At 72.1% G+C, this 112,389-nt stretch carries 93 protein-coding genes, 3 pseudogenes and 1 riboswitch (1 of these 97 running past the window's edge); of the genes and pseudogenes, 34 read left to right on the top strand and 62 right to left on the bottom strand.

Annotation, left to right across the window (positions count from 1 at the left end; translation table 11 throughout):
• Positions 1-441: 441 nt before the first annotated feature.
• Positions 442-891: a PTS glucose transporter subunit IIA gene (locus G3I77_RS29335; protein ID WP_248508314.1), complete on the top strand. Its 450-nt coding sequence runs from the start codon at positions 442-444 to the stop codon at positions 889-891.
• 78 nt (positions 892-969) lie between these two features.
• Positions 970-2,640, top strand: coding sequence for a phosphoenolpyruvate--protein phosphotransferase (ptsP, locus tag G3I77_RS29330; RefSeq protein WP_248508313.1), 1,671 nt, complete (start codon positions 970-972; stop codon positions 2,638-2,640).
• Between the two features lie 68 nt (positions 2,641-2,708).
• Here the strand turns inward: ptsP and G3I77_RS29325 are convergent, their stop codons facing one another.
• The gene (locus G3I77_RS29325; RefSeq protein ID WP_248508312.1) at positions 2,709-3,599 is read right to left on the bottom strand and encodes a hypothetical protein; all 891 of its coding nucleotides are present in this window, start codon (positions 3,597-3,599) and stop codon (positions 2,709-2,711) included.
• 172 nt (positions 3,600-3,771) lie between these two features.
• A complete protein-coding gene (locus tag G3I77_RS29320; RefSeq protein ID WP_248508311.1) occupies positions 3,772-5,739 on the bottom strand; it encodes an acetoacetate--CoA ligase in 1,968 nt (655 codons plus the stop codon).
• Positions 5,740-5,950: 211 nt separating this feature from the next.
• Between G3I77_RS29320 and G3I77_RS29315 the strand changes: the two genes are divergently transcribed.
• The gene (locus tag G3I77_RS29315; RefSeq protein ID WP_248508310.1) at positions 5,951-8,317 is read left to right on the top strand and encodes a TIM-barrel domain-containing protein; all 2,367 of its coding nucleotides are present in this window, start codon (positions 5,951-5,953) and stop codon (positions 8,315-8,317) included.
• A 2-nt stretch (positions 8,318-8,319) separates the two neighbouring features.
• Here G3I77_RS29315 and G3I77_RS29310 read toward each other — a convergent pair whose 3' ends face one another.
• Both G3I77_RS29310 and G3I77_RS29305 read right to left on the bottom strand, forming a co-directional pair.
• Positions 8,320-8,856 carry an NUDIX domain-containing protein gene (locus tag G3I77_RS29310; RefSeq protein WP_248508309.1) on the bottom strand — a complete coding sequence of 179 codons (537 nt, stop codon included), beginning with the start codon at positions 8,854-8,856 and terminating at the stop codon, positions 8,320-8,322.
• Positions 8,857-8,903: 47 nt separating this feature from the next.
• Positions 8,904-9,713, bottom strand: coding sequence for a M15 family metallopeptidase (locus tag G3I77_RS29305; protein ID WP_248508308.1), 810 nt, complete (start codon positions 9,711-9,713; stop codon positions 8,904-8,906).
• A 175-nt stretch (positions 9,714-9,888) separates the two neighbouring features.
• Between G3I77_RS29305 and G3I77_RS29300 the strand changes: the two genes are divergently transcribed.
• The 5 genes from G3I77_RS29300 (at position 9,889) to glpK (ending at position 16,373) form a co-directional block, all read left to right on the top strand.
• Positions 9,889-10,314, top strand: a complete 426-nt coding sequence (locus tag G3I77_RS29300; protein ID WP_248508321.1) for a Zn-ribbon domain-containing OB-fold protein — start codon at positions 9,889-9,891, stop codon at positions 10,312-10,314.
• On the top strand, positions 10,311-11,501 hold the full coding sequence (locus G3I77_RS29295; RefSeq protein ID WP_248508307.1) for a lipid-transfer protein: 1,191 nt from the start codon (positions 10,311-10,313) through the stop codon (positions 11,499-11,501). Before G3I77_RS29300 ends, G3I77_RS29295 begins: the two co-directional genes overlap by 4 nt.
• A gap of 148 nt (positions 11,502-11,649) precedes the next feature.
• Positions 11,650-13,353 (top strand): GGDEF domain-containing protein, encoded by a 1,704-nt coding sequence (locus G3I77_RS29290; protein WP_248508306.1) that lies wholly within the window; start codon positions 11,650-11,652, stop codon positions 13,351-13,353.
• Positions 13,354-14,033: 680 nt separating this feature from the next.
• Positions 14,034-14,831, top strand: a complete 798-nt coding sequence (locus G3I77_RS29285; RefSeq protein ID WP_248508305.1) for an MIP/aquaporin family protein — start codon at positions 14,034-14,036, stop codon at positions 14,829-14,831.
• A 21-nt stretch (positions 14,832-14,852) separates the two neighbouring features.
• Positions 14,853-16,373, top strand: coding sequence for a glycerol kinase GlpK (gene glpK, locus G3I77_RS29280; protein ID WP_248508304.1), 1,521 nt, complete (start codon positions 14,853-14,855; stop codon positions 16,371-16,373).
• Positions 16,374-16,458: 85 nt separating this feature from the next.
• Here glpK and G3I77_RS29275 read toward each other — a convergent pair whose 3' ends face one another.
• From G3I77_RS29275 to G3I77_RS29255, 5 genes are read right to left on the bottom strand one after another with little or no spacing between them, the layout of a single operon-like run.
• The gene (locus tag G3I77_RS29275) at positions 16,459-17,064 is read right to left on the bottom strand and encodes an ATP/GTP-binding protein (protein ID WP_248508303.1); all 606 of its coding nucleotides are present in this window, start codon (positions 17,062-17,064) and stop codon (positions 16,459-16,461) included.
• Positions 17,045-20,731: a hydantoinase B/oxoprolinase family protein gene (locus G3I77_RS29270; protein ID WP_248508302.1), complete on the bottom strand. Its 3,687-nt coding sequence runs from the start codon at positions 20,729-20,731 to the stop codon at positions 17,045-17,047. The genes G3I77_RS29275 and G3I77_RS29270 overlap by 20 nt, the downstream gene beginning before the upstream one ends.
• Before the next feature lie 24 nt (positions 20,732-20,755).
• Entirely contained in the window at positions 20,756-21,151 is a 396-nt protein-coding gene (locus G3I77_RS29265; protein WP_031138790.1) for a DUF742 domain-containing protein, read from the bottom strand.
• Between the two features lie 9 nt (positions 21,152-21,160).
• Complete coding sequence (locus G3I77_RS29260; protein ID WP_031109090.1) at positions 21,161-21,595, bottom strand: roadblock/LC7 domain-containing protein; 435 nt, start codon at positions 21,593-21,595, stop codon at positions 21,161-21,163.
• On the bottom strand, positions 21,592-24,672 hold the full coding sequence (locus tag G3I77_RS29255) for a nitrate- and nitrite sensing domain-containing protein (protein WP_248508301.1): 3,081 nt from the start codon (positions 24,670-24,672) through the stop codon (positions 21,592-21,594). The genes G3I77_RS29260 and G3I77_RS29255 overlap by 4 nt, the downstream gene beginning before the upstream one ends.
• Positions 24,673-25,091: 419 nt before the next feature.
• Here G3I77_RS29255 and G3I77_RS29250 point away from each other — a divergent pair, with 419 nt between their 5' ends.
• Together G3I77_RS29250 and G3I77_RS29240 are read left to right on the top strand one after the other, a co-directional pair.
• Positions 25,092-25,655 (top strand): hypothetical protein, encoded by a 564-nt coding sequence (locus G3I77_RS29250; RefSeq protein WP_282574118.1) that lies wholly within the window; start codon positions 25,092-25,094, stop codon positions 25,653-25,655.
• 374 nt (positions 25,656-26,029) lie between these two features.
• Positions 26,030-26,194: pseudogene (locus tag G3I77_RS29240) on the top strand (GMC oxidoreductase); the annotation flags it as partial.
• Here G3I77_RS29240 and G3I77_RS29235 read toward each other — a convergent pair.
• From G3I77_RS29235 to G3I77_RS29220, 4 genes are all read right to left on the bottom strand, one after another.
• Positions 26,189-30,820: a hypothetical protein gene (locus G3I77_RS29235; RefSeq protein WP_248508299.1), complete on the bottom strand. Its 4,632-nt coding sequence runs from the start codon at positions 30,818-30,820 to the stop codon at positions 26,189-26,191. The pseudogene G3I77_RS29240 and the gene G3I77_RS29235 overlap by 6 nt on opposite strands.
• Positions 30,821-30,855: 35 nt before the next feature.
• Positions 30,856-31,737, bottom strand: coding sequence for a hypothetical protein (locus G3I77_RS29230; protein WP_248508298.1), 882 nt, complete (start codon positions 31,735-31,737; stop codon positions 30,856-30,858).
• A gap of 31 nt (positions 31,738-31,768) precedes the next feature.
• Complete coding sequence (locus tag G3I77_RS29225; RefSeq protein ID WP_248508297.1) at positions 31,769-33,295, bottom strand: hypothetical protein; 1,527 nt, start codon at positions 33,293-33,295, stop codon at positions 31,769-31,771.
• 69 nt (positions 33,296-33,364) lie between these two features.
• The gene (locus G3I77_RS29220) at positions 33,365-34,060 is read right to left on the bottom strand and encodes a GntR family transcriptional regulator (protein ID WP_248508296.1); all 696 of its coding nucleotides are present in this window, start codon (positions 34,058-34,060) and stop codon (positions 33,365-33,367) included.
• Positions 34,061-34,232: 172 nt separating this feature from the next.
• Between G3I77_RS29220 and G3I77_RS29215 the strand changes: the two genes are divergently transcribed.
• The 5 genes from G3I77_RS29215 to G3I77_RS29195 are packed head-to-tail and all read left to right on the top strand — an operon-like array spanning position 34,233 to position 38,612.
• On the top strand, positions 34,233-35,534 hold the full coding sequence (locus tag G3I77_RS29215) for an MFS transporter (protein ID WP_248508295.1): 1,302 nt from the start codon (positions 34,233-34,235) through the stop codon (positions 35,532-35,534).
• On the top strand, positions 35,531-36,358 hold the full coding sequence (locus G3I77_RS29210) for a putative hydro-lyase (RefSeq protein ID WP_248508294.1): 828 nt from the start codon (positions 35,531-35,533) through the stop codon (positions 36,356-36,358). The genes G3I77_RS29215 and G3I77_RS29210 overlap by 4 nt, the downstream gene beginning before the upstream one ends.
• 15 nt (positions 36,359-36,373) lie before the next feature.
• A complete protein-coding gene (locus G3I77_RS29205; RefSeq protein WP_248508293.1) occupies positions 36,374-37,132 on the top strand; it encodes a LamB/YcsF family protein in 759 nt (252 codons plus the stop codon).
• Complete coding sequence (locus G3I77_RS29200; RefSeq protein WP_248508292.1) at positions 37,129-37,746, top strand: allophanate hydrolase subunit 1; 618 nt, start codon at positions 37,129-37,131, stop codon at positions 37,744-37,746. The genes G3I77_RS29205 and G3I77_RS29200 overlap by 4 nt, the downstream gene beginning before the upstream one ends.
• Positions 37,743-38,612 (top strand): biotin-dependent carboxyltransferase family protein, encoded by an 870-nt coding sequence (locus G3I77_RS29195; RefSeq protein WP_248508291.1) that lies wholly within the window; start codon positions 37,743-37,745, stop codon positions 38,610-38,612. The genes G3I77_RS29200 and G3I77_RS29195 overlap by 4 nt, the downstream gene beginning before the upstream one ends.
• 21 nt (positions 38,613-38,633) lie before the next feature.
• On the opposite strand, the pseudogene G3I77_RS29190 reads toward G3I77_RS29195, so the two are convergent.
• The 5 genes and pseudogenes from G3I77_RS29190 to G3I77_RS29170 all read right to left on the bottom strand — a co-directional run bounded on the left by G3I77_RS29190 (position 38,634) and on the right by G3I77_RS29170 (position 44,109).
• A pseudogene (locus G3I77_RS29190) lies at positions 38,634-39,502 on the bottom strand (SGNH/GDSL hydrolase family protein).
• Entirely contained in the window at positions 39,499-40,686 is a 1,188-nt protein-coding gene (locus tag G3I77_RS29185; RefSeq protein ID WP_248508290.1) for a glycosyltransferase, read from the bottom strand. The pseudogene G3I77_RS29190 and the gene G3I77_RS29185 overlap by 4 nt, the downstream one beginning before the upstream one ends.
• A complete protein-coding gene (locus G3I77_RS29180) occupies positions 40,683-41,810 on the bottom strand; it encodes a glycosyltransferase family 1 protein (protein ID WP_248508289.1) in 1,128 nt (375 codons plus the stop codon). The genes G3I77_RS29185 and G3I77_RS29180 overlap by 4 nt, the downstream gene beginning before the upstream one ends.
• A 187-nt stretch (positions 41,811-41,997) precedes the next feature.
• On the bottom strand, positions 41,998-43,416 hold the full coding sequence (locus G3I77_RS29175) for a HEAT repeat domain-containing protein (RefSeq protein ID WP_248508288.1): 1,419 nt from the start codon (positions 43,414-43,416) through the stop codon (positions 41,998-42,000).
• Positions 43,417-43,716: 300 nt separating this feature from the next.
• A complete protein-coding gene (locus G3I77_RS29170) occupies positions 43,717-44,109 on the bottom strand; it encodes an ankyrin repeat domain-containing protein (protein WP_248508287.1) in 393 nt (130 codons plus the stop codon).
• Between the two features lie 299 nt (positions 44,110-44,408).
• On the opposite strand from G3I77_RS29170, the gene G3I77_RS29165 reads away from it, so the two are divergent.
• Both G3I77_RS29165 and G3I77_RS29160 read left to right on the top strand, forming a co-directional pair.
• A complete protein-coding gene (locus G3I77_RS29165; RefSeq protein ID WP_248508286.1) occupies positions 44,409-44,603 on the top strand; it encodes a hypothetical protein in 195 nt (64 codons plus the stop codon).
• Between the two features lie 52 nt (positions 44,604-44,655).
• Positions 44,656-46,362 (top strand): type IV secretory system conjugative DNA transfer family protein, encoded by a 1,707-nt coding sequence (locus tag G3I77_RS29160; RefSeq protein WP_248508285.1) that lies wholly within the window; start codon positions 44,656-44,658, stop codon positions 46,360-46,362.
• A gap of 57 nt (positions 46,363-46,419) precedes the next feature.
• Here the strand turns inward: G3I77_RS29160 and G3I77_RS29155 are convergent, their stop codons facing one another.
• Positions 46,420-47,919, bottom strand: a complete 1,500-nt coding sequence (locus tag G3I77_RS29155; RefSeq protein WP_248508284.1) for a PLP-dependent aminotransferase family protein — start codon at positions 47,917-47,919, stop codon at positions 46,420-46,422.
• A 100-nt stretch (positions 47,920-48,019) separates the two neighbouring features.
• Between G3I77_RS29155 and G3I77_RS29150 the strand changes: the two genes are divergently transcribed.
• The 4 genes from G3I77_RS29150 to G3I77_RS29135 all read left to right on the top strand — a co-directional run bounded on the left by G3I77_RS29150 (position 48,020) and on the right by G3I77_RS29135 (position 51,474).
• The gene (locus tag G3I77_RS29150; RefSeq protein ID WP_248508283.1) at positions 48,020-48,673 is read left to right on the top strand and encodes a YitT family protein; all 654 of its coding nucleotides are present in this window, start codon (positions 48,020-48,022) and stop codon (positions 48,671-48,673) included.
• Entirely contained in the window at positions 48,670-49,437 is a 768-nt protein-coding gene (locus G3I77_RS29145; RefSeq protein ID WP_248508282.1) for a glycerophosphodiester phosphodiesterase, read from the top strand. The genes G3I77_RS29150 and G3I77_RS29145 overlap by 4 nt, the downstream gene beginning before the upstream one ends.
• Before the next feature lie 49 nt (positions 49,438-49,486).
• A complete protein-coding gene (locus G3I77_RS29140; protein WP_248508281.1) occupies positions 49,487-50,833 on the top strand; it encodes an MFS transporter in 1,347 nt (448 codons plus the stop codon).
• Positions 50,834-51,099: 266 nt separating this feature from the next.
• On the top strand, positions 51,100-51,474 hold the full coding sequence (locus G3I77_RS29135; protein ID WP_030247095.1) for an RNA polymerase-binding protein RbpA: 375 nt from the start codon (positions 51,100-51,102) through the stop codon (positions 51,472-51,474).
• Positions 51,475-51,592: 118 nt separating this feature from the next.
• Here the strand turns inward: G3I77_RS29135 and fxsA are convergent, their stop codons facing one another.
• From fxsA to G3I77_RS29115, 4 genes are all read right to left on the bottom strand, one after another.
• Positions 51,593-52,168, bottom strand: a complete 576-nt coding sequence (gene fxsA, locus G3I77_RS29130) for an FxsA family membrane protein (RefSeq protein ID WP_248508280.1) — start codon at positions 52,166-52,168, stop codon at positions 51,593-51,595.
• An 88-nt stretch (positions 52,169-52,256) separates the two neighbouring features.
• Positions 52,257-53,060: a polyprenol monophosphomannose synthase gene (locus G3I77_RS29125; protein WP_248508279.1), complete on the bottom strand. Its 804-nt coding sequence runs from the start codon at positions 53,058-53,060 to the stop codon at positions 52,257-52,259.
• 534 nt (positions 53,061-53,594) lie between these two features.
• Positions 53,595-55,196 carry an amidohydrolase gene (locus G3I77_RS29120; RefSeq protein ID WP_248508278.1) on the bottom strand — a complete coding sequence of 534 codons (1,602 nt, stop codon included), beginning with the start codon at positions 55,194-55,196 and terminating at the stop codon, positions 53,595-53,597.
• Between the two features lie 97 nt (positions 55,197-55,293).
• Positions 55,294-55,734 (bottom strand): Lrp/AsnC family transcriptional regulator, encoded by a 441-nt coding sequence (locus G3I77_RS29115; protein ID WP_004002750.1) that lies wholly within the window; start codon positions 55,732-55,734, stop codon positions 55,294-55,296.
• Positions 55,735-56,003: 269 nt separating this feature from the next.
• Between G3I77_RS29115 and G3I77_RS29110 the strand changes: the two genes are divergently transcribed.
• A complete protein-coding gene (locus tag G3I77_RS29110) occupies positions 56,004-56,438 on the top strand; it encodes a hypothetical protein (RefSeq protein WP_248508277.1) in 435 nt (144 codons plus the stop codon).
• Between the two features lie 171 nt (positions 56,439-56,609).
• A complete protein-coding gene (locus tag G3I77_RS41295) occupies positions 56,610-56,858 on the top strand; it encodes a hypothetical protein (protein ID WP_107057822.1) in 249 nt (82 codons plus the stop codon).
• On the opposite strand, the gene G3I77_RS29105 is transcribed toward G3I77_RS41295, so the two are convergent.
• Entirely contained in the window at positions 56,821-57,993 is a 1,173-nt protein-coding gene (locus G3I77_RS29105; protein WP_248508276.1) for an acyl-CoA dehydrogenase family protein, read from the bottom strand. The two genes, G3I77_RS41295 and G3I77_RS29105, sit on opposite strands and share 38 nt — an antisense overlap.
• Before the next feature lie 327 nt (positions 57,994-58,320).
• Between G3I77_RS29105 and G3I77_RS29100 the strand changes: the two are divergent.
• A pseudogene (locus tag G3I77_RS29100) lies at positions 58,321-59,156 on the top strand (glycoside hydrolase family 18 protein).
• A gap of 55 nt (positions 59,157-59,211) precedes the next feature.
• Here the strand turns inward: G3I77_RS29100 and G3I77_RS29095 are convergent.
• From G3I77_RS29095 to G3I77_RS29085, 3 genes are all read right to left on the bottom strand, one after another.
• Positions 59,212-59,868, bottom strand: coding sequence for a TetR/AcrR family transcriptional regulator (locus G3I77_RS29095; protein ID WP_248508275.1), 657 nt, complete (start codon positions 59,866-59,868; stop codon positions 59,212-59,214).
• Between the two features lie 75 nt (positions 59,869-59,943).
• Positions 59,944-60,084: an SCO1431 family membrane protein gene (locus G3I77_RS29090; protein WP_248508274.1), complete on the bottom strand. Its 141-nt coding sequence runs from the start codon at positions 60,082-60,084 to the stop codon at positions 59,944-59,946.
• 91 nt (positions 60,085-60,175) lie between these two features.
• Complete coding sequence (locus G3I77_RS29085; protein ID WP_248508273.1) at positions 60,176-61,555, bottom strand: peptidase C39 family protein; 1,380 nt, start codon at positions 61,553-61,555, stop codon at positions 60,176-60,178.
• Positions 61,556-61,749: 194 nt separating this feature from the next.
• On the opposite strand from G3I77_RS29085, the gene G3I77_RS29080 reads away from it, so the two are divergent.
• Both G3I77_RS29080 and G3I77_RS29075 read left to right on the top strand, forming a co-directional pair.
• On the top strand, positions 61,750-62,406 hold the full coding sequence (locus tag G3I77_RS29080; RefSeq protein ID WP_248508272.1) for a uridine kinase: 657 nt from the start codon (positions 61,750-61,752) through the stop codon (positions 62,404-62,406).
• 429 nt (positions 62,407-62,835) lie between these two features.
• Positions 62,836-64,695: an AAA family ATPase gene (locus tag G3I77_RS29075; RefSeq protein WP_248508271.1), complete on the top strand. Its 1,860-nt coding sequence runs from the start codon at positions 62,836-62,838 to the stop codon at positions 64,693-64,695.
• Positions 64,696-64,841: 146 nt separating this feature from the next.
• Here the strand turns inward: G3I77_RS29075 and G3I77_RS29070 are convergent, their stop codons facing one another.
• From G3I77_RS29070 to G3I77_RS29030, 9 genes are all read right to left on the bottom strand, one after another.
• Entirely contained in the window at positions 64,842-65,918 is a 1,077-nt protein-coding gene (locus G3I77_RS29070; RefSeq protein WP_248508270.1) for a hemolysin family protein, read from the bottom strand.
• Entirely contained in the window at positions 65,915-67,249 is a 1,335-nt protein-coding gene (locus tag G3I77_RS29065) for a hemolysin family protein (protein WP_248508269.1), read from the bottom strand. The genes G3I77_RS29070 and G3I77_RS29065 overlap by 4 nt, the downstream gene beginning before the upstream one ends.
• A gap of 244 nt (positions 67,250-67,493) precedes the next feature.
• A complete protein-coding gene (locus G3I77_RS29060) occupies positions 67,494-67,949 on the bottom strand; it encodes a PH domain-containing protein (protein WP_248508268.1) in 456 nt (151 codons plus the stop codon).
• A gap of 13 nt (positions 67,950-67,962) precedes the next feature.
• Positions 67,963-68,811: an ATP phosphoribosyltransferase gene (hisG, locus tag G3I77_RS29055; protein ID WP_248508267.1), complete on the bottom strand. Its 849-nt coding sequence runs from the start codon at positions 68,809-68,811 to the stop codon at positions 67,963-67,965.
• Between the two features lie 45 nt (positions 68,812-68,856).
• The gene (locus tag G3I77_RS29050; protein ID WP_003988914.1) at positions 68,857-69,129 is read right to left on the bottom strand and encodes a phosphoribosyl-ATP diphosphatase; all 273 of its coding nucleotides are present in this window, start codon (positions 69,127-69,129) and stop codon (positions 68,857-68,859) included.
• 34 nt (positions 69,130-69,163) lie between these two features.
• The gene (gene ribH / locus G3I77_RS29045) at positions 69,164-69,649 is read right to left on the bottom strand and encodes a 6,7-dimethyl-8-ribityllumazine synthase (RefSeq protein WP_185009030.1); all 486 of its coding nucleotides are present in this window, start codon (positions 69,647-69,649) and stop codon (positions 69,164-69,166) included.
• Positions 69,650-69,669: 20 nt separating this feature from the next.
• The gene (locus G3I77_RS29040; protein WP_248508266.1) at positions 69,670-70,959 is read right to left on the bottom strand and encodes a bifunctional 3,4-dihydroxy-2-butanone-4-phosphate synthase/GTP cyclohydrolase II; all 1,290 of its coding nucleotides are present in this window, start codon (positions 70,957-70,959) and stop codon (positions 69,670-69,672) included.
• Complete coding sequence (locus G3I77_RS29035; RefSeq protein WP_248508265.1) at positions 70,956-71,597, bottom strand: nicotinamide mononucleotide transporter family protein; 642 nt, start codon at positions 71,595-71,597, stop codon at positions 70,956-70,958. Before G3I77_RS29035 ends, G3I77_RS29040 begins: the two co-directional genes overlap by 4 nt.
• The gene (locus tag G3I77_RS29030; RefSeq protein ID WP_248508264.1) at positions 71,594-72,202 is read right to left on the bottom strand and encodes a riboflavin synthase; all 609 of its coding nucleotides are present in this window, start codon (positions 72,200-72,202) and stop codon (positions 71,594-71,596) included. Before G3I77_RS29030 ends, G3I77_RS29035 begins: the two co-directional genes overlap by 4 nt.
• A gap of 145 nt (positions 72,203-72,347) precedes the next feature.
• Positions 72,348-72,478: riboswitch (FMN riboswitch) on the bottom strand.
• A 304-nt stretch (positions 72,479-72,782) separates the two neighbouring features.
• Between G3I77_RS29030 and G3I77_RS29025 the strand changes: the two genes are divergently transcribed.
• Both G3I77_RS29025 and G3I77_RS29020 read left to right on the top strand, forming a co-directional pair.
• Positions 72,783-73,670, top strand: a complete 888-nt coding sequence (locus tag G3I77_RS29025) for an RNA polymerase sigma-70 factor (protein WP_248508263.1) — start codon at positions 72,783-72,785, stop codon at positions 73,668-73,670.
• Between the two features lie 102 nt (positions 73,671-73,772).
• A complete protein-coding gene (locus G3I77_RS29020; protein WP_248508262.1) occupies positions 73,773-74,564 on the top strand; it encodes an SDR family oxidoreductase in 792 nt (263 codons plus the stop codon).
• Between the two features lie 174 nt (positions 74,565-74,738).
• On the opposite strand, the gene G3I77_RS29015 is transcribed toward G3I77_RS29020, so the two are convergent.
• On the bottom strand, positions 74,739-76,055 hold the full coding sequence (locus tag G3I77_RS29015) for an ROK family transcriptional regulator (protein WP_248508261.1): 1,317 nt from the start codon (positions 76,053-76,055) through the stop codon (positions 74,739-74,741).
• 135 nt (positions 76,056-76,190) lie between these two features.
• Between G3I77_RS29015 and G3I77_RS29010 the strand changes: the two genes are divergently transcribed.
• Both G3I77_RS29010 and G3I77_RS29005 read left to right on the top strand, forming a co-directional pair.
• Positions 76,191-77,396, top strand: coding sequence for an MFS transporter (locus G3I77_RS29010; RefSeq protein WP_248508260.1), 1,206 nt, complete (start codon positions 76,191-76,193; stop codon positions 77,394-77,396).
• A 109-nt stretch (positions 77,397-77,505) separates the two neighbouring features.
• Positions 77,506-78,885, top strand: a complete 1,380-nt coding sequence (locus tag G3I77_RS29005) for a uracil-xanthine permease family protein (RefSeq protein WP_248508259.1) — start codon at positions 77,506-77,508, stop codon at positions 78,883-78,885.
• Here G3I77_RS29005 and G3I77_RS29000 read toward each other — a convergent pair.
• On the bottom strand, positions 78,864-80,000 hold the full coding sequence (locus G3I77_RS29000; protein WP_248508320.1) for a glycoside hydrolase family 6 protein: 1,137 nt from the start codon (positions 79,998-80,000) through the stop codon (positions 78,864-78,866). The genes G3I77_RS29005 and G3I77_RS29000 overlap by 22 nt on opposite strands.
• A 175-nt stretch (positions 80,001-80,175) precedes the next feature.
• Between G3I77_RS29000 and G3I77_RS28995 the strand changes: the two genes are divergently transcribed.
• Positions 80,176-80,901: a DUF5995 family protein gene (locus G3I77_RS28995; RefSeq protein WP_248508258.1), complete on the top strand. Its 726-nt coding sequence runs from the start codon at positions 80,176-80,178 to the stop codon at positions 80,899-80,901.
• Here G3I77_RS28995 and G3I77_RS28990 read toward each other — a convergent pair.
• Together G3I77_RS28990 and G3I77_RS28985 are read right to left on the bottom strand one after the other, a co-directional pair.
• Positions 80,898-82,595 carry an NAD(P)/FAD-dependent oxidoreductase gene (locus G3I77_RS28990; protein ID WP_248508257.1) on the bottom strand — a complete coding sequence of 566 codons (1,698 nt, stop codon included), beginning with the start codon at positions 82,593-82,595 and terminating at the stop codon, positions 80,898-80,900. The genes G3I77_RS28995 and G3I77_RS28990 overlap by 4 nt on opposite strands.
• Before the next feature lie 47 nt (positions 82,596-82,642).
• Positions 82,643-83,431, bottom strand: a complete 789-nt coding sequence (locus G3I77_RS28985; RefSeq protein ID WP_248508256.1) for a carbon-nitrogen hydrolase family protein — start codon at positions 83,429-83,431, stop codon at positions 82,643-82,645.
• A 299-nt stretch (positions 83,432-83,730) separates the two neighbouring features.
• On the opposite strand from G3I77_RS28985, the gene G3I77_RS28980 reads away from it, so the two are divergent.
• A complete protein-coding gene (locus tag G3I77_RS28980) occupies positions 83,731-84,267 on the top strand; it encodes a Repetin (protein WP_248508255.1) in 537 nt (178 codons plus the stop codon).
• On the opposite strand, the gene G3I77_RS28975 is transcribed toward G3I77_RS28980, so the two are convergent.
• From G3I77_RS28975 to rpe, 8 genes are all read right to left on the bottom strand, one after another.
• A complete protein-coding gene (locus G3I77_RS28975) occupies positions 84,236-85,432 on the bottom strand; it encodes an MFS transporter (protein WP_248508254.1) in 1,197 nt (398 codons plus the stop codon). The two genes, G3I77_RS28980 and G3I77_RS28975, sit on opposite strands and share 32 nt — an antisense overlap.
• A gap of 136 nt (positions 85,433-85,568) precedes the next feature.
• Positions 85,569-86,021, bottom strand: coding sequence for an Lrp/AsnC family transcriptional regulator (locus G3I77_RS28970; protein ID WP_003988931.1), 453 nt, complete (start codon positions 86,019-86,021; stop codon positions 85,569-85,571).
• A gap of 10 nt (positions 86,022-86,031) precedes the next feature.
• Positions 86,032-87,501: an amino acid permease gene (locus G3I77_RS28965; protein WP_248508253.1), complete on the bottom strand. Its 1,470-nt coding sequence runs from the start codon at positions 87,499-87,501 to the stop codon at positions 86,032-86,034.
• 229 nt (positions 87,502-87,730) lie between these two features.
• The gene (locus G3I77_RS28960) at positions 87,731-88,225 is read right to left on the bottom strand and encodes a GNAT family N-acetyltransferase (RefSeq protein ID WP_248508252.1); all 495 of its coding nucleotides are present in this window, start codon (positions 88,223-88,225) and stop codon (positions 87,731-87,733) included.
• Between the two features lie 91 nt (positions 88,226-88,316).
• On the bottom strand, positions 88,317-89,759 hold the full coding sequence (locus G3I77_RS28955; RefSeq protein ID WP_248508251.1) for a GuaB1 family IMP dehydrogenase-related protein: 1,443 nt from the start codon (positions 89,757-89,759) through the stop codon (positions 88,317-88,319).
• A gap of 108 nt (positions 89,760-89,867) precedes the next feature.
• Positions 89,868-90,221 (bottom strand): barstar family protein, encoded by a 354-nt coding sequence (locus tag G3I77_RS28950; RefSeq protein ID WP_248508319.1) that lies wholly within the window; start codon positions 90,219-90,221, stop codon positions 89,868-89,870.
• A gap of 24 nt (positions 90,222-90,245) precedes the next feature.
• Positions 90,246-91,289 carry a sugar-binding domain-containing protein gene (locus tag G3I77_RS28945; RefSeq protein WP_248508250.1) on the bottom strand — a complete coding sequence of 348 codons (1,044 nt, stop codon included), beginning with the start codon at positions 91,287-91,289 and terminating at the stop codon, positions 90,246-90,248.
• A gap of 78 nt (positions 91,290-91,367) precedes the next feature.
• Positions 91,368-92,054, bottom strand: a complete 687-nt coding sequence (rpe, locus tag G3I77_RS28940; protein ID WP_031138926.1) for a ribulose-phosphate 3-epimerase — start codon at positions 92,052-92,054, stop codon at positions 91,368-91,370.
• A 155-nt stretch (positions 92,055-92,209) separates the two neighbouring features.
• Between rpe and G3I77_RS28935 the strand changes: the two genes are divergently transcribed.
• Entirely contained in the window at positions 92,210-94,348 is a 2,139-nt protein-coding gene (locus G3I77_RS28935; protein WP_248508249.1) for an MMPL family transporter, read from the top strand.
• On the opposite strand, the gene G3I77_RS28930 is transcribed toward G3I77_RS28935, so the two are convergent.
• Both G3I77_RS28930 and fmt read right to left on the bottom strand, forming a co-directional pair.
• A complete protein-coding gene (locus G3I77_RS28930; RefSeq protein WP_248508248.1) occupies positions 94,329-95,756 on the bottom strand; it encodes a transcription antitermination factor NusB in 1,428 nt (475 codons plus the stop codon). The two genes, G3I77_RS28935 and G3I77_RS28930, sit on opposite strands and share 20 nt — an antisense overlap.
• 111 nt (positions 95,757-95,867) lie before the next feature.
• Entirely contained in the window at positions 95,868-96,800 is a 933-nt protein-coding gene (fmt, locus tag G3I77_RS28925; RefSeq protein ID WP_248508247.1) for a methionyl-tRNA formyltransferase, read from the bottom strand.
• A 326-nt stretch (positions 96,801-97,126) separates the two neighbouring features.
• On the opposite strand from fmt, the gene G3I77_RS28920 reads away from it, so the two are divergent.
• Positions 97,127-97,672 carry a hypothetical protein gene (locus G3I77_RS28920; RefSeq protein ID WP_248508246.1) on the top strand — a complete coding sequence of 182 codons (546 nt, stop codon included), beginning with the start codon at positions 97,127-97,129 and terminating at the stop codon, positions 97,670-97,672.
• A gap of 102 nt (positions 97,673-97,774) precedes the next feature.
• On the opposite strand, the gene G3I77_RS28915 is transcribed toward G3I77_RS28920, so the two are convergent.
• The 12 genes from G3I77_RS28915 to G3I77_RS28860 form a co-directional block, all read right to left on the bottom strand.
• Positions 97,775-99,928, bottom strand: coding sequence for a primosomal protein N' (locus tag G3I77_RS28915; RefSeq protein WP_248508245.1), 2,154 nt, complete (start codon positions 99,926-99,928; stop codon positions 97,775-97,777).
• A gap of 120 nt (positions 99,929-100,048) precedes the next feature.
• Entirely contained in the window at positions 100,049-101,257 is a 1,209-nt protein-coding gene (gene metK, locus G3I77_RS28910) for a methionine adenosyltransferase (protein WP_248508244.1), read from the bottom strand.
• 238 nt (positions 101,258-101,495) lie between these two features.
• Positions 101,496-102,698 carry a bifunctional phosphopantothenoylcysteine decarboxylase/phosphopantothenate--cysteine ligase CoaBC gene (coaBC, locus tag G3I77_RS28905; RefSeq protein WP_248508243.1) on the bottom strand — a complete coding sequence of 401 codons (1,203 nt, stop codon included), beginning with the start codon at positions 102,696-102,698 and terminating at the stop codon, positions 101,496-101,498.
• A gap of 114 nt (positions 102,699-102,812) precedes the next feature.
• Positions 102,813-103,085, bottom strand: a complete 273-nt coding sequence (gene rpoZ, locus G3I77_RS28900; protein ID WP_030247008.1) for a DNA-directed RNA polymerase subunit omega — start codon at positions 103,083-103,085, stop codon at positions 102,813-102,815.
• Between the two features lie 68 nt (positions 103,086-103,153).
• Positions 103,154-103,747 carry a guanylate kinase gene (gene gmk / locus G3I77_RS28895; protein ID WP_248508242.1) on the bottom strand — a complete coding sequence of 198 codons (594 nt, stop codon included), beginning with the start codon at positions 103,745-103,747 and terminating at the stop codon, positions 103,154-103,156.
• 58 nt (positions 103,748-103,805) lie between these two features.
• Positions 103,806-104,129, bottom strand: a complete 324-nt coding sequence (locus tag G3I77_RS28890) for an integration host factor (protein WP_003977346.1) — start codon at positions 104,127-104,129, stop codon at positions 103,806-103,808.
• A 277-nt stretch (positions 104,130-104,406) separates the two neighbouring features.
• Positions 104,407-105,252, bottom strand: coding sequence for an orotidine-5'-phosphate decarboxylase (gene pyrF / locus G3I77_RS28885; RefSeq protein WP_248508241.1), 846 nt, complete (start codon positions 105,250-105,252; stop codon positions 104,407-104,409).
• On the bottom strand, positions 105,249-106,355 hold the full coding sequence (locus G3I77_RS28880) for a quinone-dependent dihydroorotate dehydrogenase (protein WP_248508240.1): 1,107 nt from the start codon (positions 106,353-106,355) through the stop codon (positions 105,249-105,251). The genes pyrF and G3I77_RS28880 overlap by 4 nt, the downstream gene beginning before the upstream one ends.
• Positions 106,356-106,425: 70 nt before the next feature.
• The gene (gene carB / locus G3I77_RS28875; protein WP_248508239.1) at positions 106,426-109,734 is read right to left on the bottom strand and encodes a carbamoyl-phosphate synthase large subunit; all 3,309 of its coding nucleotides are present in this window, start codon (positions 109,732-109,734) and stop codon (positions 106,426-106,428) included.
• Positions 109,727-110,884 (bottom strand): glutamine-hydrolyzing carbamoyl-phosphate synthase small subunit, encoded by a 1,158-nt coding sequence (gene carA / locus G3I77_RS28870; RefSeq protein ID WP_248508238.1) that lies wholly within the window; start codon positions 110,882-110,884, stop codon positions 109,727-109,729. The genes carB and carA overlap by 8 nt, the downstream gene beginning before the upstream one ends.
• Complete coding sequence (locus G3I77_RS28865; protein WP_248508237.1) at positions 110,881-111,450, bottom strand: hypothetical protein; 570 nt, start codon at positions 111,448-111,450, stop codon at positions 110,881-110,883. The genes carA and G3I77_RS28865 overlap by 4 nt, the downstream gene beginning before the upstream one ends.
• Positions 111,447-112,389, bottom strand: the 3' portion of a protein-coding gene (locus G3I77_RS28860) for a dihydroorotase (RefSeq protein WP_248508236.1). 371 nt of this gene lie beyond the right edge of the window; the window shows 943 of its 1,314 coding nt (coding positions 372-1,314); the start codon falls outside the window, past its right edge — the gene reads right to left on this strand; it ends in the stop codon at positions 111,447-111,449. The genes G3I77_RS28865 and G3I77_RS28860 overlap by 4 nt, the downstream gene beginning before the upstream one ends.

Raw genomic sequence — 112,389 nt, 5'->3', positions numbered from 1 at the left:
CAGCAAATGCTGGAGACGGGGTATCAACATATCTGGCGTTGACTTTTGGCACGCTGTTGAGTTCTCAAGGAACGGTCGCTTCCTTTGTACTCACCCTCTCGGGCTTTCCTCCGGGCGCTTCCCTTCGCTGTTCCAAACTCTATCAGTGATTTTCCGGCCCCCTGACCACCGTCCTGCAGGCATGCAGAAGGCGACCCGGAGATAGGATCTGACAAGTTGGTTGCTGCCCGGTCGAGACGCAAGCTCGCGTCGCTCAACCCCAAGCAGGAGTACGACTGTACACGCGGCCGCGGAGCGGGTGCAAATCGATTTGGGGTATGGTCTAGACCACTTCGGAGTGCTCAGCGGAACCGGCACTTCAGGTGACATACGCTGCTGAACAGTTGCCGCCCGGTACCTACAGGGACGGCCATATCGATCTCCACCCCTGGGAGGCTTCCCATGACCACCGTGACGTCCCCGCTCGCAGGACGCGCCATCGGACTGGCAGCCGTGCCGGATCCCGTCTTCTCCGGGGCCATGGTCGGCCCGGGCACAGCGATCGACCCCGTACGTGAGCCTTCCGAGGCCGTCTCGCCCGTGGACGGCGTCATCGTCTCCCTGCACCCGCACGCGTTCGTCGTGGTCGACGAGAGCGGCCACGGCGTGCTCACCCACCTCGGCATCGACACCGTGCAGCTCAACGGCGAGGGTTTCGAGCTGCTCGTGAACAAGGGCGACACCGTCACGCGCGGCCAGGGTGTCGTGCGCTGGAACCCGGCCGCCGTCGAGGCCGCCGGCAAGTCCGCGGTCTGCCCGGTCGTGGCTCTGGAGGCCACGGCCGAAGCTCTCTCCGATCTTCGCATCGACGGCGAAGTGAAGGCCGGCGACAGTCTCTTCCTCTGGAAGTGACGTCAGCGCCGTCGTATGACGGCGAGTACGACAACCAACGCGGCGGTGGGACCCGCCGCTCTATCGGAGACGGGTGAGATGGAGACAACGCTGCGAGGCGTCGGCGTGAGCCACGGTGTGGCCATCGGCGAGGTTCGACACATGGGAACGGCGGTGCTCGAGCCGCCCGCGAAACAGATCCCGGCGGAAGAGGCGGGGCGTGAACAGGGGCGAGCCCGCAAGGCCGTGGAGGCGGTGGCGGCGGACCTGATGGCGCGCGGCAACCTGGCCGGCGGCGAAGCCCAGGCGGTGCTCGAGGCGCAGGCCATGATGGCCCAGGATCCCGAGCTGATGGCCGATGTGGAGCGGCGGATCGCCGTCGGCAGCACGGCGGAGCGCGGGGTGTACGACGCGTTCGCCTCATACCGCGAGCTGCTGGCGGGGGCCGGTGAGTACCTCGCCGGTCGCGTGGCCGACCTCGACGACGTGCGGAATCGTATTGTCGCCCGTCTGCTGGGGGTGCCCATGCCGGGCGTCCCCGACAGTGACGAGCCCTATGTCCTGGTCGCCCGGGACCTCGCGCCGGCCGACACCGCGCTGCTGGACCCGACTCTGGTGCTCGGCTTCGTCACCGAGGAGGGCGGTCCGACCAGCCACAGCGCGATTCTGGCCCGGGCGCTCGGTGTGCCGGCCGTGGTGGCGCTGCCGGGTGCCGGTGAGCTCGCCGAGGGCGCGATGATCGCCGTCGACGGCAGCACGGGAGAGATCTTCGTGGATCCGAGCGACGAGAAGAAGGCTCAGCTCGAGGCCGCGGCCGCCGAGCGGAAGGCTGCGTTGGCGGCTTCGACCGGGCCCGGTGCCACCGCGGACGGTCACAAGGTGCCGCTGCTGGCGAACATCGGTGGCCCCGCTGATGTGGCGGCCGCTGTCGAAGCCGGGGCCGAGGGGGTCGGTCTCTTCCGTACCGAGTTCCTCTTCCTGGACGACAGCAAGCAGGCGCCGTCCGAGGAGAAGCAGGTCGCCGCGTACCGGCAGGTTCTCGAGGCGTTCCCGGAGGGGCGTGTCGTGGTGCGGGTGCTGGACGCGGGTGCGGACAAGCCGCTCGACTTCCTCACGCCGTCCGACGAGCCGAACCCGGCGCTCGGCGTGCGGGGTCTGCGGACGCTGCTCGACCACCCGGAGGTCCTGCGCACCCAGCTGACGGCGCTCGCGAAGGCCGCGGAGGGGCTGCCGGTCTACCTCGAGGTCATGGCCCCGATGGTTGCGGACCGTACCGATGCCCGGGCCTTCGCGGACGCCTGCCGTGAGGCTGGGCTGCGGGCGAAGTTCGGCGCGATGGTCGAGATCCCGTCGGCCGCTCTGCGGGCTCGCTCGATCCTGCAGGAGGTCGAGTTCCTGTCTCTGGGGACGAACGACCTCGCCCAGTACACCTTCGCCGCCGACCGTCAGGTGGGTGCGGTGTCCCGTCTGCAGGACCCGTGGCAGCCCGCCCTGCTCGACCTGGTGGAGCTGTCCGCCGAGGCGGCGAAGGCCGAGGGCAAGAGCTGTGGTGTCTGTGGTGAGGCCGCGTCCGACCCGCTGCTCGCGTGCGTGCTGACCGGTCTGGGCGTCACCTCTCTTTCGATGGGTGCCGCGTCGATTCCCTATGTCCGGGCGACGCTGGCGAAGTACACGCTGGCCCAGTGCGAGCGGGCCGCTGCGGCGGCGCGGGCGACGGACAGTGCCGAGGACGCGCGCAGCGCGGCGCAGGCGGTGTTGTCGGGCGAGTAGGCCGGGCCTGGCCGCCGACGGTTTCCCGCGAGGGGCGCCCCACTGAGGTGGGGCGCCCCTCCGGCATTTCAGTGCTGGTGCCCCTGGGCGGGTTTCTCCTCCCTCAGGTCGGGCGGCGCGCAGTAGTCGACGTTGGACTCCGGGGAGATCAGGTCTCCGGATTCGACATCGGTGCAGTAGGCGTCGAAGACCTCTCCGGCGGTGAGGGGTTCGAGTCCGTATGCGCGCATGCGCCAGCCGTAGACGCGGTCGGGTGTGTCTGGGGCGCTGGCGCGGATGACGAGTCCTCCAGGGCTCTCGGTGGCCAGGCCGAGGGCCAGGACCGTGGTGAACTCGAGGGCTTCGGTCTCGTCCAGTTCCAGGGCGGCCCCGTCGTCGGTGATGTGGAGGGCGGCGATGAGGGTTTCGGGCGGTCCGGTGACGCTGCAGACGAGGTGGCGGTTGCCGGGCGGGGCCGTGTCGAGGATGCGGACGAGGAGGTCCGTGGCTCGGGCGAAAGCGGCGCGTCCGATGTCCTCGCCGCAGGAGGTGCAGGCGCCCAGGCGGGCGAGGAGGGTGGTCGCGTACTCCCAGGTGGCCTGCCGAACGGCCTCGTCGACGAGGGCGGGGAGCAGGTCGGCCAGCGGTCGGCCGTCATAGGGAAGGGTCGGACCCGTCACCGCGATCTGCGCGGTGAAGCGGGTGCGGCTCGACGGCTTGTCGGGGTCCAGGCCCTTCTGTGTGCAGAACTCGGCGTATTCCTCGGGGTCGAAGAGGGCCACTGTGGTGTGGCTGCCCTGCAGGGCCCGGGTCCTGAGGAGTGTCTCCACCTGTTTCAGGTAGGTGGCGTGGTCGTCGAAGGTGAAGCTGCGGTAGCGCCGCATGGCCCGGAAGTCGTGCTCGTCGGTCAGCAGGCCGATGGTGCCGGCGATCTCGCGGTGCAGGACGCGTCGCATGGTCCGGTTGTCGGTGTGCGCCATTGTTTCCCCCTGTACGCGGTCGATCAATGCTCACTCACAGTAACCGGCGACACTGACAATGGGCTTGGCTCGGTGATCGCGCGCTCGGCCGATGGCGGAAGGCGCAGGTCACGGCGGGTATCCGGTGCGACCTGCGCCTGAGCCATGGTGACGGGGAGTTGTGTGGTGGGGGTCAGGCGCGTTTGCGGGCCAGGTCCTCGTAGAAGTTCAGCAGGTCGAGGTTGTCGATGGAGCCCGGGTTGACCGCCTTCTCCAGCGGGGTGCCTTGGAGGAGGCGCTTGACGGGGACCTCGATGCGCTTGCCGGTGAGGGTGTGCGGGACGCCGGGTACTTCGATGATCTCGTCGGGGACGTGGCGCGGTGACAGTTGCTCGCGGATCGTCTGCTTGATCCGGTTCAGCAGGGCCTCGTCGAGGACGGCTCCGGGGGCCAGGTGTACGAAGAGGGGCATCCAGTAGCCGCCGTCGGGCTGCTCGATGCCGATGACGAGGGACTCCCTGATTTCGGGGAGCCGCTCGACGGCTTCGTAGATGTCGGCGGATCCCATGCGGACGCCCTGGCGGTTGAGCGTGGAGTCGGAACGGCCGTGGATGACGACGGATCCGCGGGAGGTGAGGGTGATCCAGTCGCCGTGCCGCCATACGCCGGGGTAGGTGTCGAAGTAGCTGTCGTGGTAGCGGCTGCCGTCGGGGTCGTTCCAGAAGTGGATGGGCATCGACGGCATGGGGTTGGTGACGACGAGTTCGCCGACCTCGTCGACGAGGGGGCTGCCGCTGGGATCCCAGGACTGCAGGTCGGTGCCGAGGCACGGGGCCTGGAGCTCGCCGACGTGGACCGGGAGGGTCGGTACGGCTCCGGCGAAGCAGGAGCACACGTCGGTGCCGCCGCTGACGGAGGCGATCCACAGGTCGTCGCGGACCTCGTCGTGGAGCCAGCGGAAGCCGTCGGGCGGCAAGGGTGAGCCGGTGGTCGCGACGCACTGGACGGACGAGAGGTCGAAGTCGCGGGACGGGTGCACGCCGGCCTTGCGGCAGGCCATGACGTAGGCGGCGGAGGTGCCGTAGAGGGTGGCCTTCGTGCGTTCGGCGATCCGCCACTGGGCGCCTGTGTCGGGGTAGCCCGGGCTGCCGTCGTAGAGGACGATCGTGGTGCCGGTGAGCAGGCCGGAGATGAGAAAGTTCCACATCATCCAGCCGGTCGAGGTGTACCAGAAGAAGCGGTCCTCGGGACCCAGGTCGCAGTGCAGGCCGAGTTGCTTGAGGTGCTCGACGAGGATGCCGCCCTGCGACTGGACGATGGCCTTGGGCAGGCCGGTCGTGCCGGAGGAGTAGAGCACCCACAGGGGGTGGTCGAAGGGCACCTGTTCGAAGACGGGGTCCGTGTCGGCCGAGGTGAGGGCCGACCAGTCAAGGGCGCCCTCGGGTGCCTCGGTGCCGAGGAGCGGGATGTGGATCACGGCGCGCAGGGTGGGCAGTTCGCGGCGCAGTTCGGTGACGACCTCGCGTCGGTCGTGCTCCTTGCCGCCGTAGCGGTAGCCGTCGACCGTGAAGAGCACCACGGGTTCGACCTGCTGGAAACGGTCGAGGACGCTGCGGGCGCCGAAGTCGGGCGCGCAGGATGTCCAGACCGCGCCGACGGCGGCTGTGGCCAGGAGGGCGACGACCGCCTGCGGGACGTTCGGGAGGTAGCCGCTGACGCGGTCGCCGGGGCGTACGTCGAGGGCGCGCAGTTCGGCGGCCAGGGAGCCGACCTGGCGGCGCAGCTCGGCCCAGGTGACGGGGAGCGGTTCGTGTGTCTCGTCGACGTACAGGAGGGCCGGTTCGTCGGCACGGGTGCCGGCCGCGCGCAGGGCGTGTTCGGCGTAGTTGACGGTTGCTCCGGGGAACCACTGGGCGCCGGGCATCGAGCGGTCGCCGAGCACGCGCGCGTAGGGGTGCGAGAAGCGGACGTCGAACCACTCCGTGACGGCTTTCCAGAAGGTGTCCAGGTCGTCGACGGACCAACGTTGCAGGGCCGCGTAGCCCCCGTCGGCGGGAGCGCCGTGATGTTCGGCGGCCCAGGCCTGGAACCTGGTGATCCTTGCCCGGGCAATGCGCTCGGGATCGGGCTGCCAGAGCGGCTGAGAACTGTCGGTCGACATGGTCGGCTCCCGGACTGTGCGCGTCGTGTGCGTCCTCCGCGCACGGGCTGGGGTGTGCGCGTGAGCGGCTGGCACGGACAATGCCATGTGATCGACTTCGGCACCAGGGTGCGCCCCACATAGTCCGTGTCGTGAAGATGTGGTCCTGGCACGGGTGAACGGCAGTTGAACGACACCCGTGCGCGGAGCGGTCAGTGGCAGGGTGAGCAGCATGAACGGTCGTGACCTGGTGCGTTCGGTGAAAGCGGTGGCTTCGGTGGGGGCAGCGCAGGGTGTGCGTACCGTACGAGCAGCGTGGCGCAGGCGCCGGGCCGACGCCACCGGGCTGCCGGCCCGGGGGGCGGAGCGTGCGCGGGTGCCCGGGCCCGTGGCAGGCGCGGAGCCGGGGCCGGGGGGCGGTGTCGTCCGGTTCAGCCGGTCGGAGCTGCGGATTCTGGTCGCCGTGAACGGGGCCGTGTTCTGGGGCTGGGACGGTGCGGAGCCCGAGCCGTCGTACGCCCTGGTCGGCCGTTGCCCGGAGCCGGATCCCAGGGCGGTCCTGGAGCCGGACAAGGACGGTGGCTGGCGTGTCGTGGCCGAGCGGGTGACGGTGGGGGTCTCGCGGCACGGCGCGGTGGAGGTGCGTACTCCGGGCGGTGTGACTCTGCGACGTGATCTGCCGCCGCGCTGGTGGGAGCCGGTGGGCGGCGGCCCCGCGCGGTGGATGCAGCGGTCGGAGGTGGGCGCCGACGCCCGGTTCTTCGGGCTCGGGGGGCGTGCCTCGGGTCCTCGGCTGCCGGACGGGAGGTACCGGCTGTGGAACACCGATCCCGGCCGCGCCTTCGCGCCCGGGGACGACCCGCTGTACGTCACCATGCCGGTGCAGTTGGTGGTGTCCGACGGCGGTACGCATCTGGCGTTCCACGACAGCTCGTGGGACGGCACGGTGACGCTGCGGGAGGGCGAGGAGGGTGCGGGTTCCGGGCACGACCGCGCGGGGACGAGCGAGCTGCGGATGAACGGCGGTCCGCTGCGCTGCTGGGTGATGGTGGGGACCCCCGCGCGCGTGCTGCTCGCCTGGGCGTCGCTCACCGGGGCGCCCGCGCTGCCACCCGCGTGGGCGCTCGGGCACCATCACGCGCGATGGGGGTTCGGCAGCGAGCAGGAGGTGCGGCGGATCGTCGCGGGCTACCTGGACCGGGGTCTGCCGCTGGACGCCGTACACCTGGACATCGACCACCTCGACGCACATCAGGTGTTCACCGTCGACCAGGAGCGCTTCCCCAAGCTGCCTGTTCTGGCCGAGGAGCTCCGCCGGGACGGCATCAGGCTGGTGTCGATCGTCGACCCGGCCGTGAAGGCCCTGCCCGGCCGGGCGGTGTACGACGGCGGGGCGGCCGAGGACGCGTTCGTGCGGAACGCGTCGGGGGAGGTGGTGGAGGGTGTCGTGTGGCCCGGGGAGGCGGTGTTTCCCGATTTCACTCACGCGCGCGTGCGTGAGTGGTGGGGCGGTCTCTACGAGGAGCGGCTCGCCCAGGGATTCTCGGGTTTCTGGCACGACATGAACGAGCCCACGTCGTTCACCGCCTTCGGGGAATCGACGCTGCCGCTTTCGGCCCGGCACTCCCTGGAGGGGCGGGGCGGTGACCATCGTGAGGCGCACAACGTCTACGCCCTGTGCATGGCCCGGGCAGGCTTCGAAGGGCTGCGGAAACTCGCGCCCGGGGAACGGCCGTTCCTGTTCTCCCGCTCCGGGTGGGCCGGCATGCAGCGCTACGGGGGGACGTGGTCGGGGGACGTGGCCACCGGCTGGCCGGGGCTGCGGGCCTCTTTGGCGTTGGTGATGGGGCTCGGGCTGTGCGGCGTCCCGTACTCGGGGCCGGACATCGGGGGCTTCGACGGGGATCCGTCTCCCGAGCTGTATCTGCGGTGGTTCCAGCTGGGCGCTTATCTGCCGCTGTTCCGTACGCACGCGAGTCTGCGGGCGGGGCGCAGGGAGCCGTGGGAGTTCGGCGGCGAGGTGCTGGAGCACGCGCGCGTGGCGCTCGTCGAACGCCGGCGGCTGCTGCCGTACTTCACGACGCTGGCGCATCTGGCCCGGCGTACCGGAGCGCCCTATGTGCGGCCTCTGTGGTGGGCGGCGCCGGAGGAGCGGGCGCTGCGTGACTGCGAGGACGCCTTTTTGCTGGGTGACAGCCTGTTGGTGGCTCCGGTGCTGGACCCGGGCGTCGACCGGCGTGCCGTGCAGTTGCCGCGGGGACGCTGGTACGAGACCGCGACCGGGCAGGTGTACGAGGGGCCGGGGCAGGTGCTGGTCGACGCGCCCCTGTCGCGGATACCGGTGCTGGCACGCGCGGGTGCCGTGCTTCCGGTACGTGGGGAGGACGGCGGGCTGGAGCTGGAGGTGTGGGCGCCCGTCCGGGGACGGACCGGGGGTGGGCTGGTCGTGCCGGACGGGGGCGAGGGGTGGGACGAACCGGAGATCGAGCGCTACACCGCTCGGTGGATGGGCTCGCGGGTGGTCGTCGAACGGGAGGGTGAGGACGGCGGGGGCACGCCGCCCCACCCGGTGCGCGTCCGCGGTGCCGGAGAGGGCTGAACTCAGATGTACCGGCCCTCGAACCAGGCCCGGACGGCGAGGGTGTGCAGAGGAAAGGCGAGTTCCTCGGGCCTGCGCAGGAGGTGCCAGCCCTCCGTCTCGTCCGTGGCGGCGGAGGACGGCAGGCCCTCGGCGGGGCGCTCCGGGAGCAGACCGAACAGCAGCAGGTGTCCGTCGGGTGAGCTCATCGCGTCGACGAGCCGTACGTCACGGCCGGCGGCGTCGATGCCGGTTTCCTCCCGGAGTTCGCGTATGACGGCCTGCCGCCAGTCCTCCCGGTCGTCGATGTAGCCGCCGGGCAGGGCGATGCCCCCGCGCGCGGGGGCGATGGTTCGGGTGATGACGACCAGGGCGGTGCCCTTGGTGTCGTACACGGGCTGGAGGGCCACCGCGACCGGGAGTGGATTGCGGTAGGCCACGGCCCCGCACACCGGGCAGGTGCGGGGCCAGCCGGTGACGCCCTCTCCGTAGGGCGCGCCGCAGCTCGAACAGTGGGAGTTCGGCACGGAGTTGGAAGCGGAGTGCGTAGTTTCGGACACGCGGCGGACTGTAGCCGATCGCGGAGAGGGCGCCTCGGGCAGGCTGCTCAGTGAGCGCTGGTGAGCGACTTCCTGGACACGGGGAAGTCGAAGTACGTGTCCGGATGGGTTTCGGGCTTGAAGGTGTAGTGCCACCACTCTTCTGGCAGGTTCACGAAGCCGAGGCCTTCCAGGGTGCTCTTGAGCAGCAGCCGGTTGGCACGCTGTCGGCCTTGGATGCGGGGGTCGAGCGTGTGCGAGAGGGTGTCGAAGCAGTCGAAGCCGGTCCCCATGTCGATCGAGTTGTCGGGGAACCGTTCGCCCTTGGGTGCGAAGCAGGGCACCAAGGGCTCCCCGGGGTGGTAGGGCCGGGTCGGCTTCGCCGGGAGCCTGACGAGCGTGACGTCCAGGGTCGAGCCCCGGCTGTGGCCGGATTTCGCCGCGATGTACCCGTCGGCGAACAGCCGGGTCTTGTCGACGTTCGGGTAGAACTCGCCCTTCATCGCCTCGTCGTCGAGGTCCTCGGCCCAGCGGACGAAGTGGTCCACCGCGCGCTGCGGCCGATAGCAGTCGTACACCTTGAGCGTGTAGCCCTGGCGCAGGAGCTTCCGCTGGGCCTTGTGGAGGGCTTCGGCGGCGGGGCGGGTGAGGATGCAGAGGGGCTGCTTGTAGCCGTCGATGCGTTCACTCACGAAGTTGTGCGCGGTGACGTAGCGCATCTCCTGGATGATCGTCGGGTCCACGCTTCTCAGCGCCACGAAGTCCTTCGGCGCCGTGGGATCGGCGCTCGCCTGGGCGGTCGCGGTGGGGGCGGTCGAGGCCAGCAGCGCGGCGAACGTGGTGATCAGGGCACGTGCCACGGTGGTGAGTCGTGTCATGCCCCTGCGTCTATCAGGAGTGGCGGCGCCATGGAAAGGGGCCGCATCCGGAGCGGCAACTGCCGGTCGGTTCCGGGCTCGTGGGCTGCCGATCCCAGAGCGGCCGTGTCACACTTCTGACGTTCCGTCAGGTTCGGTCTGCGGGGAGGGTGCTGTGGCGCGTGCACGAACACCTGTGGTGACGGGGTGGTTCGCCGGGGCCGGGGACGATTTCCGCCTGCTCGGCACACGCTGTTCGGCGTGCGCCTCGGTCTTCTTCCCCCGCGAGGACCATCACTGCCGCAACCCCGCGTGCGGGGGCGGCGAGTTGGCGGAGATCTCGCTGTCGCGGCGGGGGCGCATCTGGTCGTTCACGGACAGTCGGTATCGACCTCCATCACCCTACGTGACCGATCCGGAACTTTCGTGGGAGCCGTGCGCGTTCATCGCTGTGGAGCTGGAGGCCGAGCGGATCGTGGTGCTGGGACAGGCGGCTCCCGGGATCACCGTCGCCGCCCTGGCGGTGGGCCTGGAGGTGGAGGTCGTACCCGGCGTGCTCCATGAGGACGCGGAGACGACCTGGACGACATGGCACTGGCGGCCGACGGGGGTGACGGCATGACGGAAGAGGTGGCGGTGCTCGGCGCGGGCATGCACCCGTGGGGCAAGTGGGGGCGCAACTTCGCGGCGTACGGCGTCGCGGCGGCCCGCGCGGCCCTCACCGATGCCGGGCTGGAGTGGCGGGACATCGGCGCGATCATCGGCGCGGACACGGTGCGGGGCGGATATCCCGGGTATGTGGCCGGCGCGACGTTCGCCAAAGCACTGGGTTGGCAGGGGGCCCGGGTCACCAGCGTGTACGCGGCGTGCGCGTCCGGGGCGCAGGCCATCGACGCCGCGCGGGCCCAGATCCTCGCCGGGCTCGCCGATGTAGTGCTCGTCGTGGGGGCCGATGCCGCTCCCAAGGGATTCTTCCGCCCCGCGGGCGGGGACCGGCCGGACGATCCCGACTGGCTGCGGTTCCGGATTCTCGGGGCGACCAACCCCGTGTACTTCGGGCTGTACGCCCGCAGACGCATGGCTCTGCACGGCGACACAGCGGACGACTTCGCCCTGGTGAAGGTGAAGAACTCGGCGATGGGAGCGCTGAACCCCCACGCGCGCTACCGCAGCCGGGTCACCGCCGAGGAGGTCGCCGCCTCCGCCGTCGTCGCCGACCCGCTGCGGCTGCTCGACATCTGCGCGACGTCCGACGGGGGCGCGGCGGTGGTGCTTTCGAGCATGGAGTTCGCCCGCAGACATGGGCATGCAGAACCGGTGCGGATCCGGGCCGTGTCGACCGTGACACCGCGTTACCCGAACACCGTGCTGGACCTGCCGGACATCGCCACGGACTCCGCGATGGCAGTGGATCCGCTGGAGGAGACGTTCCGGAGATCGATCGCCCGCACGGCCTACGAGGAGGCGGCCATCGGGCCGGAGGACCTGTCGCTGGCCGAGGTCTACGACCTGTCCACCGCCCTCGAGTTGCAGTGGTACGAGGACTTGACGCTGTGTGCTGAGGGCGAGGGCGCGAAGCTGCTGAGAGACGGGGCGACGGCCCTGGGGGGCCGTATACCGGTGAACGTCAGCGGTGGCCTGGCCTCCTTCGGCGAGGCTGTCCCGGCGCAGGCGATCGCCCAGGTGTGCGAGCTGACCTGGCAGTTGAGGGGCGAGGCGGGTGACCGGCAGGTCACGGGAGCGTGTGTCGGCATCACAGCGAACCAGGGGCTGTTCGGGCACGGGTCGGCGGTGATCGCGGTGCGGTGAGCCACAGTGCCCCTGACCGGCGCCACTGCGGCTGGCCGTACCGCCGCATCGGGCCCCGGGTCATACGCTGTGTGACCGCGCCGGAATCCTGCGTGAACGTCTCATGAACTGGGCTTGGGCGTGCGCAGGTGGCGTCAATCATGCTCCCGTGCACTCCTGGACGGACACTCTCCGCTTCGCCTTCCAACCGGTGGTCAATCTGACGACCGGCGCGGTCGCGGGGCTGGAGATACTCGCCCGCCCGGAGACCGGCGACATCCTGGCCGAGGCCCGCCGGAACCCCGAGCTCGACTGCCGGCTGGCGGTGTCGGCGGTCCGCGCGGCCGTGCGCAGGGAGACCTTGCTCCCGCTGTTCGTCAACGTGTTCGCCGGGACCCTCGCGGACCTCGGCGGGCTCCCGTCACTGCACGACGCCGTGCGCGAGGCGGGGCGGCTTCCCTGGGAGGTGACGGTCGACCTCTGCCCGCCGTACACGCACGTGCCGCAGCAGGCTCTGCTGGAGGCGGTGGCCGCGCTGCGCGGGCAGGGCTTCCGGATCTGCGCGGACGGTGTCGGGGACGGGGATGTGCCCTTGCGGCTGCTCTCGGACCTCTCGCCCGGCCTGGTGAAGCTGGACGCGTCGCTGCTGGCGCGACCGGCCGTGGTGCGGTCGATGCGGACGCTGTGCGACGAGCTGGGGGCTCTGCTGGCCGTGGAGGGCGTGGAGACGGAAGGTCAGTGCGCGGCGGCTCTCGCGGCCGGGGCACAGCTGGCGCAGGGCGAGCTGTTCGCCCCGCCGGCGCGCCTGCCCGCCGCGGACGTCTATGTCCCGCCCCGCTCCCCCGTCGAGGTGGCGGCACCGAGGTCCGGGCCGTCGGTGCGGGAGTTCGTCCGGCCCGCCGCTCTGCTGCCCGCCACTGCGTCCGCAGGGCAGGTGCGAGCCCTGTTGACCGGTTCGCCGGACGTGTCCGGGGTGCTGCTGGTGGACACCACGGGCGTGCCGGTCCGGTCGGTGCACCGCTCCCGTTTCCTGCTGTCGATGTCGGGGCGCTACGGGCATGCCCTGTACGCCGACCGGCCCGCGGCCAAGCTCGGTGACCCGCCGCGGACGGTGGGCGTGGACGCCACCGCCTGGGAGGTGCTGGACGTGGTGGCGATCGGCGGGCGGGACCGTACCTCGGACGACGTGGCCGTGGTGGACGAGTACGGGCGGTGCGTCGGGGTCGTGCGGCTCGCGGACCTCGTGCGGGCACTGGCCGAGACGCGAGTGGAGGAGGCGGCGGGTCTCAATCCGCTGACGCGTCTGCCCGGCTCGGACGCGATCACCGGCGAGGTGGACCGGCGGATCGCGGCCGGGCGGACGTTCGCATTGAGCTGGCTGGATGTCGACCACTTCAAGCAGGTCAACGACGGGGCCGGATTCGCGGCGGGAGACGAGCTGATCCGGGCGGTCGGGCGGGCCCTGCAGCAGGCCGCGACGGACAGCGCGCGCGTGGGACACATCGGTGGGGACGACTTCCTCGTGCTCACCGATCCGGAGAGTCTCGATCCGCTGGCCGCCTCTGTGCTGGACGCCCCCTGGTCGGCGGGTGGGCGGCCGGTCACGCTGTCGCTCGCCACGGTGCTGTGCGCGCCGCGCAGTGTGGCCGACCACCGGCAGGCCGCGGCCTGCTTGGCGCCGTTGAAGAAGGCGGCGAAGGCGCTGCACGGGGCGAGTTGGGTGCTGGGCCGGGCGGGCATGACAGGCCATGAGACCCGTCGGGGCTCGCAACCGACGCCGATGCCTTCGTCCGCGGCCCCGTCCGCGCCGTCGTCGGCCTCGGCATCGGCGGGGTGCGGCGTGGCGGTCGAGAGGGGGGCGCAGGGCGTCTGAGGCGCGTGGGAGACGAGTGAACCGCGGCGACCCGACCGGGTTCGCGGGCGGGGCGCCAGGTCCGTGATCGGCGGTTTCCGGCCAGCGGATCCGGTCGGCGGCGACCGGCCGCCAGGGCCCCACCGCGGCGGCCATAGCCCCGCGGAACTCCTGCGGTTGAGAAACCGCCAGGTCAGGTGGATCCTGGACAATGACAAGCGAGGAGTCAGGTGCGGCTGGGCTTCGCCCCTGTAGGGAGCCCGGCGGAGGCCGGACATCATCAGCCAAGCCTCGCGCGGTGCACCGAGGTCCGCGCGGGTCCATACAGATCTGAACAACGACCCGACCGGGCGCCGCCATGGCCGAGCAACCGGCCCGTCGGCCCGGCGCGAACCCGGTGGCCGTCGGATGGCCGTCAACCGTTGCGGTCGGCGACCTTGACGCCCTTCGGGTGCCGGTGAACACTTCCGGTGTCAGTCGACATCGCCGTACATACTCGGCGTATTCCGGCACTGCGGCGCGTGGATGCGCCGGCGCCAAGGCCCATTCCTCCACGGGCGATTCGGCTGCGACGGCACGCTCGTCACGGATGCCGGGCGGGGCGCGGGATCTCCCTGCCTTCGGCTGAAGTAGCCACGGGAAACGCGCCCTGCAGGTGAGGACCGGGGCGGATCGCCCCGGGCCAGGGCTGAGGAGCCGCCATGACTAACGGAGACATTTTCGTCGGCGAGATGATCGGCACGGCGATTCTGATCCTGTTCGGTGCCGGCGTGTGCGCCGCCGTCACGCTGAGATTCTCGAAGGCCCGGGCTTCGGGCTGGATCGTCATCGCGTTCGGCTGGGGTTTCGGCGTCCTGGCCGGCGCCTACACTGCCGCCCCGCTGTCGGGTGGCCACATCAACCCCGCGGTCACACTGGGCCTGGCCGTCGACACGGGCGTATGGGACAAAGTCTGGATCTACCTGCTGGGACAGATCGTGGGCGCGATGATCGGCGCAGTCCTCGCCTACCTGCTCTACTTCGCCCAGTTCCAGGCCAACGTACGGAAGACAGGTACCACAGAAGGCACCGTGGACGAGCCCGTTCCGACACTGGGCATCTTCTCCACCATCCCGGAGATCCGGAACCCGGTCGCCAACCTGATGACGGAGATCCTCGCGACCATCGCTCTGGTGCTGCCGATCCTCGCCCTGGTGGGTGACGACCGGGTCGTCCAAGGGGTCGGCATCGGGCCGGTCCCGGGAGAAGCGGCCGGAATCTACGGCTCCGGCATTTCGATCCTGCTGGTGTCCCTTCTGGTTGTCGGCATCGGACTCTCGCTCGGTGGGCCCACCGGTTACGCGATCAACCCGGCACGCGATCTCGGTCCGCGCATCGTGCACCAGTTCCTGCCGATCCCGAACAAGGGCACGTCGGACTGGGGGTACGCGTGGGTCCCGGTGATAGGACCCGCTGTCGGCGGAATTCTCGGGGCGCTCATCTACAACGCAGCCTTCTGACCAAGCGATCAAGGGGTAGCCATGACGAAATCCGCCGAGAAGTACGTCGCCGCAATCGACCAGGGCACCACATCGAGCCGCTGCATCGTCTTCAACCAGGACGGCGCGATCGTCGCCGTGGACCAGCGCGAGCACCGCCAGATCTTCCCGAAGCCCGGGTGGGTGGAGCACGACGCCACCGAGATCTGGTCCAAGGTGCAGGCGGTGGTGGCGGGAGCGATCGCCAAGGCCGGTCTGAGAGCCGACCAGCTGAGCGCGATGGGAATCACCAACCAGCGCGAGACGACCCTCCTGTGGGACCGCGCCACGGGCAAGCCGGTGCACAACGCCATCGTCTGGCAGGACACGCGGACGGCGTCGCTGTGCAACCAGCTGGGCGGCTCGGACGGGCAGGACCGCTTCCGTGAGCAGACGGGTCTGCCGCTTGCGACCTACTTCTCCGGGCCCAAGGCGGCCTGGCTGCTCGACAACGTGCCCGACCTCCGGGCGCGTGCCGAACGCGGCGAGATCGCCTTCGGCACGATGGACTCCTGGCTGATCTGGAACCTCACCGGCGGTACGGACGGCGGGCAGCACGTCACCGACGTGACCAACGCCGGACGCACCATGCTGATGAACCTGGAGACCCTCCAGTGGGACCCCTCGATCCTCTCGGCGATGAACGTCCCCGAGGCCATGCTGCCCGAGATCCGCTCCTCCGCCGAGGTGTACGGCACCGCCGTCGGCCAGCTCGCCGGCGTGCCCGTGGCCTCCGCGCTGGGCGACCAGCAGGCGGCCGTGTTCGGGCAGGCCTGCTACGACGTGGGCACGGCCAAGAACACCTACGGCACGGGAAGCTTCCTGCTGCTCAACACAGGCAACCGCCCGGTGTCGTCGAAGAGCGGCCTGCTGACGACGATGGGGTACAAGATCGGCAGTGAGGCGCCGGTCTACTGCCTGGAGGGGGCGATAGCCATAACGGGCGCGCTGGTCCAGTGGTTCCGCGACCAGCTCGGCATCATTCGTACCGCCGACGAGATCGAGCCCCTGGCGGCGAGCGTGGAGGACAACGGCGGCTCGTACATCGTGCCGGCGTTCTCGGGCCTGTTCGCACCGTACTGGCGCTCCGACGCACGCGGTGTCATCACCGGCCTGACCCGGTACGTCACGAAGGCGCACCTCGCGCGCGCCGTGCTGGAGGCGACGAGCTGGCAGACGCGCGAGGTCGTGGACGCCATGTACCAGGACTCCGGGGTGCACATCACCACCCTCAAGGTCGACGGCGGCATGACGAAGAACAACCTGCTCATGCAGCACCAGTCGGACGTCCTCGACGTACCGGTGGTGCGGCCCAAGGTCTCCGAGACGACCTGTCTGGGCGCCGCGTACGCGGCCGGTCTGGCCACCGGTGTGTGGAACGACCTGGACGAGCTCAAGGCGCACTGGCAGAAGGACGTCGAGTGGACGCCGAACATGGAGGCGTCGGTACGAGACCGCGAGTACCACAACTGGCGCAAGGCCGTGACGAAGAGCTTCGGCTGGGAGGAGGACGGCGACAGCTGACCACGCGCGCGTGGAGCGTCGTTCCCGACTGCGGCCCGTACCCCGGTCGGCGGGGGTACGGGCCGCGTTCGCAGGCGGGGCGGCGTCAGCCGGTCACAGCCTCGCGGCGGTCGGCCGCGTACGCCATGGCGTGCTGGACCACGCCGATGAGTGCTTCCTTCACCGACTCGCGGTCGCGGGCGTCGCACATCAGGAGCGGCACGTCCTCGTCGAGGTCGAGGGCCTGGCGGACGTCCTCGATCGGGTAACGGGGAGCGCCTTCGAAGCAGTTGACGCCGACGAGGAACGGGATCGAGCGCCGTTCGAAGTAGTCGATGGCGGCGAAGCAGTCCTCCAGCCGGCGGGTGTCGGCGAGCACGACGGCACCGAGCGCGCCCTCGGAGAGCTCGTCCCACATGAACCAGAACCGCTCCTGGCCTGGCGTACCGAAGAGGTACAGCACGAGGTCCTCGCGGAGGGTGATGCGGCCGAAGTCCATGGCCACGGTCGTGGTGTTCTTGCCTTCCACGCCGCTGGTGTCGTCGACCGGGCGCCCGGCCTCGGTGAGCAGCTCCTCGGTGCGCAACGGCCTGATCTCGCTGACCGCGCCGACGAGCGTGGTCTTGCCCACGCCGAAGCCGCCGGCCACCAGGATCTTGAGCGTGACGGGCTCGACCGGAGGCTTGCCGCGCTCAGAACGCCCGAAGATCATCGATCTCTTCTCCTGCTTGATGGGGGTCGGGCGGCGGCGGGCCGTAGCCTCCGCCGCCGGGGGTTTCGATGACGAGTACGTCGCCGGTGACGAGGTCCGCGGAGTCGCTGCCGCCGAGTGCGGTCACCGTGCCGTCGGCGTGCTCCACCCGGTTTGCGCCGAGAGCGCCCGGCTCGCCGCCCGCCATGCCGTACGGGGGGACTCGGCGGTGCTGGGACAGGGTGGAGACGGTCATGGGCTCGAGGAAGCGGATGCGGCGTACGGCGCCGTCCCCGCCGTGCCACCTGCCGGCACCGCCACTGCCGCGCCGGACCGCGAACTCCTCGAGGCGCACGGGCAGTCGCCACTCCAGGACCTCGGGGTCGGTGAGGCGGGAGTTGGTCATGTGGGTCTGGACGACGGGTGCGCCGGGGAAGCCGTCGCCCGCCCCGGAGCCGGAGGCGACGGTCTCGTAGTACTGGTGGTGTTCGTTGCCGAAGGTGACGTTGTTCATGGTCCCGGAGCCCTCGGCCTGGACACCGAGCGCCGCGTAGAGGGCGCCGGTGACGGCCTGGGAGGTCTCCACGTTGCCGGCGACCACGGCAGCGGGCGGTTCGGGGGCGAGCAGGGAGCCGGGCGGGACGACGATGCTCAAGGGGCGCAGACAGCCGTCGTTGAGGGGGATGTCGTCGGCGACGAGGGTGCGGAAGACGTACAGGACGGCCGCGTTGACGACCGAGAAGGGGGCGTTGAAATTGGTGGGGAGCTGCGCGGACGTGCCGGTGAAGTCGATGGTCGCGGCCCGGTTCTCGCGGTCCACGCGCACGGCCACGCGGATGACGGCTCCGGCGTCGGTCTCGTAGGCGTAGTCGCCGTCGTCCAAGGCGTCGATGACGCGGCGTACGGCCTCTTCGGCGTTGTCCTGGACGTGCCTCATGTAGGCCTGGACGACATCGAGGCCGTAGTCCTCGATCATGCGGCCGACCTCGTCGACGCCCTTCCGGTTGGCGGCGATCTGGGCGCGCAGGTCGGCGAGGTTGGTCTTCGGGTTGCGGGAGGGGTAGGGCGCTTCGGTGAGGAGGCGGAGGGTCTCGGCCTCGCGGAATCGGCCGTTCTCGGCGAGCAGCCAGTTGTCGAAGAGAACGCCCTCCTCCTCGATGGTGCGGCTGCCCGCGGGCATGGAGCCGGGGGCGATGCCGCCGATCTCGGCGTGGTGGCCGCGTGAAGCGACGTAGAAGAGGATCGCCTGGTCGCTCTCCGTGTCCCTCACCGTGTCACTCTCCGTGTCGGTCGACGGTGTGGTGTCGAAGACCGGGGTGATCACGGTGACGTCGGGCAGGTGGGTGCCGCCGTGGTACGGGTCGTTGACGGCGTAGGTGTCGCCCGGGCGCATGCGGGTGCCCCGCCGCCGGATGACCTCCTTGACACTCGTGCCCATCGAGCCCAGGTGGACGGGGATGTGCGGGGCGTTGGCCACCAGGTTTCCGTCCGGGTCGAAGAGCGCGCAGGAGAAGTCCAGACGCTCTTTGATGTTGACGGACTGGGCGGTGGATTCGAGGCGGGCGCCCATTTGCTCGGCGATCGACATGAAGAGGTTGTTGAAGACCTCAAGCAGAACCGGGTCGACTTTCGTGTCGAGATCGGAACTCTGCGTAATCGCGGCGCGTTCCATGACCAGATGCCCGTCGTCGTTCGCCGCGGCCTGCCAGCCGTCGTCGACGACGGTCGTGGAACCGGCTTCGGCGATGATCGCCGGGCCGGTGACGGTGTCGCCGGGGGGAAGGTCCTCGCGGCGGTGGAGGGGTACGTCGCGCCAGGCGCCGCCCGTGTGGAGGCGGACGGTCCGGGGCGCTGCGGGGCCGAGGCCGGGGCTGCCGTCGGGGGTGGCTTCGTAGGGAGCGAGAGCGGACAGATCGGGGGGTTCGGTGATGCCGGTGGCTTCGACGGAGAGGGCTTCGACGACGATCGGGCGGTCGAGCGTGAAGGAGTACGTGGCGCGATGACGTTCTTCGAAGGCGTGCCGCATCGTTCCGGGCTCGGTCAGCTCGACGGTGAGGGTGGTGTCGGTGCCGTCGTAGCGGAGTTCGGCGCGGTGGGTGACCTCGATGTGCTCCTCGGGGACGTCCTCGGCGAGGAGTTCGTCACGGGCCGCCGCTTCCAGGTCTTCGGCGGTCTTGCGGACGCCGGGCATCGAGGCGGCTTCCAGGGGGGCCTCGACGGACTGCTCGCGCATGGCGGTGGTGTCGGCGAGGCCGATGCCGAGTGCGGACAGGACTCCGGCCATGGGCGGCACGAGGACGGTGCGGATGCCGAGGGACTCGGCGACCATGCAGGCGTGCTGACCACCGGCGCCGCCGAACGTGGTGAGGGCGTATCGGGTGACGTCGTGACCCTTCTGGACGGAGATCCGCTTCACGGCGGACGCGATGTTGGCGACAGCGATCTGCAGGTAGCCCTCGGCGACCTGCTCCGGCGTCCGGTCGTCGCCGGTCTGCTCGCCGATCTCGCGGGCGAGGGCGGTGAAGCGGTCCCGGACGAGCGCCTCGTCGAGGGGCTCGTCGCCGGTCGGGCCGAAGACCTTCGGGAAGTGGGCGGGCTGGATCCGGCCGAGCATGACGTTGGCGTCGGTGACGGCGAGCGGTCCCCCGCCTCGGTAGCAGGCGGGCCCCGGGTCCGCGCCCGCCGAGTCCGGCCCTACGCGGTAGCGGGAGCCGTCGAAGTGCAGGACCGACCCGCCACCGGCGGCGACCGTGTGGATGTCGAGCATGGGCGCGCGCAGCCGGACGCCGGCGATCCGGCTGGTGAAGACGCGCTCGTACGCGCCCGCGAAGTGGGAGACGTCGGTGGAGGTGCCACCCATGTCGAAGCCGATGACCCGGTCGAAGCCGGCGAGCTGCGACATGCGGGCCATGCCGACGATGCCGCCTGCCGGCCCGGACAGAATGGCGTCCTTCCCGCGGAACTGCCCGGCCTCGGTGAGGCCGCCGTTGGACTGCATGAACATCAGCCGTACGCCCTCGAGCTCGTCGGCGACGTGCCGGACGTAGCGGCGCAGCACAGGCGAGAGGTAGGCGTCGACGACGGCGGTGTCCCCGCGGGGGACGAGCTTCATCAGGGGGCTGGCCTCGCTGGAGAGCGAGATCTGAGGAAAGCCGATGCGGGTGACGAGCTCCCCGACGGCCTGTTCGTGGGCCGGGTGGAGATGACTGTGCATGCAGACCACCGCGACGGCGCGGATCCCGTCGTCGTACGCCTCCTGGAGCGGCCCGGCGAGGGCGTCCAGGTCGGGGGCGCGCAGGACGGTGCCGTCGGCGGCGATGCGCTCGTCGACCTCGACGACCCGTTCGTACAGCAGCTCGGGCAGGTCGATGCGGCGGGCGAAGATGCTCGGGCGGTTCTGGTAGGCGATGCGCAGGGCGTCACGGAAGCCACGGGTGATGAGCAGCAGGGTGCGCTCGCCCTTGCGCTCCAGGAGGGCGTTGGTGGCGACGGTGGTCCCCATGCGCACGCTGTCGACGGGGTCGCCGGAACCGGCCAGCAGGGTGCGGACGCCCTCGACCGCGGCGTCGGCGTAGCGGGCCGGGCTGTCCGAGAGCAGCTTGTGCGTGAGCAGCCGGCCGTCCGGGCGTCGGGCGACGACGTCGGTGAAGGTGCCGCCTCGGTCCACCCAGAACTGCCAGCCAGTCACGTCAGTACCCCGCTTCCGCGCTGCTCACAGCGCCCGGAGGCCGTTGATCACATCGCGCAGAATACTCTCGTCCGGCAGCTCGGCCGGGGGTACGGGCCGGTTCACATGGACGAATTCCGCATCCACGAGATCTCCGACAAGGACCCGTACCACTCCGATCGGCAGGTCGAGTTCCGCTGCGAGTTCGGCGACCGACTGCGGGATGTCGCGGCACAGTTCGACGATGTCCACATGCTCCGGGGAGAGCATGTGGTCCGCTTCCGGATCGTCCGCGTGCGGCTCCGCGACCACGACCGCGATCAGGTCCAGACGGTGCTGGCCCTGGCTGCTGGTGCGGCCGCGGGTCATGGCGTACGGACGGACGACCGGTCCGGCCTCGTCGTCGAACCAGTGGCTTCTTCCCTGACCGTCAGCGCTCATGTCATCCCACTACCCGCCTGCGGGCAGATCGGTGCGCGGAGCGGCGGCCAGATGCACGCCCACCCGCTTCACGAGGAGCGTCATCTCGTAGGCGACCTGGCCGACGTCCGAGTCGGCGTCCGAGAGGACGGCGAGGCAGCTGCCGTCGCCTGCGGCCGTCACGAACAGGAAGGCGTCGTCGAGCTCGACGACCGTCTGGCGGACGTTGCCGGCCTCGAAGTGGCGCCCCACGCCCTTGGCGAGGCTGTGGAAGCCGGAGGCGACGGCGGCCAGGTGCTCGCTGTCCTCCCTGGTCAGGTCCTTGGACACGCCCGTCGGCAAACCGTCGCCGGAGAGCACGAGGGCCTTGCGGATGCTCGCGACGCGGTCCACCAGGTCGTCGAGGAGCCAGTTCAGCTCCCCCTTGATGGTCGCGGTGTGGCCGGTCGCCTTCGGTGCGGTCATCGACCGTCCCCCTCTGTCGTTCCTTGTGGTGCTGTGCCGCTGTGGGCGGCATCGCCCGCGGCGTTCTCCTCACGGCCGCGCTGCCAGCCACGCTGGAGCGATGCCATGCGGCTGCGTACTTCCTCGGCGTCGCGTTCGGCGGGCTCGGCCCTGTCCTCGGTACGCGGCTCCGAGCTCCGCTTCAGTTGCGGGGCCAGGTTGGCCTGCCGGACGCGCCGGGGCAGCGGCGCGGTGGCGGAACCGGGCTGTGGTGCGGAGCCGGTCTCCTGGGGCATGGCGCCTGAGCCTGTCTCCTGGCGCGAGGGCCTTCCGGTGGTCTGCGACGTGGAGCCGGAGCCGTGGTCGGGTGCGTCCGGGCCGCTCGCGGCGATCTCCGCGCGGCGGGTCCGCCTGGGAAGAGCGGACGGCTCCGACCGGTCGCCGGCGGCGCTGCCGGGCGAGGCCGGGGACTCGGTGTGGTCGTCGGTGCGGCCGGCCGCGCCGATGCCACGGCGTGTGGAGTCCGTCCCGCGACGGCGGGCGGGCAGCGGCGGCGGTGCGTCCGGCAGGGCGTCGCCCCGACGGCTGCCGGTCGGGGAGTTCTCGGTGCGCCGCCGGGCCGGAAGGGCGGACGCGGGTTCGGGTCCCGACCGGCCGATGGCCCGGCCGCCCGCGGGTTCCTCGCCCCGGCGGCGTGACGGGAGCGCGGAGGTGGGGCTCGACTCCGTTCGGCCGGTGGCCGTCGTGGTCTCCTCGTCCGCCTTCCCCCGCCGGGGGCGCTGCTCGGTGACCGGGCGCCCGTGCGAGCTGACCAGCTTGGGGGTGTGGCGGCGGGGCAGCGGGACCGGAGCACTCACCTCGTCGTCGCTGTCGGTCCGGTCCCCCGCGCTGCGGGCGTCGGCGGCCTGCTGGCGCGGATCGGTGCGGCGGCCCGCGGTCTCGTCCGGGGCGCGGGTGAGGGAGTGGCGGGTGCGGAACAGGCCGCCGTGTTCGCTGTCCTCGTCCTCGAGGGCGCCGGGGAAGTCTCCGATGGCGTCCAGGCCGACGGGGGCCTCCAGCTCGACCGGACCGTCCAGCAGGGAGGCGGGCAGCCCGGGGCGCTGCGCGGACGCCTGGGACAGCGCGGTGCGGCGGCTGTCCTGCGGTTCGCTCTCCGGAGCCAGCTGGGGGCGGTCGAGCCGGAACCCGATGCCGTTGGTGTCCGGGACGTCGTCGGTGAGCAGCGCGTCGGGGATGAAGACCACCGCGGTCGTGCCGCCGTACGGGGAGGGCTGCAGGGAGACCCGGACGTTCTGGCGCTGGGCGAGTCGGCTGACCACGAACAGGCCGAGCCGGTCGGTGTCGGAGAGTTCGAACTCCGGCGTCTCGGCGAGCCGGAGGTTGGCGTCCAGCAGTGCCTCGGCGGCCATGCCGAGGCCACGGTCGTGGATCTCCAGGGTGAAGCCGTTGGCGACGCGCTCGCCCAGGACCTGGACGGCGGTGTGCGGCGGCGAGAAGACCGTGGCGTTCTCAAGGAGTTCGGCCACGAGATGCGTGAGGTCGGCGACGGCCGGGCCGCTGATGGCGATCCGTGGCAGGCGGCGGACCTCGATGCGTTCGTAGTCCTCGACCTCGGCGACGGCGGCGCGTACGACGTCCATGAGCTGGACGGGCTTGCGCCACTGACGGGAGGGCGCGGCGCCGGAGAGGATCACGAGGCCCTCGGCGTGCCGGCGCATGCGGGTGGTCAGGTGGTCGAGGCGGAACAGGTCGGCGAGTTCCTCGGTGTCCTCGGTCCGGCGCTCCATGGCGTCGAGCAGGGTGAGCTGCTTGTGGAGCAGGACCTGGCTGCGGCGGGCGAGGTTGACGAAAACCTCGGAGACGCCGGAGCGCAGCTCGGCCTGCTTGACGGCGGCTTCGACGGCGGCGCGCTGCAGGGTGTTGAGGGCCTGGCCGACCTCGCCCATCTCGTTCTTGTCGTATTCGAGGCGCGGGACCTCGGTCTCGACGTCGACCTGCTCGCCCGCGGAGAGCCGGCGCATGACGCTGGGCAGCCGCACTCCGGACGCCTCGTGGGCCTCCAGACGCAGCTGCCGCAGATCGCGGATGAGGGTGCGGCCGACGCGTACGGACAGGAAGAGGGAGAGCAGGAGCGCGATCAGGCCGAGTGCGCCGGCGATGACCGCCTTGGCGATGACGCCGACGGCCACGGGGTGGACGCGGTCCTGGTAGCGGTCGTTGGCCTGGTCGTTGAGGGTGCCGAGCTCGTCGAGCACATTACCGGCGGCGCTGTCCCAGCTCTTCGCGGAGACGCCGCGGGGGGTTCCGGCCCCGGAGGAGACGGCGGCTTCCTCGGCCACGCGCAACGGAGCGGAGGAGGCGTTCTTCCAGAAGCTCTGGTAGCGGTCGCGCTCGGCCACGGGCAGCAGCGGCAGGTTGACGTCGTACATCAGGGTGCGCTGGGCCACGAGGTCGGAGATGTCCCGCTCTTCGGAGTGGGAGATCCTGCCGACGATCAGGGCGGAGCCGAGGAGGGCGTCCTCGCGGGAGAGCAGTTCGCGGGCGCGGGCGAGGTTGACCAGCGCGCGGTACTGCTTGTCCAGTTCGATGTTGTCGACCACGTGCAGGTTGGCGAGAAGGACGTAGCAGGGGTCGACGAGCCGGTTGTAGAGGTCGAGGGCCTGGGTGCGGTTGACGGTGCCGTCCTCGACGCTGCGGCGCAGCGACTCGATGCCGTCGAAGGCGTCCAGGACGGCGGTCAGACGCTCGTCGGTGTCCGCGCCCATCGCGTCGCGCACGTCCGGGTTCCGGGCGTTCTCGCGGATGCCGCCGACGGCCTCGTCGGTCGCGGTCCGGCTGCGCCGGAGCGCGGCGAGCCCGTCGGAGGCGCGGGGGTCGGCGAGGTAGACGAGGGTCTGGCGGCGTTCCTCCTGGAGGACGCGGACAGTGTCCTCGATGGGGTAACCGATCTTCTCCACCACGGACGACACGTTGAACAGGTCGCCCGCCTCACGTCCCGTGAGCACCGTGGCGAAGGCCCAGATCGCGGTCAGGGACACCAGCGGCACGAGAAGCAGCGCCACGATCTTCCGGCGGATGGACTTCCCGCGAAAGCGCATGGCCTCCCCCAGCTCGGGCCCCCGGCTACCGGGGGTACACATGTGCGTCAACAAACGGCGCGAGCCTACTACCGACCCACAGGGAACTCGAAGACCGGTCCGGAACCTGAACTTCCGCGCCAGCCACAAGGCATGGCGAGTTGTCCGGGCATTGCGGGAATTGTCTCCCCGAAACCGGTGGTCGCGGCGCGGGCCAATCCCCGAACTCCGCCAATGCGGTTGGCTGAAACTTTTCGATTCTTGGGAATCTTCGTGAGGAGTTGCTCGTCCTTCTCTACGGGAAACGGGGGCGGAATCGGCCACAGGAGCCGCGTCCCGCACCTGGGCGGCGTAAAACAGCGCAAGCCGGGCAGCCACTGGGGAGCACGGGTCTTCGGATGCGAGCGAGCGGTCTGCTGGCGGTGGGGAGTGACACGGTGATGGGCACGGCGGAACGGCGCGGTGCGCCCAGGGTGGGTGGGGCGCGGCTGACGGGACATCGGGATCCCGAAGCGACCGATCGCGACATTCCCGAAAGCGTGGCGGAGCCCTCGGGACAGGAGACGGGTGTTCTGACTCAAGAGGTGCGTCGCGGCGCTCGGGAGCAGCGGCACTACCGGCCCCTGTGGGTCGAGGAGCCCGCGCGGCGGCGCCGCTTGCCGGATCCGGTGCGGACAGCGGCGGTGCGGGCGGTCCTCCTCATAGCCGTGACGCTGATCCAGGCGATGGTGGCCTTCCTGTGCACGATGGCCGGGTCCTGGCTGGCGTTCCCCATGGTGATCAGCAGTGTGGTCAGCACCATCGCGGCCACCTGGGGAGCGCTCGACGTGTGGGTGACGCGCCAGGTCTGGAACCAGCGCAACGGCGTGGTGTCCGTCCCGAGCAGCACGGCGCGGGCCCTGCGGCGCGAGCGGCGCCGGTCCAGGCGGCAGGAGCGTGCCGCCGAGCGGGCACAGGAGCGGATACGCCGGCGGGGTGGAGCGGGGCAGTTGTCCCACTCGTGAGGCATGGCGCCGGCGGTGGCGAAGTGACCGGCTTCGGGAGCGGCCGCCGGGCCGAGGCCCGAGCCGGAGGCTCCTCACCGTAGGGACCGGCTGCGCCTGCTCCTCCCACGCGCGTCTCGCCCGCATGAAGGGACGTGGGCGGTCCACGGCGAGTAGGGCCGTTGTACGGCCGTCCCGCTCGTACCGGGCGAGGAAGGCTCCCTCGACCGGTGCGCCGTCGCGGAGTTCGCCCTCGGTGACGCGGACGGTGTCGCCGTCCCCCGCCCGGCGGCGAACTGGATGCGGGCGCCGTACTGGCCGGACCAGAAGCAGGGCACCGCGACGGCGGTCTCGGCGGTACGTCCGGCGAGCAGGCTGGTCACGGCGACCCTCGGCTCGGCCCCCTGGACGCGTGGCTACGGGTCAAGAGGGCGGCGGGGTTGCGGGCCACCGACGGGTCGGTCATGCCCGGCCTCGTCACCGTCAACCCCTGCATCACGGCCATGATGATCGGCGGGAAGTGCGCCGATCTCCTGCGGGAGGACGCCCCCTCCTCATGACACAGGACGCTTGTACATCCTGGTCGCCGTGATCTCGCTGTGGACGGCTTCCCCTGCGGGAGCCTCGCGCGGCAGGCCCGGGCGCAGGTGCTCCTCGACGCTGATGTACTTCAGGCCCGCCCTCAGGTCGGCGTCGTTGCGCATGCGGATGACCAGGGGGAACTCGGCCAGCGCGGTGGTGTCGAACAGGCCTGTGGTGTACAGGAGCTGTACGCCCAGGGCGTCCGACACCGCCCGCTGGAGTTCCAGCAGGTATGTGGCGTTGGCGCGGCCGATGGGGTTGTCGAGGAACAGCGTCCCGGCGTGCCGGTGCTTGTCCCGGCCCCGGTCGTTCGAGCGCAGCGCGGCCATCGTGCAGTAGAGGGCGATGGCGGCGGTGAGGAGCTGGCCGCCGGAGAAGACGTCGCCCATCTGCCCGACGGGGACGCGCTCGGCGCGCAGCACGGCGTCGGGCTTGAGGATCTCGACGGCGACGCCCTTGGGCTGCAGGGCCGCGGCGACGCCCCGCAGCAGCAGGGACATGCCGTCGCGGCGCAGGTCGGAGTTCTTCTTGACGGCGGCGCGGGTCGCCTCGTCGATGACCTCGCCGAGCCGCTCGGTGAGGGTGGCCTGGTCGGGCTCCTCGAAGCGGATGCGGAGGAACTCCTGCCCGGACCACTCGCCGAGACCCTCGGGAAGCCGGGAGAGCCGCTGGGCGGAGCGCAGGGTGGCCAGGGCCGACTCGACCAGGCCGCGCAGTCGGTCCACGATCGAGTCGCGGTTGCGCTCCAGTTGCTCCAGTTCGTCGGTCAGGACGCGCAGCCGGGGCGCGAAGGCGTCGGCCCACTTCTGGGCGTGCTCGGGCAGCGCGGAGGCGGGCAGCTCGCGGATCTGCTGACGGGCCGGGGTGCGGACCTGCTCGTAGCGCGTGGAGTTGGCATGCCGGACGAGGATGTCGCTCGCCTCGCGGACGGCGGCCTCGGCGGCGGACAGGTCGGCGGCACAGCCGCGCAGCGAGCGGCGGGCCTCGGCGGCCGCCTGCCGGGCCTCCTCCGGGCTGCCGGGGTAGGGCTCGGGCTCTTCGTGCTCCTCGTCCGTGGCGTGCTCGCGGAGCAGGTCGCGGAGCATGGCGGCGATCTCGTCGAAGCCGCTCGCCGCGTCCTCGGCGGCGCGGTGGGCGTCGAGGAGTTCGGCGTGCGCGTCGCGTGCCTGGTTCAGCGCCTCGGTGTGGGAGGCCAGTTCGGCCGTGGCGGTGCGCAGCAGGGTCTGCGCGTGCTCGGCGTCGCGCGGCCGGCGGTCCTCGGGCAGGTCGGTGTGCGTCTCGCCGTCGTCGGCGGGGGCGAGGCGTTCGGCCTCGCCGCGCAGCCGGCCGAGCTGCTCGCTCGCGGTCGACATGCGGGTCTCCAGGAGCTGCACCAGCTCCTCGGCCCGGGCGGCGGCGGCCTGGCGGCTGGGGCCGTCGGAGCCGTCGGGGGATTCGAGGAGCTGCTCCGCGCGCGTGCGGACCCTGTTGCTCAGCCGGTCCAGCTCCGCGCGGGCCGCGCTCTCGTCGCTCTCGGCACGGGCCTGCTCGGCGCGCAGGTCGGCGCCCACGCCGACCTTCTCGTACAGCTGGGACGCGGCCCGGTAGGCCTCGCGCAGGGCGGGCAGGGAGGCCTTCGGGGTCTGGGCGTCGTCCTCGGGTACGTCGTCGGGGGCGCCCGCGATCTCGGCGCGCTCGGCGCGCAGCGCGCGGGCGGTGCGGCGGGTGTCGTCGGCGGCGCGCTGGGCGGCACGCCGGTCCTCGTCGGCGGCCCGGGCCCGTTCCAGGCAGGCCTGGGCGCTCGCCTCGGACTCGGCCGCTTCGTCGGCCAGTTCGCGCAGCTTGACCTGCCAGCCGGCCCGCTCGCGCAGCCGGAAGGCGAGCCCGGCGAGGGCGTCGGCGGAGCGGCGGGCCTTCTGGGCGGCCTCCTGCCGTTCGTCCCGGACGCGCGCGGCCTCGGCGGCGACCTCGTCGGCCTCGGCTCGCACGGTGCGCGCCTCGGCCAGTTCGGCCTCCGACTCCTCGGCGAACTCGCGGGTGTCGTGCGCCGCTTGCGCCAGTTCGGCGAGCCGGCCGGCGGGGCAGCCGGTGCGCCAGGAGGCGAGCCGGGCGGCCAGCTCGCGGTCCTTGCCGAGCCGGGCGGCGAGCGTGCGGATCTCCTCGTCCCGCTCGGTGGCCCGGGCGCGCAGCGCCTGCCGCTCCTCGTCGGCGGCGTGCTCGTCGTGCATGGCCGGGTTCGGCGGCACGAGGAAGACGTCGCCGCTGTCGGTGTCCGGGGCCGGGGTCGGGGCGAGCAGGGCGGCGGCGGTGCCGACGGCCACGGCGGAACGGGGCAGCAGCGCCGCGTCGCCGAGGGCCTCGCGGGCGCGTGCGTGGGAGTCGGGGTCGGTGATGATCACGCCGTCGACGAGTTCGGGCCGGGTGGCCAGCACGCGCGCGTGGTCGGCCGGGTCGACGGCCTGGGCGAGATAGCGCCAGCCGGGCAGCGCGGGGATGCCGTGCTCGCCGAGGAACTCGACCGTGGCCAGCACGTCCGGGCCGGGCGGCAGCAGCCCGCCGTCACCGAGCGCGCCGAGGATCCGGGAGTCGTCGGCGGCGGCCGTACGCAGCTCGAACAGCTGCCGCTCGGCTGAGGAGACGGCGTCGTCGAGCAGGTCGCGCAGGTCGTCGGCGAAGCGGTCGAGTTCCTCGGGGGTGAGTCCCTGCTCGCCGGACACCGGCGGCGCGATGGGGTCGCCGTCCGTGCCGTGGCGGGGCTGCGGGATGCCCGGGCGGGTCCGCGGGGTCAGGCTGAGCAGTTCCGCCAGCCGCTCCTCGCCCGCCAGCGCCTCGGCGGTGCGGCGCTCGGCCTCGTACGAGCGCTCGGCCGCCGTGGCCGCGTCGGCGGCGCGGGCCGCTGTCAGTTCCGCGCGGGTCTCGGTGGAAGCGGCTTCGCGCGCGTGTTCCGTGGCCCGGTGGGATGCCTCGCGGGCCGCGTCCCAGGCCGCCACGGCGGTCTTCTCGGCGTCGCTGGCGGCCAGGGCCGCACGGGCCGGGTCGGCGTCGGGCGCGGAGTCGTCGAGCCAGCCCGCCCGCACCGCCTCGGCGGTCTCCTGCTCGACCTCGGCGAGGCGCTGCTTGAGGTGACCGACCTCGCTGCGGGCGCGCTGCGCCTGCGTGGCGGCGGCGGTGGAGTCCCGGTAGGCCACGTCGCTGACCTCCTGCAGGGCGGCGGAGCGCTCCTCCTCCTCGTTGGCGTGGCTCTCGGCCTTCTCGGCGGCCGCGTGCAGGGCCCGTACGAGATCGACGGCGGCCTTGGAACGGGCGGCCAGCGCGGGCGCCGCGTCCCGCTCGGCTTCCTGGATCGCGGCGGACACACGGGTGACGCGGTCGGAGGCGGCACGGTGGCGCAGCACGGCCTCGGCGGCCTGCCACGCCGAGTACAGGGTGCGGGCGTCGGCGAGCTCGCGCTTCTGCGCGGCGGCGGACTTCTCGGCCCCGGCGAGCGCCAGCGAGGCGTGCCGGTAGGCGAGTTCGGCGGAGATCAGCGCGCTGCGCTCGCGGGCCGCCTCGGCGTGCGTGACGGCGTACGCGGCGGCGGTGACCCGCTGGGCCAGATCGGCGGCCCGGACCCGCTCCCGCACTCCGCGCGCGGACAGCCTGCGGGCCAGGGTCCGGGTACGGCGCTCGGCTCCGGCGTGGACGTCACGCGCGCGGGAGCGGGCCTCGGCGGCCTCGACGATCCGTCCGAGGAGGTCGACGGACCCGGCGGTGAAGTCGCGCTCGGCGATCAGTTCGGCGCGCCGGCCCAGCTTGTTGCCGAAGCCGCTGACCAGGTCGGCGAGCCCGTCGGTGTCGCGGGTGTCGGTGACGGCACGCAGCAGCAGGTCGGTGAAGTCGGCGTCCTTCTTGACGGCGAAGAGACCGGCGGCCTCGCCTTCGTCGGCGTTCATCTCCCGCTGGTAGCGGAAGAGTTCGGGGTCGAGGCCGAGGTCGCCGAGGTGCTCGATCCAGCGGTCGTGGGTCTCCTCCCAGTGCACCTCCAGGTGCGGGTAGGTCTTGCCCGCCTCCGTGAGGGCGTCCCGGAAGCCCTTCATGGTGCGGCGCCGCCCGCGCGCACTGGACTGGCCCTCGACCGGGGCCCGTACGGCGGTGGCCTCCGCCACGGGGAGGTTGTCGAGGCTCAGCCCGGGCCCGGGGCGGAAGGAGTACCACGCCTCGGCGAACTTCCGCGGGTCGTTGGAGACCTGGCGCCCGCGCCACTCGCTGACCTTGCCGACGACGACGCACTCGCCGGTGAGCACGTGCTGCCACTCCAGCGCGACGTGGCCGCAGTCGTCGGCGAGCAGGAACTTGCGCAGTACGCCGGAGCTGGCGCCGCCGAGGGTGTTGCGGTGGCCCGGCAGCATCACGGAGAAGATCAGCTTGAGCAGCACCGACTTGCCGCCGCCGTTCTCCAGGAAGAGCACGCCCGCGGGCGCGGGCCGGCGCGGCGGGCCGGCCGGCTCCTCCTCGAAGAACTCCGCCTGTGTGGGCGCGGGGTCGGGCACGATCTCACCCACCCCCCGCAGGTCAAGCACGGTGTCGGCGTAGCGCGCACCGGCGGGCCCGATCGAGTAGAGGCGGACCCGGGACAGCTCGTACATGGCGGACTCTCGTAAATCTTCGTGAGATGGGGAGTTCAGGAGGAGTGGAACGGCAGCCCGGCGTCGGCGACCAGTTCCAGGTCGTCGCTCTCCTCGGCGGGCAGCAGCGTCGGTGTGCCGTCGGTGACCGGGACGACGCCCAGTTCCAGCAGCTCGGCCATGGCGGCGCCGCCGGCCATGTCGCGGACCTGGAGCTGGTAGCGGGCGGTCGTGCGGTACGTGCCGCCGTGGTCGTCGCCGGTGCGCTGCAGGAATCCGGATTCGGTGAGGAACGCGACGGCCTTGGCGACGATGCCGGTGGTCGAACCGGCCAGGCGGCGCGCGTCCTTGGTGGCACCGGTCGCGCTGCGCCGCACCCAGATCCGCCAGGCGGCCTCCAGGCCGGGCGCGTCGGTCGCCGGGTCGGTGTTCTCGCCCTGTTCCTCGGCGCGCTCCTCCAGGCGGCGGCAGGCCTGACGCACGAAGGCGTCGACGCCGTTGACCGAGACCCGGCCGATGTAGCCGTCGTCGGCGAGGTCCTCGGGGCGCGGGAACGCCATGGCGGCGACAGCGAGATGGGCGAGCCCGTGCAGGAACCGGTCGCCGCCGTCGGCGGACGTACGACGCGCGTAGTCGCCCATGCGGACGGCGAACACCGAGTCCTCGGCGGCGGTCACGGCCATGCCCGCGCGCGGGGACACCTCCAGCACGATCAGCCCCAGACCGGTCGCCACGGCGTCCGCGAGCCGTGCGAACGGCGGGTCCTCGCGGTACCGCCGCAGCAGGTCCGCGTACTCCTGGTCGCGGGCGGGCTGCAACTTCGGCTGCAGGCCGAACGACACGAGCCGAGCCGCGTCGGCGGCGTCAGCGGGAGTGACGGCGGCGCCGGCCGCAGGGGCCGGTCCGTCCGGCTCGCTCCACTCGACATGCTCGCTCACGGTCGGGACTCCTTGTGCCACTCGTACTGACTCATGCTGCTTCCGTCCGGTCGGCCGCCATCCCGGCCGCGTCCAGCAGCGCGGTACCGACGATCAGATCCGCGCCGCCGAACTCCGGATCGTCGAGCTCGGTCCCGTCGTCCACGGCGAACAGCAGCTTCTGCTCGCCCTGGCGGTAGGCAGTGCCGACCGGCGGGCTGGCGGCGTGCACCGCCAGCAAGGCCACCAGGTACGGCAGCTCGGGGTCCTGCCGCCGTGCCTCCGCCAGCAGCCCCGACAACCGGCGCGGCGCGTCCGCCGGCAGGTCGAGCAGCTCCTGCGCCGCCGCGATCTGCTCCTCGCTGAACCGGCTGTCGTCCGGCGTGGCGATGAGGTCGGGCTCCGGCATCTCCGCACCCAGGTGCTCCCGCTCCACCGGCGGCGTCAGCAGTATGTCGACCAGGTCCCCGACCCGGACGGACACCGGTGTGCGCAGCCCGGTGCCGCGGCCGAAGAAGGCGTCGGTGACGCGGACGGCCCGCTCCAGCGGCAGCGGTAGCACGGGCGAGACGAGATGCCCGTACAGGTCGATGCCCGATGTGGTCATCGGTGTGGCGAAGGCCTGCCGGTCCTGCTCGGCGCGGAACAGCGGTCCGGCCTCCAGCAGCCGGGACTGCAACTGCGTGTGCCGGCGGATGCAGTCCTTGACGATGTCGACGAGCTCGGCGGCGCGGCGCTTGTGCTCGGGCTCCTCGGTCTCGTCACGCGCCTTGCGGATGTTGGTGAGGATCGCGTTCTCGTGCCGGTAGCGGTCGGCGACGTGCTCCAGCGCCTCGGCGATCATGTCGGGGACGGTGCTGAGCCAGTCCACCGCGCGCACGTTGCGCCGGGTCGCGTCCAGGGCGCGGCGCAGGGTCTCCGAGTACTGCACGGTGCGGTAGCGGGCCTGCTCGGCCGCGAGCTGGGCGTCGGCGAGCCGGCCGCGGCTGATCAGCACCTCCAGCTTGACCTCGGCGGCGATCTGCGCACTGGTGACGTCCGTGTCGAGGGCGCCGACGAGGACGTTGACCGCCTCGTCCGTCGTGCGGAGGTAGACCGTGCCGCCGGGGCCGGGGACCTCCTCGATCAGCTTGAAGTCGTAGTCGCGGCGCACATATGTGCCGTCCGCCCCGAATGTCCCGTACACGGCACGGAAGCCGCGGTCGACGCTGCCGACGTTGATCAGATTCTCCAGGACCCAGCGGGCCACCCGCTCGTGCTCGGCGGCGGGCCGCTGCGCGGCCTGGGCGGCGATGCGCGGGATGAGCCGGGCGACGATCTGGTCGTGGTCCGCGCCGGTGTCGAAGTCCATGTTCAGGGTGACCAGGTCGATGGCCGCGAGGGCGACCTCCGCCATGCCGTACACCGAGTACTCGCCGGCCAGGTTGACCTTGCGCGCGTCCAGGTCGTGCAGCGGCGCGGTGCAGGCGAGCGCGCGCAGGCGCCGCGCCAGGCCCTCGTCGGCGGCCGGCCCCGGTGCGGGGCGCGGCCCCACGCTGAGCTGGGGCGGAACGCTGTCCGTCGATGCAGGCGAAGTCACGGTGCACAGACTAGGTCCTGGGTCTGACAACGACCCAAACGACGCGGTACGCCCCCTGAGCCGGCGCCCTCAGCCGTCCTCGCCGACCCGCCGCCGGTACACCTCGACCACCCGCTCCAGCGAGTCGTCGAGGTATCCGGCGAGCAGACCCTCGGCCGTCCCGCGATCCCCCGCCTGAAGAGCCTCCAGAATCGAGACATTTCGTGCGATGTACGGTTCGTGCAGCCGCTGCGGCTCGTCCACCACGTGGAACGCCAGCCGCAGTTCGGCGAAGACGCTCCGCATCAGCTCCTCCGTGCGCTCGCTCGCGGCGAGTGCGACCAGTTCCCGGTGGAAGTGGATGTTGGCCGTACCCACACCCTTCCAGTCACCCTCCCGGGCCGCCGCCCGCCCTTCCGCGACCGCCCCGGCGAGCCCGTCCAGGCCGTACGGCGGCTCACCGAGACCGCGGACCACGGCGCACTCGACGAGCCGCCGGGTGCGGTAGATGTCCTCGACGTCCTCCACGGTCAGGACCCGGACGAAGACGCCCCGGTTCAGCTCGTGGACGAGCAGACGCTCGTGCGTGAGCAGCCGGAACGCCTCGCGCAGCGTGTTGCGGGAGACCCCGAGCGCGCCGCCGATGCTGTCCTCCGACAGGCGGGTGCCGGGCGGGAAGTAGCCCTCGGCGATCCGGCTCCTGAGGATGTCCGAGACCCGTTCCGCGGTGCTGGTGCGCCCCAGGAGGGCCCGGTCGTCGGCGAGGTCCTTCAGCTGCTCTGCCATGCCGGAATTCAATCGCAGATCACAAGAACGAACCAACATGGGTATTGAGGGATCGTTGAACAATCCCCTACGGTACTCCGCACGGCGTCGCTTCCCTCACCGCGGCGCCGACCGCTTCCGTACGGCACGGCTCACCCCGAAGCACCCTCCGTCCTCCCACTGCGAGGTGCCCATGAGCACGACCCCTCCACCCCAGGCCCTGACCGACGACACGCGCCCCATGACCGCCGAACACACCTCCGGCGACGGGGCGTTCGGCTGGCTGCGGGCCCTGGGACCGCGCGGCCGCCGCGCCTTCACCGGCGCCTTCGGCGGCTATGCCCTGGACTCGTACGACTACTTCACGCTGCCGCTCAGCATGGTCGCGCTGTCGGCCTACTTCGGCCTGAACAGCGGCCAGACCGGCCTCTTCACGACGGTCACCCTGGTGGTCTCCGCGATCGGCGGCGCACTCGCGGGCGTGCTCGCCGACCGCGTCGGCCGGGTGAAGGCGCTGATGGTCACGGTGATCACCTACGCGGTGTTCACCGTCGCCTGCGGTTTCGCGCCCAACTACGAGACGCTGCTGGTCTTCCGCGCCCTCCAGGGCCTCGGTTTCGGCGGCGAGTGGGCGGTCGGCGCGATCCTGGTCGCCGAGTACGCGAGCGCCAAGCACCGGGGCCGCACGCTCGGCGCGATCCAGAGCTCCTGGGCCGTGGGCTGGGGCATGGCCGTGATCGCCTACACCGTCATCTTCTCGGTGGCCGGGGACGACCTGGCCTGGCGCATCATGTTCTGGACCGGGGCGCTGCCCGCGCTGCTCGTCATCTGGCTGCGGCGCAGTGTGCAGGACGCGCCCGAGGCGGCGGCCGCTCGTGAACAGAGCGCGGAGAAGGGCTCGTTCACGGCGATCTTCAAGCCCGGCCTGCTGCGGACGACGATCTTCGCGGTGCTGCTCTCGACCGGTGTCCAGGGCGGCTACTACACGCTGGCCACCTGGGTGCCGACGTATCTGAAGTCCGAGCGCGACCTGTCGGTCGTCGGCACCGGCGGCTATCTGACGTTCCTGATCTCGGGCGCCTTCATCGGCTACCTGACCGGCGGATACCTCACCGACAAGCTGGGCCGGAGGCGCAACATCTGGCTCTTCGCGCTGCTGTCGGCGATCTGCATCCTGGCGTACGCGAACATCCCGAGCGGCGCCAACACCCTGCTGCTGGTGCTCGGTTTCCCGCTCGGGTTCTGCATGTCGGCGATCTTCAGCGGCTTCGGGTCGTACCTGAGCGAGCTGTACCCGACGGCGGTGCGCGGGACCGGGCAGGGCTTCACGTACAACACCGGCCGCGCGGTGGGTGCCGTGTTCCCGACGACGGTCGGGTTCCTGGCCGACAGCTGGGGCGTGGGCGGCGCGCTCGTCTTCGGCGCGATCGGCTACGGCATCGCGGCGCTGGCGCTGCTCGGGCTGCCGGAGACGCGCGGGAAGGAGCTCGCGTGAACCGCACGAGCACCGAGGACCGCCCCCTGCTCCTTCTCGACGAGCACGCGCACGCGTGGAGCCCCGAAACGGCCCGGGCCCGCTTCCGGGAGGGCCTGACGGGCCCCACGGCCGGGGTCGCGGCGGGCCACACCCAGGTCAACCTGATCTCGGTGCCCGCCGACTGGGCCTACGACATGCTGCTGTTCTGCCAGCGCAACCCCAAGCCCTGCCCGGTCCTCGACGTCACGGACGCCGGTTCCTGGACGACCGTGCTGGCCGACGGCGCGGACCTGCGCACCGACCTGCCGCGCTACCGGGTGTGGCGGGACGGCGAGCTGGTGGACGAGCCGACGGACGTGCGCGCGTACTGGCGGGACGACCTGGTGTCGTTCCTGATCGGGTGCAGCTTCACCTTCGAGTGGGCGCTGGGCGAGGCGGGCGTGCCGATCCGCCACGTCGAGCAGGGCCGCAACGTCCCGATGTACGTGACGAGCCGCCAGTGCCGTCCGGCGGGGCGGCTGCACGGGCCGCTGGTGGTCTCGATGCGGCCGGTGCCGCCCCGGCACCTGGCGGCGGCGATCCGGGAGAGCAGCCTGCTGCCGGCGGTGCACGGCAGCCCCGTGCACTGCGGCGATCCCTCGGGCCTCGGCATCGGCGACCTCGGCCGCCCCGACTTCGGGGACCCGGTGGACGCCGAACCGGACGACATCCCGGTCTTCTGGGCCTGCGGGGTGACCCCGCAGGCGGCCGTGATGGCCTCGCGTCCGCCGTTCGCCCTCACACACGCCCCGGGGCAGATGTTCCTCACCGACGCCCGCGACGAGCAGTACCGCGTGGCCTGACAGGAGACACCGCACATGACCTCGATCGACCTGAACGCCGACCTCGGCGAGGGCTTCGGCCGCTGGCGGCTCACCGACGACGAACGGCTGCTGTCCGTCGTCACCAGCGCCAATGTGGCGTGCGGCTTCCACGCCGGGGACGCGGTCACCATGCGCCGGGTGTGCGAGCTGGCGGCCGAGCGCGGGGTCCGGATCGGCGCCCAGGTGTCCTACCGGGACCTGGCCGGGTTCGGGCGGCGCGCGATGGACGTGCCGCCCGCCGAGCTGGCGGCCGAAGTCGCCTACCAGATCGGCGCCCTCGAGGTCTTCGCGCGGGCGTCCGGCGCCCGCGTGGCCTACGTCAAGCCGCACGGCGCGCTCTACAACCGGGTCGTGCACGACGAGGAGCAGGCCGCCGCGGTCGTCGACGGCGTGCTCCTCGCGGACGCCACGCTGCCGGTGCTCGGGCTGCCCGGCTCGCGCCTGCTGGAGCTGGCCGGGAAGGCCGGGCTGCCGGTCGTCGCCGAGGCATTCGCGGACCGGGCGTACACCGATGCGGGCACGCTGGTGCCGCGCACCCTGGAGGGCGCCGTGGTCACCGACCCGGACGCCGTCGTGGAACGCTCCCTGGGGTTGGCCCGTTCCGGCGAGGTCGTCTCCGGCTCGGGGAAGCGCATCGAGGTGCGCGCGCGTTCCCTGTGCCTGCACGGCGACACCCCGGGCGCGGTGGAGCTGGCGCGCCGGGTGCGCGAGCGCCTGGAGGTCTCGGGCGTCCGGGTGGAGGCCTTCGCATGAAGGTGCTACCCGTCGGCGAGGACGCCCTGCTCGTCGAGGTCTCCTCGGGCGACGAGGCCCAGGCCCTGCATGCCGAGCTGCTGCGGCGCCGCACGGAGGGCTCGCTCTCGGCCCGCGAGATCGTGCCCGCGGCCCGCACCGTCCTCCTCGACGGCCTCGACTCCCCCGCCCGGCTGGCCGCCGAACTGACCGCCGCCGACCTGCCGTCCGCTCCCCCACGCGCGCGCGAGGTCGTGGAGATCCCGGTGCGCTACGACGGCCCGGACCTGGCCGACGTCGCCGCCCGGTGGGGTGTGCCGGAGGAGGAGGTGGCCCGCATCCACGCCGGCACCGAGTTCCGGGTCGCCTTCTGCGGCTTCGCACCCGGCTTCGGCTACCTCACCGGGCTGCCGCCGCGCTACGACGTCCCGCGCCGGGCCACTCCGCGCACGGCCGTCCCGGCAGGGTCGGTCGCCCTGGCGGGCCCGTACACCGGCGTGTACCCGCGCTCGTCGCCGGGCGGCTGGCAGCTGATCGGCACGACGGACGCCGTGCTGTGGGACCACGCGCGCGTGCCGGCCGCGCTGCTGTCGCCGGGCACACGGGTGCGGTTCGTCCCCGAGGCGGAGTCATGACGGACCGTGCGCTCGCCGTCGTCCGGGCCGGGGCCCTCACCACCGTGCAGGACTCCGGCCGCCCCGGCCACGCCCATCTCGGCGTCCCCCGCGCCGGGGCGCTGGACGGGCCCGCCGCGGACCTCGTCAACCGGCTCGTCGGGAATCCGCCCGGGACGGCCGTGCTGGAGACCACCCTCAACGGCTGTGCCGTACGCCCCCGTTCGACCGTCACCGTGGCGGTGGCGGGTGCGCCCTGCCGGGTCACGGTGGACGGACGGCCCGTCGCCTGGGGCGCGCCGGTGCGCGTGCCCGCGGGGGCGCTGCTGGACGTCGGACCCGCGGTGTCGGGCCTACGCGCCTACGTGGGGTTCGCCGGGGGCATCGCGGTCGAGCCGGTGCTCGGCAGCCGGTCGACGGACCTGCTGTCGGGGCTCGGCCCGCCCCCGCTCGCGGACGGGACGGTACTGCCCCTGGGCCGGCCGGCCGGCGTGCACCCGGGCGTGGACGTCGCCCCGCAGCCGGCGCCACCGGCCGAGCTGGTGCTGCGGGTGACCCTCGGCCCGCGCGACGGCTGGTTCACGCCGGAGGCCGTGCGCACCTTCGCCTCCCGCGCCTACCGGGTGTCCTCCGCGAGCAACCGCATCGGACTGCGCACACAGGGACCGGCCCTGGAGCGGGCCCGGCCGGGCGAACTCCCCAGCGAGGGCATGGCGCTGGGCGCCGTACAGGTCCCGCCGGACGGCAGGCCGGTGGTGTTCCTGGCCGACCATCCGACCACCGGGGGCTACCCGGTGATTGCCGTGGTCCGCGCCGCCGACCTCCCGGCCGCCGCCCAGGCGGTCCCCGGCACGCCGGTCCGCTTCGTGGCCGTACGCCGCCGTTAGGGCATATCCGCGACAGGCCCGTCAGGCGGCGTCCGCCTGCTCCGCCACCGACAGGGCGGCGAGGGCGGCGGACACCGCGGCCGAGGCCCTCAGGTCGAGCCGGGCGCTCGTGCCCCGGGCGCGGTGCCGGAGCTCGTCGGCGGCCAGGGTCAGAAGCTGGGGCAGCAGGTCGGTGCACCGGCGCGCCACCCACCCGGTCCCGGCCGTGACCAGCCACCGCAGGCTCGCCGACCTCGTCGGGGCGGGGAACCCGGGCTCGGGCGAGGGCGCGGGCCCCGTCGCGAGGCCGTGCTCCGCGAGCAGCGCGTGGAAGCGCAGGGCGAGCTGCCGGTGCCCGCGTTCTCCGGGGTGCAGCCGGTCCGCGCTCCACAGGGCACGGTCGGTGACCCAGTCGCCCTCGCAGGCGTGCAGGTGCAGCGCCTCGTACCGCTCGGACAAGGCGTGCACCACCGTGTTCACGGCCCGTTGCCGCCGGGCCAGCGGGCCGGCCAGGGCCCCCGGCAGGCCGAGCATCGTGCCCGGGTCGGGCAGGCACGCGGTGAGCAGGACCGCTCCCTGCTCGCTGCAGGCCGTGTACACCTGGTCGAGCCGGGCGGCCACGGCCCGGATGTCGAAGGTGCAGCGCAGGGTGTCGTTGACGCCGACGACGACGGACACGAGGTCGGGCCGCAGGTCCAGCGCGGCGGGCAGTTGCCGCTCCAGCACGTCCCGGGTCTGCGAGCCGCTCACCGCGAGGTTGGTGAAGGCGGCCGGCTCCCCGGCGAGCCCGTCCGCGAGGAGCGCGGCCCAGCCGCGCCACACCCCGTCCCCGACGGGACCCCCACGCCCTCGGTGAGCGAGTCACCGAGGGCCACGAACCTCGGCAGCCCCTCGAACCGCGGGGGTCTCATGCCACGCCCCCGGGCACGAACGGCCGGACGGGGACGGCCGCGTCGTGAGCGGCGAGAAACGCGTCGACCGCCGCGTTCCACCCGAAGCACTCCGCACGCGCGCGTGCCGCCTCGCGCCGGTCCGCCTCCTGGCGTTCCAGCAGCAGGTCCACGGCGTCCGCGAAGGCCTCCCCGCGGTCCGCCGCGACGGCACCGGCGGAGCCGATCACCTCCGTCAGCGCGGACGACGCGCTCGCCACCACGGGCGTGCCGCAGGCCATGGCCTCCAGCGCGGCGAGCCCGAAGGTCTCGGCCGGGCCCGGTGCCAGGGCCACGTCGGCGGACGCCTGGAGCGCGCCGAGCAGCCCGCGGTCGGAGACGTGCCCGAGGAAGGTGACCGGCAGGCCGCCCTCGCGCGCCCGCTGTGCGAGCCGGGCGCGCAACGGCCCGTCCCCGGCCACCACCAGCACCGCCCGGCGCCCGCGCCGCCGCAGCGCCTCCAGGGTGTCCAGCGCGGTGCCGGGCCGCTTCTCCACGGACAGCCGCGAGCACATCACGAGCAGCGTCTCGTCCCCGCGCGCGTGCCCGGCCCGTACCTCCGGGTCGCGCAGGGCGGGGTGGCGCTGCACCAGATCGACGCCGAGCGGGGCCCGGACGACGTTGCGGGCCCCGATCCGCACGAACTCCCGCTCGGCGAACTCGGTGGTGCACACCACCCGCGAGTAGGTGTGGGCCGTACGGACGTTGAGGGCGTCGGCGGCACGCCGGGCGGTTCCCTCGGGCACACCCCAGGTGCGCAGCACCCCGTCGGCCGTCTCGTGGGAGACCATCACGGCCGGGACCCGGGCCCGCCGCGCCCACCTGCCGGTCCACCTCAGGGTCGTCCGGTCGGACACCTCCAGCCGGTCCGGCGCGAGCTCCTCCAGGAGCCGGGCCACCCGTCGCCTGTCGGCGAGGACGCGGTAGCCGCCGGTGCCGGGCAGCAGCGGCCCGGGGAGGGTGACCACCCGCCCCTGCTCGGTCTCGCGGTCGCTCATGCGCTCGCCGGGGACCACCAGGACGGGTTCGTGTCCCGCCGCCTTGAAGCCCTTGCCGAGCTCGCGCAGCGCGGTGCGCAGTCCGCCGGACGAGGGAGCGACGAAGTTGGCGAGCCGGACGATCCGCAGCGACTGGCGGCTGCCGCTGCCCGCACGCGAGTCGCTCATGCCGCCACCGCCGTCCGGCGCCCGGCGAGGACCTTCGCGTAGTGCCCGATCAGCTGGTCGCCGACGGCCGCCCAGGTGCGGCCCTCGACCGTGGCACGCCCGGCGGCGCCGAAGGCGGCCCGCAGCCCGGGATCGGCGGCCAGGGACCGCACGGCGTCCCGGACGGCGGTCGCGTCGCGCGGCGGCACGAGCAGCCCGGTGTGCCCGTGGGCGACCAGGTCCAGCGGTCCGCCCGCGGCGGGCGCCACCACCGGCAGGCCGCTGGCCATGGCCTCCTGGACCGTCTGGCAGAAGGTCTCGAAGGGGCCCGTGTGCACGAAGGCGTCCAGCGAGGCGAAGATCCGGGCAAGGTCGTCACCCGTGCGTCGGCCGAGGAAGACGGCGCCGGGCAGCGCCTGCTCCAGGCCGGGCCGGCTGGGGCCGTCGCCGACGATCACGACCCGGACGCCCTCCAGGCCGCAGGCACCGGCGAGGAGTTCGACCTGCTTCTCGGGGGCGAGCCGGCCGACGTAGCCGACGATCAGCTCGCCGTTCGGGGCGAGTTCGCGGCGCAGGGCCTCGTCGCGCCGGTCGGGCCGGAAGCGCTCGGTGTCCACGCCGCGCGGCCACAGCTCGACCCGGGGCACACCGTGGGTCTCCAGGTCGTGCAGGGCCACGCCGGACGGGGCGAGGGTGAGGTCGGCGGCGCCGTGGACGGAGCGGATGCGCCGCCAGGCGGCGGCCTCTCCGGCACCCATGTACGTACGGGCGTATCCCGCCAGGTCGGTCTGGTAGACGGCGACGGCGGGGATGCCGAGGCGGGCGGCGGCGGCCATGCCGCGCACGCCGAGGACGAAGGGGCTGGCGAGGTGGACCACATCGGCACGGTGCTCGATGAGGGTGGCGGCCAGGCGGCGGCTGGGAAGGGCGACGCGGACCTGGGGGTAGCCGGGGAGCGGGAGGGAGGGGACGTGGACGACGGGGCACGGCGCGAAGGCGTCGGGCTTGTTGCCGGGTGCGGGGGCGGGGGCGACGACGGCGGGGGCGTGACCGCGATCGACGAGGTGCCGGGCGGTCTGGAGCGCGCAGTGGGCCACGCCGTTCACGTCGGGGGGAAAGGATTCGGTCACGATGACGACACGCATAGGGGTGTTGTCGCCGTGCCGGACGTGGCCGCGTCAACGTGGATCTTTCCGGGCGAGGAACGTCCTATGAGCGTTCTGAGGTGCACCCGCGCAGGTCAGGCGGCGTCCATGCCCTCCTGACCCGCGAGTCATCCCGTGTTCATCCTGGAGGTGCGAATCCGCCCCGGCATCCCCTCGGGGAGGGGGGTCACACGGCGGTCTCCTCGGGCCCGATCCGGCTGCGTACGGCCGTCTGCACCTCGGCCTCCTCGGCCGGGTCGGCGGCGAGCCGGCGCAGTCGCTCGACGACGCGGGTGTCTCCGGTCTCGGCGTGCCGGGCGGCGATCTCCCGGGTGGTCTCCTCGCAGTCCCACAGGCACTCGACGGCGAAGCCGGTGGCGAAGGAGGGGTCGGTGGCGGCGAGGGCCCGGGCGGCCCGGCCGCGCAGATGGGAGGAGGCGGTCTCGCGGTAGACGTGGCGGAGTACGGGTGCGGCGCAGGCGATGCCGAGCCGTCCGGTGCCGTCCACGAGGGTCCACAGGGTCGGCGCGTCGGGGCCTTCGCCCCGTACGGCCTCCCGCAGCGCCGCGAGGACCAGGTCGCGGTCGTGCGCCCCGCCCCGGCAGGCGAGGACGCGTCCGGCGGCGGCACCGAGGGCGTCCGGCCGACGGGCCCAGCTGCGGGCCCGGTCCACGGCGGCGAGCGAGCGCATCCGTTCGAAGGCGTCGACGGCCGCGTCCACGACGAGCGTCGAGCCGGTGGCCACGGCGCCCTCGATCAGCTCGAGGGCCTCGGGATCGTTGCCGTCGGCGAGGTACCTGAGGGCCGTGCACCGGGCACCGTCGGTGCCGTCCTTGGCCGCCCGGACGATCTCGGCCCGGTCCTCGGGGCCCGCCACGGCGGTGAGGCAGCGGGCGGCCGGCACATGGAGGGCGGCACCCCGCTCGATGCCCTGCTGGGCCCACTCGAAGACGGCTTGCACGCTCCACCCCGGGCGGGGGCCGGAGGGCCGCATCTGCCGCTGCCAGCGGTCGAAGCAGCCCGTTTCGTGGGCGGCACGCACGCGGGTGGCGACGGATTCGCGCGGATCCTCGGCCCACAGGCGCCACGGCCGGGGCTCGAAGGCGTCCCGGACGGTGGCGGCCAGTTCGGCATCGCCCTCCGGATCGGCCGGGAAGCGGGCGAGGACGGGTGCGGCGAGGGCACGCAGACCCGCGTCGTCGTCCCTGAGGGCCAGCTCGTCGAGGGCCCAGGCCCAGTTGGAGCCCTGCGCGGCGTACCTGCGCAGCAGTTCGAGCGCGTCCCGCCTGCCGTAGGAGGCGAGGTGCCCGAGGACGGCGAGGGCGAGCCCGGTGCGTGACTCGTCGCTGTCGAGGACGTCCTCGGCGCAGAAGAGATGGGCCTCGATCTCGTCCAGCTCGCCGTTGAGGTCGAGGTAGAGGCGGGCGTAGTAGAGGGAGCGGTTCTCCACCTGCCAGTCGTGGCGGGGATCGCGCAGCACACAGTGGTTCAATGCCGCCAGCGCCTCGGGGCGCGGGGCGGTGAGCGCGTGCAACGTGCCGTCGCCGCGGCCCCGCTGGAGCAGGCCGAGCAGCGTACCGCTGGGCGCTATGACCGGATCGAACATGGGAAACAGCCTCACATCAAGCGTCGACGCAACCGGGGACGTGTACTACCTGGCCGCGTGACAACACGCCGGAGTGCCCGCCGTTTCCTGCTTGCTGTAGACCATCTTCCTCTGCCTCTCGTCGGTGGCCCTTGCGGACCGCGTCACGGTCCGCGCGGTGCGGCAACACCTGCCCAGCCATCACGTCCGTGAACCACGTCGTCATGATGACTCGGCACTCTCGTCTGCCGCGACCGAAATTTCGGCGGCCCTGTACCGCCTCCCCCGTTTTCTGTGTCGTTGCTGGTCAGACCTGTCGGCTCAGTGCTCGCCGAACAGTTCGAGCAATTCCGTCCGGCCGAACATCCTTGCGGTGTCGACCGCCGAGGGCGTGCCGGCGGACGGGTCGGCGCCGCCCTCCAGGAGCACCTTGATGACGTCCGCCTCCCCCTTGAAGACCGCTCCGGCGAGCGGGGTCTGGCCTCGGTCGTTGACCCGGTCGGCCTCGGCACCGCGGTCGAGCAGCGCGCGCACCGCCTCGGAGTGGCCGTGATAGGCGGCGAGCATCACGAGCGAGTCGCCGCGGTCGTTGGTGAGGTTGGCCGGAACGCCCGCGTCGACGTACGCCACGAGCGCCTCGGTCTGTCCCCGCCGGGCCAGATCGAAGATCTTGGTCGCCAGCTCCACGACCTCGGGGTCGGGGACTTCGGTCATCGGACGGACCGCCTCTCCACTGCGCATCGGCTCGGGGTGCGTACGCCTGCGAGGGGCGCAGCCGTACGAGTGAATCGCCAGGGTACTGGCTCGCGCGGCACATGACCCGATGTGCCCGAGGTAAAGATCAGCACAGACCCGGACAAGCGCAACAGCCCGGCTCCACCGGGCCCGGGACCACTCCACCACTCGGGAGAAATCGTCCGAATTTCACCCAGTTGCACCTTTTATCGTATGGATACATCCTGTGAGCCTGGAAGTACTCATGGTGACTGTCCCCGCGAACCAGGAGAACTCAAATGATCCTCTCCATCTCAGGCGTGGTCCTGCTCGGCATCGTCGTCTTCATCTTCTTCCGCAAGGACGGGCTGAAGGCGTCGCATGCCGTGATCGCCATGCTGTTCGGCTTCTATCTGGCGAGCACGGCCATCGCCCCGAGCATCAAGGCGGGCGGCGAGAGCCTGGCGAGCCTCCTCGGCGGAATCAAGTTCTGACATCCCCGTCCCCCGTACGCATCCCGCCCGTACGCACTCACTGGAGGCAGTAGTGGCCCGGCGCCCCCTCCCCCGCATTCTGAGCAACGGCAGCGCGCAGCTCGCCCGGAGCCGGGAGCTGGCCCGGACGGCCGCCGACAGCGCCACCGACGTCCTCCACCCGCTGATCACGATCACGCGGGGTCTGCGCCGGCTGGCAGCGGCCGGGCGGCGCAGATGGGCCGAGACCCCCAAGGAGCGACGGGGGGCGCTACTGTTCCTGGTGGCCTCCGTGATCCTGGTCGTGGCGCTGGTGCCGTACGGACCGCTGCTCGCCGCCGTCACCCTGATGGCGGCGGCGGCCTGGCAGGGCCGGGACCGCTCTCCGGCGGCATCCGACGGTCCCGACGAGTCGCAGACCGAGCGGCTGAAGTCGCTGTACGAGGCACTCGTGCCGTACTTCTCCGCCGCCGAGGACCCCGAGCCGCTGTACTCCCACGGCGGCGCGTGGGACAAGGCCTTTCCCACCTACGCGTTCGACGGCGGTGGCCGGATCTCGCAGCTGGTGGTGCGCTACCCGGCGTACTTCACCGACGGCGAGGCCGAGGCCCGCGCCCGGATCGAGCATCTCCTCGCGGCCAAGTCGGGCCGGGGCCGCGAATACCACTTCACGTGGGACGAGGAGGGCAACCAGTTGACGCTCGGCGTACTCCTGCCGCTGCCCGTCGACATCGCCGCCCAGCGTTTCGTCACCACCCCCGGCGAGACGGTGCTCGGCTTCACCGACCCCTCCCGGGTCCAGCGCACCCTCCCCCTCACCTGCGGGGAGCAGCAGCGGGACGTGCCGCCGGTCGTCTGGCGCACGGGCCTGCGCTCCACGGAGCCACACCTGCTGGCTCTCGGCCAGCCGGGCAGCGGCACCTCCACCCTGCTGCGGTCCATCGCCCTGCAGGCCCTGCTCCACGGCGACGTGGTGATCGTCGACGGCGGCGGCACCGGCGAGTACGCCTGCCTGACCGGCCGGGACGGCGTCCTGGCCGTGGAGGCCGGGCTCGCCGGGGTCACGGCCAGCCTGGAGTGGGCCGCGACCGAGACGGAGCGCCGCCTCATCGCCGCCAACCAGGCCCACCAGGCGGGCCACCCGCCACCCGACGACACCAAGCGCCCGCTGTGGATCCTCCTCGACCGCCCGACCGCCTTCACCCACCTGGCCGCGGCGGACGGCCGCAAGGACCCGCAGTCCCTCCTCCAGGTCCCCCTGCGGCACGGCCGCCCGGCGAACGTGACGGTGGTCGTGGCCGACCAGCTGGACAGCACGGACGCCCTCAGCGATCCGGTGCGCCGGCACACCCGCGCCCGCGTGGTCCTGGGCCCGGCGACGGCGGACCAGCTCGAGTCGGTCCTGGGCGCACCCCCGCACACCACTCCGATCGACGAGCTCCCACCGGGCCGCGGCTACGCCCGCCTGGGCTCGGGCCCGGTCCACCGCCTCCAGGTCCCGGCCACCCCGAACCCCTACGACGACGCGACGCCCGACGCCCTCTGCCAGGCGGTCCTGGACCTTCTCCCGCCGCGCACGACCCCGGCGGACGGGGAGACGATCCCGGAACAGGACCAGCCGGAAGGCGAGCCGGAGGCGCGACCGGTGGAGGAGGAACGGGAGCAGGAAGCGGAGCCGGTACCGGTGACGCCGGAAACGCCGGAACAGCCGGAAGCAGTGCCCGTCCTGACCAAGGAGCCCCTGCCGAACCCGGTGCCGGCCCTGACCAAGGAGACCTGACCGCGGGCTCTGTGGCTGCTGGTGTGCACAGCCCCAGCAGCCACACCCCAGCCGGGCCTAGGCCACAAACGTGCGCGGCGCCTCCGCACCCCCCACCGCACCGCTCTCCACGAGCCCCGCCGCCGCGGCCAACCGCACAGCCGCCTCCTCGGCCACCGCCCCGCCCACGGTGAACGGCAAGCGCACATACCCCTCGAACGCCCCGTCCACCCCGAACCGCGGCCCGGACGGCACCCGCACTCCCACGCGCTCCCCCGCCTCGGCCAGCCGCGACCCGGACAGACCCCCGGTGCGCACCCAGAGCGTCAGCCCGCCCTGCGGCACCTCGAACTCCCAGCCGGGCAGCTCCCGCCGCACCGCGGTCACCAGCTCGTCCCGGTTCGTCCGCGCCTGCTCCCGCCGCACCTCCACGGCCTGCTCCCAGCCCCCGGTGCCGAACAGCCAGTTGACGGCCAGCTGCTCCAGCACCGGCGTACCGAGGTCGGCATACGCCCGGGCGGCGACCAGACTGCGGATCACGTCCGGCGCGGCCCGCACCCACCCGATCCGCATCCCCGCCCAGAACGCCTTGCTCGCCGACCCCACCGTGATCACCGTGGACCCGGCCGGGTCGAACGCGCACACCTGCCGCGGCATGCGCACCTCCGGATCGAGCCACAGCTCGCTCATCGTCTCGTCGGCGATCAGTACCGTCCCCGCGGACCGCGCCGCGTCCACCAGCCGCCGCCGCTGGTCCTCGTCGGCGAGCGCCCCGGTCGGGTTGTGGAAGTCGGCGACGACGTACGCGATCCGCGGCGCGGCGTCCCGCAGGACCTGACGCCAGCGGTCCATGTCCCACCCGCTGAGCCCGTCGGCCATGGCGACGGGCACCAGCCGGGCCCCGGCCTCCCGCATCAGCTGAAGGATGTTGGCGTACGAGGGCGACTCGACGGCGATGCGCTCACCCCGCCCGGCGAACAGATGGCAGATGGCGTCGATCGCGCCCATCGCCCCGGTCGTCACCATGATCTGCTCGGGCATGGTCGGGATCCCGCGCGCGGTGTAGCGCTCGGCGATCATCGCCCGCAGCGCGGGCAGCCCGGCGGGATAGTCGCCGTGCGTGTGCGCGTAGGGCGGCAGTTCCTCCAGGGCGCCCTGGACGGCCCGGGTGAGCCAGGGCTCGGGAGCGGGGAGTGCGGCGCAGCCGAGGTCGATCATCGAGCCGAGGGCCTCCGGCGGCAGGGGCTCCAGCCCGCGCGCGGGCAGCGGGTTCCCGGCCGGGACGGCGGTCCAGCTGCCGGCACCGCGCCGGGACTCGAGGAACCCCTCGCTGCGCAGCGCCTCATATGCGGCGGCGACCGTCGTACGGCTGACGGACAGGGAGAGGGCGAGTTCGCGTTCGGCGGGCAGCCGGGCGGCCACCGGGACCCGCCCTTCGAGCACCAGCAGGCGAATGCCGTCGGCGAGCGCGCGGTAGGCCGGCGGCCGGCGCGTGCCGGGTCCCGCCGGGCGGTCCTGCTGGGAGCTGAGGAGCCGGGCGAGCTGCGCCGCACCCACGGCCGAGGTCCACTCCGCCATCGAAATCAGTCCACCTTCCCCGGATTGGCCATGGATGGCCTCTCCATCCAAGCCACAGGGTGTCATGCATCAGTCCACTACCACCACAGGGGGGCACATCATGTCTACGCGGGGGCGTCTCGCCCGGCGGCTCGTCCAGCTCTACGCCGGTCTCGCGCTGTACGGCGCGAGTTCGGCGCTGCTGGTCCGGTCGGGGCTCGGGCTGGAGCCGTGGAACGTGCTGCACCAGGGCCTCGCCGAGCGGACCGGTCTGTCGATCGGTGTCGTGCTGACCCTGGTGGGCGCCGCGGTACTGCTCGCGTGGATCCCGCTGCGTCAGCGGCCCGGCCTGGGCACGATCTCCAACGTGCTGGTCATCGGCATGGCGATGGACGCGACGCTGGCCCTGATGCCCGACGCCCACGGCCCGGCGCCGCGCATCACGCTGATGGTGGCGGGGATCGTCCTGAACGGCGCGGCGACCGGCCTGTACATCGCGGCCCGCTTCGGACCGGGCCCGCGCGACGGCCTCATGACGGGGCTGCACCAGCTCACCGGCGTCTCGATCCGCCTGGTCCGCACGGGCATCGAGCTGGCGGTCGTGGCGACCGGCTTCGCCCTGGGCGGGACCGTCGGGATCGGCACCCTCCTGTACGCCCTGGCGATCGGCCCCCTCGCCCAGGTGTTCCTGCGCGTGTTCGCCGTCCCTGCGGCATCCGGCGGCAGCACGGTCGTTGCCACGGGTCAACCCCGAGGAGCGATACTGCGTCCGTGACCCCGCGGATACGCCATCCCTACCTCGACCATCCCGGCCCGATCGCCTTCGCCCACCGGGGCGGGGCCGCCGACGGCCTGGAGAACACCGTGCGGCAGTTCCGGTGCGCCGCCGAGGCCGGCTACCGGTACATCGAGACCGACGTCCACACCACCCGGGACGGCAAACTCGTCGCCTTCCACGACGCGACCCTGGACCGGGTGACGGACGGCGAGGGCCGGATCGCCGACCTGCCGTGGCAGGAGATACGGCACGCGCGCGTGGCGGGCCGGGAACCGCTCCCCCTCTTCGAGGAGCTCCTGGAGACCTTCCCCGACGTGCGCTGGAACGTGGACGTCAAGGCGGAGGCCGCCCTGCTGCCCTTCCTCGACCTGGTCGGACGGACGGACTCCTGGGACCGGATCTGCCTCGGCTCGTTCTCCGAGGCACGAGTGGTGCGCGCCCAGCGGCTGGCCGGCCCCCGCCTGGCCACGTCGTACGGCACGCGGGGCGTGCTCCACCTGCGGCTGCGCTCCTGGGGGCTGCCGGCCGCGGTGCGCCGCTCGGCGGTGGCCGCCCAGGTCCCCGAGATCCAGTCCGGCATCCAGGTGGTGGACCGGCGCTTCCTGCACGCCGCCCACGCGCGCGGGCTCCAGGTGCACGTGTGGACGGTCAACGACGAGGAGAGCATGCACCGGCTCCTCGACCTGGGCGTGGATGGCATCATGACCGATCACATCGACACGTTGCGCAAGGTCATGGAGGACCGCGGCGTCTGGGTCTGAGACCCCGGGCCCGTCCCCGCTGCGCGTTCACGGGGAAGCGAGGGCACGGGTGGGCAACGACACCGTGCGGACACCGCCGGCCGACGGGGCCGCGGAGCTGAGGCGCGAGCAGCGCGGCTGGTACGTCTACGACTGGGCCTGCTCCGTCTACTCGACGAGCGTGCTCACCGTGTTCCTGGGTCCCTATCTGACCTCGGTCGCCAAGTCGGCGGCGGACGCCGACGGGTATGTCCACCCCCTCGGCATCCCGGTGCGCGCCGGGTCCTTCTTCGCCTACTCGGTGTCCCTGTCGGTGATCGTGGCCGTGCTGGTGATGCCCCTGGTGGGCGCCGCCGCCGACCGCACCGGCCGCAAGAAGCCCCTCCTCGCGGCCGCCGCCTACACCGGGGCCACCGCCACGGCGGCCATGTTCTTCCTGGACGGCGACCGCTACCTGCTGGGCGGTGCCCTCCTGGTCGTCGCGAACGCCGCGCAGTCCGTGGCGATGATGCTCTACAACTCCTACCTGCCGCAGATCGCCCCGCCCGAGCAGCGGGACGCGGTCTCCTCCCGGGGCTGGGCCTTCGGCTACGCGGCGGGCTCGCTGGTCCTCGTCGCCAACCTGGTCCTCTACACCGGGCACGACAGCTTCGGCCTCTCCGAGAGCGCGGCCGTCCGCATCTGTCTCGCGTCGGCCGGCCTGTGGTGGGGCGCGTTCGCCCTCATCCCGCTGCGGCGGCTGCGCGATCGCAGGACCGCGGGTGAAGAGGCGGCCCTCCCGGGCTTCCGGCAGCTCGCGGCGACCGTCCGCGACATGCGCCGCCATCCGCTGACGCTGGCCTTCCTGCTCGCCTATCTCGTCTACAACGACGGCATCCAGACGGTGATCACCCAGGCCTCCGTCTACGGCTCCGAGGAGCTCGGCCTCGGGCAGTCCACCCTCATCGGCGCCGTGCTGCTGGTGCAGGTGCTGGCGGTGGCGGGCGCGCTGACCATGGGCCGGCTGGCCCGGGTGTACGGGGCCAAGCGCACGATCCTCGGCTCGCTGGTCGCGTGGACGGTGACGCTGGCGGCCGGGTACTTCCTGCCGGCCGGGGCCCCGGTGTGGTTCTTCGTCCTGGCCGCCGGGATCGGCCTGGTCCTCGGTGGCAGCCAGGCGCTGTCCCGGTCCCTGTTCTCCCATCTGATCCCGCCGGGCAGGGAGGCCGAATACTTCTCGGCGTACGAGATGAGCGACCGCGGCATGAGCTGGCTCGGGCCGCTGCTGTTCGGGGTCACCTACCAGCTGACGGGGAGCTACCGGGACGCGATCATCTCGCTGGTGGTCTTCTTCGTTCTCGGTTTCGCCCTGCTCGCACGGGTTCCGGTGCGGCGTGCGATCGGCGAAGCGGGGAATCCGGTTCCTGACAGGATTTAGCACTCAGAGCGAAAGGGCTGTAGTGTACGCGTTTGGCCTGCCAGGCGTACCGTTACTGCGCGTCAAAGATGCCGAAACGCTGGGTTATATCTGCTATCAGATGTGACAAACCGGGCGCTGGTGGGTACAACAAGGGCGGCTACGACGGCGACGCACGACCCGGAACGGGACTCGGAACGGGAATCTTTACCGCCGACCGGACGTTGACCGGATGACGACGACAGCGACACCTGTCCTGTGGGCGACAAGCCCGGGAGGCACGATTCATGAGTGAGCGAGCTCTTCGCGGCACGCGCCTCGTGGTGACCAGCTACGAGACGGACCGCGGTATCGACCTGGCCCCGCGCCAGGCCGTGGAGTACGCATGCGAGAAGGGGCACCGCTTCGAGATGCCCTTCTCGGTCGAGGCGGAGATCCCGCCGGAGTGGGAGTGCAAGGTCTGTGGGGCCCAGGCACTCCTCGTCGACGGCGATGTCCCTGAAGAGAAAAAGGGCAAGCCCGCGCGTACGCATTGGGACATGCTGATGGAGCGGCGCACCCGTGAGGAACTCGAAGAGGTCCTCGAGGAGCGCCTGGCGGTTCTGCGCTCCGGTGCGATGAACATCGCTGTTCATCCCCGCGACAGCCGCAAGTCGGCATAGTCCCGCAAGGGCCTGGCCGAAGTAACAGCGCATCAGAAGACCGGGGGCGCCGTACGACATGTACGGCGCCCCCGGTCTTCTGCGTGTCCGGTGCCCGGGAGCGGGTGCCCGGAACGGCTCAGTGCGTGAGCGGCGGACGGGGCGGCTGCGGGGCGTCCCCCGGCTCGTCCCTGATGACCTCGCCCTGGACGACCTTGCCGTCGGGCTGGTGCATACGGGCCTGCTGGAAGGCGCCCCCCAGGGTGCCCGGGCGGGCCTCCCGGAGCTTGCGCTCGAAGGTGCGCTCCGCCGAGCGGCTCACGACCTTCTGGACCGGCGGCAGCAGCAGGAGCAGGCCCACCGCGTCCGACACCAGTCCGGGGATCATCAGGAGCAGACCGCCCAGCATCATCAGGCCGTTGCCCTCGCTGTCTGGCCGGGCCGCGTCGGGCATCACACCGCTCTGCTGCTGTTGCAGCGCCTCGGAGAGCTTGCGGAAGGCCCGCCGGCCGACCCGCTTGATGACGACCGAGCCGAGGACGAGACCCGCCAGCAGGACGAGGAAGACCACCAGCCCGCTGGTCGCCCCCGCGACCAGCGTGAGCAGCCAGATCTCCAGCACGAGCCACGCGGCGAAACCCAGCGGCAGAAACGTACGCAGCCGGGAGCGCCGGGGCCGGGCAGGAGGCAGGGGAGTCTGAGCGCCAGTCGTCATGCCTCCAGTGTGCCTGGCCCCGGCTCAGCACGGGATAAGGCCACCATCAGCTGTTTCTGTGAGCGGCCGCCTCGACAGCGGCGTGCGCCTACGGCTTCGAGGGCTTGTCGCCGCGCCCCGTGACCTTGCCGACCCGCTCCCCCACGCCCCACGCCGTGACGCGCCACAGCGCCTCGACCAGGATGTCGCGGCTCATCTTGGAGTCACCGAGTTCGCGCTCGACGAACGTGATGGGCACCTCGACCACGTGGTAGCCGGCCCTGACCGCGCGGCGGGCGAGATCGACCTGGAAGCAGTAGCCCTGGGAGGCGACCTCGTCGAGGCCGAGGCCCTCCAGGGTCTCGCGGCGGAAGGCACGGTAGCCGCCGGTGATGTCGCGCAGCGGCAGGTCGAGCGCCAGCCGGGAGTAGAGGCTGCCGCCCCGGGAGATCATCTCGCGGGACTTCGGCCAGTTCACCACCCGGCCGCCCGGTACCCAGCGCGAGCCCAGCACCAGGTCGGCGTTCTTCAGGGCGGTGAGCAGACGGGGCAGTTCCTCGGGCTGGTGGGAGCCGTCGGCGTCCATCTCGATCAGCACGCCGTAGTCGTGCTCCAGGCCCCAGCGGAAGCCCGCGAGGTAGGCGGCGCCCAGGCCCTCCTTGCCCTTGCGGTGCAGCACGTGGACGTGGTCGTCGTCGACGGTCAGCTCGTCGGCCAGCTTGCCCGTGCCGTCCGGGCTGTTGTCGTCTGCCACGAGCACGTGCGCCTCGGGGACGGCCTTGCGTACCCGGCCGACGATGCCCTTGATGTTCTCCGCCTCGTTGTAGGTCGGAATGATCACCAAGGCCGTGCCGAGCGGGCCGAACTTCCTCACCTGGGCTTCTCCCGCGAGGGTTCCGTCGCCGTCATTCACTGCTGCCCCTTCATGTCCATACGCAGAGGTCCACCATAGTGGGCCCGGCCTGCGATGACGTGACAGGGCGTTCGAATCGTGGTGTCGAATCCGCGCGGCCCGGGCAAGGGCGCGCCTCCGGGTGCGCGTGTACGGCGGATGGGGGCCCGGCGCCCTTCGGGCCGACCTGGGATCCGCTGGCTGCGGATCGACCGAAAGCCGTTGTCTACTGAGCGCGCGGGCCCCACCCGGGTCACACCTCCCCGACCGGCCGGAACGTTCCCTCGGCGCAGCGTCGGCCTGAGCCTGGCTCCCAGTGGCGGTGCCCCGGTGCGGCACACCGTCCCTGACCCGGCGGCGCCGCGGCGAGTGCTCGGACATTCCCCGGTCGGGCGTCCGGTGGTGGACTCGGCCGAACCTACCGGCCTCCTGCGGCCGCCTGTCAATAGCCGTTTGACCTGCGCATCTCGCGGCAAAGCCCTGGTCAGGGCAGAGGATGCGCAGGTCGCGCGCCGGGGGCGCGGCGCACGACTTCATGTGCGCCACCCCCGTAGATCACTCGCCCGGCCGTACGAAGACCGTGCGTCCGCCCACCACGGTGCGCAGACAGACGGGCAGGTCGCGGCCCGGAGTGAGGTCGGGCAGGCCCGGGGTGCCGGAGCGGGGATCCGTCGACCAGCGGGCGACGCGGTCGTCCGGGGCCTGGACGACGAGTTCGCCGGTGCGCCAGACGGCGTAGTCGGCGGGGGCGCCCGGGACCAGAACGCCCGCGTCGTCCCGTCCGACGGCCCGCCAGCCGCCGCGCGTGTGCGCCGTGAACGCGGCGCGCACCGAGACACGGTGCTCCGGCGTGCGGTGGAAGGCGGCGGCCCGGACCGCGCCCCACGGGTCGAGCGGGGTGACCGGGCTGTCGGAGCCGAAGGCGAGCGGGACACCGGCGCGCAGCAGGGCCGCGAAGGGGTTCAGGCCCCGGGCCCGCTCCACGCCCAGGCGCTGCGCGTACATGCCCTCCTCGCCGCCCCACAGGGCGTCGAAGGCGGGCTGCACCGAGGCGGTGAGGCCGAGTTCGGCGAAGGCGGCGACACTCTCCGGGGTGAGCATCTCGGCGTGCTCGACGCGGTGCCGGGCGGCGCGGATCCGGTCGAGCCCGAGCTTCCCGGCGGCGGCGCGCACGCCCTCCACCACGGCGTCCACGGCCGCGTCGCCGATGGCGTGGAAACCGGCCTGCAGGCCCTCCTCGGTGCAGGCCACGACGTGCGCCGCGACCGCGGCGGCATCCAGGTAGGCGATGCCGGTGTGCCCGGCGTCGGCGTACGGCTGGTGCAGACAGGCCGTGTGCGAGCCGAGGGCGCCGTCGACGAAGAGATCCCCCGCGGCGCCGATCGCGCCCAGCTCCCGCGCCTTGGCGACGTCCTGCTCGGCCCAGTAGCCGACGACCCGCGGCCCGGGCTCCTGGCCGGCGAGGCGCAGCAGGCCGGTGAAGTCGTCCTCGGAGGAGATCTCCGGCCCGGCGCACTCGTGGAGCGTGCCGATCCCGAGCGAGACGGCGTGCGCGAGCGCGGCGCGCTGGGCGTCGGTGCGCTGCTGCGGCGTGACGGCGGAGAACGCGGCGGCGCGTACGGCGTGATGGGCGTCGGCGGTGAGCGGTCCGTCCTCACGGGTGACATCGGGGACCAGGTCGAGCAGGGCCGTGGTGACCACCGCCGAGTGGACGTCGATCCGGCTGAGGTAGAGGGGCCGGTGCCCGGTGGCCTCGTCGAGCTCGGTCCGCGTCGGGGGCCGGCCGCCGGGCCAGCGGGCGGCGTCCCACCCGTGCCCGAGCAGGACCCGGTCGTCCGGGCGGGCGGCGGCGAAGTCCCGCACGAGGGCGAGGGCGGCTTCGAGAGAGGGAGCGCCGGACAGGTCGAGGCCGGTGCGTGCGAGCCCCGTGGCAGTGGTGTGCGCATGCGCATCCGTGAAGGCGGGGGTCACCAGCGCCCCGTCGAGGTCGACCACCTCATCCACCCCGTCGGCAAAGGCGTCAGCGGCCCCCTCGGATCCGACCCACGCCACCTGCCCCCGCTCCACGACCATCGCGGTGGCAAAGGGATCGGCAGGACTGTGGACCTCGCCGCGGCGTAGCAGAACGGTCTTCGGCGGCGCACTGGACTCACTCATGGAGCACAGTCTCACAGGCCTGCTGCCGACGCCCCGAAAGGGGGCGCGGGGAACTGCGCGAACAACCGAAGACGACCCGCACCCGGAAGAACGACGATCAGATCCGCGGCGGCCGCGCCTCGTACGGCGTGGACAACACCACCGTCGTCCGCGTGGACACCCCCGCCAGCGACCGCAGCCGCGCCAGCAGCTCCTCCAGCTCGTGCGGCGTGGCGACCCGCACCTTGAGGATGTAGTTCTCGTCGCCCGCGACACTGTGGCACGCCTCGATCTCGGGCACGCCGGCCAGTCGGTCCGCGATGTCGTCCGGCGCACTCGGATCGAACGGTTTCACCGAGATGAACGCCGTCATCGGCAGCCCCACGGCCTCCGGGTCGACGACCGCGGCATAGCCCCGGATGACACCCCGCTGCTCCAGCCGCCGCACCCGCTGATGCACGGCCGACGTGGACAGCCCCGTGGCCTTGCCCAGGTCGGTGTAGCTCATCCGCCCGTCCTTGACGAGCAGCTGCACGATCTGTCGGTCCAGCTCCTCCATGGCGCTAGAACCTACAGGGCGGTTGATCTCCTCGGATACCTGAGCAGCCCAGGTCATGCCCGGTTCGTGATGTGGCCGGAAGCCGACGGTCAGCCGTCCGGGGGACAAACCCGCCGCAGTGGACACCTGCGCGGGGCATGTGACGAACGCCACAGGCCTCGAACAGTCTCCGTAATGTTCTCGTGATTACCGCCCAAGGGGGACGGGAAGTGCTTGCTGTGGTCGAGGCCGCAGTGCCTGATACGGCCCAGCCCGAGGGGGAGAACCCAATGCAGAGTCTTAAGCGCCCTGGTCGCACCGCACCCAAGCGGCAGCAGCTCGTCGTCGAGCCCGAGCCGGAGGGTGTCGAACCCGACGCCTTCGACGACGAACTCGACGCCTACGACACGTTCGAGATGTTCCGGGTCGTCTGCCCGGACTGCGCGCAGCCCATCGCCCTGCTGGCGGACGAGGAGGTTCTGCCGGAGCACGCGCTGTGCGCCTCGCCGTGGAACCCCTTCGGACTGACGGTCTGCGCCGGAACCGGCCGCAGGGCCACGGACGCCCGCCCCGCGGACGAGTCCGCGGAACCGCAGGAGCAGGACACCGCCCTGCTGTTGACGCTCCCTCAGGGGCTCGACTGGCGGACCCAGCCCTTCTCGCACGTCGGGGGCCCGGGCTCGCGCCCCATCAGGGTCCCGGTCATGCGCCGCCAGGCGGCCTGAGCGCGGGCTCTTCACGCCCGCTCGCTCCACTCCCGTAGCTGAACCGCACCACGGCTCACAGACGGCCGTGGTGCGGTTCAGTGTGCCCGGAGCCGTGCGCCGCGCGGCACTGAACGAACGCCCGATTCCACCATCCGGTGACCTGTCCGGGCTTTGCCGCGTTGCCCGGGTATGACCCCCATCTCCTCAGCGACCGGGCGTCAACGCCTCCTGTACGTCCCGCCGCCCGCAGAATCGGTTCGGCCGACTCCGCCCCGCTATCAGGACCCGCCGATCTACCGCGACTTGATGCGGACCTGGGCCGAAGGCGGCCGCACCCTGCCGGGCCGGCACGACCCGGAGTGGATGCGGCTCGCGGCCCCCTGGCGGGGCCTCGACCAGTTCAGCGTCCCTCTGGACCCACGAGATGGCGGGCGATGACCATCCGCTGGATCTGGTTGGTGCCCTCCACGATCTGCAGCACCTTGGCCTCGCGCATGTAGCGCTCGGCCGGGAAGTCGGCGGTGTAGCCGTAGCCGCCGAGGATCTGCACAGCGTCGGTGGTGACCCGCATCGCCGTGTCGGTGCAGTGCAGCTTGGCCATGGCGGCCTGCCTCGCGAACGGCCGGCCCGCGTCCTTCAGCCGCGCCGCCGCGAGGTAGAGGGCACGGCCCGCCTCGATCTGCGTCGCCATGTCCGCGAGCATGAACCGCAGCCCCTGGAAGTCGGCGATCGGCTTGCCGAACTGGCGCCTTTCGGCCGCGTAGGTCACCGCCTCGTCGAGCGCGGCCTGCGCCACGCCGATCGCGCACGCCGAGATGCCGAGCCGGCCCGAGTCGAGCGACGACAGGGCGATCGCGAAGCCCTGCCCCTCCTCGCCGATGCGCCGGGCGTCCGGGACGCGGACGCCGTCGAAGTGGACCTGGGCGGTGGGCGAGCCCTTCATGCCCATCTTCTTCTCCGGCACCGCGGCGCTCAGCCCCTCCGCGTCGCCGGGCACCAGGAACGCGCTGATCCCGCGCGGTCCCTCCTCGCCGGTGCGGGCCATCACCGTGTAGAAGTCCGCGATCCCGCCGTGCGTGATCCAGGCCTTGGTGCCGGTGATCACCCACCCGTCGCCGTCCCGCACGGCCTTGGTGCGCAAGGCCGCCGCATCCGACCCGGAGTGCGGCTCGGAGAGGCAGTAGGCACCGAGCAGGCCGCCGCCGAGCATCGCGGGCAGGTGCTCGACCTGCTGCTCCTTGGTGCCGTACGCGGCGAGCGCGTACGAGGCCAGGGAGTGGACGCTGACGCCGAGACCGACGGTGAGACGGGCCGCGGCGAGCTCCTCCAGGACCTGGAGGTAGACCTCGTAGGGCTGGTCGCCGCCCCCGTACTCGGAGTCGTACGGCAGGCCGAGCAGGCCGGAGCGCGAGAGGAGGGTGAAGAGCTCGCGCGGGAAGCGGCCGGCGTCCTCCTCCTCCGCCGCCTTCGGTGTGATCTCCTGCTGCGCGATGTCGCGGACGAGCGAGATCAGATCCCGGGCCTCCTCCGTGGGCAGTTGCCGGTCCACCTGCTGCGGGGCGCGGTCGGGCATGGCGACGCTCTCCTCCCTGTCGGGCACTAGCGGTCGGGCCCATGGGTGGGGGCGGCGCCGCCGGGTCGTTCTGGTGCCGATGCTTGCAGTCCCGGGTCTCGGAAGCTGCTGACCAGCGGCTGTGCGCTGTGAGTATGCCCGATCGGAGGCATCTCGTCACCAGTTAACGACCGCTTACTTCAAGAAATGGCCGAGCGCGCCCGGAGCGGCGGAATTGGTACGCACCATTGACCCAACTGGTCTAGTCCTCCTACTGTTTTGCCCCACCGATTCACCGCGTTCATGCCAATCGGCGCGCGTTCCCCTCTCCCCACGAGGAGACACCGGATGCACTCCCCCCACCGTTCCCGCTTCCGGGCCATCGTGTCCGCGGCCTGCTGCGCCGTCCTCGGCGCCGGTCTGCCGGCCGGCGCGGGCACCTCCGCCACCGCGGCGACCTCGGCTCAGGAGGCCGCCGCGGATTCGAAGGTCGCCCCCGCCGCCAGGGCCGCGGGATCCAAGGTCATCGGGTACTTCACCGAATGGGGCACCTACGACCGCAAGTACAGAACCTGATGCGGGCACTGCGCGCCACGTTCGGCTCGAGAAACCTCGTCACCGCGGCGATCCCCGCCGACGCCACCCCGGGCGGCAAGATCGACGCGGCGGACTACGCGGGCGCCGCCCAGTACGTCGACTGGTACAACCCGATGACCTACGACGTCTTCGGCGCCTGGGACGCCGCCGGCCCGACGGCCCCGCACTCGCCGCTGACCTCGTACTCCGGCATCCCGAAGGCGGACAACCACAGCTCGGCGGCCATCGCGATGCTCAAGGGCCTGGGCATTCCCGCCTCGAAGCTGCTGCTCGGCATCGGTTTCTACGGCCGCGGCTGGACCGGCGTCACCCAGGCGGCCCCCGGCGGCACCGCGACCGGCCCTGCGGCGGGCACGTACGAGCAGGGCATCGACGACTACAAGGTGCTCAAGACCAAGTGCCCGGCGACGGGGACGGTGGCCGGCACGGCGTACGCCAAGTGCGGCAGCAACTGGTGGAGTTACGACACCCCGGCGACCATCGGCACCAAGATGAACTACAAGAACCAGCAGGGCCTGGGCGGCACGTTCTTCTGGGAGCTGAGCGGCGACACCGCAGGCGGTGAGCTGATCAAGGCGATCCGGTAGGACGGAGGGCCGGGCGGGGCGGCGGGTCCGGTGACGGCGGACCGCCGCCTCTTGTTCAGGCGCCCCGGCGGGCGGGCTGCGGAGCCCGGTAGGCGGGGTCGAGCTCCTCGATCGCGCGCAGGGCGCCGCCGAGGGTCTTCATCAGCAGCTCGCACATGGTGTCGCGGGGCAGCTCGGGGCGGTCGATCCATTCCAGCGTGGCGCCCTCGACGCTGCACACCCAGGCCAGCAGGCCCATCCGCGCCAGCGGGGTGATGTCGACACGGTCGTACGCGCCCTCGGCGATGGTGGTCACGACGGCCTCGCGCACCCCGTCGCGGATGGCGTGCACCTCGGTGTCGAAGCCGACGCCGCCGCTCACGATCGTGCGGTACGCGGCCTGGTTGTGCTCGGCGTAGCGCAGATAGCTGTCGACGGTGCGCTGGACCCGGTCGACCGGGGGCAGTTCGAGACCGCTCGCCGCCAGCGTGACCAGCTCGGTGACCGAGTCCTGGATGATGGCCAGGTAGTACCCGCGCTTGGACTGGAAGTAGTAGTAGATCAGCCCCTTGGCGACGTGCGCCTGCCGGGCGATGTCGTCCATCGACAGGGCGTCGTAGGAGGTGTCGGCGAACAACCTCCGCCCGATGGCGATGAGTTCGGCACGGCGCGCCATCGAGCGCTCGGTGCCGCGGGCTCTGGGGCGCGCGGCAGGCTGGGGGCTGATATTCAATTTCGACCCTGGTCTCAACGGGCGGGGCGGGACCTCCGCAGTATGGCAGGCCACACTCCCGCGCAGCGGGTCAGGTCACAGCAGCCCGAGCCGGGTCACGAGCATCGCGACGACCAGGACGAGGACCCAGCCCATGACGTGCTCGACGATCTTCGGGCCGTCCTCCTGAGGGCCGCCGGTGCGGACGTGTGATGCGGTGGCTGAGTGTGCGGTCATGGCTTCTCGCTGGGTCGGTGGTGCGGGCGGACTCCCCCCAGGGTTCCGTCCACCTTGCCACCGGGTGTGGCTTATGCGGCCGAGAGCTTGGTCACACACGTACCCCCACGGCCGCCAGCGCCTTGCGCTGGGCGGCGCTCGGGCGTGCCGGGAAGTACAGGTAGCAGACACCGCCGGTGCCCGAGACGACCTTGCCGGAGGCGTTGTACCGCTTGGTCCTCAGCCAGATGTTCTCCCACTCGCGCCTCCGGTAGACGCGCCGTACGGCCTCGTTGCTCGCCGAGAACGGATCGTTGGCGATCACGTCGCCGTCGGCGGTGAAGCCGACGACGGTCATCAGGTGCCCGGCGGTGCCGTACCCGGCGCCGGTCAGCTCCTCCTTCAGGAACGACTGGGACGTTATGGCCGGGATGCCCGCGGCGATCAGCGTCTCCAGTTCGCTGAGCGAGCCGAGCCGGGTGACGACGCCCTGGAGGTCCTTGAACGTGGCCGCGTACGCGGCGTTGAACGGCCAGTTGCCGCAGCCCGCGTACTGGTAGTCGTAGGTGAACCGGGCCGCGTGGCACACCTGCGGGTCCGCGTACGCGGGATCGACCCAGTCCAGCTGCCCGTCGGTGAGCCGGCCGCCCCAGTACTCGATGACCATCTGGGAGGACGTCGGGCTGCACCAGGCCTCGCCGCCGTTGTCGTACTCGGGGTACTGGCCCTTGTGGGTCTCCTGCGAGTAGCGCGGGACGGCCAGCTCCTTCGCGAGGCGGGGTGCGGACGCCGGGACGGTGAACCGGTCGGGCACGTCGGAGGCCATGGCGCCGAGCCGCCACACGGTGGGGGTGGCCTTGGTGCCGGGCTTGCGGTAGAGGGTCAGGCGCAGCCGGTACGAGGCCAGGCGCAGGCCGCTCGACGGGTCGTCGATCGCGAGGGTGTCGGTCCAGACGGTGCTCTTGTCGTCGCTCTGGTCGTCGACCGAGGTGCGCCGGATGTCCTGGTCGCCGGCTGCCCAGCGGCCCATCACGTACCAGGGGGTGCTGGTGCCGTCGGTGTAGGTGCCCTTGATCTCGGCCTGGATCCAGGTGCCGGCCGGGGTGCGCGCGTTCCAGGAGACGATCGCCTCGGTCGCGGGGACGGCGAGCCGGTGGACGGGGGACGTCCAGGTGCCGTACTCCCACGCGGCGGTGGTGCCGGTGTGGGGATCCCTGTAGTCGGCGGTTCCGGCGGGCTTCGCGATCGCCAGGCCCGGGCGGGTGCCCGCGACGGCCCGGGTGCCCTTGGCGGTGCCGCCGTACCAGTCGCCGTAGGAGACCCAGGCCCGGTTGTCGACGGTGCGGGCCGGGACCGCCCGGGCGGGGTCTGCGGTGTCGGTCGTCATGGGGGCCTCGGGGTCGGCGGCCGCCGGACCCGCGCCCGCGGTGACGGCGGCGGCGACCGCGGCGGCCAGGACGGTTCTGCGGGACGGCTGTTCGGCTCTGCGCATGGCGGGGACCCCCGGATGTCGGAGTCGGGCTGGGGCGGGGCAGGTCCGTGCACGGTCGGTCGTATCCGTGCGTGCGCCACATATGAGCACAGCCCGCCGTGTCCTGCCAGCACTTCGACGCGCGCCGCGCCCACCAATATTGGCGTCGACCAGTGGCACCCGCGGAGGACCCCGTCGTTAGAGTGCTGAGCGAGATGAATCCGCCCTTCCGCCCCGCACCGGGCCCCGCCGTCCGCGACCTGGCCGCCCGGATCCGCCGCCTCTCCCCCTCCTGCGGCCCGGTCCGGCTCATCGGCGTCGACGGGCACGCCGGGTCCGGAAAGAGCACGTTCGCCGAGCAGTTGGCCGTGGCGCTGGACGGTGCGCCGGTGCTGCGCCTCGACGACATCGCCAGCCACGACGCGCTGTTCGACTGGACCGGACGGCTGCTGGACCAGGTGATCGAGCCCCTCTCCCACGGCCGGACCGGGCACTACGCCCCCTACGACTGGCGGGCCCGCCGCTTCGGCCCGCCCCGACCGCTCCCGCCCGCTCCGGTGCTCCTCGTGGAGGGCGTCGGCGCGGGGCGCCGGGCACTGCGCTCCCACTTGGCCCTGCTTGTGTGGATGGAGCTGCCGCGGGAGGAGGCCTGGGCGCGGGGGCGGTCGCGGGACGGTGAGGAGCAGCGGGACTTCTGGAACGGGTGGGTTCCGGCGGAGCGCCGGCATTTCGCCGACGACCCCTCGCGACCGTTCGCCGACCTTCTGGTACGGCAGCGGGACGAGGGATACGAGGTGCTCACGGGACCTGCTGGGACCATTGGACCGGACCAGCCCCTCACGCACGGTGACGGACCGCCCGCTGTGTGCTGAACTTGTGAAGGGCCTGGCGCGGCAACTTGCCGGGGTGCTTCAACTCGGCTTGACCGTTGGGCCGTACAGGTCTTACGTTCTCAATGTGCGGCATCGGAGCCGCCCACAGACGCGAAGCCCCCGGTTGTTCCCCCGTGATCGGGGGCTTCGTTCTGTCTTCTTCCGGTTTTCCGGCCGCTGCGGGGCGTCGAGCGCTCACCCTGGGTCACCGTCCGCGGGACGCCGCATCCGCTCCCACCTCGCCGAACGGCCCGTGCGGCACCCTACGGGGGCGCCGCCCCCGCAGGTACGATGCCCTCGGTGCGACCTACGGACGGTTGCTTCGCGCACTGTGCAACTCCGGTCCGTGGCACAGCGGTTCGAGCAGGGCAGCCGGCTGGGGGACGGCTCGTTGGCATACCGACGGGGGCACGGTTTGTGGGGGACGTGATGGACTTCGGCACGCAGGGCCCTCAGGCCCCGGCCGACCTCGCTTGGCTGCGAGGCGTGGACGCCTACACCATGGGCGCGTATCCGCAGGCGGAGGAGGAGTTCCGGGCCGCCGTGCGGATGGACTCCGGGATGGCCGACGGCTGGCTCGGGCTGCACGCGCTGCGCGTCGACACGACGACCGCGCTGCTGCGGATGTTCCGGCACCGGGACCGTTTCGGGGAGCAGCGCTCCCGCTACCGCCGTACGCTCAACTCCTGGTACTGGCTGGGCTGGTGGGTGCAGCCCGTGCTGGAGAGCCCCCGCGATCTGCTGCTCGCGCACGCCTCCCACTGGCTGGACGGCCGGCACGTCCCCGAGCTGGACCGGGCCCTCGCCGGGCTGCCGCCCGTGGACACCGACCACCAGGTCCGCTTCCTGCACTCCTGCCGCGCCTATCTGGTCAAGGACTGGGAGCAGCTGGTCCGCCACACCGATCCGCTGCTCGACGATCCGATGCTCGGCATCGAGGCGGGTCTGTTCGGCGGCATGGCCCGGGTCCGCCTGGAGATGTACGGCCAGGCCGAACCCCTGCTGTCGGCCGCGCTGATGCGCTGCCGCAGCGAGCAGCCCCAGCGCAAGGAGCTGCGCTACTGGCTGGCCCGGGCGCACGAGGGCACCGGCCGCAGCGCCGCCGCGCTCCCCCTGTACCGGGCCGTGCACCGCGTCGACCCGGCCTTCATGGACACCTCCGCCCGGCTCGCCGCCATCGCTGAGGGCGACGGATACGACGACGCCACCGACCTCGCGGCGATCACGCTCACCGGCGCGGGCCAGGACGCCGTGGACGGGCCGGACGGGTTCGATCCGCTCTTCGGCCTCGAGGGGCGGGACCTGAGACTGCCCGACCTCGAACCGCCGATCGCTCCCCTGCCGCCGGTGACCGCCCCGCCGGTCCGCGAGAGGGCCGGCCCCACACCCTCCCTGCCCGCCGGGCCCACCGACCCGGCGTTACTGGAGGAGGCACTCGCCGAGCTGGAGCGCATGGTGGGTCTGGAGCCGGTGAAGCGCCAGGTCAAGGCGCTGTCGGCGCAGCTGAACATGGCCCGGCTGCGGGCCGGGCAGGGCCTTCCGGTCCAGCCGCCGAAACGCCACTTCGTCTTCTCCGGCCCCTCCGGCACCGGCAAGACGACCGTCGCCCGCATCCTCGGCCGCGTCTTCTACGCCCTCGGGCTGCTCGGCGGCGACCATCTCGTGGAGGCCCAGCGGGCCGACCTGGTCGGCGAGTACCTCGGGCAGACGGCCGTGAAGGCGAACGAACTGATCGACTCGGCCCTCGGGGGTGTCCTCTTCGTCGACGAGGCCTACTCCCTGTCCAACTCGGGCTACGGCAAGGGCGACGCGTACGGCGACGAGGCCCTGCAGGTGCTGCTGAAGCGCGCGGAGGACAACCGCGACCACCTTGTGGTGATCCTCGCCGGCTACCCGGAGGGCATGGACCGCCTGCTCGCCGCGAACCCCGGGCTGTCGTCCCGTTTCACCACCCGCGTCGACTTCCCCTCGTACCGTCCGCTCGAACTCACCGAGATCGGCAAGGTGCTCGCCGCCGAGAACGGCGACCTGTGGGACGACGAGGCCCTCGACGAGCTGCGCTCCATCGCGGGGCATGTGGTGGATCAGGGGTGGATCGACGAGCTGGGCAACGGGCGGTTCCTGCGGACGCTGTACGAGAAGAGCTGCGCGTACCGGGATCTGCGGTTGTCGGTGTATTCCGGGGTGTTGGGCAGGGAGGATCTGGCGACGTTGCGGTTGCCGGACCTGATGCAGGCGTACGGAGAGGTCTTGTCGGGGCGGGGGCCGCAGGATCCGTCGGCCAGGTGAGTTCGTCGGCCGCGGGTCGGTGGGGGCTGGTCGCGCAGTTCCCCGCGCCCCTGAGTGGGTGCCGTGAAGGCCGGTCGAGCTGCACCGACCTGTCTGGGGGCGTGGGGAACTGCGCGACCAGCCCCCACGCGCCCGCAGCCACGGTGCTAGGTCGCCAGCACCTCTTCACCGGACCTCGGCTCGGTCAGCTTCACCTCGCGCACCTGACGATGCGCGGGGTCCCGCACCTCACCCACCAGCAGCTCCAGCACGTCCTCCAGCGCGACCAGCCCGAGCACCTTGCCGGACGCGTCGGCCACCTGGGCCAGGTGCGTCGCCGCCCGCCGCATCACCGTCAGCGCGTCGTCGAGCGGCAGCTCGGGCCGCAGGGTCGTCATGGGACGCCACAGGTGCTGCGGGACGGCCCGGTCCGAGTCCTCCAGGTCGAGGACGTCCTTGACGTGCAGGTAGCCCATGAACGCGCCCTTGTCCGCGGCGACCGGGAACCGGGAGTATCCCGTGCGGGCCGTGAGCTCGACGATCCGCCCGGGGGTGACCGACGGGCTGACCGTCACCAGGGACTCCCGCTTCAGCAGGACGTCCGTCACCGGCCGGGAGCCCAGCTCCAGGGCGTCCTCGAGGCTTTCGGCCTCCTCGGGGTCGAGCAGGCCCGCCTGGCCGGCGTCCTCCACCAGCCGGTTGAGCTGCTCGCTGGTGAAGACGGCCTCGACCTCGTCCCTGGGCTCGACGTGGAAGAGCCGCAGGATGCCCTGGGAGCAGGCGCCGAGGGCGGCGGTGATCGGCTTGCAGAAGCGGGCGAACCAGACCAGGCCGGGGCTGAGCCACAGCGCGGCCTTCTCGGGCGCCGCCATCGCCAGGTTCTTCGGGACCATCTCGCCGATGACGAGGTGGAAGAAGACCACGGCGGCGAGGGCGATGACATAGGTCAGCGGGTGGATCATGCCGTGCGGCAGGTGGATCCACTCGAAGACCGGCTCCAGCAGATGTGCCACCGTCGGTTCGGCGACCGCGCCGAGCGTCAGGGAGCAGATCGTGATGCCGAACTGGGCCGCCGCCATCATCTGCGGCAGCCGCTCCAGGCCGTACAGGACCTGGCGGGCCCGGGCGGTGCCGAGCGGTTCGATCTGGCTGCGGCGGACGGAGACGAGTGCGAACTCGGCGCCGACGAAGAAGCCGTTGGCGAGCACGAGCAGCGCGGCGAAGAGAAGCTGGAGCACGCTCATCGGACGGCCTCCGCCATGGAGACCACCGGGGCGGTCCGCACGAGCCGGACCCGCTCCGCGCGGTAGTGACCGACCTGGCGCACCGAGAGCCGCCAGCCGGGCAGCTCCGCCTTGTCGCCGACGGCCGGGATCCGGCCCAGCAGGTCGGCGATCAGGCCCGCGACCGTCTCGTACGGGCCCTCGGGCACGTCGAGGCCTATGCGCTGCAGGATGTCGACCCGGCAGCTGCCGTCGACGTCCCAGGCGGGCCTGCCGTCCTCCGGCGGCGCGGCGGCCAGCTCGGGCAGGTCGTGTCCGTCGTGCTCGTCGCGGACCTCGCCGACGATCTCCTCGACGATGTCCTCCAGCGTGACGACACCGGCGGTGCCGCCGTACTCGTCGACGACGACCGCGATGGGCTGCTCGCTGCGCAGGCGGGCGAGGAGCGGCCGTACGGGCAGCGTCTCGGGGACGAGGAGTGCCGGGCGGGCGATGTGGCCGACGGGGGTGCGCAGCCGGTCCTGGACGGGCACGGCCAGGGCGTCCTTGAGGTGGGCCATGCCGACGACCTCGTCGATCTTCTCCCGGTAGACCGGGAAGCGGGACAGGCCGGTGGCACGGGTCAGGTTGACGACGTCCTCGGCGGTGGCGGAGGACTGCAGGGCGCTGACCTTCACGCGCGGCGTCATCACGTGCTGCGCGGTGAGCTCGCCCAGCGACAGGGTCCGGACGAACAGGTCGGCCGTGTCCTGCTCCAGGGCGCCGGCCCGGGCCGAGTGGCGGGCCAGGGAGACGAGTTCGCCGGGGGTGCGGGCGGAGGCCAGCTCCTCGGTGGGTTCGATGCCCAGGGCGCGCACGAGCCGGTTCGCGACGGCGTTGAGGCCGGCGATGACCGGGCGGAACAGCCGGGCGAAGACATGCTGCGGGCCCGCGACGAAGCGCGCGACCTGCAGCGGCCTGGACACCGCCCAGTTCTTGGGCAGGAGCTCGCCGATCACCATCTGCACGGCGGAGGCCAGCAGCATGCCGACCACGACCGTGACACCGGAGACGGCTCCCTCGGGAACGCCGATCGAGGTGAACGGGCCGTGCAGCAGCTCGGCGAGCGCCGGTTCGGCGAGCATGCCGACGACGAGCGAGGTGATGGTGATGCCGAGCTGGGTGCCGGAGAGCTGGAAGGACAGTTCCTTCAGCGATTCGACGACGCGGCGGGCGCGCCGGTCGCCCTCGGCGGCGGCCTTCTCGGCCTCGGGCCGCTCGACCGTCACCAGTCCGAACTCGGCCGCCACGAAGAATCCGTTGGCGAGAATCAGCAGGAACGCGGCTGCCAGGAGCAGCAGGGGGGTGCTCATGATGCCGCCGCCTCCGCACGGTCGCGTACCTCGGAGACGAGGTCCGCGCTATGTCGGCAGGGGGCGGCGCAGGTACTACAGGACGATCCGTCCATCGCCGGAGGGGGTCACTCCTCGGTTAGCAGGAGCCTCTGCGCACCGGTCGGGCAGCAGAGGCGGAGGCGCATCCCTCACGCCTCCGCCACCAGATTAATCAAGACACCGCCCGGTGCGGCAGTGGCGACCGCCCGGAGGATCCCCCGAGTCAGTTCCGATGCTGCTCGGGGTCCGCTCCGGAGCGGGCCTCGACGAGCGCCCGCAGGACCCGGGCGTCGGCGATGGCACGCTGCTTGGCCAGGCCCGGCTGGATGCCCAGAGCAGGCAGGCTGGTGCCGTCGCTGAGGTTGAGGAACACCCAGGGGTCGCCGGGCCGGAGGGTCACCTGGAGGATCTCGGCCCACTCCAGCCGGCGCTTGTTCGTGAGATTGACGACAGTGACGCCGTCGTCGTCGACGACGACCTTGGGACGGGCCAGGAGGAGCAGCACGGCGTCCAGCAGGAGCGCCGTGAAGACGAAGCTGACGCGCTCGCCGGGGCTGAGCTGCTCCAGCAGCATCGCGACCGCCGTGATCACCACGAAGATGGCGACGGCCGCGGTGAGCAGCACCACGCGGGTGCTGCCCGGCCGGAACGTGACGGGCAGGGTGGGCAGATCGGACATCGGATCGCGCCTCTCAGAGACGGCAGGCGTGGATGGCCGTGGTCAGGATGGCCCGGGCGCCGATGTCGTACAGGTCGTCCATGATCCGCTGGGCTTCCTTGGCCGGGACCATCGCGCGGACGGCGACCCAGCCCTCGTTGTGCAGCGGGGAGACGGTCGGGGACTCCAGGCCGGGCGTGAGGGCGACGGCCTTCTCCAGCTGCTCGACGCGGCAGTCGTAGTCCATCATCACGTAGGTCCGGGCGACCAGGACGCCCTGGAGGCGGCGCAGGAACTGCTGCACCTTGAGGTCGTCGGCGTCCGCGCCGGTGCGGCGGATCACGACGGCCTCGGACTGCATGATCGGCTCGCCGGCGACCTCCAGGCCCGCGTTGCGCAGCGAGGTGCCGGTCTCGACGACGTCGGCGATGACCTGGGCGACGCCGAGCTGGATGGCGGTCTCGACGGCGCCGTCGAGGTGGACGACGGAGGCGTCGATGCCGTGCTCGGCGAGGTGCGCCGCGACGATCCCCTCGTAGGAGGTGGCGATCGTCTTGCCCGTCAGGTCCGCCAGGCCGCTGATCGTTCCGGGCTTGGTGGCGTAGCGGAAGGTCGAGCGGGCGAAGCCGAGGGCGAGGATCTCCTCGGCTTCGGCGCCGGAGTCGATGAGCAGGTCACGGCCGGTGAGGCCGATGTCCAGCTGCCCGGAGGCGACGTAGATCGCGATGTCGCGGGGGCGGAGGTAGAAGAACTCGACCTCGTTCACCGGGTCGACGATCCGCAGTTCCTTGGACTCGCGGCGCTGCTGGTAGCCGGCCTCATGCAGCATCTCCGCCGCAGGGCCGGACAGGGAACCCTTGTTGGGGACGGCGATGCGCAGCATGAGGTCGGCTTCCTTTGCGTGGTGACGTACGGGAACGGGTGCGGCTTACAGGTGGGCGTAGACGTCGTCGAGGGAGATGCCGCGGGCGACCATCATCACCTGGACGTGGTACAGCAGCTGCGAGATCTCCTCGGCGGCTGCCTCCTTGCCCTCGTACTCGGCGGCCATCCACACCTCGGCGGCCTCTTCGACGACCTTCTTGCCGATGGCATGGACGCCCTTCTCGACCAGTTCTGCGGTGCGGGAAGTGGCGGGATCGCCCTGGGCGGCCTTGTGCTGGAGCTCGGTGAAGAGCTCCTCGAACGTCTTCTTGGACATGGTGACGCTCAGCCTATGCCACACGTGCCGTCCGTCAGCGCCAGGGTTCGGATACTGAGCGGAGGGTGGCCGCGGTCGCCACCGCCGCCGTCACCGCCTCGTGCCCCTTGTCCTCGTTCGAGCCCTCGATGCCGGCCCGGTCCAGGGCCTGCTCCTCGGTGTCGCAGGTCAGCACGCCGAAGCCGACGGGGACGCCGGTGTCGACGGAGACCTGGGTGAGGCCCTGGGTCACGCCCTGGCACACGTACTCGAAGTGGGGCGTGCCGCCGCGGATGACGACGCCGAGGGCGACGATCGCGTCGTAGCCGCGGCCCGCGAGGACCTTGGCGACGACCGGGAGCTCCCAGCTGCCGGGGACCCTGAGCAGGGTCGGCTCGTCGATGCCCAGGTCGTGCAGGGCGCGCAGGGCGCCGTCGACCAGACCGTTCATCACCTTCTCGTGCCACTGCGCCGCGATGACGGCGACCCGGAGGTCACCCACATTGCGTACGGACAGCTCCGGTGCACCCTTGCCGCTCACGTCTCTCCCTCTGTGCTCTCTTACTGGTTGCCGCAGGCCGGCACGGTGGTCGTGTCCAGCCAGGGCAGGTCGTGGCCCATCCGGTCCCGCTTGGTGCGCAGGTAGCGGAGGTTGTGCTCGCCGGCGCTCACGGGCATCGGCACGCGGGCCTTGACCGCGATGCCGTGGCGGACGAGCGCGTCGGTCTTGTCGGGGTTGTTGGTCAGCAGCCGGACGCCGCGCACGCCGAGGTCGGCGAGGATCTGCGCGCCGGCGGCGTAGTCGCGGGCGTCGGCCGGCAGGCCGAGTTCGAGGTTGGCGTCGAGGGTGTCGCGGCCGCGCTCCTGGAGCTCGTAGGCGCGCAGTTTGGACATCAGGCCGATGCCGCGGCCCTCGTGTCCGCGCAGGTAGACCACGACGCCCCGGCCCTCGTCCTGGATGCGGGCGAGGGAGGCGTCCAGCTGGGGGCCGCAGTCGCAGCGGGCCGAGCCGAAGACGTCGCCGGTGAGGCATTCGGAGTGGACGCGGACGAGGACGTCCTGGCCGTCGCCGATGTCGCCGTGCACCAGGGCGACGTGCTCGACGCCGTCGACCGTGGAGCGGTAGCCGTAGGCCGTGAAGGTGCCGTGGGCGGTGGGCAGTTGGGTCCTGGCCTCGCGGCGGACGGTGGGCTCGTTGCTGCGGCGGTAGGCGATCAGGTCCTCGATCGAGATGATCGTCAGGCCGTGCTTGCGGGCGAAGGGGATCAGCTCGGGCAGGCGCAGCATGGTGCCGTCCTCGCCGGCGATCTCGACGATCGCGCCGGCCGGGCGCAGGCCCGCCAGGCGGGCGAGGTCGACGGCGGCCTCGGTGTGGCCGTTGCGGGTGAGGACCCCGCCGGGCCGGGCGCGCAGCGGGAAGACGTGGCCGGGGCGGACGAAGTCCTCGGGACCGGAGACGCCGTCGGCGAGCAGCTGGAGGGTGGTGGCGCGGTCTGAGGCGGAGATGCCGGTGCTCACGCCGTGTGCGGCGGAGGCGTCGACGGAGACCGTGAAGGCGGTCTTCATCGACTCGGTGTTGTCCTCGACCATCTGCGGGAGCTTCAGCCGGTCCAGCTCGTCGCCCTCCATGGGGGCGCAGATCAGGCCGCGGCACTCGCTCATCATGAAGGCGACGATCTCGGGGGTCGCCTTCTCGGCGGCGATGACGAGGTCGCCCTCGTTCTCCCGGTCCTCGTCGTCGACGACCACGACGGGGCGGCCGGCCGCGATGTCGGCGATCGCCTGCTCGACGGGGTCGAGCGCGAAGCTCTCGACGTCGTCGGTGCCGTACAGGACAGTTGCGGCGTTCATGCCGGCGCTCCTTCCAGGGTGGGCTGTGCTGCCGCGCGCGAGCGCAGCCACCAGTCGCGCAGGCCCCACAGGACGAGCGCGCCGTAGATGACGTAGACGAAGCCGGAAAAGGCGTAGCCGTTGGCGAAGTTGAGGGGCACGCCGACGAGGTCGACGAGCAGCCAGGCGAACCAGAACTCGACCATGCCGCGCGCCTGGGCGTACATGGCGACGATGGTGCCGACGAAGATGTAGGCGTCCGGCCAGGGGTCCCAGGACAGGGTCGGGTACGCCTTGAAGAGCAGCGCCACCGCGACCGTGCCGGCGGCGGCCGCCGCGGCCATCGCCGCGCGCTCGCGCCAGGTGGCGAACCGCACGGCGATGTGGCCGTCCTCGCCCTGTCCCCTGCCGCGCTGCCACTGCCACCAGCCGTAGAGCGCCACGAGCATGACGACCGCCTGCTTGCCCGCGCTGCCGGTCAGATGGCCGAAGAAGGCCCCGAAGAGGATGAGGCCGGCCAGGAACTGCACGGGCCAGGTCCAGATGGAGCGCCGCCAGCCGAGGGCGAGGGCGGCCAGGCCGAAGAGGTTGCCGACCATGTCGGACCAGAGGATGTGCTGGTCGAAGAGGATGAACGCCTCGGAGTTCAGCGCGTTCACCGGCCCGCTCCCTGCGCGCGGTCGCCCAGCATCCGCTCGACGTACTTGGCGATGACGTCCACCTCGAGGTTGACCGGGTCGCCGGGCTGCTTGTGGCCGAGCGTGGTCAGGGCGAGGGTGGTGGGGATGAGGCTGACCGTGAAGTGGTCGGGGCCGGCGTCGACGACGGTGAGGCTGATGCCGTCGACGGTGATGGAGCCCTTCTCGACCACGTACCGGGTGAGGTCCGCGGGGAGGGAGATCTTCACGATCTCCCAGTGCTCGGAGGGCTTGCGCTCCAGGATCTCGCCGGTGCCGTCCACGTGACCCTGCACGATGTGCCCGCCGAGGCGTTCGCCGACGGCCATGGGGCGTTCGAGGTTGACGCGGGAGCCGGCCCGGAGGGCACCGAGGCTGGAGCGGTTCAGGGTCTCGGCCATCACGTCGGCCGTGAATTCGTCGCCCTCGTGATCCACGACCGTGAGGCACACGCCGTTCACGGCGATGGAGTCGCCGTGCTTGGCGCCTTCGGTGACGACGGGGCCGCGCAGGCGGAAGCGACAGGCGTCGTCGAGGGTCTCGACGGCGGTGACCTCGCCCAGCTCTTCGACGATTCCGGTGAACACTTCCCGGGTCCTCCTGCCTCTTCGGGCACGGACTCCGGGGCTGTCGATGACGACAGAAGATACGAGCAGGAACACCGGTGACGACGCCGGACGGAGTCCGTCCCGAGGGCGGACTTCTTGGGCGGCGCGCACGAATGCCCGCTCGCCGCGCACTGCCTCCCATCCGGACTTTAACCGTCGGTCCAGGAATTTCACCTGGTCAACCGGCCGCTGGAGGCGACCGGGTCGCGGACTGTAACCGCCGGTTCGGACTTTCACCGACCCCGGAGTGCGCTGCTACTGGTACAGGGCCAGTGTGCCACGCCTGATCGACGTTCCGAGGGGCGGAGTGTGTGGGCTGCCTCACAGACAGTGCCGCCGCCCTTCCCGAGCGCGACGAGCGCTCCAACTCCCGCACCGGCGGGTTTCCTTGAGACGCCGCATTGGTACACACCTATTGACGATGTGGTCTAGTCCTTTCTAGGGTCATCGCCAGGGTCGGCTCAACCCTCCTGACCGGCCCGGCGGCGGTGACGACGGCCCTTGCCCGCCGTCGGGCCTTCCCACGCCCTGCGCACGGCGTTCTGGCAGGGTGAGTCGTATGACCACGACGACCGCCGACGAGTTCGAGATCCACCGGCGCCGGATGTTCTCGCTCGCCTACCGGCTGCTGGGCTCCGCCGAGGAGGCCGAGGACGCGGTCCAGGACGCGTATCTGCGCTTCAGCGGAGCCGACCGGGCCGGGATCGAGCAGCCGGCGGCCTGGCTCGCCAAGGTCGTCACGAACCTCTGCCTGAACCGGCTGACCTCCGCGCGGGCCCGCCGCGAGCAGTACGTCGGGACCTGGCTGCCCGAGCCGGTGGTCACCGGGGACGGCACGCTCGGGCCGCTGGAATCGGCCGAGCAGCGGGACGCCGTGTCGATGGCGATGCTGGTGCTGCTGGAGCGGCTGACGCCGACCGAGCGGGCGGTGTACGTGCTGCGGGAGGCGTTCGGGTACGGGCACCGGGAGATCGCCGGGGTGCTGGACCTGAGCGAGGCGAACTGCCGTCAGCTGTACCGGCGGGCCGTGCGGCGGGTGGGTGAGCCGCAGGCCCGGTTCGAGCCCGCGTCCGAGCAGCAGGAGGAGCTGGTCGCGTCGTTCATCACCGCGGCCCGCGAGGGTGATCTGGCCGGGCTGGAGAAGCTGCTCGCGGCCGAGGCGACCTGGTGGAGCGACGGCGGCGGCAAGGTCACCGCGGCGCGTTGGCCGATCGAGGGCCGGCAGAGGATCGCCCACTTCCTGGCGGGCGGGGGCCCGAAGTTCGCGGCGGGACTGGATTTCGTGCCGGTGGAGGTCAACGGAGCCACCGGGCTGGCCACCTGGGCCGGCGACACCCTGGTGGGGCTGGCCGCCTTCGAGGTGCGCGACGGGCTGGTCACCGGGGTGCGGGCCGTGGTCAACCCGGAGAAGCTGGCGTTCGCACGGCGTCAGCTCACCCGGGCGTAGGACCGCCGGGCGCGTCTGTCACATTCCGCGGGGGCTGTTCGGTCCTAGCTGGCGTGGGGCGCTCCGTCCGGGAGCGCCGGGCGTCCGAAGGGACTGAACAGCATGACCACGATCCTGGTGACCGGCGGTACCGGAACGCTCGGCCGGCTCGTCGCCGAGCGGCTGCGCGAGGACGGGCACGAGGTGCGGGTACTCAGCCGGCACAGCGAGCCGTACGCGGTCGATCTGCGGAAGGGCGGTGCCGGGCTGGACACGGCGGTCGCCGGGGTGGACACGATCGTGCACTGCGCGTCGTCGCAGAAGGGCGACGAGGAGGCGGCGGCGAACCTGATCAGGGCGGCACGCGGGGCGCGTGTGCCCCACCTCGTGTACATCTCCATCGTCGGCGTCGACCGGGTGCCGTTCCGCTACTACCAGAGCAAGCTCGCGGTGGAGAGGCTCGTCGAGGAGTCGGGGCTCGGCTGGACCGTGCTGCGGGCGACCCAGTTCCACGACCTGCTGTTCATGCTGTTCCAGGGGCTGTCGAAGCTGCCGGTGCTGTTCCTGCCGGCCGGCCTTCGGGACCAGCCGGTCGAGGTCGCCGAGGTCGCGGACCGGCTGGCCGGACTGTCGGCGGGTGCGCCGGCGGGGCGGGTCGAGGACATGGGCGGGCCCGAGGTGCGGACGTTCGAGTCGCTGGCCCGCGCGTATCTGAAGGCGTCCGGGCGACGGCGGGCGGTCGTGAACGTGCCGCTGTGGGGGGCGGCGTACCGGGGCTTCCGGAGTGGGGGGCATCTGACGCCGGAGCGGGCCGTGGGCACCGGGTCGTTCGAGGAGTACCTGGCAAGGCGGTTCGGGAACGGCCAGGTCCGGGCGGAGAGCGGGCGGGGCGGGGAGGGCCGGCCGGGGGCGTAGGCAGCAGGGCGGGGCCGGGAGCGGCGCCAGGGGCCTGGGCACCAGGGCGACGGGGGCGAGGAGCAGCGGCCAGGGGTCAGGGCGGCGGGACCGGGAGCAGAGGCCAGGGCGGGGCCGGGAGCAGCAGCCAAAGGCCCAAGCACCGGGGCAGAGCGCGACGCGGCGGCCAAGGGCCTAAGCACCCGGATGTGACGGCCAGGGCGTCGTGTCCTGCCGGCCCGGGGACGGCTGCGGCAGCCGCTTCCCCGGCGTGAACAGTTCCTCCTGGGCCCGGTCCCGAGCCGTCAGCAACGCGCCGCGCAGGACCGCGCCGCCGCCCAGGGTGGTCGTACGCACCTCCGTCGGCAGCGGTGTCATCCGGGCGATGCGGTCCTGCACGCGCGCGGCGAGTTCCTCGCCGCCGGCCTGACCGACCTCGCCCCCGAGCACCACGCACCCGGGGTCCAGGATCGCGACGACCGAGGCGACTCCGACGGCCAGGCGATCGGCGAGGGCGTCGAGGAAGCGGGCGGCGGGGGCGGGATCTGCGGGCGGGGGCGCCTCGGAGGATCCGGGCGCCGGGCCGGTCGAGGCCTCCTCCTCCCGGACCTGAACCACCGCCCCCCGCACCACGTCGACCGCCGCCCGGACCACACCCGCCTCCGGCGACTGAGCCGGGACCCCGTGCTGTGCCGCGAGCTCCACGACCGCCGCCGACGAGGCCAGCGAATGGAAGCCCCCCTCGCAGTCCGTCGAGGACGGCAGCGCGGTCGCGCCGGGGACGGGGAGGAAGCCGATCTCGCCGGTGCCGCCGGAGGCGCCGCGGCGCAGGGCGCCGTCGAGGACCACGGCCGCTCCCGTCCCGTGGCCCAGCCACAGCAGGACGAAGGTGTCCCGGTCCCTGGCCGCCCCGTCGCGCTGCTCGGCCAGCGCCGCGAGGTTGGTCTCGTTCTCGACGCTGACGCGGGCCTCGGGCAGCCGCTCCTGCAGGGTCGCGACGAACCGGCGGTGCCACTCCGGCAGCCCGGTGGAGTCGCGGAGTTCGCCGCTGGACGGATCGATCAGGCCGGGCGCCCCGATCCCCACGGTGTGCAAGCGGTCGGCACCGGACTCCTTCGCCACCTGCTCGACCAGTGTGACCGCCTGCTCCACGGCGGGACCCGTTCCCGTGTCACCCCCGATCGGCACCGCCGCCTCGGCCAGCACCCGCCCCACCAGGTCCGCGACGGCCACGGCGACACCCTCGGTGCGGACGTCGAGGGCGGCCAGGTGCGCCCGGTCGGCGACGATGCCGAAGACCTTCGCGTTGGGGCCGCGCCGCTGCTCCCCCGCTTCGCCGACGACCGCGATCAGTCCGGCGGCGGTGAGGCGTTCGACGAGGTCGGCGACGGTCGGCCGGGACAGACCGGTCAGCTGCTTCAACTGCCCTGCCGTCAACGGGCCTTCCTGCTGGAGCAGACGCAGGGCGAGCCGGTCGTTGATGACCCGGGCGGTGCTCGGGGATGCGGGCATGCCGGGATCCTTCCAGATCGGCGGGGCCGTCGACCGTGACCCGCCGGTAAACCCTCTTATTATCAGGCAGGGTTCCTGATAGTTTACGCCCGCGCCGGACACGAGCACGGCAGAGACCTGGAGGGGGACCGCAGAATGGGCAGCGTGGTCGACGAACAGCGCGAGGTGAAGCGGTCCCGGTACGCCGTGGCCGCCGTCTTCGCCGTGCACGGCGCCGTCACCGGCTCGTTCGCCACCCGCGTGCCGTGGATCCAGGACCACGCGGACGTGAGTGCGGGCGAGTTGGGGATCGCGCTCGCCTTCCCCGCGCTCGGCGCGTCCGTGGCGATGCCGCTCGCCGGCAGCATCAGCCACCGCTTCGGCGCCCGCAACGCGCTGCGCGGGCTGATCGCCCTGTGGACGCTGTCGCTGGTCCTGCCGTCCCTCGCGCCGAACCTCCTGACACTCTGCCTGGCCCTGTTCACGTACGGCGCGACGGCGGGCATGGCGGACGTGGCGATGAACGCGCTGGGTGTCGAGGTCGAGAACCGTCTCGGCCGGTCGATCATGTCCGGCCTGCACGGCATGTGGAGCGCGGGCGCCCTGATCGGCTCGGCGGCCGGCACGCTCGCCGCGCACCTCGGTTCGGACGCGCGGCTGCACCACGTCCTGGCCGCCGCGGTCCTCACCGTCGCCGGCGTGCTGTCCTGCCAGTGGGTGCTCGACCTGCAGCCCGCCGAGGACGAGGAGCCGCCGCCGCGCTTCGCGCTGCCGCCCCGCTCGGCGCTGCTCATCGGCGCGATCGGGTTCTGCGCGGTGTTCGCGGAGGGCGCGAGCCTGGACTGGTCGGCGGTCTATCTGCGCGAGCAGCTGGAGACCTCGGCCGGACTCGCCGCGGCGTGCACGACGGGCTTCACGCTCACCATGGCCGTCGCGCGGCTCGCCGGTGACAGGGTCGTGGACCGCTTCGGGGCCGTGCGGACCGTGCGGGCGAGCGGTGTGTTCGCCGTCCTCGGCGGGCTGCTGATCGTCGTCGCGGACCATCCGGCGGTGGCCATGAGCGGGTTCGCGCTGATGGGGCTCGGCATCGCCGTCGTCGTGCCGCTCTGCTTCGCCGCGGCCGGGCGCAGCGGGTCCAACCCGAGCCTGGCCATCGCGGGCGTCGCGACCATCACCTACACCTCGGGCCTGATCGCGCCGAGCGCGATCGGCATGCTGGCGCAGGCGACCAGTCTGATGGTGTCGTTCTGCCTGGTGACCGCGCTGTCGTGCGGCCTGGTGGCGTTCGCGGGTGTACTGCGCCCCGGCGAGCGGACGAAGATCGGCCGCCCGGACGTGGTGGTTCCCGACCCGCGGCCCTGAGCCGGAACCGGACCCGAGCCGACACCGAGCCGCCCCGGTCACGACCACAGCGGGCGCCCCCCGACAATGGTCCGGACCCTCGCACGCCCGACGAAAGCGAAACCGCACCATGGATCTCGGCGTCCGCTGGAAACTGCACGGCGACGGACGCACCCCGGCGCCCGGCGCGGTGGTCCGCCCCGACGAGCGGCTCTCCTGGCCCCGCACGGCCGGACTCGGCGCTCAGCACGTGGTGGCCATGTTCGGTGCGTCCTTCGTGGCCCCGGTCCTGATGGGCCTGGACCCGAACCTCGCGATCATGATGTCGGGCGTCGCGACTGTCGTGTTCCTGCTGGCCACCCGCGGCAGCGTGCCCAGCTACCTGGGCTGCTCGCTCTCCTTCGTCGGCGTGGCGGCGGTCATCCGGGCGCAGGGCGGCAGCAGCGCGACCGTGACGGGAGCGGTGTTCGTCGTCGGAGGCGCGCTGTTCCTGGTGGGGCTCGCCGTGCGGCGGTTCGGGGCGCGGATCATCCACGCCGCGATGCCGCCGGTCGTGACCGGCGCGGTGGTGATGCTGATCGGCTTCAACCTGGCGCCGGTGACGGCCTCGACGTACTGGCCGCAGGACCAGTGGACGGCCCTGCTGGTGATGCTGTTCACCGGTCTGGCGGTCGTCTGTCTGCGGGGATTCTGGTCCCGGATCGCGATCTTCCTGGGGCTGGTCTTCGGGTACGGCATCTCCTGGGTGTTCGACCTGGTCTTCGGCAAGATCCACTCGGTGGACGCGAGCGGCAAGCTGACCGACCACTGGCGGCTCGACCTCTCCGGCGTGGGCCGGGCCGACTGGATCGGGCTGCCGACCCTGCACGCCCCGTCCTTCGAATGGTCGGCGATCCTCGTCGCCCTGCCGGTCGTCATCGCACTGGTCGCGGAGAACGCCGGGCACGTGAAGGCGGTCGGTGAGATGACCGGCGACTCGCTGGACGACAAGCTCGGTACGGCGATCGCGGCCGACGGCGTCGGCTCGATGCTGTCCACCGCGGTCGGCGGCCCGCCCAACACCACGTACTCCGAGAACATCGGCGTGATGGCCGCGACCCGCGTGTACTCGACGGCCGCGTACTGGGCCGCCGCCGGTTTCGCCCTGCTGTTCGGCCTCTGCCCGAAGTTCGGCGCGGTCGTCGCGGCGATCCCGGGCGGCGTGCTCGGCGGCATCACCGTGATCCTGTACGGCATGATCGGCCTGCTCGGCGCACAGATCTGGCTCAACGCCAGGGTGGATCTGCGCAATCCGCTGAACCTGGTCCCGGCGGCGGCGGGCATCATCATCGGCGTCGGCAACGTCTCCCTCAAGTTCACGGACACCTTCTCGCTGAGCGGCATCGCCCTCGGCACGGTGGTCGTCATCACCGGCTACCACGCCCTGCGGGCCTTCGCCCCGGCCCACTTGAAGACGCAGGGGCCGCTGCTGGACGAGGGCACCTCCTCCTACGACGACGCCAAGTCGTAGGCGTAGGACGCCGTGAACGTCCCCGGCCTGCCCTTGCAGCCGTCCGACTCCCCCGGCAGCTTCACCCACAGGTAGGCGTCGATCCGGGGCTCGCCGGTGCTCAGGGTCGGGGTCGGGCCGAGCCCCCGCCCCGCCGGGTCGCACCACTCGCCGTCGGCCGGGGCGCCGTTGCCGTTGCGGCTGGTGTCGACGACGGCACCGAGGCCGGCCGGGCCGCCGAGCGCGTCCAGCACCCGCCGGTCGTAGGCGATCTCGTCGGCGGTGGTGTGGAAGTTGGAGACGTTGCTGAAGATCCCGTCGGAGGACTCGGGCGAGGCGGCCCCTGCCTGCCGCAGCCAGGCGGCCTGCCGGCCGGGCGCGTTCCAGCCCGAGTGGCCCGCGTCGAAGTACACACGGGCCCGGGGGTTGGCGGCCTTCAGGACGCGGCCGGCCCGGGCCAGGGATGCGAAGCGGTCCGCGCGTTCACCGGCGGAGAGGCACGCGGACTGGGCGATCGAGTCCGGCTCCAGGACGACGATGACCTCGCCGGAGCCCAGTCCGGCCGCGAACCGGTCGATCCAGGCGTCGTAGGCGTCCAGGTCGGGCGCCCCGCCCTGGGAGTAGCCGCCGCAGTCCCGGCCGGGAACCGCGTACGGCACGACGACGGGCACCCGGCCCAGCGCGGCACCGCCCGACGTCACCGCGGCGACCCGGGCGGTGACGGTCTGCGGTGCGTAGTCGGCGAACCAGACGGCCGCGGGCTGCTCGGCGATACGGGAGGCGATGACCGCGTGCCGGGGGTCGCCGGAGTGGGAGCGGACCCACTCGAGGACCTGGGAGTCAGGGTGGCGGTAGAGCCGTCCGGCCACGGTGGTGGTCCGCTTCCGCTGCTTCTCGGTCCTCGACGGCGTGGGGCTCTGCGTCCGTCGCGCGGACGAAGAGGGCGAGGGGGACACGGACTCGGCGATGGTCGGCGCGGACGGCGACGGCGACGGCACGGCCGGCAGGGGCGCCAGGCGGGGCGAGGCCGACACCTCGGGAGGCCCGGCCTCGTCCGAGGCCCGTCTGTCGTCGAACGTGGACAGGACGCCCGCGACCGCTCCGGCCGCGACCACGACGGAGGCCGCCACGACCATCGCGCCGCGCCGGGCGGCCCGCCTGCGCCCGGCCCTGCGGGCGGCCAGGCGCTGCGCACGCGAGCCTGACACGCTGCTGCTCCCCCTCCCCCTGCGGCGGGCGGTGTTCCCCCGTTTCGGGGAAGCGCCGGGCCCGCCGGTACTCCCGCCAGCCTAGAGCTGCGACTCTGCCCGCATGCCGCGATGCGAACAAGTCTCCCCAGCCGTGGACACTCCGGTCGACGCCGTCATCTCCCGGATGCGCGCCCTCGACGCGGCCCTGCACCCGCGCGACGGGGTGGCGGTCTTCAACCGCGTCTACCTCGCCGTGACGGAGGCGGTGGACCGGTACGTCGACACCGGGCGGTTCGTGGACGCCCACGCCGCGATCACGCTGGACGTACGGTTCGCGCAGCGGTACCTGGCGGCCGTCGAGGCGGTGGCGGACGAGCGGCGTCCGCCCGCCTGCTGGCGGCCGCTGTTCCAGTTCCGCCGTCATCCCGGGGTACGGCCGCTGCAGTTCGCGCTGGCGGGCATCAACGCGCACATCGGGCACGATCTCGCGCTGGCCGTCGTGGACACCTGCCGTACCCTCGGCTGCGCACCCGTCGACCTGGAGGACGAGTTCGACATGGTGGGCGATCTCCTCCTCTCGCTGGAGGAGCGCATCCGCGAAGATCTGATGCCGGGCCCCGACCTGTTCCGGATCGCCGACCCGCTGACCCACCTGCTCGGCTCCTGGAGCCTGGACCGCGCCCGGGACGCCGCGTGGACGGCGGCCCGGGCCCTGTGGGCGCTGCGGGAACTCCCCGATGTCAGCGACGAGTTCACCGAGCGCCTGGACACGGCGGTGGGCTTCGCGGGGCGCATGCTGCTCACGCCCCTGACCGAGCCGGGAGTGTGGCAGACGGACAGGCCCTAGTCCTCGGGCAGCTCGACGGGCGCGATCTCGTCGTAGACGTCGCCGGGGCCCGGGTTGGTCGGGTCGGTCGTGCCGCCGAGGTGGTGCATGACGCCCCAGACCGCGTTGAGGGCGGTCTGGATGGCACCCTCGGCCCAGCCGGCCGTCCAGGAGATGTCGTCGCCGGCGAGGAAGATACCCCGCTTGTCCTCGGGCAGCCGGTCCTGCATGAAGTGCGTGAACAGGCGGCGCTGGTAGCGGTAGTGGCCGGGGAGGTTGGCCTTGAACGCGCCCATGAAGTAGGGCTCGTTCTCCCAGGAGACCGTCACCGGGTTGCCGATGATGTGCCCCCGGATGTCGACCTTGGGATAGATCTCGCCGAGCGACTTGAGCATGACCTCCATCCGCTCGTTCGCGGACAGCGGCAGCCACTTCAGGCTGTCGTCGCACCAGGTGTAGGAGAGGCAGATGACGGCGGGCTTGTCCGGACCGTCGTCGAGCAGGTAAGTGCCGCGCGTCATACGGTCGGTGAGCGTCATCGACATGACGTCCCGGCCCGTCTCCTCGTCCTTGTCGAGCCAGAAAGGCCGGTCGACGGGCACGAAGAGCTTGGAGCTCTCCATGTAGTGGGTGCGCTCGATCGCCGTCCAGTGGTCGATCGGGAAGAGCGAGTCGTCACAGGCGATCTTCGACAGCAGCATCCAGGACTGGGCGGTGAAGATCGCCGCCTGGAAGGTGCGGATGTCGCCGTCCGCGTCGGTCACCGTGATGCGGTTGCCTGCGGTGCGGTGCATCCGGGTCACGGCCGGACGGGGCTCGCCGCCTTCGTGCAGGGTCGCGAGCGAGGTTCCCTGCGCCCAGTGGACGATCTTCTGCGGCTCGCGCTCCCACAGGCGCAGCGGCAGTTGCTGGGAGCCGCCGACGATGCCGCGGTGGTGGTCGTCGGCCTCGGTGTAGACGACGCGCAGGATCTCCAGGATGGAGTTGGGGAAGTCGGTGTCCCAGCCGCCCGTACCGAAGCCGACCTGGCCGAAGATCTCGCGGTGCCGGAAGGACTTGAACGCCTCGGAGTCGCAGAGGAAGCCGTAGAAGGTCTGGTTGTCGAGCTTCTCGACGAGCCGGGACCAGATCTCGCGGATGCGCGGGACGTCCCGCTCGCGCAGGGCGCGGTTCATGTCGGAGAAGTCGGCGCCCTCCTCCAGGCACCGGTTCCAGGCCTCGGCGACGTCCCGGTAGACCTGGGGCAGGTCGCCGACCGTCTCGGCGTAGTGCGACTCGCCCTTGAGGTCGACGACGGTCGACGGGGTGGCCTCGGCGAGGGGGTTGGGGAACGGCCGCGTCTGCAGGCCGACGAGGTCGATGTAGTGCTGGAGGGCCGTGGAGGACGGCGGGAAGCGCATCGCGCCCATCTCGGCGGTGAGGGACTCGTCGCACCCGTCGAAGCCCACCGTCCGCAGCCGGCCGCCGATCTGGTCGGCCTCGTACACGACCGGCTTGAGGCCCATCTTCATCAGCTCGTACGCGGCGACGATGCCGGACAGGCCGCCGCCGATGACCGCGACCTCCGTGCCGTGCCCGGTCGCGGGTATCTGCCCGAGGCCCGCCGGGTGGGCGAGGAAGTCGTCGTAGGCGTACGGGAAGTCCGGGCCGAACATGGTGATCGGCGGCTGCTGCGCGTCAGCGTGCTCGACGGCGTTGGGCACGGTGGACGTCATGGGGTACGGACTCCTTGCACGGGTACGAACGGGCGGTTCAGGGGGTTTCAGACGAGCGACCCGTACAGGCCGGGGCGCCGGTCGAGCAGATACGGGTTGTTCTCGCGCGACGCGGCGAGGAAGGCCGGGTCGACGTCGGCGAGCACGAGTTCCTCGCCGCGTCCGGCCCGGGTCCGGGCGACCCCGTCGGGCCCGGCGAGCGTGGACAGCCCCACGAACTCGAACTCGCCCTCCCGGCCGACCCGGTTGACGTACGCGACGTACATCTGGTTCTCGAAGGCCCGCACCGGGATCATCGACTCGGCGACGAACTGGAACGGGTGCATCTGCGCGGTCGGGACGACGAGCAGGTCGGTGCCGGCCAGGGCGTGGGCGCGGACGTTCTCCGGGAACTCCACGTCGTAGCAGATCAGGATGCCGACCCGCAGGCCGTCGATCTCGGCCTGGACGACCGGCAGGTCGCCCGGCGTGAAGTGGTCGCGCTCGAAGCAGCCGAAGAGGTGCGTCTTGCGGTGGTTGGCGAGCCGGGTGCCGTCGGCGGAGATCAGCTGGGCGGAGTTGAACACGGCGTCGCCGGCCCGCTCGGGGTAGCCGTAGGCGATCGCCAGGCCGTGGCGCGTCGCGATCTCGGCGATGGCGTCCGCGCAGTCGCCGTCGGCGGGCTCGGCGAGCCGGCCGATGCCGTCGCCGATCGCGTACCCGGTCAGGAACATCTCGGACGTGACCAGCAGCCCGGCGCCCGCGGCGGCGGCCCGGCCGGCGGCCTCGTCGAGGACCTTGAGGTTCTCGACGGTGGAGCCGGGCCGGCCGGAGCTCTGGAGCAGGGCGGTGCGCATGCGTGTTCCTCACCGGGCGGAAGGGTGGTTGGAGGGGCCACGTAGACGGTACGGGCGGCTGACCAGGGCGGACAAGAAGGAGCCGTTGCGCGCCGGTGAACGGTTCGTTGCGTGCCCGCGGGGCCGGGCGGCGATTCGTTGCGCGCCTCGGGTCGGACCCCGGCTCCTCCTCGGAGCGCAGCTCCGTGCGGCCTCCCCCGCCGCCCGGCGGAGACGGGGTCCCGCCCCGGGCGCGATGTTCTTTCCCCGCCGCGCCGGGAGAGTAAGGGCTGTCCACCCGACCTGCGGAAAGGAACGCAATGAAGCACCGTACGAAGATCGTTGTGCTCGGCTCCGCCCTGCTGCTCACCGCCGGGGCCGCCTCGGCCGCGACCGCGTCGGACGCACCTCGGCAGCGGGAGGCCGCCGCGCTCACCGGCGAGGCCAAGCTGTACCGCTCGGCCGGGGACGACATCACGTTCTCGTTCGACGCGCATCTGGCGGCGAAGGACACCGCCGATCCGACGAAGGCCACCGGCACCTTCGAGTTCAGCCACTACCTGAACGGCGAGGGCGCCCGGGCGAAGGCGACGGTCGACTGCCTGCTGACCGGCGGCAAGGTGGCCGTCGTCTCCGGCGTCATCACCGACTCCGACCTGCCGGGCGCCGAGGGCAGGCGGGTCGGCGTCACCGTCCACGATGCCGGCCGGCACGACCGCCTCGGCTACAGCTGGGCGTCCACGGGCAGCCCCGTCGACACGAAGGAGCTGCCCCGGTGCGTGAGTTCCGCCCCCTTCGAGAAGGTCGAGAAGGGGACGGGCGACTTCACGGTCGTGCCCTGGCAGCCCGACTTCTAACCAGCGCGAGCGCCGTCACCAGATAGGGGATCGCCAGCACCGCGAAGACGGTGCCGTGGGCCATGTCCGTGCCGAGCAGCGCGTACGCGCCGAACGTGGCGACCGTGGCCAGCTCGGTACCCAGGCTCGCCACGGAGGTGAGCGTGGCCCGGCGGGACTCGTCGATGCGGTGCTGGAGACGGACGTCGGCGAGCACCTCGGCCAGCTGGAAGCCCGCGAAGGCGAGGCTGACGAGGGCGACACCGGCCAGGGAACGGGCCATGGCGCCCACGGCCAGGGCGAGGGCGGCGCCGGCGAGCAGCACCGCGAGCCCGGTCGTGCCGAGGCGTTCGGCCGGTCCGGCCAGGAGGCTGCCGACGGTGACGCCCGCCCAGATCAGCATGACCAGGTAGGGCACCGTCGCCTCGGCGACGCCGATGTCGCGGACCAGCAGGGGGGTGTACTCGTCGAGAGCGCCCCACACCGCGGCCACGGCGGGGACCAGCAGCAGGGCGCCGCGCACCGAACGGTCCCCGCGCACCTCGGCGAGTCCGGCCCGCAAGGTCGACGCCCAACTGCCGTCGGCGCTCTCCGGCCGCACCCGGTGCTCCGGGAACCGGGTCGCGACGAGGGCGGTCAGCACACAGGCCAGGAAGCTCGCGGCACCGACCGCCGCGTAGCCGCCCCGAGCGAGGATGGGCCCCGCGAGGCCGGTGGCGGCCACGGTGCCCAGCAGGCGCGCGGCGCGGGCCCGGCCCATGACCCGCGCGTACCGGTCGGCGGCGCCGAGCCGGTCCAGCTCGTCGTAGACGAGTGCTTCCAGCGCGCCGGAGCCGAGGGCTCCGCCCGCGCCCCACAGGACGAAGCCGGCCGCGAACGCCCCGTACGACGGGACGACCACCCACAGGGCGAAGCCGGCGGCGGTCAGCAGCGGGCCGATCCACAGCAGCCTGCGACGCGACACGGCGTCGGCCCAGGCGCCGGAGGGCACTTCCAGCACCACTGAGGTGACCGACCACAGGGCGAACAGGGAGGAGATCTGCCAGAGCGACATGCCGGTGCCGGCGAACAGCAGCGCGTACACCGGGTAGAGCAGGACGAAGTCGTCGAGGAACGCGTAGCCGTACAGCGTGCCCGTCAGCCGGCGGACGGCGGTCGCGGGCGCGCGTGGAGGTGAGAGTGTCATGAGGCCTTCCCGAAAGGACTGCTCGGACGCCGGAGGTACGGCGGCCGAGGCGGTCCTCGGGAGGCACGGCTGGTGGATCAATGTCGCCAGGTCATGGCACCCAGGCTAGAGGTGTCGCACGGATCGGGCCACGGACTTACGTGGGCGAACCCGACGAGAAGCGCCGCAGCAGCGGCGAGAGCACGAGCACGGACTTGGTCCGCTCGACGAACGGCTCGCCGGCGATCCGCTCCAGGACACGTTCGAAGTGGCGCATGTCGGAGGCGAAGACCTGGGCGATCGCGTCCGCGTCCCCGGTGACGGTGGACGCGGCCACGACCTCCTGGTAGCGCTCCAGGCCCCGCTGAATGGTCTCCGGGGAGGTGTTCCCCCGGCAGTAGATCTCGACGAACCCCTCGGTCTCCCAGCCGAGGGCGCCCGGGTCCACCCGTACGGTGAAGCCGGTGATGGCTCCGGTGGCCCGCAGCCGGTCCACGCGCCGTTTCACGGCGGGCGCGGACAGGCCGACGATCTGGCCGATGTCGGCGTAGGAGCGGCGGGCGTCCTCGGCGAGGGCGTGCACGATGCGTTCGTCGAGATCGTTCAGCACGGTGGGTTGATCACTTTTCGGATGGCGCGAGTCGGGAACGGCGGTAGCCGTACCCGAAGTAGAACACGAGACCGGCGGTCATCCAGACACCGAAGACCACCCAGGTCACGGTCGACAGGCTGCCCATCATCCAGACGCAGAAGGCGAAGCCCAGCGCCGGCAGGACCGGGGAGAGCGGCACCCGGAAGGTGCGGGGCAGGTCGGGCCTGGTCCGGCGCAGCACCACGACGGCCACGTTGACGAGCGCGAAGGCGAACAGGGTGCCGATGCTGGTGGCGTCGGCGAGCTGCCCGAGCGGGATCGCGGCGGCCAGGACACCGCAGAACAGGGACACGATCAGGGTGTTGGCGCGGGGGGCGCCGGTCTTCGGGTGGACCTTGGCGAACACCTTCGGCACGAGACCGTCGCGGGACATGGCGAACAGGATGCGGGTCTGGCCGTACAGCACGGTCAGCACCACGCTCGCGATGGCGATGACGGCGCAGAACGCCAGCAGCGTGCCCCAGAAGGTCTGCCCGGTGACCTCGCGCATGATCTGGGCGAGGGCGGCCTCGGAGTCGGTGAAGTTCCTCCAGGGCTTGGCGCCGACCGCGACGGCCGCGACGAGGACGTACAGCGCGGTGATGATGACCAGCGACAGCATGATCGCGCGGGGCAGGTCACGCTGGGCGTTCTTCGCCTCCTCACCGGCGGTGGAGGCGGCGTCGAAGCCGATGTAGGAGAAGAACAGCGTGGCGCCGGCCGCACTGACCCCGGCCATCCCGAGCGGCATGAAGTTCTCGTAGTTGCCGGAGCGGAAGCCCTGGACGCCGATGGCGCAGAACATCACCAGCGCGGCGATCTTCACGATGACCATGACGGTGTTGGCGCGGGCGGACTCGCGGGCGCCGCCCAGCAGGAACGCCATCGCGAGCAGGACGACGATCAGCGCCGGCAGGTTGAACACGCCGCCGTCGCCGGGCGGGGCGGACAGGGCGGCGGGGATGGTGACGCCGATGGTCCCGTCGAGCAGTTCGTTGAGGTACTCGCCCCAGCCGACCGCGACGGCCGCGACCGACACGCCGTACTCCAGGACCAGGCACCAGCCGCATATCCAGGCGATCAGCTCGCCCATCGTTGCGTACGCATACGAGTACGAGGAGCCGGAGACCGGGATGGTGCCGGCCAGTTCGGCGTAGGACAGGGCCGAGAACAGAGCGGTGAGGCCGGCGATGACGAAGGAGAGCGTGACGGCCGGGCCCGCCTTGGGGACGGCCTCGCCGAGGACGACGAAGATGCCGGTGCCGAGGGTGGCACCGATGCTGATCATGGTGAGCTGCCACAGCCCGAGGGTGCGGCGCAGCGATCCTCCCTCACCCTGGCCACCCTCATCGACCAGGCGTTCCACGGGCTTGCGGCGCATGAGGCGCGCGCCGATGCCGGGGGGCGCGGGGGCGGCTGTCTGGCCTGGGTTCTGCGGGGGTGCGCCTTGGTCGAGCACGCGCTGGCTCCTTTTCGCTGCCGGTCAGGGCGGCAGGGACCGCGGGCGCCCTTGAGCAGGGACCCACCGAGCGGAGTCCCCGCCACGCCACGTACGAGGCGACAGCCTACGAGCAACGGCGTTGCTGTCGAAATGCAGCAACCTTGCGCATATCTGCAAGATCATTGCGTTCCGCGGGACTGGGCGGGTGTTCGTTGCGGGGCGGCTGTCGACCGTTGCACAGGGGCCGTCAGAGGGCCTTCACGAGGAACACGCAGGGGTCGGCCCGCTCCTGCCGTACCCCGTCGGGATCCAGGTGGGCCCAGCGGTCGACGTAGGCCACGGTGGGCAGGTAGCCGAGCCGGGCGTAGAGCGCCGCCGCGCGGGGGTTGCCGTCCCCGACGCCGAGGCCCATGACCTCGATCCCGCGCTCGCGCGCCAGCCGCTCGGTGGTGTGCACCAGGGCGGTGCCGATGCCCTGGGAGCGGAGCGAGGCGGGCCAGACGAAGAGACCGTTGATCTCCGGGCAGCCGGGCTGCGCGGCCCGCACCTCGGGCGCCTCACACCCGGTCCAGCGGACCTCCGCGTGGCCCACCGGCCTGCCCTCCAGCCACGGGATCAGATACGTGCTCTCCCCTGCCCGCTGCCGCGCGAAGCGGGCCGCATGGCTGCCGTCGGCGCTGTGCGACGGCATGCGGCGCTCCAGCTCCTCGATGTCCTGGGCCCCGCACTCGGTGATCTCCATGCGCCGGCGGTAGGGCCCGCGCACGCGAAACGGCCCCCGATTTTCCCGCTGGGCGGGTCGACGGGGGCCGTACGACGGGGTGTCGGGACCGTCAGCTCCAGCTGGCGTGCAGGGGCTTGCCCTCCGCGTAGCCCGCGGCGCTCTGGATTCCGACGATCGCCTTCTCGGCGAACTCCTCCAGGGAGCCCGCACCGGCGTAGGTGCAGGAGGAGCGGACGCCCGCGATGATCGAGTCGATCAGGTCCTCGACGCCCGGGCGGGCCGGGTCGAGGAACATGCGGGAGGTGGAGATGCCCTCCTCGAACAGCGCCTTGCGGGCGCGGTCGTACGCCGACTCCTCCGAGGTGCGGTTGCGCACGGCCCGGGCGGACGCCATGCCGAAGGACTCCTTGTACGCGCGGCCCTGGGCGTCGTGCTGGAGGTCGCCCGGGGACTCGTACGTGCCCGCGAACCAGGAGCCGACCATCACGTTGGACGCACCGGCCGCGAGGGCCATGGCCACGTCGCGCGGGTGGCGGACGCCGCCGTCGGCCCAGACGTGCTTGCCGTACTTCTTCGCCTCGGCGGCGCACTCCAGGACGGCGGAGAACTGCGGCCGGCCGACGCCGGTCATCATGCGCGTCGTGCACATGGCGCCGGGGCCGACGCCGACCTTGACGATGTCCGCGCCGGCCTCGATCAGGTCGCGCACACCCGAGGCGGCGACCACGTTGCCCGCGACGATCGGCACCTGCGGGTCGAGGTCGCGCACCAGCTTCAGGGCGCTGATCATCGACTCCTGGTGGCCGTGCGCCGTGTCGATGACGAGCGCGTCGACCCCCGCGTCCAGCAGCTCCTGGGCCTTGCCCGCGACGTCGCCGTTGATGCCGACGGCGGCGGCGATGCGCAGCCGCCCCTGCGCGTCGGTGGCCGGCTGGTAGAGCGTGGCGCGCAGGGCGCCCTTGCGGGTCAGGATGCCGGCGAGCGTGCCGTCCTGGTTGACCGCGGGGGCGTAGCGGCGGTTGGCGTGGTCGAGGGTGTTGAAGGCCTCGCCCGCGTCCTTGTCCGCGTCGATGAGCAGCAGGTCCCGGGACATGACCTCGGCGAGCTGCGTGAAGCGGTCGACGCCGGAGAGGTCGGAGTCGGTGACCACGCCGATGGGCTTGTGGTTCTCGTCGACGACGACACCGGCGTTGTGCGCCCGCTTGGGCAGCAGCCCCAGCGCGTCCGCGACGGTCTGGTGCGGGGACAGGATGATCGGGGTGTCCAGCACCAGGTGCCGGCTCTTCACCCAGGAGACGACGTCGGTGACCACGTCGTTCGGGATGTCCTGCGGTATCACCACGAGGCCGCCGCGGCGGGCCACGGTCTCGGCCATGCGGCGGCCGGCGATGGCGGTCATGTTGGCGACGACGAGCGGGATGGTGGTGCCCGTGCCGTCCGGGGAGCTGAGGTCGACGGCCTGCCGCGAGCCCACCGAGGAGCGGCTCGGCACCATGAAGACGTCGTCGTACGTCAGGTCGTACCCGGGCTGGATGTCATTGAGGAAACGCACGTGCTGCACATCCCAGTCGATCAGAGGTGACCCCCGGACCGGCCGGCCAGGGGGAAAGAGCACGTACTTCATTCTCCCATGCCGGATGCCCGGACAACCCCCAGCGGATCATCCAGGCTGGTCAGGGGGCCTCTCGGAGGATTCTCCAAGGCCGAGGGTCACGAACAGCCCCGGGCCCCGGTCCGTGGCCTCGGCGAAGATCTCCTCGGCGACCTGCCACTCCTCGGGCCGCGTCTCGGCGTACGCGCGCCAGCCCCGGACGACGACCAGCAGCCCCCGCTCCCCGGCCCCCTCGGGCCAGAGGGCGGGATCGGACAGGCAGTCGGCGAGAGCGTCCCAGTTCCGGCCGAACCAGTCGGGCAGAGCCAGGTCACGGGCGCAGCGGTCCATGAGGCCCGCCTTGTCCGTGACCCCGTCCAGGTCCAGGACGACCACGATCCGGCCCGCCGGATCGTCGGTCACCCCGCGCGACTTGCTGACCATCCGTCAGACCCCGTCCGGGTCGGACCTGTTGAGCGCGGACTTCGGCGCCGGGCCGGCCGTCAACAGGTAGTCCGCGGCGGACGTGTCCGTCACCAGGCTGGTGACGAGCCCGGACCGCAGCACCGCGTCGATCGCGGGTCCCTTGCGCTGCCCGCCCGCGATCGCCACGACCTCGGGGATCCGGCGGAGCTGGTGGGCCTTCACCGTGATGCACCGCTCGCCCAGGTCCCGGCCGACCCTGCGGCCCTCGGCGTCGAAGAGGTGCGCGGACATCTCGGCGGCGACACCGAGGGAGGCGTAGTGCGCGCGCTCCTCGTCGCTGAGCATGTCGTGCACCGTGGAGATGCCCGGCTCCCAGGAGCCGATGGAGACACAGGCGACGGTGACCTTGTCGAAGTGCTCGAAGGCCCGGGCGATCCCCGTCTGGTTGCGCAGCGCCGTGGCCGTGGCCGCGTCGGGCAGCAGCATCGGGGCGTAGATGGGATGGGCGTCCCCGCCGGACACCTGGGCGGCGCGGCGTACGGCCTCGACCGAGCCGCGCTCGGCGGTCCCGGCGTCGTACACGCCCGTCAGCTGCACCACCGTGCAGGGGGGCAGCCGGTCGAGCGCCGCCGCCATGTGGATGGTGGAGCGGCCCCAGGCCAGGCCCAGCACATCACCTTCGTTGACCAGTTCGCCGAGCAGGTCGGCGGCCACCTCTCCCAGGTTCTCGGGGTCGGGGGTCTCCTCGGCCTCGGCCGGGGACTCGACCACGACAGCGTGCCTGAGGCCGTAGCGGGCGCGGAGCGCGTCCGAGCGCTCGGCGTCCAGCTCCGCAGGCACACGGATCTCGATACGTACGAGATCCCGTTCGAGGGCGGTCTCCAGGACCCGGGCCACCTTGAAGCGGCTGACGCCGAACTCCTCCGCGATCTGGATCTTGGATTTGCCCTCGAGGTAGAAGCGGCGGGCCATGGCCGCCGCCTGCACCAGCTCAGCGGGTCCCATCCGCATGGCTGACCGGCCCGCCGACATACCCGACACGGCGATCTCCTCACTACTGTTCACACTCTGGATTCGCCGTTCATCCTTGCAGATGTGGCGCGGTTGATCAGCCCTGATGAGAGCCGTTCACTTTGCTGTGGCTCAGTGGTCGCAGGCCCAGGAGGCCTTCGCGGTCGCCGCCTCCGCCTGCGTGCGTAGTGCACGTACCGCCTCTGCCGGGTCGTTTGCCCCGTAGACCGCCGATCCGGCCACGAAGACGTCGGCTCCGGCGTCGGCGCACCGCTCGATGGTGGACGCGGAAACTCCGCCGTCGACCTGGAGCCAGAGCTCCAGTCCGTGCTTGCTGATCAACTCGCGGGTGCGGCGAATCTTCGGAAGCATGATGTCGAGAAAGGCCTGTCCCCCGAAGCCCGGTTCGACCGTCATGATCAGCAGCATGTCGAGTTCGGGGAGCAGGTCCTCGTACGGCTCGATGGGAGTCGCGGGCTTCAGCGCCATGGAGGCGCGGGCGCCCTTGGCGCGGATCTCCCGGGCGAGCCGGACCGGGGCGGCGGCGGCCTCGACGTGGAAGGTGACGGAACCGGCCCCCGCTTCCACGTACTGGGGCGCCCACCGATCGGGGGCCTCGATCATCAGATGACAGTCCAGCGGAGTGTCCGTCGCACGGGCGAGCGACTCCACGACCGGCACACCGAGCGTGAGGTTCGGGACGAAATGGTTGTCCATGACGTCGACGTGGAGCCAGTCGGCTCCTTCCACGGCCTTCGCCTCGTCCGCGAGGCGGGCGAAATCTGCGGACAAGATGCTGGGGTTGATCTGCGCGGCCATGCCCTAAGACTGCCATGCCCTCCGGGGGTTGTGGGCATCGGTCCCGGGTGGTCTGTTGTCCGCGGGCCCTCGGTGGCCGGCCGCGCCCACGCGGCGGGGCCGCCTGTGTCACCGCCCCGCGCCCCCGAGGGGGCGCTTCCGTGGAGGGGGATGTCATGAAGCAGGGCGTGGGACATCTCGTCTGCGGGCGGCGGGCCAAGTGGCTCGTGCTGGTCTTCTGGGTGGTCGTGCTGTTCCTCGCCGCGCCGTTGGCCATGAAGCTCACCGACGCGCAGGACAACGACGCCGCGTCGTGGCTTCCGGGGTCCGCGGAGTCGACGCAGGTGCTGCAGATCTCCGAGGACTTCCGGCCGGAGCAGATCCCGGCGGTGGTGGTCTACGCGCGGGAGAGCGGCCTGACGGCGCAGGACCGGGCGGAGATCGCCGAGGACGTGCGGCAGCTGAAGCAGCTGCGTGACCACGGCATCATCGGTGACCGGACACGGGGGCCGGTGTTCGACCGGCCGACCGATCCGCGGGCGGCGCAGGTGTTCGTGCCGATCCTGATGGACGAGGAGGGCTGGGAGCGGATCTCGCCAGCGGTGGACTCCATCCGGGACGACGTCGGTACGGGCGGCGACGGGCTGGCCGTGCACATCACGGGCCCGGGCGGCACCTCGGCGGACTTCGCGGAGGCCTTCGAGGGCATCGACTCGACCCTGCTGTTCTCGGCGATGGCCGTCGTCATCGTCATGCTGCTCATCACCTACCGCAGCCTGACGCTGTTGCTGGTCCCCCTGGTCGCGGTCGTCTGCGCGCTGTTCGCCGCCCAGGCGCTGATCTACCTGCTGGCCGAGCACGGGGGCCTGACGGTCAACGGCCAGAGCGCCGGCATCCTCACCGTGCTGGTCTTCGGGGCGGGGACGGACTACGCCCTGCTGCTGGTGGCCCGCTACCGGGAGGAACTGCGCCGGCACGAGGACCGGCACGAGGCGATGGCCCTGGCGCTGCACCGGGCCGGCCCCGCCGTGATCGCCTCCGGCGCGACGGTCGTGCTGAGCATGCTGGTGCTGCTGGCCGCGGAGATGAACTCCACGAGCGGCCTGGGCCCGGTGGCCGCGATCGGCGTGGCCGTCGCCCTCGTGGCGATGATGAGCCTGTTCCCTGCCCTGCTGGTGATCTTCGGCCGTTGGATCTTCTGGCCGGTGGTCCCGCACTACGGCACGCCCGACCCGACCGAGCACGGGATCTGGGCCCGCACGGGCCGTCGTATCGCGCACCGGCCGCGGATGGTCTGGGCCGCGACGGCGCTCGCGCTGGCGGTCTGCTCGCTGGGCCTGATCCAGCTGCGCGCGGAGGGCATCGGCAACGCGGACGCGTTCACCGGGAAACCGGACTCGATCGCCGGGCAGGAGGTGTCGGCGCGCTACTTCCCGGCGGGCAGCGGCGACCCCCTGGTCATCGTCAGCAACCAGGCGCAGGCCGTGCAGGTGGGCCGCGCGGTCGCCGGAACGCAGGGCGTGGTCCCCCAGTCCCTCGGTCTGCCGCCCGGCACCAAACCGGCCTTCGAGGGCAAGGTCCTCTTCGAGGCCACCATGACCGCCCCGGCGGACAGCGAGGCCGCCAAACAGACGGTCGAGCGGGTGCGGGACGCCGTGCACGCGGTGCCGGACGCCGACGCCAAGGTCGGCGGCGGTACGGCGGCCCTGCTGGACATGGACAAGGCGACCACGCACGACAACATGCTGATCATCCCGCTGGTGCTGGTGGTCGTCCTGATGATCCTCTGCGTGCTGCTGCGCGCCCTGATCGCCCCGCTGCTGCTGATCGGCACGGTGATCCTGTCGTTCGCGGCGGCGCTCGGCATCAGCGCGCTCGCGTTCCGGTACGTCTTCGACTACGCGGGGGAGACGACCGACTTCCCTCTGTTCGTCTTCGTGTTCCTGGTCGCCCTGGGCATCGACTACAACATCTTCCTGACCACCCGGATCCGTGAGGAGGCGACCCGCCAGGGCACCAGAGCGGGCGTGGTCACGGGCCTCGCCGCCACCGGAGCGGTCATCACCTCCGCCGGCCTGGTCCTGGCCGGCACCTTCGCCGCCCTCGGCACCCTCCCGATGGTCGCCTTCGCCGAGATCGGCTTCACGGTCGCCCTCGGCGTCCTCATCGACACGTTCATCGTGCGCTCGGTCCTCGTGACCGCTCTGTTCCTCGACGTGGGGCCCAAGGTGTGGTGGCCGCACCGGCTGGCGCGGGAGGACGGCGGTGCGGCTCGGGAGAGTGTCGGGGCGGGGGTCAGCCGGTCCGGCGAATGAGCGCCAGGTACATCGCGTCGGTTCCGTGCAGATGCGGCCACAGCTGCACGTCGGGGCCCTCGCCCAGGTCCGGTACACCGGGCAGCAGCGGACGGGCGTCCACGAGCTCCGTGTCCGGGTGCTGCTTGAGCGTGTCGGCGACGACGGCCCGGGTCTCGGCGAGGTGCGGCGAGCAGGTCGCGTAGCCCACGACACCGCCGACCCGCACCGACTCCAGGGCGGTCCGCAGCAGCCCGCGCTGCAGCGGCGCGAAGCCCTCCAGGTCCTCCGGCCGGCGCCGCCAGCGCGCCTCGGGGCGGCGGCGCAGGGCACCGAGGCCGGTGCACGGCACGTCGACCAGCACCCGGTCGAAGCTGCCGGGCCGCCACGCCGGGCGCGTCCCGTCCGCGGCGATCACCTGATACGGCCCGGGATTCCCGGCCAGCGCCTTCGCGACGAGGCCGGCGCGATGGGTCTGCTTCTCGGAGGCGACCAGCAGGGCGCCCCGCTCGGCGGCCAGCGCGCCGAGCAGCGCCGCCTTGCCGCCGGGCCCCGCGCACCCGTCCAGCCACCGCCGGTCGGGCCCGTCCAGGGGCGCGTGGGCGAGGGCGATCGCCACGAGCTGGCTGCCCTCGTCCTGCACGCCCGCACGCCCGTCCCGCACGGCCGCGATGGCGCCCGGCTCCCCGCCCTCGGTCAGCCGGACGGCATAGGGCGACCAGCGCCCCTGTACCGCGGCGTCCTCGTCGAGCAGTTCCTCCACGGTGGCCCGCCCGGGCCGTGCCACGAGGGTCACCTCGGGCCGCTCGTTGTCGGCGCGCAGCAGTTCCTCGACACCGTCGCGCCCGCCGCCCAGGGAGTCCCACAGCGCGGAGACGACCCACCGCGGATGCGAGTGGACGACGGCGAGGTGGTCCTCGGGATCCTCGTCGTAGGGCGGCGCGACCCGCTCCAGCCAGCCGTCCAGATCGTCCTGCGCGACCTTGCGGAGCACGGCGTTGACGAACTTGGCCCGCCCGTCGCCGAGCACGACCCGCGCGAGCTCGACGGTCGCGGACACGGCCGCGTGCGTCGGGATCCGCGTGCCGAGCAGCTGATGCGCGCCGAGGCTCAGCACGTCCAGCACGGGCGGGTCGACCTCGCCGAGTGGCCGGTCCACACAGGACGACAGGATCGCGTCGTACGTCCCCTGCCGCCGCAGCGTTCCGTACACCAGCTCGGTGGCGAGCGCCGCGTCCCGGGCGTCGAACGTCTCGGGTCCCTCCTTCTCCCGCGCTTTGCGCAACAGGGGCGGCAGAACGAGATTGGCGTAGGCGTCCCGCTCGTCCACGGCCCTCAGGGCCTCGAAGGCGAGGATGCGGACGGGGTCCTTCTTGGGCCGGCGGTAGGGCTTGCCTGACGTGCGGGCTCGACGGGGCTGTTCGCTCACGAAAAAGGTGCTCCGGGTATGAGATGAAGTGCGCCGACCAGCCTACGCCGCCGGGGGCAGGGGGGAACCGGCAGCGGGGCAGCGAGCCGTGTCGCCGGCCCCGCGCCGGCGTCAGCCTCCCAGCCGCTCGCCCTCGCCGATCCGCACCCCGCGCGCCCAGTCCGCCGCCCGCATCGGCTTCTTGCCCTGGGCCTGCACCCACAGCAGCTCGACACCGTACGAGCCGGTGCCGGCGTACACGTTGTTCTTCCCGGCGGCGATCTGCCCCGGGGCGAGGTCCGTCCGGTCGGGCACGGGGGTGACCTGGATGAGCTTGAGCCGTTCACCGCGGAACATGGTCCAGGCGCCAGGAGCCGGGGTGCAGCCCCGCACCATCCGGTCGACACGCAGCGCGGGCGCGCTCCAGTCCAGGTGCGCGTCCTCGACGTTGACCTTCGGGGCGAGGCTGATCCCCTCGGCCGGCTGCGGTACGGCCTTCAGGGTGCCGTCCTCGATCCCGTCCATGGTCGCCGCGAGCAGCCCTGAACCGGCGAAGGCCAGCCGCGTCAGCAGGTCCCCGCTGGTGTCGGTGGCCCGGATCTCCTCGGTCACCGTCCCGTAGACGGGCCCGGAGTCGAGCCCCTCCTCGATCAGGAAGGTCGACGCCCCGGTGATCTCGTCGCCGGCCATGATGGCGTGCTGCACGGGCGCGGCACCGCGCCAGGCCGGCAGCAGGGAGAAGTGCAGATTGACCCAGCCGTGCGCGGGGATGTCGAGGGCCACCCGGGGCAGCAGCGCTCCGTAGGCGACGACGGGGCAGCAGTCCGGCCCGATCTCCCGCAGCCGCTCCAGGAACTCGGGGTCCTTCGGCTTCGCGGGCTTCAGCACCTCGATCCCGGCCTCCTCCGCCCGTTCGGCGACGGGCGACGCGACGAGCCTGCGCCCCCGCCCGGCCGGCGCGTCGGGCCGCGTGACGACGGCGGCCACCTCGTGCCGCCCGGAGGCGAGCAGAGCGTCCAGAGCGGGAACGGCGACCTCGGGTGTACCGGCGAAGACGAGCTTCATGGGGTGGTGGGGGCCTCTCGGGCTGGGGTGGAAGACGAGCAGCACACAAGTCTAGAAGCCCCGGGCGGGAAAGCCGCCGACGGCGCCCAGCCCCCACGGGAGAGCTCAGCCTCTCGGCCAACCGCGTCGGGCGGTGCGCGAGTGGGAGACTCACGCAACAGGCCGAACGCCGAGGCGCACACCCCGCGCAAACGGGCGCACGCATATGCCCCCGCGCCCCCACACCGTGACCCGCGGAGCGGATCCGCGTTGGTCAAGACAGAGTTGACCACAACGGGCCGCGATCGCGGCCCATTCCTTTCAACGCCGGTTCGAGAGGCTTGTTCATGGCCGACCACGCAACCCACGACGCCCAGGCTCGGGCCAGCCTGCACTTGCTGGTGCGGGACATCGAGCGGGTCCGCCGGCAGGTGGACGCACTGCGCACCCTCACCGCCCAGCTGGGCAACGTCTACCGCCCGCGCCGCTCCGGCCCCTCCACGGGCTTCGTCGTCTACGGACGCGCCCCCGCCCCGACCGTACGTCTGGCCCAGGAGCTGCGGGACAGTGTCGAGACCCTGGTCACGGCGGCCGTGGACTTCGACCGCTCACTCGGCTTCTCGTGGGACGCGGTGGGCTCCGCACTCGGAGTCACCAAGCAAGCGGTCCACCGCCGTTACGGCGCCCGCCGCGCCGCGGCCCAGACGGCCACAACCGAGCCGGAGCGCACTCCGGAGCCGACGGTCGGCCGCCCGGTCAACGTGACCACCGGTCTGCCGACCGTTCCGACGGTTCCCGCAGCCCGCTCCATGCCCACGCAGCCGACGGCCGGCAGCCCCGCGCTCCGCGAGGAGGCAAGGCCCACGGCCTTCCCCGGCCCGCGCAACGGCTGACGCACCCTCTGCTCTGCCCTCTCGGAACCACTCCGGGAGGGCAGCCGCGTATCCGGGCGATGCCCCACCCTCCAGCCGGCGCCCGCTGTCACCGGCCACGGTTCACCCGATGTCGGGCGGATCGACCCGCACCCACACACCGACGCCGCTTCCACTCCCCCGCGCCATCCGGGCAGCCTGCGCTGCCTTGAGTGCGGCGGCCAGCGCGGCCCCCCTCCCCGGCGGCACCCGCAGCAACGCCCGCTCCCACTGCTCCCCGGGCGGCGGCGCCCCCGCCCGCCGAGGCCGCCCGGCGGCGGGGACGGGCAACGGCACCGGCCCCAGCACCTCGGCCTCGGGCGGCAGTTCGGCCGCACGGAGGAAGTCGGCCACCGCCTCCGCCGGGCCCGACACGGCCGCCATCCGCGACACCGGCGGGAATCCCAGCTCGGCCCGCTCGGCGAGTTCCCGCACGGCGTGACCGACCGGGTCCCACCGGACCAGCGCCTGCACGGGCCGCAGCGTGGGCTCGGCCACGACCACCACCGTGCCGCCGGACGACTGCGGCCGGACGAGGGACGCGGCCGCGATCCACCGCCGCAACGCGTCCTCCCCGGCCCTCAGATCGGGCCGCCCGAGCATGGCCCATCCGTCCAGCAGCAGCGCCGCCGCGTACCCGTCCTCGGCGACGGGCTCGGCTCCGGGCGTGCTCACGACCAGCGCGGGCGTCCCCGGCACCGTGTCCAGCACGTGTTCCCGCCCCGAAGTGCGTACCGGTACGGCAGGGAAGGCCCGTCCGAGTTCCTCGGCCGTCCGCCGCGCCCCCACGACCGAGGCGCGCAGGCGGAAGGAGCCGCAGTCCGGGCAGTGCCAGCCGCTCTCCTCACGCCCGCACCACCCGCAGTTCAGGGCGCCGCCGTCCGGCGCCTCCAGCGGCCCCGAGCAGTGCCGGCAGCGCGCGGGCGCCCGGCAGTTGGCACACGCCATGCGCGGCACGTATCCCCTGCGGGGTACCTGCACCAGCACCGGGCCGTGCCGCAGGCCGTCCCTGACGGCCTGCCAGGCGAGGCTCGGCAGCCGGGCGGCGCGGGCGGCCTCGTCCCGGGCGAGATCCTGGTCCCCGACGGTCCGTACGAGCGGAGCGGTTCCCCGCACCTGGTCCCGGTCGGCGACGAGCGGTCGCGCCCAGCCGCTCTCGACGAGCTGCGCTGCCTCCACCGTGCAGCCCCAGCTCCCCAGCAGGAAGCCGCACTTGTCCTGGGCGGCCCGCAGCAGGAGCACCTCGCGGGCGTGGGGCTGCGGGGCGTGCTGCTCGCTGTGGCTGTCGTCGCCGTCGTCCCAGAGGGCGACCAGGCCGAGGTCCTGGACCGGTGCGAACATCGCGGCCCTGGTCCCGATCACGGCCCGTACGGAGCCGCGCCGCACCGCGAGCCACTGCGCGTACCGCTTCTCGGGGCCGGCGTCGGCGGTGAGCACCGCGTGCCGCGCCTTTCCCAGCAGCGAGGTCAGGGCGGCGTCGACCCGCGCGACCGCCCGCCCGTCGGGCAGGACCGCGAGCGCCCCGCGCCCGGAGGCCAGCGTCGCGGCGACGGCCCGGGCCAGCTCCTCGCTCCACTGCGGCCCCGGCAGCGCGTTCCACACGGCCCGGGGCGCTCCGCCGGAGGCCAGCGACTCCAGGAAGGCCGCTCCCCGCTCGTACCGCTGCCAGGATCCCGGCTCGGGCGCCGGGGGCGGTGGCAGCGGGTCGGGTGAGAGCCGCTGCTCGGCTCGTGCGTTGCGCGGCGGCACGGCGAGCTGCAGGACGTCGGCGAGGCTGCCCGCGTACCGGTCGGCGACCGCCCGGGCCAGCCCCAGCAACTCCTCGCTGAGCACCTGCTCGGGCGACACGACCTGGGCGAGGGCGGCCAGCGGTCCGGAGTAGTCGGACGCGGCCAGCCGCTCGACGAGGAACCCGTCGATCAGCCCGCCGCCCTCGCGCCGCCCCTCCCGCACGCGATGCCGCCCGGCCCCGAACCGCACCCGCACCCGCACGCCCGGCTGGGCGTCCGCGTCCAGTTCCTCGGGCACGGCGTAGTCGAAGTACCGGTCGAGATGGAGCACGCCCTTGTCGACGAGGACGCGCGCGACGGGGAGCTCCTTGGCGAGCGCGGCCCCCCGCCAGGTGCGCGGCTTGGCGCGGGGCGTCTTGGCCTTGCGCACGCTGTCCCGGATGAGCGCGAGCTGCTCGGGCGGCGCACCCTCCGCCCCGCCGCCCGCCTGTTCGTTCTCGCTGCTCACGCTTGCATTCTTACCAAATCCCACTGACAACCGACGGCGCCCGGGAGGACTCCGGGGACACGGTGAGGCCCGGCTCCCCGAGGGAGCCGGGCCTCACGCGGTTGCCCTGGGGGGCGGGGCTTACTGCCCCGCGGCCTTGCGCAGCGCGTCCACGCGGTCCGTGCGCTCCCACGTGAACTCGGGAAGCTCGCGACCGAAGTGGCCGTACGCCGCGGTCTGGGCGTAGATCGGGCGGAGCAGGTCGAGGTCGCGGATGATCGCGGCCGGGCGGAGGTCGAAGACCTCGTCGATCGCCTTCTCGATCTTCTCCGTGTCGATCTTGGCGGTGCCGAAGGTCTCGACGAACAGACCCACCGGCTCGGCCTTGCCGATCGCGTAGGCGACCTGGACCTCGCAGCGGGTGGCGAGACCCGCGGCGACCACGTTCTTCGCGACCCAGCGCATCGCGTACGCCGCGGAGCGGTCGACCTTGGACGGGTCCTTGCCGGAGAAGGCACCGCCGCCGTGACGGGCCATGCCGCCGTAGGTGTCGATGATGATCTTGCGGCCGGTCAGGCCGGCGTCGCCCATCGGGCCGCCGATCTCGAAGCGGCCGGTGGGGTTGACCAGGAGGCGGTAGTTCTCCGTGTCGAGCTTGATGCCCTCGTCCAGGAGCGCCTTCAGCTCCGGCTCGACGACGAACTCCTTGATGTCCGGAGCCAGGAGCGAGTCCAGGTCGATGTCGGAGGCGTGCTGGGAGGAGACGACCACGGTGTCCAGGCGGACCGCCTTGTCGCCGTCGTACTCGATGGTGACCTGCGTCTTGCCGTCCGGGCGCAGGTAGGGGATGGTGCCGTTCTTGCGCACGTCGGACAGGCGCTTCGACAGGCGGTGGGCCAGGAAGATCGGCAGCGGCATGAGCGTCGGCGTCTCGTCCGTCGCGTAGCCGAACATCAGGCCCTGGTCGCCGGCGCCCTGCTTGTCGAGCTCGTCGTCGTCGCCCTCGACACGGGTCTCGTACGCCGTGTCCACGCCCTGGGCGATGTCCGGGGACTGCGCGCCGATCGACACCGACACGCCGCAGGAGGCGCCGTCGAAGCCCTTCTTCGAGGAGTCGTAGCCGATTTCGAGGATCTTGTTCCGGACCAGCGTCGCGATGTCCGCGTACGTCTTGGTCGTGACCTCGCCGGCCACGTGCACCAGGCCGGTCGTGATCAGGGTCTCGACGGCGACCCGGGAGGACGGGTCCTCGCGCAGGAGCGCGTCGAGAATGGTGTCGCTGATCTGGTCAGCGATCTTGTCGGGGTGACCCTCGGTCACGGACTCCGAGGTGAAAAGGCGACGGGACACAACGCTCCCTGAGGTTGCAGCGGCTGCTGGCTGATCATTGGCGGACGGCGGGGGCTGCACCCGGCGCCGTCCGTGGAACAGTTTACGGGTCACGCTTCGGCCACGGCCCCCCTGTCTCGCCACTCGGGAGTGCTGTGACCTGCGGCACGGGCATTCTGCCCAATGCCGAGCGACGTTGGCCAGAGGCGCCACGCCCCGATCCGCCCGCTTTTCGAGGGGTACGAGGAGACTCCAGACTTCAGCGCAGGCGCTCGGCCACCAGATCCCACACGGTTTCGGCCAGGGCCTCCTTGGGGCCGTGCGCCACCGCGGTCTCGCTGCCGTCGGCGCCGAGTACGACCGCCTCGTTCTCCTCGGAACCGAAGGTCTTGCGCTCCCCCACCTCGTTCACGACCAGCAGATCGCAGCCCTTGCGCTTGAGCTTGGCGCGGCCGTTGGCGAGGACGTCGTCCGTCTCCGCGGCGAAGCCGACGATCACCTGTCCGGCGCGGGCCCGGTCGGCGGAGATCTCCGCGAGGATGTCCGGATTCCGCACCAGAATGATGGGCTCCGGTTCCTGGCCGTCCTTCTTCTTGATCTTCCCCGCCGCGTACGCCGCCGGGCGGAAGTCCGCCACCGCGGCCGCCATCACCACAGCGTCGGCGTCAGGGGCGGCCCGCAGCACCGCCTCGCGCAGCTGCACGGCGGTGCCGACCGGGACGATGTCGACGCCCGCCGGGGCCGGCAGGGTGCTGTTGGCCGCGATCAGCGTGACACGGGCGCCGCGGGCGGCGGCGGTGCGGGCCAGGGCGTAGCCCTGCTTGCCGGAGGAGCGGTTGCCGAGGAAGCGGACGGGGTCGAGGGGCTCGCGGGTGCCGCCGGCGCTGACGACGACATGCCGGCCCTCGAGGTCCGGCTCGGTGACGCCCCGGGCCAGCACACGGCGGCAGACCTCGAAGATCTCGCCCGGGTCGGGGAGCCGGCCCTTGCCGGTGTCGACGCCGGTGAGGCGGCCCACGGCCGGCTCGATGACGAGGGCACCGCGGCGGCGCAGCGTCGCCACGTTCTCCTGGGTGGCCGGGTGCTCCCACATCTCGGTGTGCATGGCGGGGGCGAAGACGACCGGGCAGCGGGCGGTGAGCAGCGTGTTGGTGAGGAGATCGTCGGCGAGGCCGTGGGCCGCCTTGGCGAGCAGGTCGGCGGTGGCGGGGGCGACGACGACCAGGTCGGCGTGCTGCCCGATGCGGACGTGCGGGACCTCGTGCACGTCGTCCCACACCTCGGTGGAGACCGGGTTGCCGGAGAGCGCGGACCAGGTGGCGGCGCCGACGAAGTGCAGCGCGGAGGCGGTGGGCACCACGCGCACCTCGTGCCCCGACTCCGTCAGCCGCCGCAGCAGCTCACAGGCCTTGTACGCGGCGATGCCCCCGCTGACCCCCAGAACGACCTTCGGCTTGTCCACGTCTCTCCCCGGACCTCGGCAACCGGCACACCGTACGACTCCATGACACACCACAGGCCCGGCAGTCGGCCTGCCGGGCCTGTGGATAAGTCAGCGTCAAGCTGTAAATCCTACTTACTGCGCCGGGCCCTCGACGGCCTCGGACGTCAGGAGCCCCGCGTTGATCTCGCGCAGGGAGATCGAGAGCGGCTTCTCGTGGACGTGGGTGTCGACGAGCGGACCGACGTACTCGAGGAGACCCTCGCCGAGCTGCGAGTAGTACGCGTTGATCTGACGGGCACGCTTGGCCGCGTAGATCACGAGGCTGTACTTCGAGTCGGTGGCCTCGAGGAGCTCGTCGATCGGCGGGTTGATGATGCCCTCGGGCGCGGAGATGGAAGAGGACACGCTCTACCTTCCGATGGATGGGAAAGAATTTGTCGGGGTGATCAGCCGACCGGAACGATCAGCGATGGTCACACGACGTCCGTCAAGGCTAGCAGCTCGCGCGCTACGTCCTCGACGGAGGTGTTGACCAGGGTGGTGTCGAACTCCGGCTCGGCCGCGAGTTCGATCTTCGCCGCGTCGAGCCGGCGCTCGATCACCTCGGGGGGTTCGGTACCCCGCCCGGTGAGTCGGCGCACGAGCTCCTCCCAGGAGGGAGGGGCCAGGAACACCAGCTGGGCCTCGGGCATCGACTCCCGGACCAGGCGAGCGCCCTGCAGGTCGATCTCGAGGAGCACGGGTTCGCCGTTCTCCAGACGCTCCTGCACGGCCGCACGCGGCGTGCCGTAGCGGTTGCCGGCGAACTCGGCCCACTCCAGCAGTTCCCCGTTGGCGATCAGCTTGTCCATCTCGTCGTCGGAGACGAAGAAGTAGTGGACGCCGTGCTTCTCGCCGGGCCGGGGCTTGCGTGTCGTCGCCGACACGGAGAGCCAGACCTCGGGGTGTTCCTTGCGCATATGGGCGACGACCGTGCTCTTGCCGACCCCGGAGGGGCCGGAGAGCACGGTCAGCCGCGGACGTACGTCCGGGGGTACGGGGGACGTCCCCCGGGGTGTTGCAGCCATGCAGCGATTATCCAGCAATACCGGAGTGCCCGGGACTCGCTTCCCCGGACTGCCCGGTTCAGGAGCCGGTGCTGCCGAACTCGCGCTCCAGGGAGGCGATCTGGTTGGAACCGAGGCCCCGCACGCGGCGGCTCTCGGAGATGCCGAGTCGCTCCATGATCTGCTTGGCGCGGACCTTGCCCACGCCCGGCAGCGACTCGAGGAGGGCGGAGACCTTCATCTTGCCGATGACGTCGTTCTCCTGGCCCTGCTTGATGACCTCGTGAAGGGAGGCGCCGGAGTGCTTGAGTCGATTCTTGACCTCGGCCCGCTCCCGGCGAGCCGCGGCGGCCTTTTCGAGCGCGGCTGCGCGCTGTTCAGGGGTAAGGGGCGGAAGAGCCACGCCTACGTCACCTCGGATGTCGAACTGTCGGATACGGACCGGTGAGGAACCTAGTCGCCCCACACCTGGGGAGCCACGAGCAACACGCTTGCCCGTTGACTCTCGTCGGAGACTAGCGGGCAAGTCCGCCAGAGTCAGCGAGAACAGCGGAAAAGTCCTGGTCAGCCTTCATCTGAACGGACATTTAGGACATACTGCCCTGGATTTGAGGATGTATTCAGACTCAAGCGGACCCCGGACCACTCATCGGAGGTCTCACCAGAAGGTCTGGACCGCCTCACGAGGACGTCACGGCGTGACGGATCTCCTCCGCGAAACGCTCCGCCGCGTCACGCAGAGCGACCGCGTCGGGACCGTGGCGTAGCACTCCCCGGCTGACGTTCGGCACGACGTTGCGCACCGCCGCCCCGAAGACCGCGGGAAGATCGGCCGGCGTGGCGCCCTGGGCGCCGATACCGGGCGCGAGGAGCGGGCCGTTGATGTCCAGGTCGTACGTCGACAGATCACCGAGGGTGGCGCCGACGACCGCGCCGAAGGATCCCAGGGGCTCCTCCCCCGCGTTCTCGGCGGCCAGGTGCGCGAGCATCGTCGCTCCGACGTTCCGGCCGTCGGACCGTACGGCGTGCTGGACCTCGCCGCCCTCCGGGTTGGAGGTGAGCGCCAGCACGAACAGTCCCGCGCCGCTCTCCCGGGCCAGCGCGACGGCCGGGCTGAGCGACCCGTAGCCGAGGTACGGCGAGACCGTCAGGGCGTCGGAGAACAGCGGCGCGTCCTTGTGCAGGAAGGACTCGGCGTACGCGGCCATGGTGGAGCCGATGTCGCCGCGCTTGGCGTCCATCACGACCAGCGCGCCCGCCGCCCGCGCCTCGGCCACCGACGTCTCCAGGACGGCCAGCCCGCGCGAGCCGAAGCGCTCGAAGAACGCGCTCTGCGGCTTGAGCACGGCGACCCGGTCGGCCACCGCCTCGACGACCGTGCGGCTGAACCGCTCCAGGCCCGCCACGTCGTCGTTCAGGCCCCACTCGGCGAGCAGGGAGGCGTGCGGGTCGATGCCGACGCACAGCGGGCCGCGCTCGTCCATGGCCCGGCGCAGGCGCGCGCCGAAGGGTTCGAGACCACTCATGCCGTCTTCCTCACGTCGGCGCCCACCGCGTCGGCGAGCGTGGCGTAGGGGCTCGTGGCCAGGCGTGCGGCGAGCCCCTTGTGGATCGCGCGGCCCCAGAAGGGCCCCTCGTAGATGAAGGCGCTGTAGCCCTGGACCAGCGTGGCACCGGCCAGGATGCGCTGCCAGGCGTCCTCGGCGTTCTCGATGCCCCCGACGCCCACCAGGGTGATCCGGTCGCCCACGCGCGCGTAGAGGCGCCGCAGGACCTCCAGGGAGCGATCCTTCAGGGGCGCCCCGGACAGGCCGCCGGTCTCCTTGACCAGGGAGGGGTCGGACTTCAGGCCGAGTCCGTCGCGCGCGATGGTGGTGTTCGTGGCGATGATCCCGTCCAGGCCGAGTTCCACGGCGAGGTCGGCGACGGCGTCGACGTCCTCGTCCGCGAGGTCCGGCGCGATCTTGACCAGGAGCGGGACGCGCCGCGCGGACACCGTGCGGTCCGCGGCCTCGCGGACGGCGCTCAGCAGGGGGCGCAGGGCCTCCGTGGCCTGGAGGTTGCGCAGCCCGGGCGTGTTCGGCGAGGAGACGTTCACGACCAGGTAGTCGGCGTACGGCGCGAGCCGCTCGGCGGACTTCACGTAGTCCGCGACGGCCTCCTCCTCCGGTACGACCTTGGTCTTGCCGATGTTCACGCCGACGACCGGCTTGAAGACGGGCGTGCGGGAGGCCAGGCGGGCGGCGACGCGGAGGGAGCCGTCGTTGTTGAAGCCCATGCGGTTGATCAGCGCCCGGTCCTTGACCAGGCGGAACAGCCGCTGCTTGGGGTTGCCGGGCTGGGGCTCGCCGGTCACCGTGCCGATCTCGACGTGGTCGAAGCCGAGCATGGCCATGCCGTCGATGCCGACGGCGTTCTTGTCGAAGCCCGCGGCGAGCCCGAAGGGGCCGTGCATGCGCAGCCCGAGGGCCTCGGTGCGCAGCTCCTTGTGGCGGGGCGCGAGGGCGGCCGCGAGGAAGGTGCGCAGCACGGGCACGCGGGCGGCCAGGCGGATCCAGCGGAAGGCCAGGTGGTGGGCCTGCTCCGGGTCCAGCCGCTTGAAGACGAGACGGAAGAAGATCTTGTACATGGTGTCCTCACGAAGACATGGCGTCCTCACGAAGAGGGGGACACCGTTTCCGGTGTCCCCCTCGGGGCTGCTAGTCGCGGGCCTTGGTCAGGTGTTCCGCGTGTTCCTGGAGCGATCGGACGCTCACGTCGCCGCGGTTGAGGGCGTCGATGCCCTGGACCGCCGCCGCGAGTGCCTGGACCGTCGTCAGGCAGGGCACGGAGCGTGCCACGGCCGCCGTACGGATGTCGTAGCCGTCGAGGCGGCCGCCCGTGCCGTACGGGGTGTTGACGATGAGGTCGACCTCGCCGTCGTGGATGAGCTGGACGATGGTCTTCTCGCCGTTCGGACCGGTGCCCTCGGACTGCTTGCGCACGACGGTGGCGTTGATGCCGTTGCGCTTGAGGACCTCGGCCGTGCCGGAGGTGGCGAGCAGCTCGAAGCCGTGCGCGACCAGCTCGCGGGCCGGGAAGATCATCGAACGCTTGTCGCGGTTGGCGACCGAGATGAACGCGCGGCCCTTGGTGGGCAGCGGGCCGTAGGCACCCGCCTGCGACTTGGCGTACGCCGTGCCGAAGACGGAGTCGATGCCCATGACCTCGCCCGTGGAGCGCATCTCCGGGCCGAGGACCGTGTCGACGCCGCGGCCGTGGATGTCGCGGAAGCGCGACCACGGCATGACGGCCTCCTTGACGGAGATCGGCGCGTCCAGCGGCAGCTCACCGCCGTCGCCGGTGGCCGGCAGCAGGCCCTCGGCGCGCAGCTCGGCGATGGTCGCGCCCAGCGAGATCCGGGCGGCCGCCTTGGCCAGCGGCACCGCCGTCGCCTTCGAGGTGAAGGGGACGGTGCGCGAGGCGCGCGGGTTGGCCTCCAGCACGTAGAGGATGTCGCCCGCGAGCGCGAACTGGATGTTGATCAGGCCGCGTACCCCGACGCCCTTGGCGATGCCCTCCGTCGAGGCGCGAAGGCGCTTGATGTCGAAGCCGCCGAGCGTGATCGGGGGCAGGGCGCACGCCGAGTCGCCGGAGTGGATGCCGGCCTCCTCGATGTGCTCCATGACGCCGCCGAGGTAGAGCTCCTCGCCGTCGTAGAGGGCGTCGACGTCGATCTCGATCGCGTCGTCGAGGAACCGGTCGACCAGGACCGGCCGCGAGGGGCTGATCTCGGTCGATTCGGCGATGTAGGACTCCAGCCGGGTCTCGTCGTAGACGATCTCCATGCCGCGCCCGCCGAGGACGTACGAGGGACGCACCAGGACCGGGTAGCCGATCTCGTCGGCGATGGCCTTGGCCTCGGCGAAGGTCGTGGCGGTGCCGTGCTTGGGGGCCGGGAGGCCGGCCTCCTTGAGGACCCGGCCGAAGGCGCCCCGGTCCTCGGCGGCGTGGATGGCCTCCGGGGAGGTGCCGACGATCGGCACGCCGTTGTCCTTGAGCGCCTGCGACAGGCCCAGCGGGGTCTGGCCGCCGAGCTGCACGATGACGCCCGCGACCGGTCCTGCCTGCTGCTCGGCGTGCACGATCTCCAGCACGTCTTCCAGCGTCAGCGGCTCGAAGTACAGGCGGTCGGAGGTGTCGTAGTCCGTGGACACGGTCTCCGGGTTGCAGTTGACCATCACGGTCTCGTAGCCCGCGTCGCTCAGGGCGAAGGAGGCGTGGACGCAGGAGTAGTCGAACTCGATGCCCTGGCCGATGCGGTTCGGGCCGGAGCCCAGGATGATGACGGCGGGCTTCTCGCGGGAGGCGACCTCCGTCTCCTCGTCGTAGGAGGAGTAGAAGTACGGCGTCTTCGCGGCGAACTCGGCGGCGCAGGTGTCGACCGTCTTGTAGACCGGGCGGACGCCGAGCGCGTGCCGGACCTCGCGGACGACGTCCTCGCGCAGGCCGCGGATGTCGCCGATCTGCGTGTCGGAGAAGCCGTGCCGCTTGGCCTCGGCGAGCAGGTCGGGCGTGAGCTCGGCCGCGGCCGCGAGCTCGTCGGCGATCTCCTTGATCAGGAAGAGCTGGTCGACGAACCAGGGGTCGATCTTCGTGTACGCGAAGATCTCCTCGGGCGTGGCGCCCGCCCGGATGGCCTGCATGACGGTGTTGATGCGGCCGTCGGTGGGGCGGACGGACTCGCGCAGCAGCTCGTCCTTGTCGCCGGGCTCGCCGACGAAGGTGAACTGGCTGCCCTTCTTCTCCAGCGAGCGCAGCGCCTTCTGGAAGGCCTCGGTGAAGTTGCGGCCGATGGCCATGGCCTCGCCGACCGACTTCATGGTGGTGGTGAGGGTGGAGTCCGCGCTCGGGAACTTCTCGAAGGCGAACCGCGGGGCCTTGACCACGACGTAGTCGAGGGTGGGCTCGAAGGAGGCCGGGGTCTCCTGCGTGATGTCGTTCGGGATCTCGTCCAGCGTGTAGCCGACGGCGAGCTTGGCGGCGATCTTGGCGATCGGGAAGCCGGTCGCCTTGGAGGCGAGCGCCGAGGAGCGCGACACGCGCGGGTTCATCTCGATGACGATGACGCGGCCGTCCTCGGGGTTCACCGCGAACTGGATGTTGCAGCCGCCGGTGTCGACGCCGACCTCGCGGATGACGGCGATGCCGATGTCGCGCAGGGTCTGGTACTCGCGGTCGGTGAGCGTCATCGCGGGCGCGACGGTGATCGAGTCGCCGGTGTGCACGCCCATGGGGTCGAAGTTCTCGATGGAGCAGACGACCACGACGTTGTCGTGCTTGTCGCGCATCAGCTCCAGCTCGTACTCCTTCCAGCCGAGGATGGACTCCTCCAGGAGCACCTCGGTGGTCGGCGAGAGCGTGAGGCCCTGCCCGGCGATCCGGCGCAGCTCCTCCTCGTCGTGGGCGAAGCCGGAGCCGGCGCCGCCCATGGTGAAGGAGGGGCGGACGACGACGGGGTAGCCGCCGAGCTGCTCGACGCCCTTGAGGACGTCGTCCATGGAGTGGCAGATGTAGGACCGGGCGGACTCGCCGTGCCCGATCTTCGCGCGGACGGCCTCGACGACCTCCTTGAAGAGGTCGCGGTCCTCGCCCTTGTTGATGGCCTCGACGTTGGCGCCGATCAGCTCGACTCCGTACTTCTCCAGCGTGCCCGCCTCGTGCAGCGAGATGGCCGTGTTGAGGGCCGTCTGGCCGCCCAGCGTGGGCAGCAGCGCGTCGGGGCGCTCCTTGGCGATGATCTTCTCGACGAACTCGGGGGTGATCGGCTCGACGTAGGTGGCGTCGGCGATCTCCGGGTCGGTCATGATCGTCGCCGGGTTGGAGTTCACCAGGACGACCCGCAGGCCCTCGGCCTTGAGGACGCGGCACGCCTGGGTACCGGAGTAGTCGAACTCGGCGGCCTGGCCGATGACGATCGGGCCGGAGCCGATGACCAGGACGGACTGGATATCGGTGCGCTTAGGCACGCTGGCCCTCCATCAGGGATACGAAGCGGTCGAACAGGTAGGCGGCGTCGTGCGGGCCGGCTGCCGCTTCGGGGTGGTACTGGACGCTGAAGGCGGGGCGGTCGAGGAGCTGCAGCCCCTCCACCACGTTGTCGTTCAGGCAGACGTGGGACACCTCGGCGCGGCCGAACGGGGTCTCGGAGACCTGGTCGAGCGGGGCGTCGACGGCGAAGCCGTGGTTGTGCGCGGTGACCTCGACCTTGCCGGTCGTGCGGTCCTGCACCGGCTGGTTGATGCCGCGGTGGCCGTACTTCAGCTTGAAGGTGCCGAAGCCGAGCGCGCGGCCCAGGATCTGGTTGCCGAAGCAGATGCCGAAGAGCGGCGTGCCGCGCTCCAGGACGCCCCGCATCACGGAGACGGGGTGGTCGGCGGTGGCCGGGTCGCCCGGGCCGTTGGAGAAGAAGACGCCGTCCGGGTTCACCGCGTAGACGTCCTCGACGGTCGCGGTCGCCGGGAGCACGTGCACCTCGATGCCGCGCTCGGCCATGCGGTGCGGGGTCATGCCCTTGATGCCGAGGTCGACGGCGGCGACGGTGAACTTCTTCTCGCCGATGGCCGGGACGACGTACGGCTCGGTGGTGGCGACCTCGGCGGAGAGGTTCGCGCCCTTCATCTGCGGGGCTTCCTGCACGCGTGCGAGGAGCGCCGAGTCCTCCCGGACCGCGTCCCCGCTGAAGATGCCGACGCGCATGGCGCCGCGCTCGCGCAGATGGCGGGTGAGGGCGCGGGTGTCGATGCCGCTGATGCCGACGACGCCCTGGGCGTCCAGCTCCTCGTCCAGCGTGCGGCGGGAGCGCCAGCTGGACGGCACGCGCGCGGGGTCGCGCACGACGTAGCCGGAGACCCAGATCTTCCTGGACTCCATGTCCTCGTCGTTCACGCCGGTGTTGCCGACGTGCGGGGCGGTCATCACCACGACCTGGCGGTGGTACGAGGGGTCGGTCAGGGTCTCCTGGTAGCCGGTCATGCCGGTGGAGAACACCGCTTCGCCGAAGGTCTCCCCCACGGCCCCGTAGGCACGGCCGCGGAAGATCCGGCCGTCCTCCAGGACGAGTACGGCGGGAGACGCACCTTTCCTCTTCGAGGAGTTCCCCTGCTTGGAGGTGGTCATCGTTCGACGCCTTCCCTGGTGTTCGTTTCGATCATGGAGTTGATGGCTTCGACCCACTCGTTGTGCTCGGCCGCGTGGTCGGAGCGGAACCCGGAGTCGATCAGCCGGTCCCCGTGCTCCCAGGTGACGACGAGCAGGCCGCCCTCGGTGAGCACCTTGCCGGCGATGCCCTTGTCGAGCCGGGCCTCGCGCAGCGCCGCGGCCGGGACGAAGAAGTCGCTCGCCCCGGGGCGTACGACGTCGAGGCCGGTGTCCGTCAGGGTCAGCTCGGCTCGGCTGCGGGTGCCCAGGCCGTGCGCGACGATGCGGTCGAGCCACTGACCGGCGGTGGTGGAGCCGTGGTAGCGGCCGCTCATGGAGAGCTTCGCGGGGCCCGGGTCGTCCGGCGTGACGGGCAGCTCGGGGAGGTCGCCCTGGAGGGTGCCGCGCCACTTCCAGCCCTCGCGCATCAGCCAGTAGACGAGCGCGACGAACAGGGCGAGGCCGACGACCCAGCCGATACGGGCGGCCCAGTCGGTCACTTGCGCCGATTCCTTCTCGGCGGCCAGCAGGAGTACAGGTGTCACGTGAGCTTCCCGTCGACGAGCGTGGCCTTGCCCCGCAGCCACGTGTGCGTCACATGGCCCGGCAGCTCGCGACCCTCGTAGGGGGTGTTGCGGCTGCGCGAGGCGAAGCCCGCGGGTTCCACGAGCCCACGGTATGCCGTGTCGACCAGGGTGAGGTTGGCGGGCTCACCTGCCGAGACGGGACGTCCGTGGCCCGCGGCCTGTCCGATCTGCGCGGGCCTGACGGACATCCGGTCGGCCACGCCGGCCCAGTCCAGCAGTCCCGTGTCGACCATGGTCTCCTGCACCACCGACAGTGCCGTCTCCAGCCCGACCATGCCCATGGCGGCCGCGGCCCACTCGCAGTCCTTGTCCTCGTGCGGGTGCGGGGCGTGGTCGGTGGCGACGATGTCGATCGTGCCGTCGGCGAGCGCCTCGCGCAGGGCCATGACGTCCCGCTCGGTGCGCAGCGGCGGGTTGACCTTGTAGACCGGGTTGTACGTGCGGACCAGCTCGTCGGTGAGGAGCAGGTGGTGCGGGGTGACCTCGGCGGTGACCTGGATGCCGCGGGACTTGGCCCAGCGGACGATCTCGACGGAGCCTGCGGTCGACAGGTGGCAGATGTGGACGCGCGAGCCGACGTGGTCGGCGAGCAGGACATCCCGGGCGATGATCGATTCTTCGGCCACCGCGGGCCAGCCCCCGAGGCCCAGCTCGGCGGAGACGATGCCCTCGTTCATCTCGGCGCCCTCGGTCAGCCGCGGCTCCTGCGCGTGCTGCGCGACGACACCGCCGAAGGCCTTCACGTACTCCAGGGCCCGGCGCATGATCACGGCGTCGTGGACGCACTTGCCGTCGTCGGAGAAGACGGTGACGCCGGCGGCCGACTCGTGCATGGCGCCCAGCTCGGCGAGCTTCTTGCCCTCCAGGCCGACGGTGACGGCGCCGATGGGCTGGACG

It is taken from the genome of Streptomyces sp. D2-8, assembly GCF_023184515.1.
Taxonomy (GTDB): Bacteria; Actinomycetota; Actinomycetes; order Streptomycetales; family Streptomycetaceae; genus Streptomyces.
The sequence above is the reverse complement of the archived record's forward strand: the minus strand, read 5'-3'. Positions and strand labels throughout refer to the sequence as shown.

What these genes read in the sequence shown, in the direction of transcription:
- G3I77_RS29335 (WP_248508314.1), top strand. Translation starts at nt 442, where the DNA reads ATGACCACCGTGACGTCCCCGCTCGCAGGACGCGCCATCGGACTGGCA.
- ptsP (WP_248508313.1), top strand. Translation starts at nt 970, where the DNA reads ATGGAGACAACGCTGCGAGGCGTCGGCGTGAGCCACGGTGTGGCCATC.
- G3I77_RS29325 (WP_248508312.1), bottom strand. Translation starts at nt 3,599, where the DNA reads ATGGCGCACACCGACAACCGGACCATGCGACGCGTCCTGCACCGCGAG.
- G3I77_RS29320 (WP_248508311.1), bottom strand. Translation starts at nt 5,739, where the DNA reads ATGTCGACCGACAGTTCTCAGCCGCTCTGGCAGCCCGATCCCGAGCGC.
- G3I77_RS29315 (WP_248508310.1), top strand. Translation starts at nt 5,951, where the DNA reads ATGAACGGTCGTGACCTGGTGCGTTCGGTGAAAGCGGTGGCTTCGGTG.
- G3I77_RS29305 (WP_248508308.1), bottom strand. Translation starts at nt 9,713, where the DNA reads ATGACACGACTCACCACCGTGGCACGTGCCCTGATCACCACGTTCGCC.
- G3I77_RS29295 (WP_248508307.1), top strand. Translation starts at nt 10,311, where the DNA reads ATGACGGAAGAGGTGGCGGTGCTCGGCGCGGGCATGCACCCGTGGGGC.
- G3I77_RS29285 (WP_248508305.1), top strand. Translation starts at nt 14,034, where the DNA reads ATGACTAACGGAGACATTTTCGTCGGCGAGATGATCGGCACGGCGATT.
- glpK (WP_248508304.1), top strand. Translation starts at nt 14,853, where the DNA reads ATGACGAAATCCGCCGAGAAGTACGTCGCCGCAATCGACCAGGGCACC.
- G3I77_RS29275 (WP_248508303.1), bottom strand. Translation starts at nt 17,064, where the DNA reads ATGATCTTCGGGCGTTCTGAGCGCGGCAAGCCTCCGGTCGAGCCCGTC.
- G3I77_RS29265 (WP_031138790.1), bottom strand. Translation starts at nt 21,151, where the DNA reads ATGAGCGCTGACGGTCAGGGAAGAAGCCACTGGTTCGACGACGAGGCC.
- G3I77_RS29260 (WP_031109090.1), bottom strand. Translation starts at nt 21,595, where the DNA reads ATGACCGCACCGAAGGCGACCGGCCACACCGCGACCATCAAGGGGGAG.
- G3I77_RS29255 (WP_248508301.1), bottom strand. Translation starts at nt 24,672, where the DNA reads ATGCGCTTTCGCGGGAAGTCCATCCGCCGGAAGATCGTGGCGCTGCTT.
- G3I77_RS29250 (WP_282574118.1), top strand. Translation starts at nt 25,092, where the DNA reads ATGGGCACGGCGGAACGGCGCGGTGCGCCCAGGGTGGGTGGGGCGCGG.
- G3I77_RS29235 (WP_248508299.1), bottom strand. Translation starts at nt 30,820, where the DNA reads ATGTACGAGCTGTCCCGGGTCCGCCTCTACTCGATCGGGCCCGCCGGT.
- G3I77_RS29220 (WP_248508296.1), bottom strand. Translation starts at nt 34,060, where the DNA reads ATGGCAGAGCAGCTGAAGGACCTCGCCGACGACCGGGCCCTCCTGGGG.
- G3I77_RS29215 (WP_248508295.1), top strand. Translation starts at nt 34,233, where the DNA reads ATGAGCACGACCCCTCCACCCCAGGCCCTGACCGACGACACGCGCCCC.
- G3I77_RS29205 (WP_248508293.1), top strand. Translation starts at nt 36,374, where the DNA reads ATGACCTCGATCGACCTGAACGCCGACCTCGGCGAGGGCTTCGGCCGC.
- G3I77_RS29200 (WP_248508292.1), top strand. Translation starts at nt 37,129, where the DNA reads ATGAAGGTGCTACCCGTCGGCGAGGACGCCCTGCTCGTCGAGGTCTCC.
- G3I77_RS29195 (WP_248508291.1), top strand. Translation starts at nt 37,743, where the DNA reads ATGACGGACCGTGCGCTCGCCGTCGTCCGGGCCGGGGCCCTCACCACC.
- G3I77_RS29185 (WP_248508290.1), bottom strand. Translation starts at nt 40,686, where the DNA reads ATGAGCGACTCGCGTGCGGGCAGCGGCAGCCGCCAGTCGCTGCGGATC.
- G3I77_RS29180 (WP_248508289.1), bottom strand. Translation starts at nt 41,810, where the DNA reads ATGCGTGTCGTCATCGTGACCGAATCCTTTCCCCCCGACGTGAACGGC.
- G3I77_RS29175 (WP_248508288.1), bottom strand. Translation starts at nt 43,416, where the DNA reads ATGTTCGATCCGGTCATAGCGCCCAGCGGTACGCTGCTCGGCCTGCTC.
- G3I77_RS29170 (WP_248508287.1), bottom strand. Translation starts at nt 44,109, where the DNA reads ATGACCGAAGTCCCCGACCCCGAGGTCGTGGAGCTGGCGACCAAGATC.
- G3I77_RS29165 (WP_248508286.1), top strand. Translation starts at nt 44,409, where the DNA reads ATGATCCTCTCCATCTCAGGCGTGGTCCTGCTCGGCATCGTCGTCTTC.
- G3I77_RS29155 (WP_248508284.1), bottom strand. Translation starts at nt 47,919, where the DNA reads ATGGCGGAGTGGACCTCGGCCGTGGGTGCGGCGCAGCTCGCCCGGCTC.
- G3I77_RS29150 (WP_248508283.1), top strand. Translation starts at nt 48,020, where the DNA reads ATGTCTACGCGGGGGCGTCTCGCCCGGCGGCTCGTCCAGCTCTACGCC.
- G3I77_RS29135 (WP_030247095.1), top strand. Translation starts at nt 51,100, where the DNA reads ATGAGTGAGCGAGCTCTTCGCGGCACGCGCCTCGTGGTGACCAGCTAC.
- fxsA (WP_248508280.1), bottom strand. Translation starts at nt 52,168, where the DNA reads ATGACGACTGGCGCTCAGACTCCCCTGCCTCCTGCCCGGCCCCGGCGC.
- G3I77_RS29120 (WP_248508278.1), bottom strand. Translation starts at nt 55,196, where the DNA reads ATGAGTGAGTCCAGTGCGCCGCCGAAGACCGTTCTGCTACGCCGCGGC.
- G3I77_RS29115 (WP_004002750.1), bottom strand. Translation starts at nt 55,734, where the DNA reads ATGGAGGAGCTGGACCGACAGATCGTGCAGCTGCTCGTCAAGGACGGG.
- G3I77_RS29110 (WP_248508277.1), top strand. Translation starts at nt 56,004, where the DNA reads ATGCAGAGTCTTAAGCGCCCTGGTCGCACCGCACCCAAGCGGCAGCAG.
- G3I77_RS41295 (WP_107057822.1), top strand. Translation starts at nt 56,610, where the DNA reads ATGACCCCCATCTCCTCAGCGACCGGGCGTCAACGCCTCCTGTACGTC.
- G3I77_RS29105 (WP_248508276.1), bottom strand. Translation starts at nt 57,993, where the DNA reads ATGCCCGACCGCGCCCCGCAGCAGGTGGACCGGCAACTGCCCACGGAG.
- G3I77_RS29090 (WP_248508274.1), bottom strand. Translation starts at nt 60,084, where the DNA reads ATGACCGCACACTCAGCCACCGCATCACACGTCCGCACCGGCGGCCCT.
- G3I77_RS29085 (WP_248508273.1), bottom strand. Translation starts at nt 61,555, where the DNA reads ATGCGCAGAGCCGAACAGCCGTCCCGCAGAACCGTCCTGGCCGCCGCG.
- G3I77_RS29080 (WP_248508272.1), top strand. Translation starts at nt 61,750, where the DNA reads ATGAATCCGCCCTTCCGCCCCGCACCGGGCCCCGCCGTCCGCGACCTG.
- G3I77_RS29075 (WP_248508271.1), top strand. Translation starts at nt 62,836, where the DNA reads ATGGACTTCGGCACGCAGGGCCCTCAGGCCCCGGCCGACCTCGCTTGG.
- G3I77_RS29070 (WP_248508270.1), bottom strand. Translation starts at nt 65,918, where the DNA reads ATGAGCGTGCTCCAGCTTCTCTTCGCCGCGCTGCTCGTGCTCGCCAAC.
- G3I77_RS29065 (WP_248508269.1), bottom strand. Translation starts at nt 67,249, where the DNA reads ATGAGCACCCCCCTGCTGCTCCTGGCAGCCGCGTTCCTGCTGATTCTC.
- G3I77_RS29060 (WP_248508268.1), bottom strand. Translation starts at nt 67,949, where the DNA reads ATGTCCGATCTGCCCACCCTGCCCGTCACGTTCCGGCCGGGCAGCACC.
- hisG (WP_248508267.1), bottom strand. Translation starts at nt 68,811, where the DNA reads ATGCTGCGCATCGCCGTCCCCAACAAGGGTTCCCTGTCCGGCCCTGCG.
- G3I77_RS29050 (WP_003988914.1), bottom strand. Translation starts at nt 69,129, where the DNA reads ATGTCCAAGAAGACGTTCGAGGAGCTCTTCACCGAGCTCCAGCACAAG.
- G3I77_RS29040 (WP_248508266.1), bottom strand. Translation starts at nt 70,959, where the DNA reads ATGAACGCCGCAACTGTCCTGTACGGCACCGACGACGTCGAGAGCTTC.
- G3I77_RS29025 (WP_248508263.1), top strand. Translation starts at nt 72,783, where the DNA reads ATGACCACGACGACCGCCGACGAGTTCGAGATCCACCGGCGCCGGATG.
- G3I77_RS29020 (WP_248508262.1), top strand. Translation starts at nt 73,773, where the DNA reads ATGACCACGATCCTGGTGACCGGCGGTACCGGAACGCTCGGCCGGCTC.
- G3I77_RS29015 (WP_248508261.1), bottom strand. Translation starts at nt 76,055, where the DNA reads ATGCCCGCATCCCCGAGCACCGCCCGGGTCATCAACGACCGGCTCGCC.
- G3I77_RS29010 (WP_248508260.1), top strand. Translation starts at nt 76,191, where the DNA reads ATGGGCAGCGTGGTCGACGAACAGCGCGAGGTGAAGCGGTCCCGGTAC.
- G3I77_RS29005 (WP_248508259.1), top strand. Translation starts at nt 77,506, where the DNA reads ATGGATCTCGGCGTCCGCTGGAAACTGCACGGCGACGGACGCACCCCG.
- G3I77_RS29000 (WP_248508320.1), bottom strand. Translation starts at nt 80,000, where the DNA reads ATGGTCGTGGCGGCCTCCGTCGTGGTCGCGGCCGGAGCGGTCGCGGGC.
- G3I77_RS28995 (WP_248508258.1), top strand. Translation starts at nt 80,176, where the DNA reads ATGCCGCGATGCGAACAAGTCTCCCCAGCCGTGGACACTCCGGTCGAC.
- G3I77_RS28990 (WP_248508257.1), bottom strand. Translation starts at nt 82,595, where the DNA reads ATGACGTCCACCGTGCCCAACGCCGTCGAGCACGCTGACGCGCAGCAG.
- G3I77_RS28985 (WP_248508256.1), bottom strand. Translation starts at nt 83,431, where the DNA reads ATGCGCACCGCCCTGCTCCAGAGCTCCGGCCGGCCCGGCTCCACCGTC.
- G3I77_RS28980 (WP_248508255.1), top strand. Translation starts at nt 83,731, where the DNA reads ATGAAGCACCGTACGAAGATCGTTGTGCTCGGCTCCGCCCTGCTGCTC.
- G3I77_RS28975 (WP_248508254.1), bottom strand. Translation starts at nt 85,432, where the DNA reads ATGACACTCTCACCTCCACGCGCGCCCGCGACCGCCGTCCGCCGGCTG.
- G3I77_RS28960 (WP_248508252.1), bottom strand. Translation starts at nt 88,225, where the DNA reads ATGGAGATCACCGAGTGCGGGGCCCAGGACATCGAGGAGCTGGAGCGC.
- rpe (WP_031138926.1), bottom strand. Translation starts at nt 92,054, where the DNA reads ATGGCCGCGCAGATCAACCCCAGCATCTTGTCCGCAGATTTCGCCCGC.
- G3I77_RS28935 (WP_248508249.1), top strand. Translation starts at nt 92,210, where the DNA reads ATGAAGCAGGGCGTGGGACATCTCGTCTGCGGGCGGCGGGCCAAGTGG.
- fmt (WP_248508247.1), bottom strand. Translation starts at nt 96,800, where the DNA reads ATGAAGCTCGTCTTCGCCGGTACACCCGAGGTCGCCGTTCCCGCTCTG.
- G3I77_RS28920 (WP_248508246.1), top strand. Translation starts at nt 97,127, where the DNA reads ATGGCCGACCACGCAACCCACGACGCCCAGGCTCGGGCCAGCCTGCAC.
- gmk (WP_248508242.1), bottom strand. Translation starts at nt 103,747, where the DNA reads ATGGCTGCAACACCCCGGGGGACGTCCCCCGTACCCCCGGACGTACGT.
- pyrF (WP_248508241.1), bottom strand. Translation starts at nt 105,252, where the DNA reads ATGAGTGGTCTCGAACCCTTCGGCGCGCGCCTGCGCCGGGCCATGGAC.
- G3I77_RS28880 (WP_248508240.1), bottom strand. Translation starts at nt 106,355, where the DNA reads ATGTACAAGATCTTCTTCCGTCTCGTCTTCAAGCGGCTGGACCCGGAG.
- carA (WP_248508238.1), bottom strand. Translation starts at nt 110,884, where the DNA reads ATGACCACCTCCAAGCAGGGGAACTCCTCGAAGAGGAAAGGTGCGTCT.